Genomic DNA, 115,343 nt, shown 5'->3' with positions numbered 1-115,343 from the left:
GGGTTGATTGCGGGCTTCTTCCGCACTGCTGATGCAATCATTATGCGCATGATGGATGCCTTGATGGCCATGCCATCGATCCTGATCGCTATTGCGCTGGTCGCGTTGAATGGACCTTCGATTGGCTCAGTCATCGTCGCCATCACCATCCCAGAAATACCGCGCGTGGTGCGCCTTGTACGCTCTGTCATCCTGACTGCGCGTGAAGAGCCTTATGTGGAAGCGGCACTGGCACTCGGTTCAAGCACCCCGAAGATCCTGTTCCGGCATCTTCTGCCCAATACGATGGCACCACTCATCGTGCAGGGCACTTATATTGTTGCTTCTGCGATCCTCACAGAAGCGATCCTGTCGTTTCTCGGTGCTGGCATCAGCACGGAAATTCCAACCTGGGGGAACATCATGGCCGAAGGTCGTCAGTTCTTCCGCATCAAGCCATCAATCGTGCTTTGGCCGGGTCTGTTGCTGACACTCTGTGTTCTTTCAATCAATCTGCTGGGCGATGCTGCACGCGACACACTCGACCCACGTCTGAAAAAGCGGGAGGGCTGATATGGAACTGCGCAACCGTGATTTCACGGCAGAACCTGTCGTGTTGGAAGTCGAAAATCTCGTCGTGGCTCTACCCGGTGGCACGCCAGTGCTTCGTAGCGTGAGCTTTGATATTCGCAAAGGTGAGACGGTTTGCCTCGTGGGCGAGTCAGGATCAGGAAAGTCTGTGACTTCGCTCACAGCAATGGGACTTTTGCCGAAGGATGCGCTGTTAGTAAAAGCAGGCTCAATCAGGCTGGATGGCAAGGATCTGCTGAAGCTTTCTCCAGCGGATATGAAGAGGATGCGCGCGACACGCATCTCCATGATCTTTCAGGAGCCGATGACAGCACTCAATCCGGTTATGCGGGTGGGTGAACAGATCACGGAGGTTCTGGACGTTCATACAAGCCTTTCGGCCGAGGCCAAACGGGCCAAAGTCATCAACATCATGGAGCAGGTGCATCTGCCCGATGTGGAGCGCATTTATCAAAGCTATCCGCATCAGCTTTCTGGCGGTCAACGTCAACGCATCATGATCGCTATGGCGCTTATTCTTGAACCTGTCGTGCTGATTGCTGACGAACCAACTACGGCACTTGACGTGACGACGCAAAAGCAAATCCTGTCGCTTATTGCAGAATTACAGGAAAAGCACGGCACCGCGGTTCTGTTTATCACGCACGATATGGGCGTGGTGGCGGAAATAGCCGACCGTGTCTGTGTCATGCGTAACGGCGAAATTGTGGAGCGCGGGACAATCCGGGAAGTTCTGGCTTCACCGCAGCAACAATATACCAAAGACCTGCTGGGGTCAGTTCCAAGTCTTATCCCACGTCTGGCGCGCGAGCCGCAGGGTCGGGAGGCGGTGATCCGCGTTCGCGATCTTGGCATGACTTATCGCAGTGGTGGGATTTTCAGCACAAAACCGGGAGTCAATGCATCGCGCGAGGTGAATTTCGAGCTTCAGCCGGGACGCACACTTGGCATTGTAGGAGAATCCGGCTCGGGTAAGACGACCGTTGCCCGCTCGATCATGCGATTGATCGAGCCGACTGAAGGTCAGATTGTCGTGGATGGCCGAGACATTGCTCATCTTGGGAAACGCGAGATGAAGCCGTTTCGCAAGAAACTTCAGGTTGTGTTTCAGGACCCGTTTCGCTCATTGAACCCCCGCTGGACGATTGAGCAAAGCTTGACCGAGGGGCCGCTTAATTACGGGGTACCTTACGAAGAGGCAGTGGCTGAGGCGAAGCGTTTGTTGAAGATTGTTTCGTTGCCGGAGGATTCACTGAAGCGATACCCGCATCAGTTTTCGGGTGGGCAGCGTCAGCGTATCGCCATCGCACGTGCAGTAGCGCTCAGACCCGACATTCTTGTGGCTGACGAGGCCGTGTCTGCGCTCGATGTTTCGGTTCAGGCGCAGGTTCTTGAGCTTCTTGCCGAGCTGCAGCGCGATACCGGCATCGCGATCATCTTCATCACGCACGACCTGCGTGTTGCCGCACAGATTTGCGATGAAGTGCTGGTGATGAAACGCGGGCAGGTTGTCGAGCAAGGTGACGCCGCCGATGTGCTTGGTAATCCATCGCATGAATATACGCGATCATTGATTGAAGCGGCTCCCGGTCGCTTCTGGGACTTTGCGGCTGGACGTCCAGCCGCCTGATCGAAGGGCCGCAAGTCGTGGCCCCGGTTATCTTCAATGTTTCAAACAGGAATGAAATCATGCCCATCATACCGTTTATTGAGGAAAAAGCCGGCGAGATGCGCGCGGTTTTCGAAGACCTTCATCGTCACCCGGAAATCGGGTTCGAGGAACACCACGCTTCCGGTGTCGTCGCTGAACTATTGGAAAAATGGGGCTTCGATGAAGTTCATACGGGCATCGCCAAGACCGGTGTTGTCGGCATATTGAGAGGTCAAAATGCAGGTAACCGCCGTGTTGGTCTGCGCGCCGATATGGATGCGCTGCCGATTGATGAGATTTCCGGTGTTCCTTATACATCGCAAAATCCGGGCCGAATGCATGCCTGCGGTCATGATGGCCATACGACCATGTTGCTGGGTGCTGCACAGTATCTTGCAGCGACACGCAACTTCGAAGGGACAGCGGTTTTCGTCTTCCAACCAGCCGAGGAAGGTCTGGGCGGCGCGCGCGGCATGATAGCGGAGGGCCTGTTCGAGCGCTTTCCTTGCGATGAAATCTACGGGATGCACAACCAGCCGCTTGGCACACTTGGCAAGGCTGTCATTCGTAAGGGTGCCGCTATGGCTGGTGCGAGCTTCTTTGATATCAAGCTGACTGGCAAAGGCAGCCACGCAGCGCAGCCGCACAATTCGCGTGATGTCCTGGTGATTGGTGCCGATCTGGTGGGGCAATTGCAAACCATTGTCTCGCGCAACATTCCGGCAACAGATGCTTGTGTAGTTTCCTGCACGCAGTTCCACACGGGTAGCGCTTACAATATCGTGCCAGAAGTGGCGACGATAACCGGCACAATCCGCTATTTCGAGCAGCGCGTCTGCGATCTCGCAGAAAGTCGTCTGCGTGAGATTTGCGCAGGCGTCGCTGCGGGCTATGGCATCAAGGTGGATGTCGACTTGCGCAACGTTTTCGATGTCTTGCGCAATGATAATGAACTTTCTGACGCCTATATTGCGGCTGCGCGCGATGTATTGGGCGAGGAAAATGTAACCGACGACTGCCCGGCCTTTATGGGCAGTGAGGATTTTGCCGACATGCTGGCACGTGTGCCCGGTGCATACATCAATGTGTTACACGGCGGCAAAGCAGCCTTGCACAATCCTGCATTTATGCTCGAACCGGAAACGCTGCCAATTGGCGCGTCGATCTATGCCCGGATTGTGGAAACTCGCCTGCCATTAAACAAGGACTTAGCTGCATGAGCGCGCATGAATTGCCATTTGACCTTGATGACATGATCGCGCGCCTGCGCCCATGGATCGAAACCGAAAGCCCGACATTTGATGCAGCCGCTGTCAATCGTATGGTGGATGCAGCCGCTTACGACTTCGCGGCTGCGGGCGCCAGTATTGAGTTTATTCCGGGACGTATGGGCTTCGGCGGTTCGTTGCGCGCACGCTTCCCGCACAAAGATCAGGGCAAACCTGGCATTCTGGTGTCCGGCCATCTTGATACAGTTCATCCGCTCGGCGTGATCGACATCAATCCGTATCGTCGCGAGGGCGGAAAGCTTTACGGCCCCGGCATTCAAGATATGAAGGGTGGTAATTTCGTGGCCCTTGAAGCCATGCGGCAGATTGCAAGAAGTGGGCTTGCGACCAAGCTTCCAGTCACTTTTCTGCTGACACCAGATGAAGAAGTGGGAACGCCGTCGACGCGTGATTTGATTGAACAGGAAGCACTCAAGAACAAATATGTGTTGGTGCCCGAACCTGCACGCCGTGATGGTGGTGCTGTTGTCGGGCGCTATGCGATTGCGCGTTATAATCTTGAGACAGTTGGCAAACCAAGCCATGCGGGCTGGTTGCTGAAGGAAGGGCGCTCCGCAATCCGGCGTATGGCGGAAAATATTATCGACATCGAAGCACTCACGACCGATGATTGTACCTTCTCAGTTGGCGTAATCCGGGCTGGTCAATGGGTCAACTGCGTTTCATCGAGCTGCGGTGCCGAGGCACTCAGCATGGCCAAAACCCAGAAAGATCTGGAAGACGGTGTTGCGCGCATCATGGCTCTTGCCGGAACCAAAGATGATGTCGAGTTGATCGTCACGCGTGGTGTGACGAGGCCTGTTTGGGAACCGGGACAACCACAGGATATGAAGCTTTTCGACTTTGCCAATGGGGTCGCAAAGGAAATCGGTTTCACCATGACGGCTCAGAGTTCGGGCGGCGGCTCAGACGGTAACTTCACCGGTGCGCTTGGTGTCCCAACGCTCGATTCAATCGGTGTGCGGGGCGAAGGCTTGCATACATTGGGCGAGCATATTTTCGAAGACAGTCTGGTTGAACGTGCGCGTCTTCACGCAGGTTTATTTCTGGGGCTGGAATAAATTGTTAAGGAGCGGCTCCCGATAACACACAATCATCGGAGCTGCTCTGCCCGTTTGTTTTGCATATTTTCAGGAAATGCCTGAGGTGGGGCTATGTCCGATTCAACGAGATTAACAGCAGCCCGCGTTGCGGGCTTGCAGAACGATGTCACAATCAACGTCGATCAATGGGGTGTGGCTCATATCAGGGCAGACAACCAGCACGATCTCTTTTTTGCGCAAGGTTGGAACGCTGCACGTGATCGTCTCTGGCAGATCGATATTGCCCGCAAGCGCGGGCTTGGTCTGCTGGCGCGGGATTTCGGCCCCGGTTATCTTGAGCAGGACAAAGCGGCTCGGTTGCTTCTCTATCGGGGTGCTATGGCTCTGGAATGGAAAGCATACGGGCCGGATTCCGAAGAAATCTGCGCGGCATTTGCTAAAGGCATCAATGCCTATGTTGACGCCTGTAATTCGGGTGAGTTACCGCTTCCACCTGAGTTTACGCTGCTCGGTCACAAGCCTGATCGATGGGCGCCTGAAGACGTGGTGCGTGTCCGCACCCACTCGCTGACACGCAATGCGTCGTCCGAGCTACTCCGCTCCAAGGTCATGGCAATAGCGGGTGTGGAATTGGGTGCAAAACTTGATCTGCTGCGTAAGGAGTTATCGCATGGTGTAGTGCCAAATCCGGTCGAGGGGTTTAACCCCAGCATCATGACCGACAGTGTGTTGCGCGATTTCTTGCTTGCTGTCAGTCCGGTGACTTTTTCTAAGGAACGTCTCGCTGCAACCTTGGACAAGGCTGATCAATGGACCACGATCACTTCATCCGGTGAGATCGTTCGGGCGTCTTTTGAAGAAGGCTCAAACAATTGGGCCGTATCGGCAGAGAAGACGACAACTGGTCGTCCTATACTGGCGCTTGATCCCCATCGCACACATGCTTTGCCGTCAATCCGTTATGTGGTTCACTTGACCATGCCGGGTCTTGATGTGATTGGCGCAGGCGAACCCATGGCGCCCGGAATATCCATGGGCCATAACGGCACTGCTGCTTTCGGGCTCACCATTTTCGGCGCAGATCAGGAAGACATTTATGTCTACCAGACTGATGTAAGCGATCCGGATCAATATGCTTATCATGATGGTTGGGAGAACGTCAAAACGATCACAGAGACAATTCCTGTCAAAGGACATCCTGATCAGAAGGTTGAACTGAAGTTTACGCGCCACGGGCCAATTCTTTTTGAGGATAAGGAGAACAATCGGGCATTTGGTTTAAGGACTGTCTGGATGGATGCAGGCATGGCGCCATATATGGCGAGCCTGTCCGTGATGAGGGCTGCGACTTATGCCGATTATGCAAGTGCGCTGGAAGGCTGGGGCTGCCCTTCCGTCAATCACATCTATGCTGATACGGGCAACACCATTGCATGGAAGCCATCGGGCGCCACACCTGTTCGGAACAATTGGGACGGCCTTTTGCCGGTTCCCGGTGACGGGCGTTACGAATGGCAGGGCTACCAGTCTCCAGAAACAGGGCCGTATGAAATCAATCCATCGCGTGGTTTTGTAGCGACGGCCAACGCCATGAATGTGCCGGATGACTGGACTGCCTCAAATCCGGCGATCGGTTATGAGTGGCTGGATAGCAGCCGTCATGACACGCTTCATAGGGAATTGTCTCGCCAGGAACCCATTTCTCTTGAAGATTGTGTACGACTGCAATGCTCAACATTTTCACCTATCGCCGCCCGCGTGTTGAAATGTCTCAGCGCGTTGCTGGCTTCCGATGTTGAAGCCGCGCCTTGGAGGCTTCTTCAGAACTGGGACGGTAATCTCTCTGTAAATTCTGCAGCCGCCGCACTTTTCGAAATATGGTTCAGCAAACATCTGGGCCTGCTTGCAGCAAGGTCACAAGGCGCGGTGCCCGAGGTCATCCCGTTGCTGGTGCCATTTGATGCACCAAGCATCGCTTCATGGTTAGAAAACTCCGCTGGGACAGCTGAGCATATTGATGCTGTTCGCCAAAGTCTTGTTGATGCATGGGCGGAAACTGTTTCATTGATGGGAACGGATTCAGAGAAATGGGCCTGGGGAAGCATTCATAAGCTTACGCTGCGTCATCCTCTTCAATTACTGACGAATCATAACTGGTCAATGGAACCCGCTGCATTGGGAGGCAGTAGCTCTACACTCAATTATGCAAATTATCGATTGAGTGATTTCTCGGTCGTCGTGGGGCCATCGGTACGAATCGTTATCGATGTCGGGGCATGGGACAACAGTCTGTTTGTCAATAATCCGGGGCAGTCGGGATTGCCACTGTCACGGCACTATTCCGACCTTCTGGAGAACTGGCGCGAAGGAAAACATGTTCCTTTGCTCTATTCGAAAGAACGCATTGATGAGGCGACGGTCACGAAAATAATGTTGAGCGCGGGCTGATAAAGCCCGCCTCTCACTAGGATTACTTCAGTGTAATGATGACATAGGTCGGATAGACCTCGACGAAAATCAACGGTGTTGCGTTGATGATCGTTGCCTGATCGATGGGAGAAATACGGAGATTGACGAGCATGTTCTCGAGCTTGGCACGGTTGTCTTTGCTGCTGAAGAACTTGTCTTTTTCATCTTCTGCATCGACTTTGCCAAACTGGTGAACATTGGCGCGGTCCTGCCGGACGATACCCGCAACTTTCGTGAGGCGCTGACCGGATGAGCTATAATGATCGCGCTCGCTTAAACGGGCGTAATAAGTGTCGATTGGCTTCTCAGCGGCTGTTGCAGTTCCCGTAACCGCCAGCACCATAGCTGCCATGATAGTCGAGCGCATGATATCTCCTTATATCCACCCCAACCACTAGCAGTTTCAGGCGTGTTATTCAGTCTATTCGTGGCGTTTTACCCGAATTTTTATAGCAACTCAGCAACAGGCGAGTAATCAACGCCACGGTACGTCGTTGCATATCAAATTATTACGCCAGTACTGTTTCGAATGATCAATGGAGAGGCGATTATCGATTGTTGATTGGTATCTGACAGCTTTCGGGGCTCACTTTCGGAAAGAATCTCTATAGCTCGCTCGACCATCTGTTGGCCATCATGAACCAATGTGGTCAAATTGTAGGATGCCCATCCAGCTTCGGCGATATTATCATAGCCGCCTATGAGAATATCGCCCGGAACATTGATCTGGAACTCATGACGCAACGCATCCATGGCCCCGAGCGCAATAAGATCATTAGCGCAGAAAATTGCGTCCGGAAGGACTTTGGTTGAGCCGTTGGTATCGTGAAGTTTTTTTATCGCCTGATAGCCCGATTCATAGCGAAAATTTCCTTCGAGAATAAGCGGTTGATCCAATCCTGCCTCTTCAATTGCGCAGAAGAATCCGAGCTTGCGATCTATGTTCGCCTGGCTGTCTGTCGGGCCCGTAATATAGCCAAATTTGGTTGCGCCGCGCTCAATGAAGTGCTCCGCCATGGTGCGGGAACCACCGATGTTGTCGCAATTGATGGAATGAACCCAGCCGTCCGAGAATGGCGTATTGAATGAAATCACAGGCACACGTAACTGCGATAATTGTTCGGCGGCTTCTTGCGACAGGACGGCCAGTGCGCTGACAATAGCATCGACACGATAACCGGCAAGCATTGGCACGATGTCATCGAATGTGTGGCCGCTATTTGCGTGCACCAAAAGCACGCGCCAGCCTTCGTCCTGTAGCCGTTGGGAAAATGTTTCCAGAACAGTTGAATAGAATGGATTATACAGCCCACCAATAACAACCGCCACAAGGCGCGAGCGATGGCTGAGCATAATGCTGGGAATGAAACTTGGGCGATAGCCAAGCTCTTCAGCCGCAGCCATCACCTTCTTGCGTGTCTCCGGTGAAACACTGGCTCCGGGCTTGTATGTTCTGGAAACAGCGGATTGAGAAACGCCTGCCAGTCTCGCCACATCTGTGGAGGATGCGTAGGGCTTGTCACGCTTCATTCCATATCCTTCGCGTTTTTTGTCCCGTTTTTTGAACAATCATCAGTTTTTGTTTTGCCATTATGTTCAAAGGCTTTCAAGGATTTGGGAAGACTTCCCGCCTGCCAGATCACATTTCCTGAAAATTTCCTATTGACGACATAGCTCCACTTTGCATAGCTATGCAACGCAAATGACTAGCTAGTCAATGTGTGTTTTGGGAGGAAACACATGAACCATATCCGTACAAAGCCATTCAGCAGACGCGCCTTTATGAAGGGTGCCGCAGGTCTTGGCGCGCTTTCAGCTTTCAGTGGCATGTCTTCACTGCGCGCACTTGCCGAGCAGAAGCCGACGCTCGTGAACGCGATCCGTTCGCTGTCAAATCCATATCATGCTGCTTGGAATAAGGGCGGCGAAGCTTTTGCCAAGTCGCTTGGTCTTGATTATGTAACGCTTGTGACCGAAGGCGACAGCGAGAAGGGTATTGCCGATATCCGGGCAATCCTCGCACGCACCGGCGGCAATGCGATTATCAATGTTGATCCAAATGATGCAGCCGATGCGCGCCCCATCGTGGAAGCTTGCGCCGCGGCCAAGGCGCACGTGCTGACACAGTGGAACAAGCCTGCCGATCTGCATCCGTGGGATCATGATCCATACTACGTTGCGCATGTGAGCTTCGACGGCCAGCGCTATGGTGCGGAAACTGCAGAAATTCTGGTTAAGTCCATTGGCGGCAAGGGTGGTATCCTGGGTCTTGGCGGCACGTTGTCCAATACCGTTGCAATCGACCGCCGTGCTGGCCTTGAAAAGGCTCTTGCAGCCCATCCCGACGTTCAGCTTCTCGATTTTCAGGTCGCTGACTGGCAATCAAGCAAAGCGTTCGATGTGGTGAGCGCATGGCTCACACGCTTTGGTGATGACATCAAGGGTATCTGGTGCGCCAATGACGACATGGGTATCGGCGCATTGGAAGCGCTACGCGCAGAAGGTCTTGCCGGTCAGATACCAATTACGGGCGTTGATGGCATTGGAACAGCAGTTGAGGCCGTGAAGAACGGTGAATTTGCAGCAACCGTTTCGTCCGATCCATTTTGGCAGGGTGCGATGGGGCTTGCAATTCCTTATAGTGCACGCGCCGGTGTCTTCGATCCAGCGAAAGAGCCGAAAGACCACCGCGAGTTTTACGGTACGGCGTTGGTCGTGACGAAAGAGAACGTCGATGACTTCTACGAAAACAACATCAAGAACACGCCGAACCTTGATTTCAAGGACCTTTGGGGACGTGCAAGCGGACAGATTCGTGAAGGCTGATAAGCCCGTCGCGGTCTGAAGCCTCCCGCCATACGCGGCGGAATATTGCCTGACAGGAAAAGCATATGAGAGTTGCGAGCCAGGATTGCACTCCGGCTGACGCTAAAGGTGTAGCCATGTTTAAAAACGGCATCAAAAGCCGATTGCCGGAGTTGATGCGCCGGCTCGCGCCGCTCATCGTGCTGGCTGTATTGTGTGCGGGGCTTGGACTGTTAAGTCCGAACTTCTTCTCAGTGAATAATTTCATCCGTATTGCATCAGCATCGGCCATACCTGTTGTGCTGACGCTCGGCGCAACATTCGTGATCCTGCTTGGCAGTATCGATCTTTCCGTCGAAGGCGTCATGGCGATTGCAGCTGTGGTGCTGGCGTCCATGGTTGCGATTGATAGTTCATGGCTTGGCAGTGTGCTTGGAGTGATTGCGGCGATTGCCGTTGGTGCTGCAATGGGAGCATTTTCCGGCTTGTTGCATGTCATCCTGCGCATACCGTCCTTCATGGTGACGCTCGGTATGTGGTTCATTGGGCTTGGCATTGCCACTTTGATGGTTGGCGGTGGTACAATTGCCATTCGTGAAGCGGCAGTGCGCAGTTTCGCGCTTGAACGTTTTGCAGGTCTCCCTTTCACCGTCTGGATTGCACTCGCGGCTCTGTTTATCGCTTGGGTGGTACAGAACCACACACGTCTTGGTCGCCACATTTATGCACTTGGCGGCGGCGAAGACATCGCAGTGCTTTCCGGCGTATCCGTACTGCGCACCAAACTGCTCGTCTTTGCAATGGCGGGTGCGTTTTATGGACTTGGTGCCGTGCTTGCCGCAGCCCAGCTTGGTCAGGGCAATGCAGATATTGGCACCGGGCGGCTCTTCACTACGATTACTGCTGTCGTTGTTGGCGGAACCTCGCTTTTGGGCGGGCAGGGCGGTGTGCTGCAATCGCTCATCGGTGTTCTCATCGTTTCCGTTCTGGCTAACGGCATGGTTCTGCTGGGTATTCCTCCATATCTGCAACAGGCATTTCTTGGTCTGATGATCATCGGAGCTGTTGCTTATGCCACGCACCGCACCCGCTTCAAGATTGTGAAATAAGCCATGTTGACGATCAGTGGACTGACAAAATCATTTGGCAGTGTTCATGCTCTCAAGGGCGTGGATCTTGAAATTCGCCCCGGCGAAGTGGTTGGGCTTGTGGGCGAAAACGGCGCGGGAAAATCCACGCTCATGCGGATTTTGGCTGGTACTCAGCGCCCAAGCACTGGCACGATCACGCGCAACGGAAAGCCTTTTGCGGTCAACTCGCCGCAACAGGCGAATGATCAAGGCGTGGCAATGGTGTTTCAGGAACAGTCGTTGCTGCTGAACCTTTCCATCGCGCAGAATATTTTTCTGGGTCAGGAACAACGTTTCATTCGCTTTGGTCTAGTCAATTGGCGCAAGATGAATGAAGCGGCTACCAAGCATTTGAAACGGGTCGGTATTAATGCCGATCCGGCGACGCTTGCGGGTGATCTCTCATTTGCCGTGCGTCAGATGGTGGAACTCGCCAAGGCTCTGTCATTGGCTGATCGTGTGGATGGTGATCTGATCATCCTGCTTGATGAGCCGACATCGGTTCTGGAGCAGTCGGAAATCGACATCCTTTTTGAGCGTGTTCGTTCGCTCAAATCCCGTGCGAGTTTTATCTTTGTTTCGCACCGCCTTGATGAGGTCCTGGAAATCAGCGACCGCATTTATGTGATGAAGGACGGGCAGGGCGTCGCTACGATGGATGCGGAGGGTGTCAATGGCGCTGATCTTCACCGCATTATGGTGGGTCGCGAGATGCACACCGAATATTATCTTGAGTCTGAACAGGCAGAGCCGCGCGAAAAGATTGCACTTGAAGCACGTAATCTGTCCTGCACTGGTAAGTATCATAATATCGATCTGACGCTGCGCGAAGGCGAGATACTCGGTATCGCTGGCGTTATTGGCTCCGGGCGTGAAGAGTTGATCCGCAGTTTCTTCGGTTTTGAGACGCCGACATCCGGCGAGATGTTCTTGAACGGCAAGGCAGTTAAACTCGCAAATCCGACTGAGGCCGTGGCACGAGGCATTGGCTATATTCCCAGCGAGCGCAGGCTCGAAGGCCTCGTCATGATGATGCCGATTGCTTCCAACATTACGCTGTCCCGTCTTGATGTTGTCGAAGGCCCGATCGGTATTCAGCATAATCGCGAGACGGCACTGGCCGAAGACTGGATCAAGAAGCTCTCAATCCGTGCGCCGGGGCCTCATGCTCTGTGTCAGGCACTGAGCGGCGGCAATCAGCAGAAGGTGGTTCTGGCCAAATGGCTGACGGCTGGCTCGCGCATTTTGATCCTTGATCATCCAACGCGCGGTGTTGATGTGGGCGCGAAGGAAGAAATCTTCCGCCTGATGCGTCAGTTAAGCCGCGAGGGCTATGCGATCATTCTCATCGCCGACACTCTCGAAGAGACTATCGGCCTGTCGCACAACATTCTTGTCATGCGCGATGGTGAAGTCACCGCCCGCATTCCTGCTCCGACTGGCGCGAAGCCGTCTCAGGTACAGCTTGTTGAACATATGGTGTGATCATGAACGAGAAAACCGCTCTCCCAAAAGTTTCCGGCGCATCCCCTATGTTTAGCGCAGCACAATTTCGTCAATACGCACCACTCGCCTTTCTGGTCGTCATGGTCGTGCTTATCTCGGCTTATTCGCCGGAGTTTGCCAGCGTCAATACAGGCCTAATTCTGCTTGCAGATACCATGGCGCTGTTCACGCTTGCGGCCGGTTTATCTTTTGTCATCGTGATTGGGGGTATTGATTTAAGTTTGCCTGCCGTAGCTTCGCTTGCGAGTGTCGTGACAGCGATGCTTTTGCCGGAAGTTGGATTGATTGCCTTTCCAATCGCACTTCTTTGCGGCGTTGCTGCCGGTCTTTTCAGTGGCCTTGTTCATGTGCGGCTGAAAATTCCGTCATTCATCGCAACGCTTGCGACTGGCGGCGTGGTTTCGGGTATCGCACTATATATCTCCAAAGCGCGCAGTATTGGCATCAGCGCAACGGATCGTCCAATGCTTAACTGGATTGCTAGCTCGACGCTTGGAATTCCGAACATCATTCTGGTCGGGCTACTGATGTGCCTCATTGGTATTTATATCCAGCGCTATACCCGCTTTGGTCGTTATTGCTATGCCATCGGTGCGGGCGAACCCGCCGCTATTGCTGCGGGTATCCACGTGGATCGTCAGAAGGTTGTGGCCTTCGTATTGTCGGCCCTTTTTGCGGCTGTCGCGGGCATCATGCTTGCAGCCCGCATGACAAGCGGCTCGCCCACGGGTGCCAGCCAGTTGCTTCTTCCAGCCATTGCAGCCGTTCTTGTTGGCGGCACGCCGATCACCGGTGGGCTTGGCGGGGTAGGGCGCACATTGGTCGGTGCGCTCATCGTATCGGTGGTGCGCATTGGCATGACATTTGTCGGGATCGACATTTTTGCGCAGCAGATCGTTTTTGGCGCTGTTCTCATTCTCACCGTCGCCGTCACCATGGACCGCGACAATATACTCATCGCAAAATAGGCAGCCTTGCGGCTGTATCGCAGGAGTTATTATGGATCTGCAATTGAAGGGAAAGACCGCCGTGATCACCGGCGCGTCGGTTGGGATTGGTTTGGCCATTGCGGAAGGATTGGCGGCAGAAGGTACCAACCTTGTGCTGGTAGCGCGTGGCAAAGAACGCGTAGAGGCTGAGGCTCTGCGTATTGCTGATAAATATGGCGTTGAGGCTATTGGCGTTGCCGCGGACGTGGCAACCGTGGAAGGTACGGATGCCGTTATTGCTGCTGCGGCAGCCACAGGCGGTGCGGATATTCTCATCAACAATGCAGGCACCGGCTCCAATGAGACGATCATGGAGGCAACCGATGATAAGTGGCAGTTCTATTGGGACTTGCATGTCATGGCGGCAGTGCGTCTTGCTCGTGGGCTGGTGCCACAGATGAAGGCCAAGGGCGGTGGCGTTGTTTTGCACAATGCTTCGATCTGCGCTGTCCAGCCGCTCTGGTACGAGCCGATCTATAATGTCACCAAGTCTGCCTTGATGATGTTCTCCAAAACGCTTTCGACGGAAGTTATTGGCGATAATATTCGCGTCAACTGCGTTAATCCGGGACTGATCCTTACACCTGACTGGGTGAAGACGGCTAAGCAGCTCACAGCCGATAAGGGCGGTAACTGGGAAGGTTATCTTCAGGATGTTGCCAACGAACATGCAGCGGCCAAGCGCTTTGGTACGCCAGAGGAACTGGCGCATTTCTTCGTCTTCCTGTGCTCCCCACGCGCAAGCTACAGTGTCGGCTCGACCTATTTTGTCGATGGCGGAATGCTCAAGACCCTGTGATGGTTTAGGAGGAATTTATCATGACGGATCATATGGGCTTCAGCGGTGCTGTCGGTCGTTCCTATGGTGGGCCGGGGCGTTATGTCCAGCGTGCGGGCGAGATTGATCGTTTGCATGAGCAGATGCAGGGCATCGGTTCCAATGCGTTTATTCTGATCGACGGCTTTATCTTCGATCGTTTCAGCGACCGCATTTTGAAGTCGGTAACGGCTAGCGGCATTGCAGGCCGGACTGAAAAGTTTGGCGGTGAGTGCTGTTCGACGGAAATCGAGCGCGTGACGGAACTGGCGCGCACAGCCGGTGCCGATGTTGTTGTCGCGGTTGGTGGTGGTAAAACCATCGACACTGCCAAGCTTGCAGCAATTGCAAACAATGCCCGTATCGTTGTGGTGCCGACTATTGCCTCGACCGACGCGCCGTGCAGCGCGATTGCCGTGCGCTATAACGAGCATGGTGTTTATCAGGAATCGCATCATCTGCCGCGCAATCCCGATCTTGTTATTGTCGATAGCGCCGTGGTGGTTGCAGCTCCCGCACGGTTTCTCGTGGCGGGTATTGGCGATGCGCTTTCGACGTGGTTCGAGGCGCGGTCAAATCTGGAATCCCGCAGCAGCAATTTTGTGCGTCCTGGGCTTCCTGCCCCGCTGGCCGGTGTAGCGATCGCCAAGGCGTGTCATGAAGTTCTCATGCGAGATGGTCTGGCTGCTAAGCTGGCCGTTGAGCGCGGAGCGCTTACCCAAGCTGTCGAGAACATCATCGAAGCCAATACGCTTTTGAGCGGTCTTGGTTTTGAGAATTGTGCAGTTTCAGCAGCCCACGGCATTCACGATGGCCTGACGGTTCTGGACAATGTGCACGGCTTTTATCATGGCGAAAAAGTTGCCTTTGGCGTGCTTTGTCTGCTGATGCTTGAAGGACGGCCATTGGCTGAGATCGAAGAAATAGCACGCTTCTGCCGCTCTGTCGGGCTTCCTACACGACTTGCCGATCTCAATCTCGCGGACGCAACCAAAGAAGATATTGCGCGTGTCGCTGAAGCTGCTCTCAAGCCCGGCTCTGTCACCTATCGCGTGGCTGTGCCGGTATCGGTGGAAATCGTGCGTGACGCTATTCTGGCGCTCGACGCATTTACGTCCAGCCAAACTTAAGAATTCTCTACCTGGAGAACAACTCGCCGGAATTGCTCCTACAATTCCGGCATTTTTTTACGCTGATTTTAGATCGGCTGCATTTTGCGCATATCGCTCAGCAAACGCTTCATACGATGAATGCGGTCATGCTGGTCTGTTGGGCGACGCATAGCAACGCTGGTCGAAAGAATATCTATGACGACCAAAGCGGCGATGCGCGAGATCGTCGGCGTGTACATATTGGTATTTTCAAGTGTTTCGACGATAAGCGAAACATCGCAATAACTGGTGAGTGGCGAGTCCGAGCCGGTCATCCCAATCACGGATGCGCCATTCTCGCGCGCAATGCGTGCGATCTCGATAATGGACCGCGTCGTGCCGGTATTGGAAATGACGAAAGCGACATTGCCGGGCTTCATCATGGATGCGACCATGAGCTGCTGGTGTGAATCCAGTTCGGCGGCGCAAGGCACTCCGAATAGTGGAAATTTTTGCTGCGCATCGCGCGCAACAATTCCCGACGCGCCGAAACCGAAAAACACAATTGAATTGCATTTTGTCAGGATATTGATTGCTTTGTGAAGGGCGTCCTTGTCCAACCGGGACCGCGCCCAGTCGAGGCTGGTCATCGTGTAGTCGAAGATCTTTTCGGCGACCACTTCCGGCTCGTCCGTCTCTACCAGAACCGAATGTGTTGCCGGGGTGCCGAGCGCAAGGCTTTGCGCGAGTCTGATTTTCAGATCCTGAAAGCCTGAACAGCCGATGGCAGTCGCAAAACGCAAAACTGTTGGCTGACTGACCTCGGCAAGCGTTGCTGTTTCGCTAACGGTTGCATTCATAATGCGGTGAGGGTCGTCAAGAACGACATCGGCTACCTTGCGATCCGACTTGCGCAGTTCAGGCCGCATCGTGCGGATGACTTCGATAACATTGCGACCATTCAGGCCACGCGTCTCACTGCGCGCATCAGTATCCATACAAGAAAATCCCTCTCGCGGCTCGTGATCCGGGTCGCATTCTCAATATGTTATAGCATCGGTTCCAAAATCGGAATCGATTTTTGGCAAACACAGTGCGTAGTTTCAATAGGTTAGAGCGTGGCTCAGAAAAGCAATTTCCGTGCGTGCCCTGTGCACCGAAAGATCATTTGTTGCACTCACTACAGCGTCAATATTTTCTGGCGCTTCGGTATTGAAGTCAAACATGCCGTAGTGATGCGCGACCAGATCGGTGGCGCCAACATGTCTCGCAAGCGCAATGGCTTCTGTAAGCGTGAAGTTTCCCGGAACACCATTGCTCGACAGTTGAGGACGACGGCCATTTACTGGCAACAAAGCTACATCGGGCTTGAGTGCCGCTACCTCGGCTTCCTGTCCTTTATATGGAATGCAGTCGCCTGAATGCCAGATGCGCAATGCACCGCAATCAAAAACATAACCTAGAAATTTGTGATTGCCATTTGCGTCTGTTTCTAGCGCTTCATGGGCGGCTCGGGTGGCCATGATTTTGATTGGTTCGAGTTCGTATGTTTCACCAGCGCCGATCAAAACCAGCCGGTCTTCGGTGACGCCTGAGCGGATCAACGCCTGTTCTTTCATAGCGCGCGGTGCAAGCAATATTGCGTTTGGGTTTCGCGCAAGTAGCGTCGGCAAGGTGCCAGGATCCATATGATCGGTATGCGCATGTGTGCATGCGACGAGATCAACAAAATAAATGCCATCAGGCGCAACAGGGGGCGGCATCATGCGCGTATGAGGGCGCGGTGTGCCTTTGTATTTCTCGGCAAGGCTGTCAGATAGGTAGGGGTCGATAATGATGCGCTTCTCCTGCGCTTCGAGCACAAAGCCTGCTTGCCCAAGCCAGAAAAGGCGAATACCGGGTTGCGGCGGTTTACGCAGATACTCTTCCAATGGAAGCATCTCGGCAATTTCCTGCAAACATCCCGGCATATCGAAGTCCTTTAATTTTTAAGCGCAGCTATGAGGTTGTCAGCTGCGATTTTTGTTGCCCTGTCAACGCTTTCGGCCGTGAACCCGCCAATATGGCTGGTTGCAATTACGGCAGGGTGCGAAGCGAGTTCTAGTGAAAGCGGGGGCTCTTGCTCGAACACGTCCGTTGCGTAGTTCGACAACAGGCCGCTGTTCAGTGCCTCAATAATGGCTTTGTCATCGACAAGCTTTGCGCGAGCAGTGTTGACGAGAATAAGCCCCGGCTTTGCCGTTGCTAATCGTTCGCGCGAGATCAGCGTAGAACCATCGCGAGGGGCCGGGCAGTGCAATGACACAATATCAGCCTGAGCGATGATGTCGTCAACTTCTGCGAAGCTGAACCTATCTTCGGGCAGGCCAAGATCAGGCTTAAGTGGGTCATAGCCAAGCACATTTGCGCCGACAGCCACCAGCATCCGGGCGACTTCGCGGCCAATGGCACCGCAGCCGATAACGCCAACGGTACGACCGCGAATTTCGATACCGCGCTGGCGCGGCCAGCCACCGGCCTTGATGCCGGTGTCGGCCTGCGGGATGGAGCGTAGTGCGCTGAAAATCAGCCCAATCGCAAGTTCGGCAACGCCCAGCGAGTTTGCACCTTCCGCAATCAGCACTTTGATACCACGCTCGGTGAGCAGTTCGACCGGCAGATTGTCAGTGCCCACACCGTTGCGGCTTATAGCTTTTAGCGAGCGGGCCGCTTCAATGACGCGTGGCGATACGGGTTCGACACCGGCAAGCCAGCCGGAAATATCGCCAATCAGACGCACAAGTTCCTCCTCGTCGGGCGTTTTACCCGGCGTGGAATAGACGATTTCGAAGCCTGCATTACGCAGGCTTTCGATATGCGGATGCGGCTCGGCAGTGAGCGAGCGCGGCGTAACAAGAATACGCTGTCCCATCAATTACCGTCCTGCTGCCTCAATGGCGATTTCCGAAATGCGGTCGAAAGCCGGGCCGCTTGTTGGAATGTCGATATGGAAGACTTCCGCGATCACTTGCGTCCAGCCGTGGATGAAATAGGTCCAGCCATCTACAACCTGTAACGACTTTGCCTGTTTCTGTGCACGTGCTTGATCGAGGAACACGAGATTGCCGCGATAGTTGAGATCCCAGACTACAGACTTTTCCGGGAAGACGGCAGCATCAGACAATGGCGAACCCGGCGCATCTTTACCGAGGCCGGTCGCATTGATAATGAACGAACCGGGCTTAAGGCTGTTGAGTACAGCATCATTATCTTCCGGGCCTGGTGCCAGGATGTATTCAACCGCAACATCGCTTGCGACTTGCGCATGAATACGCTTGATCTCATCAAGACGATGTTGGCTGCGGTTGGAAACGATGATGCGGCCCGGTACGTTTTTACCACGCGACTGGCGCATCAGATGCCATGTGATGGCAATGGTTGAGCCGCCTGCGCCCATCGAGAAAAGGTCAGCACCCGTGCGCTCGAAATAATCTACACCAAGGAAACCATCGATAGAGAGGCCCGATGAAATCGGGTCTTTCGCATGGCAGATAAGCTTGCCGTCTTTTTTGGAGATGCAGCTTGTTTCATCCATCAGCAGCGCATGCGGATCGATTACGTCGAACATATCGCGGCAGGCGTGGAAGAGATCAATTTTGTGCGTGGTGACCAGCGCGCCCATGGAAAGCGGATCGTTGCGAATGAATTCAACCGCTTCGCGATAGGCTTCAGGGTCATCATGCAGCTTGAAATCGATACCCTTGATGACGGCGTTTTTCAGGCCAAGATATTCGGCCCATGCCGGGAAAACCTTCATGATCGAGCTTTTGCCCGTTGTCACGCCGATAAAATAGAGCGTCGGCTGGGTCGCTGGCTGATACCTGCTCATGCACGCTTCTCCAGAGCTTCGCGAGCGACTTTCACGGCGCTGGCAGCATTTTTCTTGATTTCGTCAAAGCGTCCTTCACGAATATCTTCGGTCTTGGCGATCCACGTGCCGCCAACTGCTACAACTTGACGGATTGCAAGCCATTCGCCGATTGTACCTTCTGTAACGCCGCCGGTTGGAATAAAGCGAACGCCCAAGTGTGCGAAAGGTGCGGCAATGCCGGAAAGTGCCTTCGGGCCACCGGCAATACCAGCCGGAAAGAACTTTGCCAAACGCACGCCTTGCGCTGTTGCGAGCGTCAGGTCGGTTGGCGTCATGATGCCGGGGCAGAATGGCAGGTTGGCTTTGGATGCGGCGTCCACGATGCGCGGATCATAGCCCGGTGCCAGACCAAAACGTGCGCCACTTTCGATGGCTTTATCGAGATTGGCGGTGTCGAGAATTGTGCCCGCGCCAATGCATAGTTCGGGGCGTGCATCGCGAATTGCCGCCAGTACATCTGCCGCAGCTTCGGTGCGGAAGGTAATTTCCGCAACCGGCAGGCCACCTTCAAGCAACGCATCAGCCAGAGGAACCGCATCTTCTACGCGCTCAATCGCGATAACAGGAACGACGCCAAGGCTGGCGATCAGGTCAATAGGATTGCTCATGGCAATGTCTTTCAAGTTTGAATTTTCAGGCGATTATTTTCCGCGCACTCAGGCGTATTCGCGCATCAGTGCATCGACGGTCGCTGCATCGCGCGGTTTGTAATTCGGGTTCTCAATCAGCTCCCAGCCACCGTCCGCTTTTGCGATCACGCGGTGGCGCATGCCATTTGACTTCTCGATGATTCCATAATCTTGACCGCTGTCGGACGGGTAGGCGAAGACCATAACAAGGTCGGTATCGCCAATATTGATCGAGCGATGGATCCAGAATGGCGGAACATAGCAAATGGTCTGTGCGGTGATCTCAACGATGCGCGTTTCGCCTGCAGGCGATTCGAGCTGCATCAGACCTTGGCCGCTCTGGCCGTAATAGATTTCCGGGCGATCTGCCTTGGCATGGATATGGCCACGCGTGAGGAAGAATTCGTTTCCAATGCGGCCCGGATTCATGCGGGTGATACCGTAAATCAGATCACCGCTCTGGTTGCCAGGTTTGAAGTCTTCGACGTCGTAAACAACGGTTCCCCCGTGTGTTTTGCGAAGGCTTTCAAAGGCTTCCTCATCACCATACAGCCCGACAAGATCATTCAGGCGTTTTTCATAGCGGCCAGTATTGCCGCTCATGCCACCATTTTTCGGATCGACGACACTCGCTACAGGTTCGCGCAACATTCATTCCTCCATTTCGTAGTGAAATTACATAAAATATGATAAGAAGACAATCAAGTGGGTTACGACAGATAAAATATCAGCAAAAACGTTACATAAATGTCGTTAATTTTGTTGACGTGGAATTTTCGCGTAATTATGCTACCCAAATTCGCATAAAATCGGTAGGAGCCGATTATTCACCAGGAGGAGAAACCCGTATGCAGGCCTTGAAATCCGTCACGCTGAAACTTTCGCTTGCTGTGGCAACGTCATTCGTTGCGCTTGCGGCTGCGCAGGCTGCCGATTGCAAAATCGGTATTTCCATGAAGACGCTCGATGCGCCTTACTTTGCTGCACAGGAAGTTTCGGCGAAAAAGCGCGCTCAGGAGCTGGGTTGTGAAGTATTGACCGCCGACGGCCAGAATGACCTCAATAAACAGGTCTCGGACGTTGAAGATATGGTCGCGCAGGGTATTAATGCGCTTATCATCAATCCGCGTGACAGCAAGGGCCTCGTTCCAGCTGTCAATGCAGCTGCAGCTGCTGGCGTAAAAGTTTTTGTTGTCGATTCGACGCTTGATCCATCGGCAAACTTTGTAACGCTCGTTCAGTCGTCGAATGCAAACAACGGTCAGCTCGTTGGTCAGTGGCTTGCCAATCAGACCAAGGGTAAAGATCTCAAGATTGCTCTGATTTCTGGCGATAAGGGCAATGAAGTTGGTCAGGAACGTCGCCTTGGCGTGCTTGCCGGTCTCGTTGAAGGCCAGCTGCGCAATGAAGGCCGCGTGCGCTTCGAAGTTGTGGGTCAGGGCTGGGGCATGTGGAACAATGAAGGCGGCCTCAAGGCTATGGAAGACCTTTTGACTGCAAACCCTGACATTAATGTTGTTCTGGGCGAAAACGACTCGATGGTGCTCGGCGCTCGCAAGGCGCTTGAACAGTCCAGTCAGCTTGATGGCGTCATTCTTCTTGCTGCTGCCGATGGTCAGAAAGAAGCCATGGCGATGATCAAGGAAGGCAAATACGGCGCAACTGGTCTCAATGATCCCGCACTCGTGGCTGCAACAGCTGTTGATCTTGCCAAGAAGGCAATTGATGGCACGCTGCCAGCAGATACATCGAAAACCACTTATACGACACCAGTCGCGATCACCAAGGACAACGTAGACCAGTATTACAAGCCGGACGCTGTGTTCTAAGAATATCCAAGTTCATGGTGTGGCCAGTCTGGAAGTGAAGGGCTGGCTGCATTATGAGAATGTCCGAGGAGGTGATCGAGGCTGATGCCATGCATTAGACTGGGTCACAGCGGTCGAAAGTTGACCATTTCTTTCGGGCTGAAATGCAATGCGGTGGAGCGTCCTGGGTCGTGATGATCTGGAATGATTGAAATGGAAAATCTTGTAGAGCTGACCGGCATAGCGAAGTCATTTGGCGGTGTTCATGCGCTTCGAGGCGTTGACTTTGAGCTTCGTTCTGGTGAGGTTCATGCCTTGCTGGGTGAAAACGGTGCTGGCAAGTCCACCCTGATGCGCGTTCTCGGCGGCGAGTTTTCGCCCACTCGCGGCGAAGTCAAAGTTGCGGGTGCGGTGCAGCATTTTCGTGGTCCAATGGACGCCATGTCCAAAGGCATAGCCGTCATCCATCAGGAAATGGCGCTGGCAACGGATCTTACCGTTGCTGAAAATATCTTTATGTGGATGCTGCCTTCGGTTATCTCGTGGCCGGAACTTAATAAGCGCGCCAAAGAGCTGATCACAAGCCTCGGATTTTCTATCGCGCCAAATGCTATTGTTGGCGATCTTCCCATCGCACATCAGCAGGTTGTCGAAATTGCGAAAGCATTGTCGCGCAATGCGCAAGTTATGGTGTTTGACGAGCCGACTGCCGTACTGTCCGCCCGCGATGCAAACCGTCTTCTGGATATTATTCGCACGCTGCGTGAGCGCGGTGTCGGCATTATTTACATCTCGCATCGTCTCGATGAAGTTTTCAGCATTGCTGATCGCATCACGATCATGAAGGACGGCGCTTCTGTCACGACGACAGAGTGTGCGTCCGTGGCGATTGATGACGTTATCCGGCTGATGGTCGGACGTCCGCTGAAAGCACTGTTCGGTGAAGATGTTGAGCGCAAAGTCGGCAATGAGGTTCTGCGTCTTGAAGAACTGTCTGACGGTTCACGCATCAAGGGCGTCTCGCTAACAGTCAAAGCTGGCGAGATTATCGGTCTTGGCGGTCTTGTCGGGGCAGGGCGTACAGAATTGATGCGATTGGTTTTTGGCGCCGAACGCGCAAAATCAGGGCGTATTTTCATTCACGGAAAAGAAAAGACCATCCGCAATCCGCGAGATGGTGTGAGGGCTGGTATTGGTCTTGTACCTGAAAGCCGCAAGGATCAAGGCCTGATCCTTGACTTCCCGATCCGCGTGAATTCCACCATGGCGAAGCTTTCGCCGCTGGTGAATATTTTTGGCTTCGTGAAGGCGCGTGCAGAGCGTTCTACTGTTGAAACGCTCTCAAAGCGTCTTCGCCTGAAAGCTGGCAGCATTGAAGATCCGGCATCAAGCCTTTCGGGTGGCAATCAACAGAAAGTCGTTCTCGCCAAGTGGTTTCACGCTGATGGCGATGTGCTGATTTTCGATGAGCCGACCCGCGGTGTCGATGTGGGTGCTAAGACAGAAATCTACTCGCTGATTAAATCGCTTGCAGCTGAAGGCCGGGCGGTTGTGGTGATCTCCTCCGAGCATCTTGAGCTTTTTGGTCTGTGCGACCGAATTCTTGTCATGCGTGAAGGCGCAGTGACGGGCTCATTGCAGCCAGAGGAATATTCTGAAGAAAATTTGCTGAAGCTTGCCATGGTCAATACGGCCAGCACTGATCCTTCCGCATTAGCTAATTGATTGGGTAAAACCGTGACCGAAGTTGTTGAAACACCGAAGAAAACTTTCAATGCCGGAGCTCTTCTCCATCGTTATGGCACGGTTGCCATTCTGATTGCTGTTCTGATCGTGGCTACCTCATTGTCGGATGTGTTTCTGACTGAACGCAATATCATGAACGTGTTGCGTCAGGTCGCAGGGCCAAGCCTTATGGCTGTTGGCATGCTGTTTGTCATTCTGACGCGCGGTATTGATCTTTCGGTCGGCTCTGTTGCCGCACTTGGCAGTGTTCTGTCAGCAATCCTTATACAGCAATACGGAACCGGCATGGCCATTGGCGGTGTACTGCTGGCCGGTGCCGCTTGTGGTCTGGTTTCCGGTATTCTGGTTGCCTATCTCAAGCTGCCGCCTTTCGTAACCACACTCGCGGTTATGACTATTGCGCGTGGGCTTTCCTTCATCTTCTCGTCCGGTCAACCGATCATGATGGGCGACGCCGGCGCATCTGTTGCGGCTTTTGGTTCGGGCACGCTTGGCAGCGTACCGTACCCGGTTATTCTGATGATCGTTGTTTTCCTGATCGCCGGTGCGGTGCTGACTTTCACCCGCTTTGGTCGTCTCGTTAAGGCAATCGGCTCGAATTCCGAAGCGGTGCGCCTATCGGGTATTTCGGTGTCTTACTACACGCTCGCGGTTTACGTTATCTCGGGTGTATTGGCCGCCGCCGCCGGTATCATTTCGACCAGCCGCACAGGTATCGGCTCGGCCAATATCAGTGTTGGCGCAGAACTTGATGCAATCGCCGCTGTCGTTATCGGCGGTGCAAGCCTGATGGGTGGTCGCGGTGGTGCATTCAACACCTTCATAGGCGTCATTATTCTTGGCATTATCGCCAATATGATGAACCTTGCGCGCGTTCCGGGCTATCATCAGCAGGTCTTCATGGGCTGCATCATCATCGGCGCGATGCTTCTGCAATATGCATCAACCTGGCTGCGTAAGAACTAAGTCTAGATAGCGCCCCCCAAACCTGATGACGTGCTCCATGCCAAATGAACTCTCACTAGCAATTGACGTCGGAACGGGCAGCGTGCGCGCTGCCCTCATGGATGGCCGCGGCAATATAGTAGCCGTTGCAGCCCGCGAGCACGAGCAGATCGTGCCGCAGTTTGGCTGGTCCGAACAGCGTCCGGCAGACTGGTGGCAGGGTGTTGCAGCTTCGATCCGTGACGTGTTGAACAAGGTTCCAGACGCGCGTGACAGGATCATAGCTGTTGCAGCTTGCGGTCAGATGCACGGCACCGTTTTAGTTGGTGACAAGGGTGAGTTGGTACGTGAAACCGCGCCATTGTGGAATGATAAGCGCACGGTTGATTATGTGACGGCTTTTGAAGCCAAGCATCGTCCGGCGGACTATCTGGAGCACAGCGCCAATCCGGCAGCACCGTCTTGGCCGGGGTTTAAGTTGCAATGGCTGCGCGATCACGATGCGCAAGCCTTTGCACGCACTGCCGCCGTGCTGATGCCGAAGGATTACATCAACCTCAAGCTCACCGGCGAAATTGCAATGGATCGCAATGACGGCGGCGCAAGCTTCATCATGGATCCACGTACCGGCGACTGGTCGCAGCATATGGTGGATTTGCTTGGGCTTGAGCGCAAGCAACTGGCACCGTTGCGCAATCCGACTGAAATCCTCGGTAGCATTACGGCAGCAGCCGCCCGTGAAACTGGTCTCCGTGAGGGGACGCCCGTGCTGGTCGGTGGAGCTGATTATCCGGTTGCGCTGCTCGGCTCTGGTGTTTGCCGTCCGGGTGTTGGCTCGGAAGTAATGGGCACATCTGCAATCATCACAGCGATTACTGAAAAGCCTTTGCTTGATGCATCCGTATGCAATGTCGGCACGGTTGAAGGCAATTGGGGTGCGTTTATGCTGCTAGAATCCGGCGGCGATGCAATGCGCTGGGCCCGCCGCGCTTTCCACGACAAGCAAATTTCCTATGAGGAAATCGTGGCGAAAGCCGCTGAAGCGCCTGCGGGTTCGGAGCGTCTTTTCTTCATGCCTTATCTTGCGGGCGAACGCCTTGGCGAACATCGTAATGCGCGCGCGCAATATTTTGGTATCGGCGCTGCACACGGCATTTCGCATCTGCACCGCTCGGTGCTTGAGGGCGTAGCCTTTGCCGTTAAACGCCATATCAATATTCTCGACAGTATTTCCGGTTCCAAGCTTGAGCGCGTGATTGCTTCCGGCGGTGGTGCAAAGACGAAATTGTGGCTGAAAATTAAAGCCAGCGTCTATGGCATTCCGATCCTCGTGCCGAAGGAAGCAGAATGTGGACTGGTCGGTTGTGCGATCATGACGGCTGCTGCAACAGGGCGTTATTCAAGCGTTGAAGATGCCGCCGATGCGCTCGTGCAGTATTCGACCGAGATCAAGCCCGATCCCCGCTGGGCAGAAATCTATGCGCCGATGCAGGCATTCTTCGAAAAACTCTATACCCATAGCCAGTCGCTTTACGACGATCTCGACAGGTTGCCGCAATGAGCGCTCGCGCAGTTCTTTTTGATATGGATGGCACGCTCGTTGATAGCGAGCCATTGCATTATGAAACACTTCTGGAGGCTATCGCTGCCTTTTCTGGCACGGTGCCGGATGATTTCGAAAACCGTGTAACCGGCACAACCATCGCCGATTGCCATGCCATGCTGCGTACTGAGACCGGCTTTGCTGCTGATCTTGATGCTTTCGTTAAAGCGAAATATGCGGCCTATGTAAGTGGGGCAATCAAGCTGAAATTGCGTCCGGGTGCGGCGCAAGTGCTCTCCTTCCTCGATAAGTCTGGCATTCCTTACGCCATCGTTTCCAATTCGGATCGTATGTTGGTGGATGCAAATCTGCGTGCTGTTGGTCTTCAGCGCCCAGATTTCTTCAGTGTCTCGCGCAATGACGTGCGCAAAGGTAAGCCTGATGCCGAGCCATATCTACGCGGTGCTTACCTGCTTGGTGTTGAGCCATCGCATTGCATTGTCGTTGAAGACAGCGTGCCGGGCGCACGTGCTGGCCTTGCGGCAGGCATGACCGTTATAGGCTGGCCGGAGCCGCATCGCACTGATCTCACTTTCCCGGATGGCGTTGTAATTGCCGATCCCGAAAATCTTCTTTCCAGTTTGCAGCCGCTTTTAAGCGCGGTCGCTCAATAGCAAGTCAGACAAGGATAGCATTTCCATGTTTCTCGAAAAGTTCAGAATTGACGGCAAGATTGCAGTCGTCACGGGCGCCGCGCGCGGCATTGGTCTTTCCGCCTCTGAGGCGCTGGCAGAAGCTGGTGCCAAGGTGGTCCTTACCGACATGAGCCAGGAATTGCTGGACAAGGCATTGGCTGAACTGACTGCCAAGGGTTATAGCGTCGAAGGCGAATTGCTGGACGTCACCGATGTTGAAGGCGTTCAGCGCGTACATGATGCAGTTATCGCACGCCATGGCCGCGTCGATATTCTCGTCAACAATGCCGGCATTGCAATCAGCAATCATCCAGCCGAAACCATGGCCGATAATGTCTGGAACAAGGTTATCGACGTCAATCTCAATGGCGTGTTCTGGTGCTGCCGCGCATTCGGTAAAACGATGCTGGAAAATGGTTCGGGCAACATCGTCAATGTCGGCTCCATGTCCGGTTTTATTGTGAACCGTCCGCAGGAACAGGCCAATTACAACGCGTCCAAGGCCGCCGTGCATCATTTGACCCGCTCGCTCGCTGCTGAATGGGGTGCACGTGGCGTTCGCGTTAACTCGGTCGCGCCAACTTATATCGACACCGAAATGAACAAATACGTCTATGACGATCCGGAAATGTACCGTCATTGGGTGGGGGGCACTCCAATGAACCGCCTCGGACGGACCGATGAAGTTGCATCTGTCATTCTGTTCCTTGCAAGCGATGCATCAAGCCTCATGACTGGCTCGATCGTGCTGGCCGATGGAGGCTATGTATGCTGGTAAATGCTGATACGACCGTGCGCGGAGCACGTTTTCCCGGGCGCTATATTCAGGGTGCGGGCGTTATCGCGCGTCTTGGCGAAGAGGCTGCAAGCTTTGGTGACAAGGCTGTCGTGCTTCTTGATAACGGCATTTTCGATATTCTGAAGCCAAAGGTTGATGCAGCTTTTGCATCTGGTCCGGAAGCGCGCATCGTACGTCATGGTGGTGAGTGCTCTGAAAGCCAGATTGCAGTACTTGTCGCACAGGCACGTGAAGCGGGCGCGAAAGTCGTGATCGGTGTTGGTGGCGGCAAGGCGCTTGATACGGCAAAGGCTGCGGCGCGCGATCTTGGCCTGCCATCGATCATCTTCCCAACCATCGCTGCATCGGACGCGCCATGCAGTGCGCTTGCCGTCGTCTATAACGACGATGGTTCCGTGGCTTACGACACCTTCCTGCCAAGCAATCCTAATCTGGTTCTGGTGGATACGACGCTGATCGCACAGGCACCGGCACGCTTCCTTGCTGCGGGTATCGGTGATGCGCTTGCAACTTTCTATGAGGCAGATTCCTGCCGTCAGTCGGGCGCTTTCAACTGCATGAAAATGCAAGGCGTGAGCCTTGCTTATGAAATTGCACGCTTCTGTCGTGACACGATTTTTGAGTTCGGCGCAGCGTCGCTTAAGGAATGCGATACCAAGCAGGCGGGTCCTGCGATGGAACGTGTGATTGAAGCGAACATCCTTCTGTCAGGCGTGGGCTTTGAATCCGGTGGAGTCGCAGCAGCGCATGCTATCCATCATGGCCTTTGCGAGTTGGATGACGTTCATCATCATCTGCATGGTGAGAAAGTCGCCATTGGTGTACTCGCTGGCCTCAAGTTGCATGGTCTGGAGGAAGAATTCCAGAAGGTGCGCGAATTCTGCCTATCTGTCCGTCTTCCAACCCGTCTTGCCGATATCGGCATTGAAGACGCAACGGATGAGAAGCTTGAAGTCGTTGCCAAACGCGCATGCCGTGCGGGTGAAATCATCCACAATGAGCCGATCAAAGTAACGCCAGATATGGTCGTCGCAGCGCTGAAGCAGCTCATCTAAAGTTCTAAGATTTATCGGGAGGTTATCATGCAGGAAGTTATTTCGTCTTTCGCCAAGGACCTGTTTGCAGGCAAGCGCGTGCTGGTTTCGGGTGCAACGAGCGGCATCGGTCTTGAAATGGCGCGCGGCTTTGCGGCTCTAGGCGCATCGGTTGCCGCAAGCGGCAGCTCAGTCGCCAAGATCGAGAAGGCCGTGAAGGACGAAGCCAATAAGGGCATCGAGTTTTATGAACTAGATGTACGCAGCAATGAAGACGCTATTGCCTTCATGGCAAAGCAGTCACGCATAGATGTGCTGATCAACGCACAGGGTGTCGCACGCGATCAAACGGAATGGGAAAACGACGTGTTCAACGATGTCATGGACATCAATCTGAACAGCGTATTCCGCCTGACCATGGCGGCTTATCCAAAGCTGAAAGAAAGCAAGGGTTCGGTTATCGCAATTGCATCGATGCTGAGCTATCTGGCTGACGTGGGTGTGCCATCCTACACCGCCAGCAAAACCGGTATTCTCGGCCTGACGCGTGTTCTGGCGCATAAGTTTGGCCCGGATGGCGTACGCGTTAATGCAATCGGACCCGGCTATCACCGCACCGACATGACGCGCGGTTTGTGGGAGAATCCGGCAACGGAACAGCCAATTGCACAACGCGCCGCCTTGAAGCGTTGGGGCGAAACGGATGATCTGGTTGGCGCGGCTTTGTTTCTAGCTTCGCCTGCGGCAAACTTCATCACTGGCGTGACATTGCCGGTTGATGGTGGTTTCCATAGCGGGTGCCTGTAGTGATATTCGAGGCGGCTTTCGGCTGATTTGCCTCACCAAGGCCGCCTTTAGTTTCCGAAAATAGTGATAATAAGCCGATTAGCGGTATTCCCGTTATGCGGGAATTTCTTCTCATGTCTTGATAGCGCCATTAGTGAAAGCTTATGGCGCTTAATCTGTTTGTATGTATGGCTTTATTGTGTAATTTTATTACATAATAGCTATGAAAAAAGTTTAAATAACGTCAAAATTCGACTTATCCTTAAAAATTAATACATAATATGAAATTGACATTGTCATAAATGTATATTTACTACCGATTAGAGGAGTCTGTTGGTTATCGCAGTTTCGCGCTGAGGCGACAGAGGACAATACAGAAAACAACAATGGGAGGTTGTTATGAGACTGTTTTCGCGCAGTTTGGCTCGGGGGCTTTTTACCATCGCAGCGACAGCATTCGCAGTGAGTGGCTTTACTGCCGTCAGTGCCAATGCTCAAGCGCAGGTCAGTGCCTGCGTTATCACGAAAACGGACACCAATCCGTTTTTTATCACCATGAAAAATGCGGCGATCGAAGAAGCCAAAAGGCAGAACATCAAGCTTTCCATGTATGCTGGACGTGACGATGGCGACAGCATCAGCCAGATCGAAGCGCTCGAAACCTGTATTCTGGCGGGCGTCAAAGGTATCTTGATTGATCCGTCAGATAGCAAGGCGGTGGTCCCTGCAATCGAAAAGGCGCGTGCGGCGGGGATTATGGTCGTGGCTTTCGACAGCCCGGTTGAGCCGTTCGATGCTGTTGATGCGACATTTGCCACTGATAATTTCAAGGCCGGCGAGTTGATTGGCAAATGGGTTAAGGCGAAACTCAGCGATGACGCTGCGAATGCTCGCATTGCCTTCCTTGATCTCAATGCTTCGCAACCGACGTTGGACGTTCAGCGCGATCAGGGTTTCATGACCGGCTTTGGCATCGATACCAAAAACGTCAATGTCATTGGTGACGAGGACGATAAGCGGATTATCGGCCACGACGTAACGAACGGTAATGAAGAGGGCGGCCGTTCAGCCATGGAAAATCTGCTTCAGCGCGACCATACAGTCAATGTCGTCTATACGATCAATGAACCTGCCGCTGCTGGTGCATTTGAGACACTGAAGTCGCTCGGCATGTCCGACAAGGTTTTGCTCGTTTCCATTGATGGCGGGTGTCAGGGTGTGAAGAACATCAAGGCAGGAACGCTCGCCGCAACCTCGCAGCAATATCCTAGCCAGATGTCTGTTCTAGGTATCCAGGCCATTCGCAAGTGGGTCGATACTGGTGAAAAGCCTAAGCTGGAAAACGGCGCGCATTTCTTCGATACAGGTGTTTCGCTCGTGACCGATGATCCGGTTGAAGGTGTTCCATCCATCAGTGTCGATGAAGGTCTGGAGAAGTGCTGGGGCTAATCGGGCTCTGGTTACTGTAAGAGCGGTTTCAGGTGCATTAACGCTGATGAAATCGCTCTAACCAATCGTTTTTACGCATTATCCAACGCAAATCCACGGCTCATTTTTAGCGGAAATGTATGCGCTGGACCTTTACCGGGCATCGCAGCTCCGGTCGTTGAAAATCTGCAGATGCAGATTGGTATTCGCTGGAAGAGTTCACAGGCAAGACCATGACACAAGTTGACGACTATGAGAGTGTAATACGCAACAGCGATACACGCGTTGCGCAATTTAAATCAAAACGATCCATCGGGCGCCGCATACAGGAGAGTATTCATGGCAATCCTGCAATCATTCCGCTTCTCATCCTGCTGTTGACGGTGATCGGCTTTGGCCTGCTCACAAGCGGTCGCTTTTTCTCCGCTTTCACCCTGACGCTTATTCTCCAGCAGGTGGCAATTGTGGGGATTGTGGCGGCGGCGCAGAGTCTGGTTATTCTCACCAAGGGTATTGACCTGTCGGTGGGTGCAATCATGGTTCTGGCATCCGTTGTGATAGGCGCGTGTGTATTTCGTTACGGCCTTCCAGCACCGCTGGCAATTGCTATTGGTCTTGCGCTCGGCGCATTTTGCGGCTTCATCAATGGCGTTCTTGTATCGGTTGTGAAGCTGCCTGCGTTTATCGTGACGCTCGGCACATGGCAGATATTTCTGGCCAGTAATTTCATTTATTCCGGCAACGAGACAATTCCAAGCGCCCGTATTTCCGAAACGGCGCCGCTACTGCAGTTTTTTGGCCAGTCGATGCAGTTCGGCGGCGCCGTCCTCACCTATGGCGTAATTGCGATGGTGCTGCTGATTGGTGTGCTCTGGTACGTGCTCAATCACACCGCCTGGGGTCGACATGTTTATGCGGTGGGTGATGACGCGGCGGCAGCTGAACTTGCGGGCGTTCGGGTGCGACATATGTTGATCAGTGTCTATGTGCTCTCCGGCGTCATCTGCGCATTTGCAGGCTGGGTTCTGATTGGTCGCCTTGGTTCAGTCACACCGACTGCTGGCCAGTTCACCAATATCGAATCCATCACAGCCGTGGTGATCGGGGGTATGTCTCTGTTTGGCGGCCGCGGTTCAATTCTGGGCACGATTTTCGGGGCGCTGACTGTGGGCTGTTTTTCTCTGGGGCTGCGTCTGGTTGGTGCCGATCCGCAATGGACCTATCTGCTCATCGGCGTCTTGTCGATTGTGGCAGTTGCCATTGATCAGGGGCTAAGGAAGGTCAATCTATAATGTCTGTAAATCCAATCTTAAAAGCTCGTGGTTTGACAAAGCGCTATGGCCATGTTGTGGCGCTCGATGGTGCCGACTTCGACCTGTACCCAAATGAAATCCTTGCGGTCATTGGCGACAATGGTGCTGGAAAATCATCGCTGATCAAAGTCTTGTCAGGCGCTACAAAGCCTGACTCCGGTAATATCGAGTTGATGGGTAAGCCTGTGCATTTTCGCTCGGCACTTGAAGCGCGGGAAGCTGGCGTCGAAACGGTTTATCAGAACCTTGCTTTGTCTCCTGCTCTCTCGATTGTCGATAATATGTTTCTTGGGCGTGAAATCCGCAAACCAGGTTTTGCAGGCAAAGTGCTGCGTGGATTGGATCGCAAGAAAATGCGTGAAGTTGCGCGCAACAAGCTTTCTGAACTGGGCCTAATGACAATTCAGAATATCGATCAGCCGGTCGAAGGACTTTCCGGTGGTCAGCGGCAGGGTATTGCTGTCGCACGCTCCGTCGCCTTCGCTTCGCAGGTCATCATTCTCGATGAGCCGACAGCGGCGCTCGGAGTGAAAGAATCGCGCAAAGTGCTTGATTTGTTGCTGGATGTGAAAAAACGCGGTTTGCCGATTGTGCTCATTAGCCATAATATGCCGCACGTCTTTGAAGTTGCTGATCGCATCCATATTCAAAGGCTTGGAAAGAGAGCGGCGGTTGTAAAGCCATCGGAAATATCGATGTCTGATGCGGTGGCAATTATGACCGGTGCCAAAACACTCTGATGCATTTTTTGCACGAGTGTTTGCTGGATAGAAGTGAGCTGGCCGGAGCCTATTTAATATAGTGCTCCGGCTTTTTTGCTCGGAGGCCTTTATTTCTGGCTCGATGCAGTCTGGCGTTCGATGAGTTTGAAGCCGACATCGACGAGTGACGACGCTACAGGACGTTCTTCTGTGTCGCCTTTCTCGAAAAGATTGAGCAGTAATTCTCCGGTTTTCACGCCAATTCCAATCGCGTCGACACGTATTGTTGTTATCGCAGGAACCGATTGGCGTGCGATATCGAAGTCGCCAAAACCCATCAACGACAATTGCTCGGGCACTTTAATGCCACGGCGATGACATTCCATCAGAGCGCCGAAAGCAGAAATATCCGACACTGCAAAAACGGCTTCAACATCAGGTGCGCGCTCAAGCAGGGTTGAAAGAGTTCGCGCGCCGTGATCATGCGAAACGGGTGCCGTTCCTTCGCGCACGATCAGTTCATCACTCACCCCCGCTTCGCGCAAAACAGAGGCAAAGCCCATCAGTCTGCTTTCACCACGTAAATCGATAGCATCGGCGTCAGTGCGTGAACCGAGCGCGCCGATGCGTCGATGTCCGAGCGATAAAAGATATCGTGCGGCAGCGCGCCCTACTTCGTAGTTGGAAAAGCCGACTGAATGGTCAATAGGCTTGTCAGGCTTGCCCCAAATTTCAACGATTGGAATATCGGCACGTAGCAGCATTTCATTGGCAGCTTTTGTATGAACTGTTCCCGCGACTACAATCGCATCAGGGCGCCGCTCAAGCATAGCACGAATAATGCGCTCTTCTTCTTCGAGCTTATACATCGTGAAGCCGATCAGTAGCTGGTAGCCTTTCGGGCGTAAGGATTCTGCCAGCCCTTGAGCCGTATCGGCAAAATTGGAGTTCGTAAGGGTTGGCAGAATGGCCGTGATAAAGTTGGTGCGTCGCGAAGAGAGGCTACCCGCAACCCGGTCCGGGACATAGCTCAGCTGCTCGATGGCTTCCATCACCCGTTTGCGGGTCGCTTCAGACACGAGATCTGGGTCTGCGAGCACGCGTGACACAGTCATTTGCGATACGCCCGCGAGGCGGGAAACGTCTCGCATGGTTGCTTTTCTGGCGGGCGAGGTGATCATGCAAAGTCCTGTTTGATCGGTTGGTTCATCACACGGTCAGGGTCACTTGAGTCGTCGGTATCTGCTCGTAAACGACATGGTAGAAGCGCCCTTCGAACATTTCCATCATCCTGTCTGTGATGACACGTCCTTCGAGCCGCACAGGCGAAGCTAAGGCTTCTTCCACTGCCGCCAACGACGGATAATCTATTTCTTGCACCATGGCGATAGACGGTGAACCGGGGTCCACATTCAACATGCGCATGACCCGCACCGCTTGCGCATTTGGCATGCGTTTCCAGACCGGAAGCAACTGTTCTTTCACGATGCGAAAGAATTCCTCCTCGTGTCCAGGGTGAATTGTACCTTCAAAAATTGCTGAGCGTGTATGCATGAAGAGTTCCCTGCGAGCCAGTTTTGGTATTGCAATGATATCGATAACATGCACTATTGCAAACAGCAAGAATAGGAATGACTAACTTCGCAGTGGGATCTGAGTTCAGGTGTTAGGATTCGGCATAATTAGACGATCCGAAGCGATTTACCTGGAACTGTCGCGCTGCAAGGAGATCAAGATCGAGTGTGACTTTAGGGGTAGTAATTCTTGAGTTTTCGATGTTATCGAAAACATCGAACAATAATATAAGAGCGAATGTCAACGTATAACGATGATGTCTTGCTTTCATTCAAGGAGGATTGAGTGAGGGTGGGAATTGGAGGAGAAATCATGCGTATTCTGAAAACAATTCGTGACTTAGCCATGGGGTTAACAATGGCTGGTGTGGCTGGCATGTTCAGTATGGTCGATGCCCATGCTGTGACTATCAGTGATATTACGGCTCGTGGTACCGTCAAGATAGGCGTTCTGACAGGTGCCCCACCGATGGGTATGGTTGATGAAAAGGGTAATCCAACTGGTTACGACGTAGACGTCGCCAATCTGCTTGGTACCTATCTTAACCTCCCGGTTGAAGTTGTCCCGCTGACGCCGCCAGCACGTATTCCTGCTCTGCAAACCGGCAAGGTCGATTTCCTCGTTGCAACGCTTTCTCCCACGGGCGAGCGCGCAAAAACCGTGATGTTCACCCAGCCGTACAATGCGTTCAATATGGACATTATTTCTGGTCCTGATCAGAACTTTGCCAAGCTGGAAGATCTGGCTGGCAAGCGTGTGTCGGTAAACCGTGGCTCGACCCAGGAAACAGCGCTCCGTAAAGCAGCAATTCAGGGCCTCGAAATCGTTGTCTATGAAGATGATTCAACAAGCGCGCAGGCATTGATTGCCGGGCAGGTGGATGCCGTCGCGCTCCCTTCAACGGTTGGTGAAGCGATCATCAAGCAGCGGCCGGAAGCAGGTCTTAAGGTCGGTTTCACCTTCTTCCAGCAGGGCAATTCAATGGCGACCAAGCTTGAAGATTTCGAGCTTCGTCAATGGCTGAACACCGCTATCTATCTGATGAAGATTTCCGGCGATCTGGACAAGATTGCGGTGAAGTGGACCGGCCGTCCGATGCCAGACCTGCCATCGTTCTGATTGTTTTACCGTCGGTGCCTCAGCGCACCGACGGATTTTTATCACATCGATGCATAGAAGAATCCGCACAAGCGCTGATATTCAGCGGGAGGCCGGACCATGTCCTACACTTTTCAGTTCGGGGTCATCGCCCAATACCAGGATGCGCTGCTGGCGGGCATTTGGCTGACGATCAAACTGTCAATCATGTCTATCATTTTGGGTTGCGCAGGTGGCGTTTTGTTCGCCTCGCTGCGGTCAATGAATAGCGGTATAATTCGCTTTCTGATCGATGCTTATGTCGAGATCATACGCAATACGCCATTTCTGGTGCAGTTGTTTATCATCTATTTCGGTCTGCCTGCTGCAGGCTTCCGCGTGGGTGCTGAAGTCGCGGCCCTCATCGGCATGACAATCAATCTTACAGCCTATTCCACTGAAATCATCCGCTCAGGCATTGAAGCGGTGCATAAATCGCAGATTGAGGCTGGTGAGGCACTCGGGTTCACACGACTGCAGATTTATCGCCATGTGATCATTCTGCCAGCCTTGGCAAAAGTCTATCCTGCCTTGTGCAGCCAGTTCGTGTTGATGATGCTCGCATCCAGCGTCTGTTCGGTGATTTCAACGCCCGAACTCGCCGCATCTGCCGCCTTTGTAGAATCGCAAACCTACCGCTCATTCGAGGTCTATATCGTCGTGACCCTGATTTATCTGGGGTTAGCATTGTGCTTGCGCGGGGCCCTTGCGCTGGTCGGGCTCTGGCTGTTTGGTCGTCGGGTTGCCCGCCGAGCGGTCGTAGCAATTCCGGAGGCCTCAGCATGACGTTTAGAAGTTTTGGTCCCGACGAATTTCTGTTTCTGCTTACGGGGTTGCAGTGGACGGTATTGCTGACCGCGATCGCATTGATTGGCGGTGGTATCGCTGGTTTTCTGATCGCTTTGGCTCGTGTTTCAACAATCAAATGGCTGCGTGTGGCCGCTGGCACTTACATCCAGATCATTCAGGGCATTCCGGTGCTGATGATCCTGTTCCTCTCTTACTATGGTTTGAGTCTTGCAGGGTTTGATCTGCACCCTCTACTGGCTGCCGGGGCATCGATGTCGATATATGCTTCGGGCTATCTGGCAGAGATTTGGCGCGGCTGCATTCAGTCGGTTCCCAAACAGCAGTGGGAAGCATCGGAGTCTCTCGCTCTGACCCGTGTTCAACAATATCGCTATGTGATCCTGCCGCAAGCTGTTCGCATATCGTTGCCGTCAACGGTCGGTTTTGCAGTACAGGTTGTCAAGAATACCTCCATCGCGTCGATCATCGGCTTTGTCGAACTCGCCCGCGCAGGCACACTCATCAATAATGCAACGTTCCAGCCATTCCGCGTATTTGTGGTGGTCGCAGCGCTCTATTTTGCGGTTTGCTACCCATTGTCATTGCTATCGCGCTGGCTGGAAAGGAGGCTTAATGTCTGAAGTCATCATCAAGAATGTGCACAAGAGTTTCGGTAGCGTCGAAGTGCTCAAGGGCGTTTCGCTTACGGTCGAGCGCGGAGAAGTTTTTGCTCTGATCGGTCGCTCAGGATCGGGCAAAAGCACATTGCTGCGTTGTATCAATGGGCTCGAGAAGATCAATTCCGGTGAGATCGAAATCGCCGGGCACAAGGTGACAAGTGACGCGGCTCAGTTGCGTAAACTGCGCAAAGACGTGGGTATCGTTTTTCAAAGCTATAACCTGTTTCCGCATCTGACGGTAGGTGAAAACATTATGCTCGCGCCGAAAATCGTGAAGAATGTTTCAAAAGCCGACGCTCGTAAAAAGGCCGAAGAGGTTTTGAAGCTCGTCGGGCTTTCTGAAAAATTCGATGCTTATCCTGATCAATTGTCTGGCGGACAGCAGCAACGCGTCGCAATTGCACGCTCGCTGGCGATGCAGCCTAAAGTCATGCTGTTTGACGAAGTGACATCGGCACTCGATCCGGAACTGACGGAAGAAGTGTTAAACGTGATGGAAGAGCTGGCGCGTGGTGGCATGACGATGATCCTCGTTACGCACGAAATGGCGTTTGCCAGACGCGTCGCGACGAAGACCATCTTCATGCATCAGGGCACGATCTGGGAGGAGGGGCCTTCAGCTGAGCTGTTTGCCAATCCAAAGACAGCTGAACTTCGTCAGTTCGTCAAATCGGACGTCAAATAATTCCCGAAATATCCAATAAAGAGAAATAGTATGTCCGTTGAAATACTCCAGCTTTGCCCGTTGATCCCCGCAATGGAGCTAAGCCTGAACGAGCAATATAAAGTCCATCGCTGGTTCGAGATCAAAGACCAGAACGCCTTCCTGAATACACATGCTGACAAGATCAAGGGCGTCGTCACCGGCGGTCATATTGGGATTCCAAATGAACTCGCAGATCGCTTGCCTGGTCTTGAAATCGTTGCCATCAACGGCGTCGGGTTTGACAAGGTCGATCTGCCAAAGGCACGCCAAAGAGCATATCGCGTTTCAAATACGCCCGATGTTTTGACAACGGATGTCGCTGATACGGCGGTTGGTCTCATTATCGCTCAGGCGCGCCACATTGCGAGTGCTGATGACCATGTCCGTAAGGGCAGCTGGCCAAAGGCCGAAATCGGGCTTGGTACACGCGTCAGTGGGCGTCGCTATGGAATATTTGGGCTCGGTCGTATAGGCAAGGCAATTGCCCGGCGGCTGGAAGGCTTTGATGGTCAGATCAGCTATACAGGCAGGGCGAAACAGGATGTTGCTTACGATTATTACCCGAGCCTTCTGGAACTAGCGCAAAATTGCGATGTTCTGGTGATCGCCGCCGCAGCCAGTGCTGAGACACGCCATGCGATCGATGCTGACGTGCTCGCGGCCCTTGGATCAAATGGTGTGCTGATTAATATCGCGCGTGGTTCTCTTGTCGATGAAAAGGCGCTGGTTAAGGCCTTGCAGTCCGGGCAACTTGGTGGTGCCGGACTGGACGTCTTTGATAATGAGCCAACGGTTCCTGCAGAACTCTTTGACATGCCCAATGTGGTGCTGACACCGCACATCGGCAGTGGAACGCATCAGACCCGAAAGGCTATGGCTGATCTTGTGTTGGCAAATCTGAGCGCGCATTTTAGCGGCAAAGAACTGGTGACTCCGGTCGTATAACCAACATTTCAAACAGGCTGAAAACAATGAAGGCGACCAATGGCCGCCTTTCTTACGATAGCTTGCCGTCGAGCAGGCGCATCATTTCGGCGGAATCCTTGTCGCCCAATCCTGCCGCACAGAGAAGCCGGTGAATTTCAACAACCTGACCGGTCATTGGTAGCGGGGTTTTCGCCTTCATGGCGAAAGCTTGGAGTGCGTCCAGGTCTTTCAGCATATTGTCGATGCGTCCGGTAGGTGTGTAGTCGCGGGCCGCGAACTTTCCCATGAACTCCTGCATGATACGGTTGTCGGCTCGTCCGCCTGCCAGTGCTTGTGGAATGATTGCCGGGTTCACACCGCCAGCTTCTGCGAGTTTGACTGCTTCCGCCACGGCCTGAAATGCCACGGCACAGAAAAGCTGGTTGATGAGCTTGGTTGTCTGGCCCGCTCCGCTTCGGCCCATCAATGTATAGTTGGCGCTAAGATGTTGCATCACGGTATAGGCGTGATCGAAATCTGCCTTTTCTCCGCCCGCGACGATGGTCAATTCGCCAGTCAGTGCGCGCGGTACGCCACCTGAAAGTGGGCAATCAACCCATTTCATGCCGGTTTCAGAGGCGAGCTTCTCGGCCATCTTCACGGTTTCTGACGGATCGATGGACGACATATCGATGAGCGTTTTCGCCGCCGATGCGGCTTGTGCAACACCACCTTCTCCAAACACAACGCTGCGCACGATATTGGCATGGTTGAGGCTCAGAATGACAAAGTCACTATCTGCGGTAGCTTGAGCCGGGGATGCTGCGGCTGTTGCACCTTTGTCGACCAGCCTTGCGACTTTATCCGCATCAAGGTCAAAAACGCTCACCTGATTGTCTGTTTCCAGTAATCGGGTGGCGATTGCTGTGCCCATAATGCCTGCGCCGATCACAGCAACATTTGAAGTCTTCTTCATCACTCTTCTCCCATGACTGACGCTAGTTTCTGCAATCAAACGCTTGCGGTCATACCGCCATCGACATGAAGCACTTGACCATTGACGAACGACGAGGCGTTACCGCTCAAATAGATTGCTGCACCCACCAGTTCTTCGACATTGCCCCATCGACCTGCCGGTGTCCGCATTTCAAGCCAGCCCGTGAATTCAGGATTATCGACCAGCGCCTGATTGAGTGGAGTTTTAAAATAGCCCGGAGCGATAGCATTGATCTGGAGGCCATATTTTGCCCAGTCTGTTGCCATGCCGCGCGTCAGGTTGCGCACTGCGCCTTTCGTTGCAGTATAGGGTGCGATGGATGGGCGGGCTAGTTCACTTTGAACTGAGGCAATATTGATAATCTTGCCGTGTTTACGACCGATCATATGACGCGCGACGGCTTGCCCGACGTAAAAGACGCTGGAAACATTGGTTGCGAGTAATTGTTGCCATTTGTCGTCGGGAAAGTCTTCAAGCGGCGCACGAAACTGCATGCCAGCATTGTTGATGAGAATTTCGATAGGCCCGATTTCGCGTTCAATCGCGTCGATGCCTGCCTTCACCGCTTCAATGTCGGTGACGTCGAAATAGGAGGCATGTGCCTTGTGGCCCATATTGTTAAGGCTTTGAACTGCCGTTTCGACTTTGGCATGATCGCGACCGTTGATAACTACTTCGGCACCATGCTCGGCGAGACCCTGAGCCAGAGCTAACCCGATCCCCTGGCTTGAGCCAGTAATCAGGGCCAGTTTGCCCGTCAGGTCGAAGAGCGGAAATGTCATTGGTTCCTCCCGGATATTCAGATGCTTTAACACTGATCGAAGTATTGTTCTTGCATAAATGTTATCGATAACATATGCAAGTTAGATCAGGGAGGACCGTATGAAAACTGTCGTCATTCACGCAGCGAAAGACCTCAGAATTGAGGAGCGCGAACCTGAAGCTGTAAGCTCAGGTCAGGTCGAGATTGCCATTCAGGCAGGTGGGATTTGTGGTTCCGACCTCCATTATTATAATCATGGCGGTATCGGTGCCATTCGCCTGCGCGAGCCGATGATACTTGGTCACGAAGTGGCGGGAACCATCACAGCTCTGGGGAGTGGTGTGAGTGGTTTGGCTATTGGCGATCAGGTGGCCATCTCGCCGAGTAGGCCGTGCAATGCCTGTCAATATTGTCTCAAGGGCATACAAAACCACTGCCTCAATATGCGCTTCTATGGCAGTGCCATGCCTATGCCGCATATTCAGGGTGCCTTTCGTCAAAGGTTGGTTGTGGAAAGCTGGCAATGCCACAAAGTCGCCGATAGCATCTCCATTCATGAAGCTGCATTTGCAGAACCGCTTGCTGTCACGCTTCATGCTGTCGCGCGCGCTGGATCTCTGCTGAATAAGCGAGTTCTTGTAACCGGTTGTGGACCGATTGGCGCTTTGATTGTGATTGCAGCACGCGCCCATGGTGCGCGCGAGATCGTGGCAACAGACGTGATGGAGTCTGTTCTCAAAAAGGTGAGGGAAGTTGGCGCAGATCGCACTATTAATGTGGCGTCGAACCCCGAGCAACTGGAGAGTTATGCCGCAAACAAAGGTTATTTCGACATCATGTTTGAAGCGTCTGGGAATGAACACGCGATGCGGGCAGGACTAGAGATCTTAAAACCGCTTGGCATTCTGGTACAAGTAGGCCTCGGTGGCGACGTCTCCATTCCGCAAAATCTAGTCGTGTCGAAAGAGATCGATATGCGCGGCTCGTTCCGTTTTCACGAAGAGTTCGGCCTTGCGGTCGATATGATCAACCGCAAAGCCGTCGATGTGAAGCCACTTTTGAGTTCGGTCTATCCGCTTGAAGACGTTCTCTCAGCTTTTGAGATTGCCGCGGACCGCAACCAATCCATGAAGGTTCAGTTGAGTTTTTAAGACTTAGTTGCCGGGAGTTCTCACATAGCGGTTCATCCCAATGTCTCGTGACGTTGCACGGCGGTGAATTTCGGCCATGGTCGAATGAAACGCTGCGTTGCGTTGCTCCAATTTGGCATGCTCTGCGAGGTGAGCCGGAACGAGTTCACGAATTTCGGCGAGGATAGCGGCCTCATCGATTGAGCGCATGCGACCTTGATGAACGATGATTTCACCGGCGACCATAACAGTCTCGATTGATGAACCGTTCTCTGAATAGACGAGATGCCGTGCAATGTCATTGAGCGGGGTAAAGCTGAGTGTAGTGAGATCCAGTATCACTAAGTCTGCTGCTTTGCCGACTTCGAGTGAGCCAGTGACGTTTTCGAGCATCGCACTCCGCGCACCGTTGATGGTGGCCATCTTTAGAATTTCGTCGGCATAGATCCACTGTTTGTAGTCTGGGCCGGATACACTATGGATCAGTCCTGCCACACGCATAACGTCGAAAATGCGCGCGGTATCGTTTGAAGAAACGCCGTCCGTTCCAAGTCCGATGGTCACACCTGCATCCATCAGCTGGCGAATAGGCGCAATGCCTGCGCCGAGCTTCTGATTGGAAATTGCGTTATGAGCGATGGAGCATCTGGCCGCGCCCATCAATTCTATGTCTTGTTCGCTGACCCAGACAGAATGCGCAACAGTACTGTTACGCGAGAGAACCCCCAAATCGTGCATGTAAGAGATTAGGGTTTTGCCATAGAGTTCGTGGCCAGTAACAGCTTGGGTTTTTGTTTCCAGAATATGGGTATGCAAAGGCACGCCCATGTCCACAGCAAGCGCGTGACACGCCTGAAGCAACTCCGCTGAGCAACGTTGTGGTGCTGATGGTGCCAGCATGAAATTGATACGTCCGGCTGTGCCGTGCAGCGTCGAAAAAGCTGAGCGACAATAATCCATATAGGCGTCAGCCGACATCGGTGGCCCGAAGTCGAGCTGCTTCTGCAATTCGAGCGGCATTACTTCGCGGGCATAAGGCAGCGCATCCAATGTATGAATATTCATTGCAGCGCTCGACACATTGGCCCTAATGCCAGCGTCTTCATATGCTTTGAAAACTGCTAAAAGCCGTGAAAGATCATGTGCAGGGGGGTCGAAGAAATCGTCGCATATGGTTGTGACGCCATTGCGCAATGACTCCATCGCTAAAAGCAGGCTGCGAAGATAAAGCAGTCTTTCATCAATGACTGGCCCCATTAGCAACGGATAGGCATAGAGCAACCAGATTTCGAGAGGCATGCCTTCATAGCGCCCGCGAAAGAACGTCTCGCTGGAATGGGTATGAGCGTTGACAAGACCAGGCATGATCAGCCGGTTCTTGCCATCAATAACGGTTGCATCGGGAGCAGACGCGATTTTTTGCCCGATAGTAGAAATTCGGCCGTTCTCAATCAGGATGTCGCCCTGAAATGGGCGACTTCCATGCTGTGCGCACATTGTCAGAACAGTCGCGTTTTTGATTATCGTCTGCTTCTGTATCAAGGTCATCGATCCGTCCTGAAATATTACGCTCTAATTCTCTTACTGATCTCGCAACTCACTAAAACCGCTGACAGCTTTTATGCCACCGCGTAACTGTGTGCTGACCCATATGCCGACAACAGTGGCAATGTATGGAAGCGCAAGCAGGAGATCATGCGGAACGCGATCGCCGAAAGCGAGCTGTGCCCTGATGCCAAGCGCACCCACGACTGCGAAGAATGTGGCAGCCAGACTTGCACCAATCGGATGGCCCGCACCGAAAATGACGGCGGCAAAACCCATGAAGCCGCGACCGGCAGTCATGTTCTGAGTAAAGATCTGAAGGCTACCCGCTGCAAGTTCTGCACCCGCAAGTGCACATAATATCCCGCCAATCATCAGTGCGACGAGGCGCATCACAGCTGGATTGACGCCAACGCTGCGCGCAGCAAACGGATGCTCACCAGCGGCAGCCAGACGCAAGCCGAAGCGCGTTCTCCGCAAGACGACCCACATGGCGATGACAACAAATGGCATCATCAGAACGAGGACCGAAAGAGAACCGTATGCGCCGAAGGGCGGGCCCAAACGTGGTAGACCGAAAGGGGCGCTTACGGCTGCTTGTGTTCCGAAAATCGACTGTACGGCAAGAGCTGTGCCACCAAGACCCAATCCCGTGAGCCCGAGACCCGCAATGATCTGATTTGCTTTGAGTTTTTCGATCACAAACCAGAACAGGATCGATCCGACAACACAGACGACAATTGCAATCAGAAGTGCCAGCCAGATCGATTGTGTGAGCACAATGCCGATGATTGTCGCGCAGGCACCTGCGATCATCAGGCCTTCAAGGCCCAGATGCCAGATACCGGTTCGCTGAGCGATGACGCCTGCAAGGGTGACATAAATCAATGGTGTACCTGAACGCAGGATCGCGATTACGAAGTCTTCCATATCCGTCCTCCGAGTTTTGCTATCCGGTCGACGACACTGGATTTTGCGGTAATGAAAAGAGCAATAGCTGCATTGATGATGTCGATTGCCGAGGAAGGCAGACCAGCCATAATGGGGAGATAAAGAGCGGCTGACGCGAGGCCGCCGAAAAACAAAGCTACAAAAGCGGTTCCGACAACAGAGAAATTGGCCACAAGTGCGATAAGGATCGCCGTAAACCCATGCCCCGGCAGGAAGCCGCCGGTCAGACGACCGTTGGGGCCCATGAATTCAATTGTACCTGCAAGACCTGCAAGGGCACCGCTCAAAAGGAAACTGGTAAGTCCGATACGCCATGTCCGCGCACCCTGCCATTGCACCATTGTCGGGTTGCGCCCGGCAAGTCCCGACAGCACACCGAAAGCCGTTCGATTGACTAAAAACCACATCGCAAGACCAACGATAACGGCGATGGCAATGATGGTGGGCGATAGTCCGAGAGAGTCGCTGATGCGGTAGACGCTCGCAAGTGGGCGGCTCGATGCCTGCTGTCCTGTCCCGGAGGGGTCTTTGAGAGGCCCCGCCGTGACATAGAGGAGAAACAGCCCCGCAATGAAATTTCCCATGAGGGTGGTGATGACTTCATCAGCGCCGGATTTCAGTCGCAGCAGTCCGGGCCAGAGAGCCCATAACGCGCCACCGGTCATGCCAGCAAGGAAGCAACCGGTTATGAGGACTGGCGCTGGCGCACCATTCAGCCATTCGGCCATGAATGCAGCTGCAATGGCACCCATATAGAATTGCCCTTGCGCACCGATATTGAAGTAGCCAGCGCGAAAGGACACGGCCACACCAACCGCTGTGATGAACAGTGGCAGACCCCATCGCAGAGCCTGTTGCAGCGCGCCGGGCCGCAGGAAGGCGCCTTCGGCAATCGAATGGAACATCAGTCCTGTTGAGTAACCAGCAGCTTGAAAGATGATGCCACAGAGCGCGAGGCCGATCAGAATGAAGATCAGCGCGCGAAAAACGGAAACGAGCCGGTCAATCATTGATGGACTCCTGTCATAGCGGCACCAACTGCAGCAAGGTCGTAAGGCGGTCGGAATTCGGCGACGATGCGGCCTGAAAGCATGACGATAACGCGATCCGAGATGTCAAAGATTTCATCAAGATCAGATGAGATGAACATCAATCCGCAACCGCGCGCGCGTGCCTTGCGCATGGAATCCCAAACGAAAGAGGTCGCACCGATATCCAGTCCGCGAGTCGGTTGCGCTGCGAGTACAAGCCGCGCGTCCTGATCCATTTCGCGAGACAGAATGACCTTCTGTGCATTGCCACCCGAAAGCGAACCTGCGCGTTGGCTTACTTCTGAATAGCGCACGTCCCATTCTTTGAGAGCCGTGTCGCATTGTTTACGGATGGTTGCTGGACTGATTGTTGACAACAGCGATTTCTGAAGAAGGCTGCGTGCAGCCCAGTTTTCCCAAAGCGAACTGGTCAGGCTGAGGCCTTCTACATTGCGTTCAAAAGGAATTATGCGCAGGCCGGCTGCTCTTCGTGCAGCAAGAGGTGCACTGGTTAAACTCTTACTGTCGATAGTAATGTTGCCGTCCAATACATCTGCCATCGCGGCAATCGCGCGGACCAACGTTCGCTGCCCATTGCCTTCAACACCCGCCACACCGATTATTTCGCCGGGGTGAATATCGAGATTAACCTGGTCAAGCGCCGGACCTTCCGGGTCGGGCCGCGTTGAAACATTAGTCATGCTCAGTATTGGTCTGCTTTCTTGCACAACCACGTCTTCATGTACGTGTGTGACGATAGTCGTGCCGGTCAGTGCGGCTTTATCGTCCGCATTGAGATTTTTGGCGGCAGTAGCACCTATAATCAACTCGGCTAATTTGTCGGCATTTATCCCTTCACAGGGCAGTGGTCCATCAACGAGCTTTCCACCACGCAGGACCGTAACAGTATCGGCAATCGCAAGAACTTCTCTGATCTTGTGCAGAATAAGGATTACTGTAACGCCGCGTTCTTTAAGACGGCGGACGCGCTCAAACAGTTTGTCTGCACCTTCCGGTGACAGAACTGCGGTCGGCTCATCGAGGATCAGGAGCTTGGCATCGGAGACGAGAGCACGCGCGATTTCTACGCCTTGCTGAGTTTCAACCGGCAGGTCGCGGATACGCTGTTTGGCTTTCACCTTCACATCAAGTGCGTCGAGATGTGGTTGCCAGCGCTTTTCCAGGCTTTTTTTTGAGAAGAGACCTCCACCTTCTGCGCCGAATTGCATGGCCTCGGCAACGGTGAAGGACGGTGGAAGCGCAAAACTCTGATGCACAAGTTCGACGCCCGAACGACGAGCATCCTTGACGTTGCCGCCCAGTAATGGGCGGCCATCAATTTTCAGTTCGCCAGATGCTGGACGAACGAGGCCAGCCAGAACTCTGGCGAAAGTCGTTTTTCCGGCGCCGTTCTGGCCAACGACGGCGTGGATCTTGCCACGTTCGAAGACGGCTCCGACATCGGAGAGCGCAACGATGGAACCGTATCTCACGGTCACGTCGTGGCATTCGAATATGGGGGGGCTGGCCTTGTTCATAGAAGCATGATCCAGTCGGAAATTAGAGCGTTGTATTGAACGGAACTTTCAGTGATCCGTTTAGGATCGCTGTGCGTGCCGCTGCTATTTCCGGTTCGACTTCTTTTGCCTTGGCGACAAGGTCTGCCGGTCCCTGCTCCGCGAAAAGCGGTGACGGAATAAAATCGATCACACCGGTTCCAAGCCCCGTATGCTCATGTGTGCCGCCAGCAAAATCTTTACCGACAGCCTTGGTGACTTCATTATAGAGCGAATTGCCGAAGTCGAGACCTACGATCGAAATCACGTTCTTCGGGCCTTGTGGGAACTGAGCAGGATCAAGCACGCTTACGAGGCGTCCTTCGCCTTCTTTCGCTGCAGCAATAATGCCGAAATCGGTTGCCGCAGCGTCCGTCTGAATGAAATCGATGCCGCTTGAATACATCTGTGTCGCGATTTCCTGACCCTTTGCCGGGTCTTGGAATGAACCTGCAAAAGCAACCGCCACAGATGCATCCGGACGCACAGACAAAGCACCAGCCTTGAATGCATTATAATCGGCGTTGATTGGTGGAATAGATACGCCGCCGATGAAGCCAAGCTTACCGGATTTGCTTAGGCGCGCTGCAAAAATGCCTGACAGATAACAGCCAAGATAATAGTCATAGGAGACTGTTACGACGTTTGGAATTGCAGGCTCAAAAGGATCGGCGAAGAGCTGGACCCATTTGGTATTTGGATAGGAAGGGGCCAAAGCCTTAAAGGGTTCTGCAACTTCGTTGAACGTTGAAACAATCACGGAAGCGCCTGCATCGCCCAGAGTGCGGAAGATAGTTTCGTAAGTCGCAGGGTCCTGCGCATAGACAGCGCGTGACTGAAAGCCGTGTTCGTCGGCAAGTTGCTTGAGCTTGGCAATCATAGAATCCACAGCACTCGCATCACCTGCAGCCTGCGTATGGACAAGCGCGACGAGCCCACCTGCGGCATAGGATGCTGCGGTCAGCAGGCCATTGGTCATGCTGAAAGCGGCCAGGCCTGCCGTAGTCTTCAGAAAGCTTCTGCGGTCGACGGAGCGGTGCAGTAGATTAATTTGATTTGAATCTTTGTTCGTCATGTTCCCATTTCCTTGCTCTGGAAGTTCGGTATCCGAATTTTTATTGGGGCGGCTCACGCGCCGCCCTTGGTTTTACGGATGCAATGTTGCATTCGTCTGCTTATGCGCCGGGCGAAAATGATGCCGGGTTCATAATCATCACGTCCTGCGTCTCGATTGCATCAAGCGCCCAGACACCGGAGATAAATGTTTGCCATTCGGGATCAGCATACATGGCGGTACGCCGCGCTTCGCGATCTGCGAGACTATCATAGCGCCACATCAGAACAGTCCGGTGGAGATGCCCGATTTCGCTGACATAGAGGCCGAGAAACGTATTGAGGTGCCGTTTCTGGATCGGCAGACCTTCGGTTTCATATTTCTTGAGCCAGCCTTCGACCGTGCCGGGCTTGAAAGTATAAGTGCGATGCTCGACGATCATTAATAGGCCTCCTTGAGAATGAATTCAGCGGCGCGCTCCCCGATCATGATCGCCGGAGCATTGGTGTTACCGCTTGAGATGATTGGCATGATTGAAGCATCTGCAACGCGCAGGCCTTCAATGCCGTGAACTTTCAGCTGCGCATCGACAACTGCCATCGGATCGTTGCCCATTTTGCAGGTGCCAACCGGATGGAACGTTGTCATGGCATTGGCGCGCAGCCATTTGGTCAGTTCCGCATCGGTCTCCACCGTCGGGCCGGGAGCGAGTTCCTTACCACGATATTTGTCAAACGCTTTCTGCTTGATGACATCCCGCGTCATGCGGATGGCGTTGATCATCGTGCGAATGTCGAACTCGGTTTGCAGATAATTGGCATTGATGCGCGGACGGTCCATCGGATTGGCTGAACGCAGACTGATCTGGCCGCGACTTTCCGGATTGACAGGACCGACACGCAACGAGAAACCATGATTGGCTTCTACGCGTTCCTTCTTGAACGGGTTTGGGAAATGTAGGTTTGCGGTCTTTTCAAGCGCAGGCATGAAATGCAGCTGGATATCGGGTGCTGCAAGATCAGCGCGTGACCTGACGAATGCACCTGCCTCGTAAGGGAAGGTCGTGGTGATACCTTCCCCAAACAACATTCCCTGAATGACCGATAATGTCAGTTTGTCGGCGCGCAGATCAGAATAGAGCGTGACTGGCTCGCGGCATTCATAAGCCATGACACAATCGACATGGTCCTGAAGGTTCTTGCCAACGCCGGGCAGGTCCTGCACGACCTTGATGTTGTGTTCGGCCAGTTCGTTGGCTGCGCCAATACCCGAAAGCATGAGGATTTGCGGGGAGTTGACCACGCCTGCCGACAGGATGACCTCACGATTTGCGTGGGCTTTGGTGACATTGCCTTTTCGGCTGTACTCGACTCCGATGGCGCGGCCATTTTCGATCAGCACACGTCTCGTGTGGGCGCGGGTAATGATTGTCAGATTTGGGCGTTTCTTCGCAGGGCGCAGGAACGCATAGGCCGCAGAGCAGCGCTTGCCTTTAGTAATGGTAAAGTCGTATCGACCAAACCCTTCCTGCTCTTTGCCGTTAAAGTCGTCGTTCAATGGATACCCGGCTTGTTCGCCAGCTTCGTTGAACACGTCGAGCAAACCATTCCAGCCGCGGGCGCGGCAGACGGTCAATTCGCCTTCAGTGCTATGAAAATCATCCTTACGCTGCACATGGGTTTCAGATCGCAGGAATGCCGGAAGTACCTCATCATATGACCATCCCGTTGCTCCCATTTGCGCCCAGCGATCATAGTCGTGACGGTTTCCTCGCACATAGATCATGCCGTTGATTGTGGAGGTGCCACCGAGCACTTTTCCACGCGGCCAGTAAAGTGAGCGGTCATTGAGGTGCGGCTCTGGCTCTGTGTGATAATGCCAGTTGTAGATGCCCGAATGAAACAGCTTGCCCATCAACATGGGGAGCCGGAACAACGGGTTGAGGTCCTGCCCACCAGCCTCCAGCAAAAGCACCTTGTTGGCCGGATCGGCGGAAAGGCGATTGGCGAGAACACACCCAGCCGAACCGGCACCGATGATGATATAATCGAATTTCTTCGTTGCGGCCATGTTACCAAGCGATGGGCTGAGCACCCATCTCCTCCAGAAAATCGTTACAAAGAATGAATGGATTGGGACGGGCCAGTACTTCGTCAGCGCGAGCCGGATGATCGCGCAGGACACAGCGCAGATTTCCGCCTACTGTTTCGTCAATGCCTGCCAGTTTGAGTGCTTGTGCGGCCGCGTCGCCAAATCCGAGAAACACCAACGGCTTTCCACGTGCTGCAAGGGCCAGCAGTGTTTCTACGATCAAAGGTCTCCAGAGAACCAGGTGGCCTTGTGATTGATGAGGGTCAATATCGACCTTGAAACGGGTCAGTGTCAGCGAAGCATTAAGCAGCAGCGCGCCTTCCGAAACCCATCGGTCGGCAATTTTGGAAGGGTGTTCCAGCTCGACTGTACCGTTTTCAATTGCAGCCAGTGTCTTTGGCCAGTCGTTGAAACTCCGCGCATAAGACAAGTCGCCCGTACGTGCAGCGACAGTTTGTTGTGTGTAAGCGCGGATGCTTTTGGAGAACATTTTGTCGAGCTCGTTCCAACCCGCAAGATTTCCCGCTTCAAAAGCGCGTCCGGTCGCAAAGCCCGGTTCAGGATAGGGGTCCTGACCAAGGACCACGCAAGTCACTTCGTCTGGGGAAATGCCATCGAATGCGCGCAAGCAATGAGTTCCGACAGGCATTCCCGGAAAGTGTTTTCCGCGGCGAACAGGAAAGATCGGCTCCCAGACTTCGAGTTCCAGCTCAGATGCGATTCCTTGGAAATCGAGTGCAGTATGTCCAAGCAGAGCACGCCATGGCTCATACAGATCGGTTGACCAATCTGACAGAAATTCCTCCATCGCAGCCCGTAGCAGCATAGCCATTTGCACCCTCCCCAAGGTCGCGTTCGTCAGTTCAGTTTCAGGAACCTGACCGTTTTGTCAGCTTCTTATGAAAAGAAGTTGACCATATTGTCAACTTCTTTTTTATTAGTGCTTCGATTCCAAAGGTCTCATACAGTCGTATTGATAGGCCTGTGGATGATTGCGCGTTAATGAACGGGGCAATAGGTCCGGGATAAGATATTTAAAAACAATGGGATAACCAATGGTAGAGCAAAGCAGATCGGTTGAAATGGAGCCTGCACATCAGGCGGCTTCTGATGAGCCGATCAGAGCGAGAAACGTTCTAAAGATACTCACAGCTGCCGTTGAGATTTTTTCTCGCAAGGGTCTCGATGGGGCGCGTATCGTTGAAATTGCGAAGGCATCGGGGCTGCCCAAGGGCAATGTCTATTATTACTTTTCGTCCAAGGAAGAGATTTATAACGCGGCGATTGACCAGCTGATTCACAGCTGGGATGATGCGTTCAGGCATATTGCAGCTGACCGTGAACCGGCGGAAGCGATTGAAGCCTATGTCCGTGCAAAGCTTAATCATGCATGGGAAAATGCAGCCGAAACGCGCCTTTTTGCCAATGAGATACTGCAGGGTGCAGAGCACCTTTCTATAAACGCACGCGAACACATGCGGCGCGTCACATCAGAAAAAGCAGGCGTGATCGATGCGTGGGCCGCACAAGGCAAAATTGTGCCTGTGGATGCGCGACATCTGTTCATTTTGCTTTGGTCAGCAACGCAATTTTATGTCGAGTTTGAAGCTCTCGCCTGCGATGCACTTGATGTTAGTGAGCTGAAGGAAGCCGACTATGCGAAAGCTGCAAAGACCATAACCGAGACGATCCTGCGCGGGCTCTTAGTGGCGTAGAATGCATTTGGCGCTGATATTTACAGCGCCAAATGATTGTACTTTCTTTGGCTGATTTAGTGTTTTTGCTGGCTGAGTGTATCGCGCAGTTTCAACATATCTGCACAGACTTCTTCCAGATCCGCCACATCAAAACCGTCGGCATAGCGGAAGCCGTGCCGCGCAAGGACTGCTTTCAGAGCGCCCGTATATTCTGCACAACCCTCCTTGATGACGAGCCCTTTTTCCTCTTCAAAAGATGAGTTCCAGTCAATTGCTTCCTGCTGACTGACGCCTTCCGGCAGGTTCAGATGCAAGGCTCTGTTTTCGAGTTTGACCGGATAGCCACCCGGTAAACCATTTGGCCCCGGCACATGGCCGGTCCATGATTTGTTGGCCGCATAGGCCGCAATCAGAGTGACGCCGCTTGCACCAGAAATTTCGATAGCAGGCTCGGTGGTTAGTTTCACTGCTTCAAATTCCTTGAAGACATCAGTGATTTCCTTGCCGTCAATGAACGCCCGGCACGGGCGAGTGCCAATCCGTTCGGCAGCGTGTTTGCGCCATGCTGCAAGGTTTTGATAATGCGCGATCACTTGCACCCGTTTTTGATCAGTGATGCCTTTCGCTCCGGCAAAGACATTGGAAAGTATAGCAACATTGCCGGTTCCACTCAGCACTTTGTAACCCATCGCAGTGATCATGCCGTTCACGACGTCTGGAAAGCCACAATTGATGAGTGCAGTTTCAGGTGAAAGCTTGCTTATTGATCTTGCCATGCGGCTTGAAATGAGCGCCTGAAACACCGCGGTCGCTGAAAGGCCACCTTCAGCGACAAGGGCTGTCCACTGGTTACCGGTATCCGAAATGACGCTGGAAGTTTGTATTGATGCGCCCTGCACGGCGATGGCTGGCTTTGTGTCTGCAATCAGCTGATCGGTTGCGCCTTCCTTCACCAGATCAATTTCATAGGTATCAAAGGTGATTGGTTTACTGAACATGGATGCGCGTGCGTTGCACGCTGTCTTCAGCCAGCTGAGGCGATCACGATTACGTCCGGCAATCACCACATGCAATACTTCTTCCGAAGTGGCAGCAAGGTCGAGCGCGATGCGACCGGAAAAAGCGCCAGTACCGGAAATCAAAACGTCAGTCTTCAGATTTTTTTCGGCTAATGTCATGGGCTTGTTCCTCCTTATTATTGATTGAGCCGGTCCCAGCAATCATCTTTGGTTTTGGGTAGCTTGTGCTTCATGATGCGCTGGCTTGGCGTGCGTTCAAACGCTTCGACGAAAGCGATGTAACGCGGCAGCTGATAGTGAGCGAGACGACTTTTCAGCCAGTCGTTCAATGAGTTGGCATCGGGTGCGCTGTCAATTTTTGGTTGGACGAAAAGCTTGATGTCCTGCTCGCCAATCTCGGCTGCAACACCGATCATTGCGCAGTCCTCCACATCAGGATGATCGGAAGCGACATGCTCAACTTCCCAGGCCGAAACATTTTCGCCCTTGCAGCGTACGCTGTCTGTCATACGTCCATGGAAGAAGAGGTTCCCGTCTTCACCCCAGGATCCCAGATCGCCCGTAAAAAAGCCGTCTGCACGTAAAGCTTTGGCAGTGGCTTCGGGATTGCGATAATAGCCGGGGAAAATAGCACCTTCGATTGAGGTGGTTACGACAATCTCGCCTTTCCCCTCTGTAACGATTGTGCCGTGTTCATCGACAAGCTTGACCGTGAACCATGGAACCGTTCGCCCCACTGCGCCGACAATGCCGCTGTCATTAAATGTGGTGAGGCTGGAGGCTTCTGTCATGCCGTAGCATTCTCTAATTTGAATGCCGAAACGCTCCTCAAAAGCCCGCCAAACTTCCGTTGCGCAACCACCGCCCCATGCGATGCGCACGTTGTGATCACGGTCTTTTTCCGATGGTGGTTGTTTCAAGAGGATCTGGATGATGCCGCCCAAATGGTGGATATGAGTTGAACTTGCCTGTCGCAATTCATCCCAGAAGCGGCTGGCGCTGAAACGGTCAGAGATTGTGAGGGTGACGTTTCGTACAAGTGGCAAGAGCAAAACCTGCGCTCCGCCAATGTGGAAGAATGGCTCCCACATATAAAAGTCGTCATGGTCTTTTGCATCCGAGCACACTGCGACAGCTTCTGCTGCGAGACGCAGCATTCGGTGTGTTACCAACACGCCTTTTGCGGGGCCGGTTGTGCCGGATGTATACATGATTGCTGCGATATCGTCGGCAATAGGAAGTGCTGATTCAAACTGCACACTCGCTTGATAATCGGGCATTGCTGGGCTGCTGATTTCGATGATGGCGGGCAATTGAGCCGCGTCGCAATCGGCAAGGATCGAACAATATTCGCTGTCTGCAACGATCAGCGAAGGCTGGCTGTGGCTTACTATATACTCCAGCCCCGCGCCCTTGAGTGCGGTATTGACGGGAATCCATATCGCGCCTGAACGCGTAACAGCGTAGATGACTGCAAGTGCTGCCGGGCTGTTGCGCATCATCACCGCAACGCGATCTTTTGGGCGGATACCGTTTTCGCGCAGCTTGTTGGCGATTATCGCAGATGCGTTCTCCAGCCTTGCAAAGCTGATGTCGCCTGTGGGGTGCCGGGCAAACAGGTTATCAGGGGTGTTTGCAGCCTTTTCCAGCAATAGATCTATGAATGTATGGGAGGTCGGCATGGTCTTTAAACCTGTAAATTTGGATTAGCCTGTCTCACATTGCCGGCCTGTCCATCAGACCAGCAATCGGGAGGAAGTGGTGAGAGTTTGGTTGGAAGCTTGCCGGGGTCAGCTCCGCTTAAACTTGTCTGCCAGAAGCAAGACAACTGTGACGATAGTTAGAACCACAACGGAAACGGCAGCCAGTGTCGGATTGAGCTGCAGGATCATGTCGTCCCACATCTGTTTAGGCAGCGTTGATTTCAGTCCACCACTCACAAAGATCGCGATAGTCAGTTCATCAAAGGATGTGACGAAGGCGAACAGAAATGCAGAGACGATGCCGCCGCTAATCAGTGGAACGGTGATCAGCCGCAATGTTTGGAAGCGACCTGCGCCCAAGGACAATGCTGCCTGATCGAGCCGCCAGTCGTAACTTTTCAATACAGCGGCAATCGCAACGAAGGTGAATGGAATAGACAGAACCGTATGACCAATCACCAGGCCTGTGTTGGTTGCGACTAAGCCAATCTGTGCGAACAGATAGAACAGGCCCACTGCGATGACGATACGTGGAACGATCATCGGCGCCAGCATGAAGGCGAAGATCAGTCCACTCCAGCGCGAACGGGAACGTGCAACTGCAAGCGCTGCAAATCCACCAATAAGTGTTGCAAGAATGGCTGTGACGAAGGCTACGCCGAAAGATCGTACAGTGGCAGATGTCCAGATCGGAGAGTTGAAATAGGTCTCAAACCAGCGAAGGCTGTAGCCCGGAGGTGGGAACTCCAGGAAGTTGGAGCTGGTGAATGCAATCGGGATCACAAGCAAAGTTGGCGCGATCAGGAATACCAGCACTGCTGTTACATAGGCCGGAAGAATATGCAGGCGCGGCGGCAGATGGTCGCTGAAAATTGCCGTAACGCTCGCGAGCTTTTCGAGGAACACAAGGCCCCAACGGCGCAGAATACTGTCAGAAGTCGCGTCGCGTGTTCCTGCACCCGATGAGAGTGAGGACAGGCCGAAGAGATGATTGTAAATCCAGCAGGCGAGCATGGCCGTGACCAGCAGCATCGTGGCAAGCACGCCAGCAAAGGCCCAATTTACCAGCTCCTGCACCTGCACGATGATCAGCTGAGCCAGCATTGTTTGCTGACGTCCGCCGAGGAAAGCCGGTACGATAAAGAAACCGAGCGAGGTGATGAAGGTGAGCAACCCACCCGCAGCCATTCCGGGAATCGACAGAGGGAAATAGACCATCCAGAACCGGTGTGAGTTTCCTGCACCAAGAGTGCCCGCCGCCTGGCCGAGCCTGCGGTCAATGCCTGCCATGACTGGCATCATGGTGAGTACAGCCAGCGGCATCATGGCATGGACCATACCGACGATCACGCCGAACTCGTTATACATTAATGGCAATGGCCCGTTGATCAGCCCGGCACCGCTCAACAGCCGGTTCAAGATGCCATCATTGCCGAGAAGCAACATCCAGGAAAACGTCTTGACGAGATAGCTGGTCCAGAAGGGAACGAGCACCAGCAACAGCATCTGATTGCGACGGCTTTCTTTCAGGCCCGAAAGCCAATAAGCAAGCGGATATCCCAACAGCAGAGAAAATAGGGCCGTCAGGGCTGCAATGCGAAATGTGATGCTGAGAATGCGCCAATAGACCTCAGTGTCGATTAGGCGCGCATAGTGAACAGTTGTCAGAGTTCCACTGGTGTCTTGAACACTCAGCGCGAGAAGACGAAACACTGGCACCAGAAAAAAGATGCACAGAAAAGCGATTGCCGGAAGCGCCAGCCACAACGGTCCGAATTTGAATGGACCCGATTTCAGAAAGGCGGGCAAGCCAGATTTGTTTGTTGCTGTATTCATGCCACCAACACCGCTTGCTGATTGTGCCAGTGATAGGTAATCGGATCACCCGCTGATGGCATGTCGCTTACGCCATCATGAAGAACGATAATTGTCTCACCACCCTTCAGGGTGACAAGAAGGCGGGTATCGGAACCGACGTAGACGACTTCAGAAACAGTTCCGCTGATATTGCTGACTTTGGAGTTGTCATTATTGCCCTGTTTCATCTGTTCTGGGCGCAGAACGATGTGTGCTTCACTGCCGACCGGAAGCTTATGCTTATTGAGAACGGAGAACTGTCCATGTTGCGTTTCAACGAGAGCGTGATCGGCTAACTGTTCAGTTATTTTACCGCCAAGAATATTGGACATGCCGATAAACTTCGCCGCAAACACGCTGGCCGGTTCGCTGTAAATCTGGCGCGGTGTACCCAGCTGTTCGATCTTGGCATGATTCATCAAGCAGATGCGGTCGGACAGAACCAGCGCTTCTTCCTGATCATGTGTTACATAGATGACCGTTGTGCCGAACTCGCGATGCAGGCGTTTAATTTCAAACTGCATATGTTCGCGTAGGTTCTTGTCCAATGCGCCAAGCGGTTCATCCATCAAAATAATCTGCGGGCGGTAAACGAAGCAGCGGGCGAGAGCCACGCGCTGCTGTTGCCCACCAGAAAGCTCGCGCGGAAAGCGCGACGCGAATTTTTCGAGCTGCACCTTGGCCAGTGTTTCCGAAACACGAGCGCTGACTTCCTTTGAGTTTGTGCCACGCATTTTCAACGGAAAGGCAATGTTCTCGCTGACCGTCATGTGCGGAAACAGCGCGTAATGCTGAAATACCAAACCCATGTCGCGTTTGTTCACCGCCGTGTGGGTGTAGTTTTTCCCATCAACCCACAGCTCGCCATGGGTAGGCTCCACCAGACCGGAGATCATCTGCAAAAGTGTGGTTTTCCCGGAACCAGAAGGGCCAAGAAGGGTGACAAACTCGCCGGTATTGACGGTCAGGTTGCTGGGCTCAAGAGCTGTGACGCTGCCATACTCTTTGCCAAGTCCCTTAATCAGCATCTTCGGGTTTTCTTGTGGTGTTTCTGCATTCATGTGGGAACCCTGGATACGCTGATAGCAGCGCAAATTAGTGTAATGGTCATCGGGGGATGCAGACAGACACTTTGCGGACTGCTTTCACGTCGCATGAAAGCAGGGCAGTGTGGTCGTCTGGAAGCGTATGTAAGTCTGTCTTAAAACAGCAACCAGCTATTGAACCGCTCAGTCATTTCTGCGCGGTTGGCGCTCCACCAGTCTTCATCCGCAAGGCGCATTTTGCTGATGTTCTGTGGTGCAGTTGGCAGAATTTTCGCGCGCTCAGCCGGGATGAAGTCGTAAGCCTTCTTGTTAGTGGGGCCGTAAGCGAGCTCTTCAGTAAACAGCGCCTGCTGTTCCGGGCGCGCACAGAACTTGATGAACTCGCGTGCTTGATCTGCGCGTGGATTGCCTTTTGGAATGGCCCATCCTTCGATGGAATAAAGTCCCTGATCCCAATGGATTTCGGCAGCTACATTGCCATCTATTGCCGACTGCAGACGAGCATTCCATCCGCTGATCATTGAAACTTCACCGCTTTGCAGGAGCTGTGTCGATTGTGCGCCGCCTGTCCACCAGACGGAGATGTGATCCTTAATCTTGTCAAGGCTGGCAAAGGCGCGATCAACGTCCAGCGGATAAAGCTCTGCGAGCGGAACCCCATCGGCAAGCAGTGCCTGCTCAAGTGTGTCGATTGGGTTTTTGCGCAAGGAACGGCGTCCGGGGAACTTTTCAACATTCCAGTAGTCGGTCCAGCTTTGCGGAATATTATCTTTCAACAGGTCCGTGCGGGTCGCAAAGATGTGGCAATAGATCGTGATGCCGAGAAAATCGTCAAAGACGGCTTCCGGCATGATGTCTGGCACCTGATCCTTGGTAATGCTGGTCGGTTCCAGTAGACTTGATTCGGAAAGGATTTTACGCGCCGAAAGTGTCAGCGTGCTCAAATCCCAAATGTAGCTCTTCGTTTCAACGATGGACTTGAACTGTGCTGTCGGCTCCGCTTCACGGGCGACATTGACAATCTTGATGCCGGTTTCTTTTTCAAACGGATCGTAAAATGCCTTGCGGAAAGCGCTGTTAAACGGGCCACCCGGATCAGCCAGCGTCAGTGTTGACTGAGCGTAAGCAGGGCGGAGAATAGCGGGTGTTGCAAGTGCTGCGGTGGCGCCTGCAAGCAAAGTGCGGCGGGTCAGCGTGAATGGTGATTTCGTAGTCATGATGCTCCCTTTATTATTCTTTCAAAACGTTCTGGTATTCTGAAGGGGTTCCCCTGCCTAAGCAGTTTTAATTCTGATCGGTGTGCCGATCTTATAGTGCGGGATATAGCGTTCACCACATCCTGCAGACTTTGATACAGTTAAAAATCAGGATGCCTTGCGGGCCTGACGGGCAGCAAAAAATGCTTCCATCATGCGGGCAGGTTCGCCTGTTGCGTAAGCTTCGCGCTGAATACGTACGCCAGCGGAAAGCGCATCCTGCAGGCCCGGTTCGGTCATTTCATAGAAACGCTGACGGTTAAGACGCATTGCGACTGGCGGCTTACCAGCTAGTTCTTCGCCCAATGCCTGTGCTGCAGCATGAACCTGATCCTGTGGAACGATGGTGTTGATGAGGCCAATCTGATGCGCTTCGTTTGAATCGAGCAAACGACCTGTGAGAACCAGATCCACCGTACGGGCAAAACCGATCATTTCACGCATAATCCACGAACCAGTGGTTGTCGGAATACCGGAATTGATTTCCGGCTGCCCGATGCGAACATCCGCATGAGCAATGCGGATATCGCAAAGAAGAGCGACCTGAAAGGCAGAACCGGCGGCGACGCCGTTCAGCGCTGCAATGATCGGCTTGGATAGAGTTCTGATCCGCGTGTAGAGCTTTTCCCACTCTCCGATCCAGACTTCGGCACGATCGGCATCGAATGTCTTAGTTTCGTTCAGGTCTTGGCCCGCTCCGAAGGCACGTTCACCGGCTCCGGTCAGAATTACAGCCTTCACCGCTGTATTTTCTTCTGCAGCCTGAAAAGCTTCGATTAGCTGATTGCGCATCGCAGCGTTCCACGCATTCATCACTTCTGGTCGGTTCAACGTGATCGTCAGTACCGAATTTTTAAGTGAGGTGAGGATGAACTCAGGCATCTATGTGTTCCCATCGACTATCGTAATGCAATAACTATTATTGTATTTTGAATTTTGTAATTGCAGTTTGTCAAGGCTGTTTTAGTAATTTATGGAAAAGGCATGACGAAGCGGGAGCAATGCTCGACCGTTTCAAGGCCAGTTTGTTTGTGTATAAATAGGCGGTAAATCGCTCTTAGGTCAGGGCGTGGTAATGAAAGAACCAGTGGATTTGACAAAAGAACAGCAATCGAAATCGCCGGAAGATTCAGCAGATGCCAGCGGCGAAAACTCTGGTCGTGGTGACGCGCTTATGGTGCGGTCTGTGGAAAAGGCTTTCCGCGTTCTGGGGGCTTTTAACTCGGATCAGTCTACGTTGAGCCTATCCCAAATTGTTACTCTGACAGACCTTGATATGAGTGCGGCACAGCGGTTTACCCATACGCTGATGAAACTTGGATTTCTCGCGAAAGATCCAGTCACACGCCAGTTCGAGTTGACGGCAAAGACGCTGGATTTGGGTTTTCACTATGTTCGGGCAAACAAGTTGATTGATCGTGCAATGCCCTATTTGCAGCATCTGAGCAAAGAAACAGAAGAAACGATCAATCTCACCGTGCCCGATGGCACCGAGATTGTATTCGTGTCGCGTTTTCTGAGCCGTCATGTGCTGAATACCGACGTTATCATCGGCACACGAATGCCTGCCTATTGCACTGCTCCAGGACTGGCGATTCTCTCGCGCTTGCCTGAAGAGGAAGCACAGGCGATTCTTGATCAGACTCAATTCCGTAGCTTCAACGCCAATACGATCATCGATCCGAAAGTGATCATGGATGATATTCGTCGCTTCCGCGAAGACGGTTATGCGACTGCGTTTGAGCAGGTTTATCATGGAGACGGGTCGATTGCATCGGCGATTACTGGGCCGAACGGGCGGCCCATTGCTGCAATCAACATTGCAGCATCGCTGGCGCGGTATTCGCGCGAGGATATCGTTTCGCGTTTCAGCCCCTATGTGATTGCGGCTTCAAGGACGATTTCCAAAGCCTGACGCCACGCGCTACCGATACCGTCGTAACAACAGACGGTATCCCACTCTGTCGCAGGTTCTAAAAACACCGTTGACAGATTTGTTGCCATGCGAAATGTTTGTATAAAAATAACAGATATTGCATTGCAATAGCAAATGGGGAATCAAATGAATGCGACGCCTTCAAAAGGGCAGCTCGTTGCCGCAGTTGCGCCAACGGGCAAGCCCCTGACTTTTGCTTTTGACGGAGTTGAAATTCAGGGATTTGAGGGGCAATCGGTTTTCGCAGCACTTCTGCAGAGTGGCCATGTGTTGCGCTATTCCGAATTTGACGGAATGCCGCGTGCGGGGTTTTGCCTTATGGCTGCTTGTCAGGATTGCTGGGTGTGGACGTCCGAGGGGAAACGTCTGCGGTCCTGTTCAACCGCATTGCATCAGGGCATGAAATTGTTGAGCCGCTTTGAATCTTGGGGCCAGTCATGATGCGTCCTCTCATCGTCGGATCAGGTCCTGCTGGTATCAGTGCTGCCCAAACCGTTGTGGATAATGCGAAGCTGATTGAACAACTGACCGGCCAGGTTGTGAAGCCAGTTGTGCTGAGCGAAGCTAAGTTTCCAGGCGGTCAGGGATTGCGTAGGCTCAATTCGCGGATGGGATTTGAACCTCGGAAATTATATAGAAATGAAGAGGCGAAATATCGGAACTTTCATGAAAATGCCGACGCGCTGATCGAGCAAATCGATTACCGTCCGCTTACGACCGTCTGGTCACTTTATGAAGGTACAGCCTTTGTAGAAAGTGCGGGTGAAGTGGATGAGCTACCTTATTCGCATGTGATTATTGCGACTGGTGCAACTGATAAGGTCATGCCGTTTAAGGGCTGGACCCTGCCGGGAGTTTATTCGCTCGGTGGGTCGCAGGTTGCCTTAAAAGATCAGGGCAGTTTCATCGGCCGAAAAGTGGTGTTTGCAGGCAGCTCGCCGCTGCTGCTTCTGGCTGCATTACAATATCATCGGCTGGGCGCAAAAAACATTGTGGTGCTGGACACGACGCCGTTTCGCGCGAAACTCAGCGCCTTGCCCGGTCTGCGACACAGCTTCAGAACGGCGTGGCAAGGTGCGCGCTATATGGCCGAGTTGAAGAGCGCAGGAATTCCAATTCACAGCGGCGTTGTACTCGAAGAGGTTCGAGGCGAAACCCACGTTGAAAGTCTTCTCTACCGCGACCGGAAAGGCCGTACCCAGAAGCTCGATTGTGATGCTATTGCTCTGGGATATGGGCTCCGTGCCGAAACCCAGCTTGCTGAACTTGCCGGTTGTCGTTTTGAATTTGACAGCGATTTTCGGCAGTGGCTACCTGCTACTGATATGGATGGTCGCGGCGCCGAAGGCGTCTATCTGGCGGGCGATGGCGCTTCAATCGGTGGGGCCGATTGTGCAATTCAAAGCGGAAAGCTGGCAGCGCTTGCGATGATTGAAGACATTGCTGTTAAGGCAAGCGTGACGATGCCGCAAGTCGCGAGGGCCGAATTGCAACAAGCAAAACGCCGAACCAGTCATGCCGTTCGTCAGTACCGAGCATTCCAGCGCAATCTTGCCCAGATATTCCGCTGGCCTGTCGATAATGTGTCTGTGATCAGTGACGATACTGTTGTCTGTCGCTGCGAAGGCGTTTTAGCTGGCGAAATCAGACAGAGTATAGCTAAAGAAGTCGGCCCTGTTGAAGTGAACCGTGTGAAGGCAATTACCCGCTGCGGCATGGGGCGTTGTCAGGGACGCTTCTGCGGTCTGGCGCTCGCGGAAATTACATCACAGGCAAGTGGTCGTCCGATTGAAGATGTCGGTCGGCTGCGCGCGCAGGCGCCGGTCAAGCCACTTAATGTTGGCGCTGCACGAGTTGTTTCATCATGACATCGGTAAGAGAAACACAAACGCTTGTCATCGGCGGCGGTTTGAATGGGGCATTCACGGCCCTTTTTCTGGCGCGGGCCGGACATCGTGTGACGGTTCTTGAAAAGGGATATGTTGGCGCGCAGTCGAGTGGTGCCAATTTTGGCAATCTGCGTTTGCAGGGGCGTGATGTCCGGCAATATCCACTCTCCTTGCGGGCGCAGGAATTATGGGAGCAACTCGATCAGCTTATCGGTGATACATGCGAATATGACCGTTCGGGACATATCTATCTTGCCTATAATGATGAGGAAGTGGACAAACTTGAAGCTTATGCAAAAACTTCGCGTCAGTTTGGCCTGCAAATCGAAGATTTGGACGGCGCCGACATACGTACGCGTTACCCCTATCTGAGTGACAAAGTCGTCGCGGGAACTTATTCAGCGCGTGATGCGACAGCAAATCCGCGCCTTGCTACGCCAGCCGTTATGCGCGCGGCAAGGGCACATGGGGCTGAGCTGATTGAAAACTGCAAATTTTTGACGGCAAAGACCACGCGTAATGGCTTTGTGGTTGAAACGCAGTCGCATGGCACATTTCGGTCTGATCAGCTGGTCAACGCAGCCGGAGCTTGGGGTAGAGCCATTGCTCAGCAATTTGATGAGGAAACACCGCTTTTCTCAGCCGGGCCCCCGCAATTTGTGACCGAGCCTTTGCCTTACTTCATCCGCCCATCGGTGCAGGCGGTGGCGGGTAACGTCATTTTCCGTCAGATCCCGCGTGGGAATGTCATTGTTGCGGGCTATCCTCGCACGGCCAGTGATCTCAAGCATCAACGTACCGTTGTTCCGCCATTGAAAACCCTTGCCGGAATGAGGAGCCTTGCTGAAGTTGCACCTGTGCTGGGTGATGCGCAGGTCATCCGGGTATGGTCAGGCATGGAGGGCTATCTGCCAGACATGATCCCGATCATTAGTCCAAGCGCTACAACGCAAGGGCTTTTTCATGCTTTCGGCTGTTGCGGTCACGGGTTTCAGATTGCTCCGGGCGTAGGTGCAGTTCTTGCCGAGATGATCCTGCATGGAAGTTCCGAAACGCCCGTTGGCGATTTCTCGATCCATCGCTTTCACGATGCAGTTGTCGCTCACGATAAAATCAAAAAAGAGTTCGATTAAGTTGCTGTGTTGCGCCGATGAGTTCTCGCGTATCGGCGCATTGCAATTGCGATCATTTAAGAAAGTGTCAGAAGCGCGTCGGCGGCATCACCATCTATGATGAGGCCGTTGACAATGCCGCTTTTTAACAGCGCTTTTGCTGCCGCTGCTTTTTCTTGACCGGCGATAAGCAACACCACTTGAACTTTCTGCAACTCTTCAAAACCAAGCGCTATGGTGCGCTGGTTCATTTCATGATCGATCTGGCGACCTTCCTCGTCAAAGAAGATGCCGTTGGTATCACCAATCGCCCCAGCAGCCCGCAAGCTTTCCAATTCTGATTTGCTCAGCATGTTCTGACGGCGTAACAATGAATCCTCGGTCAGTTCACCAGCACTGATGAAGCAGACCGAAACGGTGCGGGCGATCTCCATTGCACGTGCGACTGAGCGTTGGGAGATCAGCACCTTTCTGTCTTCTGCAGAATCGGCGATGAACGGCACTGGCAGGAAAAAGCCCTGTCCACCAGTGCGGCGGGCCAACATATGCACAACCTCAAACGGATTATAGGCAGAGTTTGCCGTCAGCGATCCCATGACCGAAATGAACCGGGCTTGCGGTGCGCGTACACCCGCTAGTTGTAGTGTCATCTGTTCAATGGTGCGGCCCCATCCTGTGCCCACTGTCGCTTCCTGATTGTCAGCCAGAAAATTCTTGAGGTAAGTTGCAGCTGCAACGCCAACGGCTCGGAACGAAACCTGCTTGCGAATTTCTGAAGCTGTATCGTCCGCCGCATCGAAGCCAAATGGTGGCGTAGAAACGCAAAAATTCAATCCAAAGCGCTGCATCAGCGCATTCTCGACGGGTAGTGTACCTGCATTCTGATGATCGATAGAAATACTGACAAGACCACTTTCGCGGGCTTCACCGAGGATTTTGTTTACGCGGGCACGCGTTAATCCCAGTCTGGAAGCAGTCGCCTCCTGGTTGAATCCTCCAACGTAATAGAGCCACGCCACGCGCACCATCAGGCCGTCTTCAGATTCACTCATTGGTCCCTCACTCGATTACCTGGTTCGAAATTACAAATGTATTTCTATTTGACATTTGTAATTTGTCGACGCTTAATATCAAATATTCCGAGGGACAAGAGCGCGAAAGAGCGACCGGGTCAATTGGAATGCGGGACTGACGCGATAGCGGGATGAGGACGTCTTTCTCTGGAGGAGCAGAGTCTGACGACCGCGCTACGACAGTTTTGGAGGAGCAGCGAAGGTAACGCGGGGCGTGTGTAGCTTTCGCTGAAAGCGTCTGGGGTAGATGCGGCATCAAAAGCGATGACGTCACTAAACTGAGGTGCGGAAGTTTAACAATTTGAAGCTGGACAGTGGAGCCAACCACGTCACTTCTGGGAGGAATAAAATGGGATCGGGATTTTTCAAGAAATCTGTCGCTGTTGCAGCTTTGGCCGTGCTGATGGGCACTGCGAGCGCATCGGCGACTAATGTTGCATGGGTGCATTCCAATGCTGCCGCACAGTCTGAACAGCGTGCGAAGGCCGGCTTTGATGCATGGCTGAAGGAAACCGCCAAGGACTGGAAGATTAGTGTTCTTGATAGCGGTGGCTCCGGCGAGCGCACGGCTTCTAATATTCAGGATGCTGCCTCGCGTGGCGTGGATGCGATCATCGTCAGCATGTCCGATCTGCGCGCATCGCGCGCTGCCATTGATGCAGCTGTTGCCGCTAAAATTCCGGTTTTCGCTATCGATAGCGGTCAGGTCGATGGCGTGCTCGTCGATGTGACGACCAATAACTGGGCCATGTCAGCGTCGGTATCTCCTTATCTGCTCAACGAAATGGGCGGAAAAGGCAATCTTATTTTCCTGCGTATGGCGGAGCATCATGGTACGCGCAAACGCGGTGACGTTATGGCGACCGTTCTGAAGGAATATCCTGAAATTAAGGTCATCGCCGAACACAATATCGACTATACGGCCTTCTTCGAAGACACCACCAGTACCATGCAGGACTATGCTTCGCGCTTTGGTGAAGAGATCAACGCCGTATGGGCACCTTGGGACGAGCCAGCACAGGCCGCTATCAATTCGCTCACCGCAGCAGGCCTTAAGAATGTGAAAGTCATCGGTATTGATGGCCATCCACAAGCCATCGAGGAAGTCTGCAAGCCAGATAGCCTTATGATCGCAACGGTTTCCCAGCCTTTTGAAAAGATGGGCGCACAGACTGGCGAATGGATCGAAAGCATCGTGGTCAAGAAGGAAGATGCCGCAACTGTCATTCCGTCCAAAACCGTCTATCTCGATGCGCCGCTTGTAACAAAGCAGAACTGCAAGGACTTCCTCCCGAAGAAATAGGCACCCATGCCTGCAACTGGCCGGGGCGTGTTCGTTCCGCGTTCCGGCCTCTTTTTCTGAAACTCGAAATTTATCCACGGGAGTTCTTCGATGGCCGTGAGCCTTTCACAGATCGTCATGTCCTATCCCGGCACGCTGGCACTCGACCAGGTCAGCGCTGAATTCCGATTTGATGAGGTGCATGGCCTGATCGGAGAAAATGGTGCCGGGAAGACCACGTTGGTCAGCATTCTTGGCGGCAGCAAAAGCCCAACTTCTGGCATTATCACCATCGATGGGACCGAGGTTAAGCTTAGCAGTCCCGGTGACGCTCTGCGCAAAGGTATTGCACATGTCTCACAGGAAGGTAGCCTTGTCCCCGGTTTGACTGCTGCGCAGAACATTCTGCTTGGCGACGAGCCGCGCATGGGATTTGGCGTCATCGACAAGAAAAAACTTTTCGCTCGCGCAGAAGAACTTCTCAAGCGCTGGTTTCCGCAAGTTTCCATCGATCTCGATGAACAGGTCGATATGCTGCCGATGGCAGATCAGAAAATTATCGAAATTATCCGCGCTCTGCGCGGCAATGTGCGACTGCTCATTCTGGATGAACCAACGGCAACATTACCCGCTCGCGAAAAAGAGAGCCTTTGGGAAATCATCAAAACCTTGCCACAACAAGGCGTTGGTATCGTCCTGATCAGCCACTTTCTGTCCGAAATAAAAGCGCTGAGTGATCGCATTACCGTTCTGCGGGATGGTCGACATATCGCGACTCTTCAGGCCGAAGATTCGAGCGAAGCGCACTTGATCGACCTGATGCTTCAGCGTTCTGGCGGTAAGGACACCGTCGAACAGGACTTTCAACATACCCGCAATCTTGGACCGGTTGTTTTGGAGGTCAGTGACTGGCACACGGGCGGCGTCAGTGCCGATCATTTTGTCATCCGCGCGGGCGAGATCGTCGGACTTATCGGTTTGACGGGGGCAGGGCATTTTGGCTTCGCCCGCTCACTTTATGCTGCGAGCGGAGTGACTTCTGGAACGTGTCGGTTTCAGGGCGAGGTGCTCAGCAAAGTCGATGCCCGAACCATGCAGAAGAACGGTGTTGCGCTCGTCCCCGACCATCGCATGGAGAACTCTCTCATCGGCGATTGGGATGTGCGGGAAAATCTCGCAATGGTCCATCCGTCGCACGCGACTTTGGGCGGTACAGGCATATTGTCTATGCGCCGCGAAGCAAATGAAGCCGATCGCACAATGCAGCTTATGAACGTCAAAGCGCATTCACGCAGCCAGTTCGTGAAAGATCTGAGTGGCGGCAACAAACAAAAAGTTTCGATCGGCAAATGGCTTTATGGCGCTGACAATCATTATCGTTTGATGATCTTCATCGAGCCCACGGAAGGTGTCGATATTGGTGCCAAGCGCGAGATTCACGCACAGATGCGCAGGCTTGCCGACAAGGGTGTCGCTATTCTCGTTACCACATCCGATCTTCTGGAAATCGCTGACGTGGCAGACCGCGTCATTCCCTTCGTGAATGGCAAGCCCGGACCTCAGATCGAGCGCGGCACGTTTTCCGAAGCGAAGTTTATTGCTGCAATGGCAGGAGTTACCTCATGAATGCCCGATCTTCAGCGGTTTCACCGCAATCATCCCGTCACGCCCAGAGCTTCGGTAAAAAACTGAAAGGCGAATGGCTGCTCAAATATAGTACGCTCTTCGTGCTGTTTCTCTTGTTTGCAGGATTCTCGCTGACGGTTGATCGCTTTCTGACAACAAACAATCTGCTCAATATTATCCAACAGATTTCTATGCTGACGATAGTGGGCGCTGGGCTGACCTTCGGATTTGCGGCTCGTGAGATGGACTTATCGGTTGGCTACATGGTCGGCATGGCGGGTATTCTGGTGCCGCTTATGCTAGTTGCAGGATTTCCTTTGCCTGTGGCCTTGCTTGCCGGTCTGGTGGCCGGTCTGGTGGTTGGCTCCGTCAACGCAATTTTGGTCACATTTGTCGGCGTGCCGTCGCTTATTGCTACATTGGCCATAGGCTCAATCCTCTACGGCATCAACTTTCTGATGACTGGTGGGCGCGCTATCTATGGCGGACTACCGGCGAATTATCTCTGGCTCGGCCAGGGGCAGCTGTTCGGAATTCCGGTGCTCGCTTATGCGATGGTGATCGTGGTTCTCTTTGCCTGGTTCCTAATGGAACGCACCGTGTTCGGTCGTTACATTTATGCCGTGGGCGGCAATCTGAAAGCCGCAGAGCTTTCGGGCGTAAATGGTCACTTCTATCGCGCTGCGGCTCTTGTTGTCTGCTCGATTTTTGCAGCGGTAGCGGGTGCACTTCTTGCAGCACGGCTTGGCTCAGGGCAGCCAAATGCAGGCGAACGCTACCTGCTCGACGGTCTTGCCACCGTGTTCATCGGCATGACGATGTTCCGTCCGGGCACAGCCACAATCGCAGGCACATTTTTCGGCGCACTCTTTATCGGTGTCATCAATAACGGCCTCAACCTCATTGGCATGGATACATACATCCAGAGCATTGTGAAGGGCCTCATCATTCTCGTAGCGGTCGCAGTTGTTTCGCGCACCACCAAATTGAAGCTCCTTTGAGAGCACACGCAAGGCATTGAACTCAACATCATGAAACAAAAACAACAGACAAGTCCGTCGGAGGCGCACGTGCAAAATCCGAGTAACTCTAATCTTCTCGAACTATACCGGACGATGCGGCGCATCCGCACTTTCGAAGAGCGTGTTGGCGAATTGTTTGTACGCGGCCAGACAGCAGGTTCCATGCTTCATCTTTCCATTGGGGAAGAAGCGGCAGCTGCCGGTGTTTGCGCTGCCATGCAGCCCCAAGACACGTTCACGACTCATCATCGTGGCCATGGTATTTTTCTGGCGCGCGGCGCTGACCCAAAACAGATGATGGCGGAAATCGGTGGTAAGGAAACTGGCTATTGCCATGGCAAGGGTGGTTCCATGCACATTGCCGATATGGCGCTGGGCCATCTTGGTGCCAATGCGATCGTTGGCGGCGGCATTCCTTCGGTCGTTGGCGCTGGTCTTTCCAGCAAATATCTCAAAAAGAACTCCGTTTCGCTCGCATTTTTCGGCGATGGCGCAATGCAGCAGGGCATTCTTTATGAGAGCATGAATATGGCAGCGCTTTGGGGCTTGCCCGTGGTTTTCGTGTGCATCAACAACCAGTATGGCATGGGCACACGCGTCGATCAGGCGACAGCCAATACGGCATTTGATCAGCGCGCACATGCGTTTGGTCTCAATGGCGCCATCGTCGACGGCATTGATGTGGAAGAAGTGAAGGCGACTGCACAATGGCTGATTGATGATGCACGCCTTGGCAAGCCGGGCTTCCTTTCCGTCAATTGTTATCGTTTCTTTGGTCATGCTCGTATGGACAAAAGCCCGTATCGTGCAGAAGCGGAAGAGGCGGAAGGTCGTAAGAAAGACCCGGTGAAATTCACTCGTGACCGGCTGGTTTCGGAAGGTCTGGCGCAAGAAACGGCGCTTGATGCGATGGATAGCGGTATAACTGCCGAAATGGACGCGACCATTGATTTCACCGTCGAGTCTAAGGCCCCGCCGCTCACCTCAATGTTCAGGGATGTCTATGCGGTGGGCGAACCCGAGCCTGAACCCGTCCGCACCCGTATCGACCGCGTACTTTCCAGGGATGAAGCATAATGGTTGCCATGACTTACCGCGATGCGCTGCGTAAAGCGCTTGATGATGCCATGGCTGAAGACAACACCATTGTCGTCATTGGAGAAGAAGTGGGCCGCTACGGTGGTGCTTATGGGGTGACGAAAGACCTTATCGGCAAATATGGGGCTGAACGGCTTATCGATACCCCTATTTCCGAGCCTGCAATTATCGGTGCCGCAGTGGGCGCTGCCATGACTGGCCTGCGTCCGGTCGCGGAGCTGATGTATATCGACTTTCTTGGGATGACGATGGACCAGCTTGCCAATCAGGCGGCCAAAATTCGCTACATGTTTGGTGGCCAGATCGGTGTGCCGATGGTGTTGCGCACACAGGGTGGTACGGGACGTTCGGCGGGCGCACAGCATTCGCAGAGTTTAGAGGCGTGGATCATGCATACGCCGGGCTTGCGGCTTGTTATGCCTGCCACCGTGCAGGACGCCTATCATTTGTTGCGCCAAAGCTTAACGAAACCTGATCCGGTCGTCTTTATCGAGCACAAGGCACTTTATACGCGCAAGGAAGAAGTTGATCTTGATGCAGAGCCGCTTGAGTGGGGTAAAGCTGCGGTGCGCCGTACTGGCAAAGATCTGGTCATCGTGACCTATTCGCGCCAAGTTCATTATGCGCTTGATGCGGCCGAAAAACTGTCTGCCAAGGGTATTGAAGCGACCGTCATTGATCTTCGCACACTCAACCCACTCGATTTCGATACCATACGCGAATATGTCGAACGCGTCGGCAAGGCCATGGTTGTTTCTGAAGGCGTGATGACAGCCGGTGTTGCAGCTGAGCTTTCGGCCCGGATTACCGAAGAATGCTTCGACTATCTGGAACAACCTGTCGTGCGTGTTGCCGGTGAAGATATTCCGATTTCGGTTTCGCAGGATCTTGAAGCTGGCAGCGTGCCGACCGCGGAGCTTATTCGTTCGGTCGCGGAGAGAATGCTGTCATGACAGAACGTATTCTAAAAATGCCGCGCCTTGGCGAGACGATGGAAGAGGGCAAGATTGTCGGCTTCCTTGTTAATCCCGGTGACAGTTTCAAGCGCGGTGATTCAATCATTGAGATTGAGACTGACAAGACAGTTGCCGAGTTTCCGGCGCTTGGCGACGGCACGCTCCATGAATGGATCGGGTCAATTGGGGATCATGTCGTTGTCGGTGCGCCGCTTGCGCGTATTGATATTGGCGCCGGTCCTGACTGGACCGAAGAGGCTGGCGAAAGCGTAGCCTCTCCGGTGGAGCCGGCTGCGTCGCACCCCGCGCCCGCAGCCGGCTCACACCCTACTCATGTCGTGACTGATCTCGACATGCCGCGCCTTGGCGAGACAATGGAAGAGGGTCGTATTGTCCGCTGGTTGAAAACGGCGGGTGAGAATTTTGAGCGCGGTGAAGCTGTCCTTGAGATTGAGACCGACAAGACGGTGGCAGAGTTTCCTGCGCTGGTCAGCGGTAAGCTCGTTGAAATCCTGCGCCAAGAAGGCGAGATGATAACTGTTGGTGATGCCATTGCTCGTATTGAAGTGGCGGCGGATTCAAGCCCACAAAAGGCTGAGGCAGTCTCTCACGCCGAGGGGTCGGTAGAGATTGCCCAAGAATCCGCAGTGGCGCGGCCTGCGAGGGCAGCGGACCATGATCAGCGTGAACGTGCCACGCCGCTTGCGCGCAGGCTTGCGCGCCAGAAGGGCATAGACATCAACACGCTTTCAGGCTCGGGCCGCCGAGGTCGTGTGGAGAAAGATGATGTTCTGGCAACCTCTGGCAATGCGCAGGCGAGCGTTGATGTGAACTTTGTTGAACTTGCAGATGGTCGCGTTGCTTATACAGATATAGGCCCCAAGAACGCCCCGGTTTTCTTGCTGCTTCACGGTTTCTCCGGCGACCGGACAACATGGAGCAACGTCGCGTCTGGATTGCGTAGGGCTGGCTTCCGTGTGGTTGTTCCTGATCTTCCGGCCCATGGGTTGACAACGATTAATGCGGCGAATGCTGATCAGCTTGGTCAGTTCCTTCCCGCTTTCCTTGATGCTCTGTCGATCAATAAGCCGGATGTCGTAGCGCACTCTCTTGGTGCGGTCGCAGCAACCGCACTGGCTTCGGCTCATTCCGCCCGCGTTGCAAGTCTGACACTCATTGCACCGGCGGGACTTGGCTCTGATATTGATGCCGGGTTTATTTCAGGCATGGCACAGGCAACGACAGCGGGCGAGATAGCGCATCTTCTGCGGCGTATTGCGGCAAAGCCTGTCGAACTCTCACCTGTGCTGGTGTCCGATTTTGCTGCAACTATGGCTAAAGGACGTCTGAAAGATCTGACAGAAGCGGTGGTTGGACCTTCAGGACAGCGAACCGACATTATTGCGTCACTGGAAAAGCTTTCGCGCTCAATGCCCGTCCGCGTGCTGGTCGGACTACAGGATCGTATTATCCCGTGGCAGCAAGTGACTTCGTTGCCGCCGTCAATCGGTGTTCATTTCCTCGCCCAGTCAGGTCATATGCCGCAATGGGATCAGGCGAAGGATGTGACCGATCTGGTTATGAATTTTGCAGGAGGCTCGAATGACTGATGTGAAGCTGCGTCTGAAAGAAGCCCAGTCGCGACTGGGTGTTTTTGCTAAAGCCACGCCGGAACTTATGTCCGGTTTTGCGAAGGTCAGCAAATCGGCAACAATAGCGGGCGCGTTTTCATCTGCCCAGCGCGAGTTGATTGCGGTCAGTATCGCTGTTGCCAAAGGTTGCGAAGATTGCATCCTCTATCACGTTGATGCAGCTATCCGTCATGGTGCGACCGAGAACGAGTTGATCGAGGCGCTTGAAGTTGCTGTCGAGATGGGTGGCGGTCCGGCTGTGATGTATGCGGGCAAGGCGCTGGAAGCATTTCGCGGACTAAATTGAACGGTTGCACGGTGATGCATTCCGAGAGCTGGAGGCGCTTTCGGAATGGCATTTGGGAGGATGTGAATGGCCTATTTTCTGACCGCCGATGGAGGAACGGAAAGTATCCGCGCGCGGGTCTATGATCTTTCTGGCACTTGTCTGGCGAGCGCCGCTGTGCCCTATGAAACAAAGTTTTCCAGTGGAGCGCGGGCGGAACAGAATCCTGAAGACTGGTGGTCTTCCTTCGTTCTGGCTGCACGCAAAGCGATATCAGATTCCGCGATCGACCCGGTGGCAATTGAAGCTATCACGCTGGCTACGACAAGCTGCACAGTAGTCGCGCTCGACGTCGATGGTAAGCCTCTGCGCCCGTCGATCATCTGGATGGATGTGCGTGCCAGTGCCGAAGCTGATGCCGTACTCGCCACCGGTGACGACGCACTTCTCGCAAATGGTGGTGGACGCGGCCCCGTGTCAGCGGAATGGATGATCCCCAAGGCGCTATGGATTGCACGCAATGAGCCTGAAATCTTCGCAAAGGCAGAAACCATCTGCGAGTATCAGGACTTTATGACGCTGCGATTGACAGGAGAGAAGGCTGCAAGCCTCAACAATGTGTCGTTGCGCTGGCATTATTCTACAGATCGCGGCAGGTTTCCCATAACTCTTCTGGAGAAGTTGGGCCTTGAGGCGTTGTTGCAGAAATGGCCGTCACGAGTTGTCGCTCCGGGCGAAGTAATTGCAAATCTGAGTAGTAGTGCCGCAGCTGAACTTGGCCTCTCGCAAAAGGTAAAAGTCGTGCAGGGCGGTGCGGACGCGCTGATCGGCATGATCGGTCTTGGCGTTGCCAAGCCAGGGCAGCTTGCTTTGATAACCGGCTCGTCTCACTTGCAATTCGGTGTTTCAGACAAGCCGCTTCATGCGGCAGGTATCTGGGGTAGTTACCCCGATATGGTCTATCCGAAACGTTATATCATTGAAGGTGGGCAGACATCGACCGGTTCAGTCATTGCATGGCTTGGCCGCATGATGAACGGTACAATGGATATGGAAGAACTGAACCGCAAGGCTGCAACTCTTGAACCGGGTGCGGATGGGCTTCTGGTGCAAGATCATTTTCAAGGCAATCGCACGCCTTATACCGATGCCCTGTCGCGCGGCGCGATTGTCGGTCTGACCCTGGCTCATGAGCCGCACCATGTTTTCCGCGCCATCATGGAAGGCATCAGTTTTGGCACACGGGCGATCCTTGATGCTATGGCAGACGCGGGTTATCGTGGGCAGGAAATCACGGTTGGCGGTGGGGCCAGTGCGTCACCCCTGTGGCTTCAAATCCATGCAGATACGGCTGGATTACCAGTTTGTGTGCCCCAGTCACGCGATGCGCCTTCGGTTGGTGCCGCTGTTCTGGCGGCTCACGGTGCGGGTCATTTTGCCAGCATTGATGACGGTATCGCCGCCATGGTCAAGCCTGGAACGCGTATTGATCCGCGCCCGCGTGAGGCGGCTATCTATAACGAGATTTATCAACAGTATCGCGCGCTATATCCGGCTTTGAAGTCGGTTCGTGGAGCTTGAAGAAAATACTCGGGAGAAGATAATGCTCAAGGATTTTCAGCTGACGGGTAAAAGTGCTGTTATTACCGGCGGTGCGAAAGGTATTGGACGCGCTATCGCTGAACTTTTCGTCGAGGCCGGTGCTAATGTCATCATTACCGACCGCGATGAGGCTGCAGGCACGGCGACTGTTGCCGAACTCAACGCACAACGAGCCTCGTCAGCGCGATTATATCTGCTCGATGTAACAGACAAGAATGCTGCTGAACGGGTGGCGGAGGCAATTGCCAACGAGATTGGCGTGCCGGATATTCTGGTCAACAATGCCGGTATTGTCAGAAATGCCGTCGCCAGCGATGTCACGGAAGATGACTGGCGGGCGGTGATCGACGTCAATCTCAATGGCGTTTTTTACTGCGCGCAAGCTTTCGGAAAGCGTATGGCAGCGGCTGGTCGAGGCGCAATCGTAAATATCTCATCCATGTGCGGGGAGATTGTCGTCCATCCTCAGCCGCAGGTGGCTTACAACGCCGCAAAAGCGGGCGTAAATCTGATTACCAAGTCACTGGCTGTTGAATGGGCTAAGCAAGGCGTGCGCGTCAATGCGGTAGCTCCCGGCTACACCGCAACAGAATTGACGCTTGCAGGACGTAGCAACGAAGAATGGTTTTCGACATGGCTCGCCATGACACCACTAGGGCGGCTTGGTGAGCCTCGCGAGATCGCCAATGCTGCTTTGTTTCTTGCATCCGACGCCGCAAGCTTCGTGACCGGCACAGTGTTGACTGTCGATGGCGGCTATACGGCTCTTTGATTTTTGGAGGATGAAATGACCGAACAGGTAAAAGTAGCACTCGTCACAGGTGCCAGCCGTGGAATTGGACGTGCGATCGCTGTCGGTATGGCTAAGCGCGGTTTTGATGTAGCGATCAACGATATCGAACGCCAGAAAGACGCGTTGGAGGAGGTTGCGGCGGAAATCGAAGCAGCTGGTCGTCGCGCATTGACCGTTTATGCCGATGTCAGCCTCAAGGCCGATGTTGAAGCGATGGTAAAGAAGACCATCGACGGTTTGGGTCGTATCGATTCTGTCGTCAACAATGCAGGTATCCTGATTGCTAGCGAAGTCGAGCATCTCAAGGAAGAACATTGGGACAGCGTTCTTGATGTGAATGCCAAGGGCACGTTTTTGGTCGTTCAGGCTGTGTTGCCGCACATGAAAAAGCAAAAATACGGCCGCATCGTGAATATTGCCTCTATCGGCGGCAAGCATGGCGCGCCGGAACAAGCACATTATTCAGCCTCGAAGGCTGCGGTTATGGGGTTCACGCGTGTCTTAGCACAGGAAGTGGGGACTTTCGGCATTACCGCCAACTGTGTCTGTCCCGGTATCATTCTGACTGACATGGGTCGAGTCAATCTTGAGGACGTCGCAATACGTGAAGCATGGCAGGAGAAGACGGCCATGCGGCGGATTGGTGACCCCGAAGATGTGGTTGGTCCGGTCGTATTCCTTGCCTCCGATGACGCAGCCTTCGTGACCGGCCAGAGCCTTAATGTCGATGGCGGTATCGTATTGAGCTGATCATAGTAGTTTTCCAGCCACGACAAAGCGGTCCGCAGTGATACCAGCGGGCCGTTTTCATTTGCGATGCGTTTCACAACATCGAATAATTTCTACTGTCTCGTATTAGCCACTTCAAATCTCATTCATTGAGAGATAAATTGTCATGGGTGAATTCCTGTTAAAGTAGGACAATCGATGTCTTGTAATGATCTTGTGATTTTCGATGTGTGGCAACCTACGCTGGAGATGCGCAAAGGAACCACCAAACATCGGCTTCTGACTGAAAAGATCGTTGAGGATGTTGAGAAGGGCGTCCTGAAACCCGAGACGCGAATGCCGACGCATCGCGATCTGGCGCATAAGCTTGGGCTGTCTGTTCAGACGGTGAGTATCAGCTACAAGGAAGCGGAGCGGCGTGGCTATTTGCGTGGTGAGGTTGGACGCGGCACCTATGTTTGCAATCGCGTGACCGAACGTGCAGATCGCTTCATGCTCGATCGTGATCCCAGTGGTATTGCTGATCTTTCCATCATCCGTGCAGTTTACATGGGCGCGCATGAAAGTGCATCGCGGCGACTATTTGAGGAAATGAGCCAGTCGGACAATGCGAGCTTCATGCGTCCATGTCGCCCGATTGCGGGGCTGGATCGTCACCGCAGCATCGCGCGTGACTGGTTGCGCGGTCTGTCAGTGGATGTCGATCCGGGGCGGATTATCATCACGAATGGCGCCGCTCATGGCTTGTTTCTTGCAGTCGCAGCGGTTGTGCAGCCGGGGGAGGTGGTGCTGACTGAAAGTCTTACTGATCATGGCATCATCGGTCTTGCCAATGTACTTGGCTTCACGCTGCGTGCGCTGCCGACGGATAGAGAAGGCATATTGCCCGATGCCTTTGAAACTGCGTGTAAGGCTGGAGATGTAAAGGCGCTGGTGCTCATCCCGACGCTTGGTAATCCGACCAGTCATCTGATGGGAGCCGAGAGGCGCATCGCGGTCGCGGACATCGCGCGGAGATATGGCATTTGTGTTATTGAGGATGAAGTCTATAAGTCGATCCTAGAAGAGCCTCTGCCGTCAATGCCGGAGTTGCTACCGGAGCTGGGCTTCTTTGTAACAAGTTTCACTAAAACAGTTATGACCGGCTTGCGGACGGGCTATCTTGTTGTGCCGGCGCATTATTCTATCCGCGTGACGTCGATTTTGCGCGTGACGAGCTGGAGTGGCGTTAATCTCGTTGCAGAGATGGCCAGCCGCTGGATTGAGGACGGAACCGCCACTGAGCTTCTGGATATTCAACGCAGCGAATTGCGTTCAAGGCAGACATTGGTAACTAATATTCTTGGGCCTCACATCGCAGGCAGCAATCCGCTGTCGCTTTGCGCTTGGCTGAAAATCCCGCGTAACTGGTCGGAGGATGGTCTTGTCCGCGCACTGGCAAGCAAAGGCGTTGCTGTTACCCCTTCTGATCCATTTGTGGCAGGTGGTGAGCGAGGCGATGGCGGCATCCGCATCTGCCTTGGCGGAAGGCTTTCTCGATCCGCCTTGCATACAGCTCTTGAAACTATTCGCGAAACCTTCGCGCAACTGCCGCCGGTCTATGATGTCAGTTCTATAGCTTGAGCGCTATAGAACTGATTGCAGAAATTCTTTTGTTCGTTCTTCTGTCGGAGACTGAAATATCTGTTCGGGCGTGCCCTGTTCGCAGATGCGTCCCTTATCGAAGAAACAGACACGATCAGACACTTCGCGTGCAAAGCGCATCTCATGGGTGACGAGCAGCATAGTCAGATCATGTTCTTGCGCGAGACTGCGAATGACCGCCAGAACTTCGCCGACAAGCTGCGGATCGAGTGCCGATGTCGGCTCATCAAAGAGTAGAACACGCGGTCGCATCGCCAATGAACGCGCAATCGCAACACGCTGCTGCTGGCCGCCCGAAAGCTGCGAAGGGTAGTGATCTTTCTTGTCTGTCAGGCCGACAAGAGAGAGAAGGTCGAGCGCGCGTGCCTCTGCTTCGTCCCGCTTCATACCGAGAACATGGATAGGCGCTTCGATGATATTGCGCAGCACAGACATGTGTGGAAACAGATTGAAGCTTTGGAATACCATGCCGACGTGCGATCTTATTTTGCGCAAGTGAGCTTCGCTCGCCTGAAACTGCCCTTTGCCATTCGGCTCGTGATAAGACGTTCCGGCAAGCTCAAGCTTACCTTCCTGAAATGGCTCCAGCGTCATGAGAATGCGGAGCACTGTTGATTTTCCCGATCCTGATGGACCGATCAGCGTTACTTTCTCACCCGTCTTGACCGAGAAATTGAATTGATCCAGCACAGTTAGTGCGCCGAAGCGCTTGGATACGTCCTGAAAGCGGATAATTTCGTGGGTCATTTGAGGGCGATCCCGTTCTTTGGAAGTGTGCGTTCGAGCAGTCGAATGCCTGCCGAGCAGATGAGAGTCAGGATGAGGAAGATCAGGCCGACCATCGATAGCGGCACCAGATATTCGAAGGTACGATCGCCGATCAGATTGGCAAGGTTGAGCATGTCGACGATACTGACTACAGACAGCACCGGCGTCTCTTTGAGCATCGACACAAGATAATTGCCCATGGCCGGTGTGATGCGCGGTACGGCTTGAGGAATGACGATGTCACGATAGGTACGCCATGGTGTAAGATTCAACGCACGTGCGGCTTCCCATTGTCCACGTGGTATGGCCTCGATGCCACCTCGATAGACTTCCGATGTATAGGCTGAATATTGTAGGCCGAGAGCCAATGCACCGGTGAGGAACGCGGGCAGTACGATGCCGTAGACTGGCAGAACGTAGTAGAGGAAAAACAGCTGAACCAGCAGCGGTGTATCACGCAAAAATTCCACAACGACAACTGTCGGCCATGAAATGACTTTGTAAGGGCTGCGCCGCAAAAGTGCGAAGACAAGGCCGAGTATCAGTGCAATTGCGAAGCCTGTGGCTGCGGCCTTGAGGGTTACGGTGAGGCCGATTCCCAGAATTGGCAGAATGGAAATCGCAAAGGATAGCGTGGACGAGGTGTCCCAGGCATAACCGTAAATCATGCGAAGCCTCCTGCCATAGTCTGGCGTTTCAGGCGCCGCTCAAGCCAGCGGATGGCGGAGGCGAGCACCAGGGCCATTGCAAAATAGCCGAGTAGTGTCAGCGAATAGATTGTCACATTGTCGAGCGTCAGATTGCGCAAGCGCTGGGCCTGGAAAGTCAGATCGCTGATCGCGATAAGCGAAGCTAGAGCTGTATCTTTCAGGTTATGAATGGCCAGGTTACCGAAAGCCGGCATCATCTCTACAACCGCTTGTGGCAGAATGACGTGAAACAATGTGTGGCCTCTGCTGAAGTTGAGGGCTCTAGCGGCTTCGTGCTGTGCTTCGGGAACAGACTTCAGCGCGCCGCGAACCACCTCCGCACCATAGGCCCCAATATTAAGGCCAAGCCCCATGATGCCGGTGGTGAGCGGATCGAATGAAATGCCGATCAATGGCAGGGCGTAATAAAGCCAGAACAATTGCACGAGCAGCGAAGTGCCACGGAATATCTCGATATAGATCACCGCAATCGTGGAAAGGATCGGTCCACCCGTGAATCGGGCGATGCCTGCTGCAAATGCCAGCACGGTGCCGATGGCCATCGAACTGAGCGCAAGAATGACGGTGATTTGTGCGCCTTTGAAAAGAGCGGGAAGATACTCCGTCCAGTGCATATGGTCTTCTCCCGGTAGAGATGAGACAAGGCCCGCCGAGCCAATCATTATGGCTCGGCGGGCGACAAAAGTGTTACTTCGCGTCGCAAAGGGTCGTTGTATCAACTGTGCGTGCCGCTTCGACACTCTCTTCGCTTAACCCGTAAGTCATCAGGATTTTGGCGTAGTCATCGGTTTTCTTGAACTCGATGAGTTCCTTGTTAAAGGCCTCAAAGAATTCTTTATCTTCAGGACGGAAGCTGAAAGCGCCAAAACTACGTGCAGCTTTGCCGTCCACAACCGGATCGGCAAATGGATGTGCCTGCTCCAATTCTGGGGAATTCGCAACAAGGTTCGCTACCGTCAATTCGGTTGCCGCATAAGCATCGGCACGGCCAGCCTGTACCGTGGACGGCGCGTCAGCATTGCCCTGAATCATGACAATCTGGGATTCATCAATACCCATGCCATGCAGGAAGTCGATTTGATCCGCACCTGAAACGATCGCAACTTTCAGGGAAGGATCCTTCTTGATGTCTTCATAGGAATGGATGTTTTTTGGATTGCCCTTGGGTACCAGAAGACCTTCACCATAGCTGGAATTGGCTACGGTGAACTGCACCTGTTTGCAGCGGTCGGGAAGAATGTTCTGTTCGGCGGCAACAAACTCAAAGCGTTTGGCCTTCAACCCGGGAATGAGCGAGCCGAATGGCGTGACAGTCCAGTCAACTTCATCAATGCCGAGCTTTTTGAAAATTGCTGCGGCAACATCCGGATCGATGCCTTTGGCCGCACCGCTTGCGTCCATATAGCCATAGGGCATTTCGTTAGCGGTTGCACCGCGCACGAACCCTGCGCTTTTCAGGTCGTCAATTGTGACTGCCTGTGATGGGATTGTTAGGGCTATAAATGCCGCCGCAGAAAGCAGGGCAGAGATCGTATGAAGTTTCAAGCGCATAGTGTTCACTCCTCTTTATGGATGCCGGCTGTTTTGATATCCGGCTTTTCAAACGGTCAATACGGACTGATTTAGGGTGAAGATGGCTCCTTGCTGATCGTAGCAATCACTGAAAGGCAATCTCCCATCTTGATGAGACCCGGAAAATGGCGAGCGGCGAGAATGCCGTCGAGCGCAGCGCGATATTCCTGTGGCGTTCCGCCGGTACGGGCAATCGAATGAACGCGCGCGATGACATCACCTTTTCGCACCTCGGCGCCCAGATCGACGAGTGGTTCCAAAAGCCCATCCGAGTCGGAAAAACCGAAACATTCCTGCGATGGCATATCGAGCCATGTGGTGGGTGAAAGCTCGACGTCACCTTGCAGAATGCCTGCATGGCGCAAAAGGTTGCGAATGCCGCGCTTGGCAATTGTTGCCGACCGTGCCGAAATTGTGCCGCCACCCGAAAGCTCTGTGGTTACAAAGACCTTCCCCGCTTCTTCAGCGGTCGTGTCGTACATGCCTACAGCATCAATCTCGATCATTCGCATCGAAAAGGGTGCGGAGAACGCTTTGACGGCCGCGAAGCAGTGGGCTTCCTGCGCTGCATCGGGCAGGGCATGTGCTGCAGCGTAGGGCAGAAAATCAAGTGTGCGACCGCCTGAGTGGAAGTCCAAGACGATATCGGCTGTGGGCAGCAGATAGCGTGTGAAGTAATCGGCGATTTTTTCCGTCACAGTTCCGTCCGGGCGTCCGGGGAAACTGCGGTTAAGATTGCCTTTGTCTATCGGTGAAGTGCGTGTTCCGGCCATGAAGGCCGGAAAATTCATTGCAGGCACAATGATAACGCGCCCGTTGATTTCAGTCGGTTTCAGATTGACGGCCAGATCGTAGAGTGCAACCGGCCCTTCATATTCGTCGCCGTGATTGCCACCCGTTAGAAGCGCTGTGGGACCATCACCATTACGAATAACGCAGATCGGCACCATTAAAGAGCCCCAAGCGGAATCGTCTCGTGACCATGGCAGCCGCAAGTGACCATGCTGCACGCCGTCTCGATTAAGATCAACAGTCGGCGTGATTGGAGAAGGGCGGGAGGGGGGCGAAGTATGCATCATCGCGACACCTTAATCCTTGACCAGCAGCTTGCGCGGTACATTCGACAAGCACTCGACACCTGTTTCGGTGATGACGATACTCTCGGTGATTTCCAGTCCCATGGTTTCGAGCCACAGCCCTGTCATGAAATGGAAGGTCATGCCCGGTTGCAGTTCAGTACGGTCGCCCGGGCGAAGGCTCATGGTTCGTTCACCCCAATCTGGAGGATAGGACAGACCGATCGAATAGCCTGTTCGATTGTCTTTGATGATCCCGTATTTCTTCAATACGGCAAAGAAACCGTTGGCGATATCTTCGCAGGTATTGCCGGGGCGAGCGGCTGCAAGTCCGGCTTCCATGCCCTCAAGCGTCGCCTTTTCAGCATCAAGGAAAGCCCGTGTCGGCTTGCCGAGGAACACTGTGCGCGACAACGGACAATGATAGCGCTTGTAGCACCCAGCAATCTCGAAGAACGTACCTTCACCGGTTTTCATTGGAAGATCGTTCCACGTGAGATGCGGCGCGGATGCATCCGGGCCGGACGGCAGCAAAGGCACGATTGCCGGATAATCGCCACCAAAGCCATCAACGCCGCGTGTGCCTGCGTCATAGATCTCTGCCACTAGATCGCATTTGCGCATGCCCGGCTCGATCTTGTCAGCAATGCGCTGATGCATGGCTTCCACGATGCGGCCAGCCTTGCGCATATAGTCGATTTCGGTCGCGCTTTTCACTGCGCGCTGCCAATTGACGAGCCCCTGCGCATCTTTGAATCGTGCATTGGGCAGATGCTTCTGCAAAGCGTGGTGTGCAGCAGCCGTGTACCAATAATTATCGAACTCGACGGCTATCGTCTTTTTATCCCAACCTTTTTCCTCAAGAATTGAGGCCAGAAGATCCATAGGATGGCGTTCCAGCGATTGAACGTAATGATCAGGATAGCCGATGATGTTGTCGTGGCCTATCCATGCCGTGCGTTTTGCGCCATTGCCGTCTTGACCCCGACCATACCAGATCGGTTCGCCATCCATCGCCAGCACCACACATTGATGGACATAGAAGGACCATCCGTCATAACCGGTGAGCCAATGCATGTTCGACGGGTCGGTGACGATGATGATATCGACACCTGCCTTCTCCATCGCGCGGCGGGTTTTGGCAACGCGTTGGTCGTATTCCGCGCGGGTGAAGTTGAGTTCCGCACTCATCGGCTGGCTCCTGCTTTTTTGTTGGAATCGATTTTGGCACCTGCGTCCTCAACGCTTGCGCGCTGCGTCGCGAGACGGGCAATGGCTGTGTCCTGAACACCAGTTCCGGTCAGGTCGCAGACCGTGATGGCAGCGGGATCGCGGCGGAATGTTTCGGGCGCAAGGATAATCTGGCCGAGCTCCGGGAAGGTGGTGTCAGAGGTAACGGCCCCTGCGGTGATCGCGTGATGCAACTCGCCGAGCCTGCGTGTCTGTTTCAGACTGTCTGCAACATAGATAATCGAGCGTTCGAAGATTGACGGATCAAGCTCGTTCTTATGTTCCGCATCAGAGCCCATAGCGGTGATATGTTGGCCGGGATCCAGCCAATCGGCCTTGAGGAGCGGCGTTTCAGAAGGGGTCGTTGTGACGATGATATCCGCATCGCGACAGGCCTCGCGTGCATCAGCGATTGCTTTCACCGGAATGCCGAGCTTCGCTGTGAGGTCCTTGGCGGTTTGCTCTGCTTTCAGATGATCGCGTGCCCAAATGTGCGCTTCTTTGATGGGGCGAACAAGCGTCAGCGCTTGCAATTGCAGCCTGGCTTGCATGCCTGCGCCAAAAATCGTGGCTATATTTGCGTCGGTACGGGATAGATGTTTTGCGGCAACTGCGCCAGCTGCGGCCGTGCGCACATCAGTCAGATAGCCATTGTCCAACAGCAGCGCTTCAATCAGTCCGGTCTTGGCTGAAAACTGGATCATCAACCCATTGGTAGATGGCAGGCCGATGGAAGGATTGTTGAAGAAGCCGGGGCTGACTTTGATCGCAAAGCTATCCAATCCAGGAATGTAGGCGGTCTTCACATCGACTTCGCCGCGTTCAACGGGAATATCGAGACGCAGGATTGGCGGCATGCTAACTCCGCCACCTGCGAGCGCCCGAAACGCATCCTCCACACAAGCTACACTTTCGAGATCCAATGATATGATCTGCCGCAAATCGGTTTCGGTCAGAATTCGCATTTCAGCCATCAACCAGCCCTCCGATAGCGGTCTTCCATAATTGCACGGTGCTGTTCGAGATCGATATTCCCGCCTGAAATGATGATGGTCGTTGGACCAGAGGGGGTGCTTTTTCCAGCAAGCAAAGCGGCAATGCCAACAGCCGCAGCGCCCTCAATAATCTCGCCTTCCTGCATGGCTGCATGGCGGATGCCAGCGGCAATGTCTTCCTCGTCAAGCAGGATCACATCATCAAGCAGGGCGCGGCACATGGCGAAGGTCCAGCTATTATCGAGACCAATGCCGCCACCTAGAGAATCTGCCAGCGTATCCAGTTCCTCAACATTTATCGGCTTGCCCGCTTCAAGGCTTGCCTGCATGGCTGCACCCCGTCGCATGGAAATTCCTATCACCCGCGCGTGTGGGCATTTTGCTTTCGCTGCTGCGGCCACTCCGGCAGCAAGGCCGCCCCCGGAAAGCGGAATAAGCACGGTGTTCAATTCTGGTAGGTCGTCGACGATTTCCAACCCCATGGCTCCCTGGCCGGCAATAATGCGCGGATCGTCAAAGGGTGGGATGGCATTCATACCTTCATCGCACGCAAGACGCGTGACTTCATCCATCGCATCATCTTGAGATTTACCGATGATGCGCACATCAGCGCCAAGTTCACGAATGGCCTCGACCTTATTGTGAGGTACAAGCGATGAAAGACAGATAGTGGCCGTCAGTCCCTGTGCGGTTGCGACGTGAGCCAATGCGCGCCCATGATTACCGGTGGAAGCCGTGACAAGCCCGCGTTCGCGTTCGCTCTCGGACAAGCTGAGAACCGCATTCGTTGCGCCGCGCAGTTTAAAACTGCCTGTTGGTTGATGGTTTTCAAGTTTGAGAAAAACCGGAACGCCGCAGCGCTTGCTGAGACTTTCGGAGCGGATCAGCGGCGTTCTTTTGACATGACCGTTCAGCCTGTCTTGCGCTTGCTCTATTTCCTTAAGACCGATCATTTGCGATAAATTTCCCGACATTCGCATCACCGTTCAAAGCGGTATAGCAATAGGGAGAACTGCACGAAGCAAAGCATGTGTTTGCTTCTGGCGAGCAAATTGAGGGCGCAATAAAGCACCATATGCGAAACCGTCAGGCCGCATTCTCGTTCCCCATTTATTTGATTTTGTTCTTGTCTGTATGTGTGAAAGACCAATTACATCATGTCAATAATTATATTGGATCATTACAATCTTGGTTGACGATGACTTTTTATTGGCATGGCCTTGCCTGCGATAGACGACCATGCCAATGAGAATAACTTCGAAGTAAAAAGCTCACTTACATTGGACCGGCATAATGAAATCCGCCTTCAAGCTTGACGCTGTCGATCTTCGCATTCTGGAAGCGGTGCAGCAGAATGCGCGGATCACCAAGCTTGCACTTGCCGAGCAGGTGGGCCTGTCACCGACGCCGTGCTGGCTGCGGCTGCGCAAGCTGGAAGAGGCAGGCATTGTAACGGGTTACCACGCGCGGATTGCCTATCGCAAAATCGCCGCCATCGCGCATGTCATGGTCCAGATAACGCTTGGTAATCACCGTCAGAGCGATTTCGACCGCTTCGAGCGCGCAATTGCAACTATTCCTGAGATTGTCTCGTGCTGGTCGGTTGGTGGGGGTGTCGATTATTTTCTGATGATCATGGCCCGCGATATCGATGGTTACCAGCGTCTGATTGATCGCCTGTTGGATCAAAATATCGGAATTGAGCGCTATTTCACTTACATTGTGACGAAGCTGGTCAAAGACGAGAAGACCGGAGTTGCCTTGTCATTGCTGTCCGACGGTATTGAATAGTCCAAACGCGCTGTTTGACCAGCAAGTTTAGTCCAATGCTTCTGTTGGCTGTCCTGCCTTTGGTCTGAATGTGATCTCATCTTGTGAGATGCTTCTTCCAGAATTGGGAGAAGCGCAATGAATGCCGTTTTGGATCATCCGATACAACATGACGGGCTTAACAGGCTTCGGGACAAACATCTTTTTCGCGAACTTGCTTATATAGACGGGCGCTGGGCTGCGGGAGAAAAGGCAGAGACATTTGCCGTTCTCGACCCGGCAACCGGGCGACGACTGGCACGCGTTGCTAGCCTGGGAGAAGCCCAAACAACACTTGCGATAGATGCCGCTGAAAAGGCCTTTCCTCAATGGCGCAACAAGCTGCCACAGGAACGGGCGGCAATTCTGCGTCGCTGGTATGAGCTTATTCTGGAAAACCGCGAAGACCTGGCATTGCTGATGACGCTCGAGCAGGGCAAGCCGTTGGATGAATCGCGCGGTGAGATCGATTATGGCGCAGCGTTCATCGAATGGTTCGCAGAAGAGGGCAAGCGCCTTAACGGTGAGACCATCACAAGCCATTTGCCCAATGCTGAAATGCTGGTGCGACGAGAAGCACTGGGCGTCGTCGGCCTAGTGACGCCATGGAATTTTCCAAACGCCATGATTACCCGCAAAGCGGCAGCGGCAATAGCCGCAGGCTGTCCGGTGGTGGTGCATCCATCATCGGAGACGCCGCTTTCAGCGCTGGCATTGGCAGAGCTTGCAGAACGTGCGGGGCTTCCGTCCGGTATTTTCAATGTTGTGACAGGTAAGGCAGCGCCCATCGTCGATGTGCTGTGCCGCGATGAACGCGTTCGGGCATTGAGTTTCACCGGCTCCACAGAGATTGGCAAGCTGATTGCATCTAAATGTGCTGCAACGGTAAAACGTCTTGTAATGGAGCTTGGTGGGCACGCGCCTCTGATTGTCTTCAGCGATGCTGATGTCGGCCGCGCAGTTGATGTGGCCATGGCTGCGAAGTTTGCGACTTCGGGACAGGATTGTCTTGCTGCCAACCGCATCTTTGTTCAGCGTGAGATTCTTCCGGCTTTCACCCAGGGTTTTGCTGCGCGCATAAGTAGCCTCAAAACAGGTAACGGTCTTGAAGCGGACGTGGAAATTGGTCCGATGATGCATAGCCGCGCGGTGGAAAAAATAGAGGAACAGGTGCGCGACGCGGAAAAGCGCGGTGCGCGCATCGAAGTTGGCGGCAAGCGCATCGGCGATCATACGCTTTTCTTCCAGCCGACGTTGCTGACCAATGTTTCTGATGATGCATCGATCATGCATGAAGAAACATTTGGTCCCGTCGCTGCAATCTCAGTGTTTGATGATGAAGATGAAGTCATCAGGCGCGCCAATGCCACACAGTATGGTCTTGTTGCCTATGTGGTGACATCGAATGGTGCGCGGCAGCTGCGCATGGGGCGTGCGCTGGAATACGGAATGGTTGCTATCAATCGCGCAAAAATCACCGGTGCGCCGATACCGTTTGGCGGCTGGAAACAATCTGGGCTCGGCCGAGAAGGCTCGCATCAGGGCATCGAAGCCTTCACCGAACTCAAATATCTCTGCATTGATACCGCTGCGTGAAAACGGGGCGACAGGAAAGGAACATAACCATGTTGAACAATAGCAACGAACTCACTGCCTGGGATCGCGATCATTTTTTTCATCCGTCCACGCATATGGGAATGCACGCACGCGGTGAAACGCCTACGCGTGTGCTGGAGGGCGGCGAGGGCGTTTACATTACCGATGTGAATGGTCGTAAGAGCCTGGATGCCTTTGCCGGGCTATATTGTGTCAATGTTGGTTATGGCCGTACAGAAATTGCTGATGCGATTGCCGAACAGGCGCGCAAGCTTGCCTATTATCATGCCTATGTCGGCCACGGCACCGAAGTATCGATTACGCTCGCCAAGATGATCATTGATCGCGCACCTGAACATATGAGCCGCGTATATTTCGGCCTTTCGGGTTCCGATGCAAATGAAACCAACATCAAGCTGATCTGGTACTACAACAATATCCTTGGCCGCCCGGAAAAGAAGAAGATCATTTCGCGCTGGCGCGGCTATCATGGCTCCGGCGTGATGACGGGAAGCATGACTGGTCTTGCAACTTTCCATAATGCGTTTGATCTGCCACGTGCACCGATCCTGCATACGGAATCTCCTTATTATTTCCGCCGTGCGGATAGTTCGATGAGCGAAGAGCAGTTTGCGCAACATTGTGCGGACAAGCTCGAAGAAATGATCCTCGCTGAAGGGCCGGATACAATTGCTGCGTTTATTGGTGAGCCGGTTCTGGGTACGGGCGGTATCGTGCCGCCGCCTGCGGGTTACTGGCAGAAAATTCAGGCGGTTCTTGACCGTTATGACATTCTGCTGGTCGCTGATGAAGTGGTCACGGGCTTTGGTCGTCTGGGCAGTATGTTCGGTTCCGATCACTATGGAATGAAGCCTGATCTGATCACTATCGCCAAGGGACTGACATCGGCCTATGCGCCTCTTTCTGGTTCGATCGTTTCTGATCGCATGTGGCAGGTACTGGTTCAGGGCTCTGATCAGATGGGGCCCATTGGTCATGGCTGGACCTATTCGGCACATCCGATTTGTGCGGCGGCTGGCGTTGCCAATCTTAAGCTCATCGATGAACTCGATCTTGTAAAAAATGCAGGCTCGACCGGCGCTTACTTCCGCAAGGCGCTGCAGGACGCAATTGGCGGTCATAAGCACGTTGGTGAAGTACGCGGAGAAGGATTGATGGCTGCGATTGAGTTCGTTGAAGACCGGGACGACCGCAAGTTCTTCGATCCATCGCTGAAGATTGGCCCGCAGGTTTCAGCCGCACTTCTTGCCAACGGCGTTATCGCTCGCGCCATGCCTGAAGGGGACATTCTCGGTTTTGCTCCGCCTCTTTGCCTGACGCGCGAAGAAGCTGATAAAGTCGTCGATGCCACCAAAAAAGCAATTGCGACTGTATTTGCCTGATCTGATTTTATGTCTGCGATATCAGCCTTTACCATCTTACCGGGTGGTGAAGGCTTTCTTTTAGGGTTCAGAATTGTCGATTCATTGAACCCGTATGTCGATTGGTCCTAAAGCTATTGCTGATTTAAAGAAACACACCAGAAACTACTCGCTGATTTGAACATACTTCGGGGCGGCGAGGAATGACTGTTTTTGATTTGGGACGAGGCAACACTTTTGTCCTTATTCAACACCATCGCGGACAGGCAGGTTCTGTCGAGCTACTAAAACCCAGTATTCAAATTCGAAGGCAATCGTTGAGAGCATCGACAGCGATGTCATGCGTTCTCGCTGCTATTACAACCATAGCCGTTTTTTTTAGCCTTACATATTCGGCTGCGCCAGTTCTAGCGCAGCAAGTTTCTGGTCAAGGGGGCGCTGGCGGACAACATGCAATCAGTCGCCCGCGGGCGGGGGGCTCCGGTGCCGCTGCCATTTCCTATTCAGGTGGTGGCGGCGGTGGCGGTGGTGGAAAAAACTCGACGTCTGCTTCAGAAGGGATTGGTGGACGTGGCGGTAGCGGACCAAAGGCTTGGGGCGGCGGAATAGGTGGTCGCTGGAATGAGCACGGAAACGACGGCACCAAAGGGGCTAATGGTTTAGCAAAGGGCTGGATTTGGGCACCCGGTAACTTCGGTCATGACGGTGGAAGCGGTGGAGGCGGCGGTGGCGGTGGCGTTAAGACCACGCTTGCTTCCAGCGCAATTTATGACATTTCGACCTCTATTGTTGGAGGTAAAGGCGGTGGTGGTGGCAATGGCGCTATAGGAGGGATTGGGTATTCAGCGGCGATTTATCCGTTCTCCGCATATTGGGATGGAACCGGTGGTGGCGGTGGTGCGGGTGGCGGCGGTGGCGGTGGTGGAGCTGCTCTGACTTTTCGTTCTTCGGGCCAAGGACCGATGCCAGCCGGGGAAGTTGCGGCCAATATTTCGGCCAACATTACCGGTGGAGCAGGTGGTGACGGTGGTTACGGTGGTGATGGTGGTGCCGGTGAAACCAAAGCCAGTATGCACAATGCCGTTGGTGGTGATGGCGGTTCGGGAGGCAGTGGCGGAAACGGTGGGGCCGGCATTCTGGCGGACAGTTTCATCTCATCAATCTACCTCACTCCCGGGACTGCTGTTGCGGGCGGTAACGGCGGAAAAGGCGGTAGTGGCGGTTGGGGTGGTAATAGCGATTATGCCAACGACTATAACCTTGGAAATGGCGGGAATGGTGGAGATGGTGGTGTCGGTGGAACGGGTATTGTGCTTGGCGGACCGAACGCGGATCAAAGCCACGTCATTCTGGGCGACGGTGCCAGCGTTAGAGGTGGACAGGGCGGAGAGAAAGGCTTCGAAGGAAACCGTGGATCGGTTTACAAGGGCACAATGTCCCCCAGCAATGGAACGGCTGGTCACCAAGGGAATGGTGGACAGGGCGTCTGGCTGAATTCCGGGAACAGACTTCGCGTTGAGGTGGGGACTGGCGCAGTCATTCAAGGTGGTGATGGAGCCGTTGGCGGCGTTGGTATTGACGGGGCCGCTTCTCAATCGCTCACAAGTGTTGCGGGTACCGTATCGGGCGGGCTTGGCTCGGGTGGAGCACGCGCAGCAGCGGTCTCCATAAATGGCACGAACAACGTGCTTCAGCTTCTCAATGGATTCAAGTTTATCGGTGGCGTTAATTTGGGTGCGGACGCCACGTTATCCTTAGCTGGTGTGGAGAATTCAGCGTTTGATCTTTCGCAGATCGGCGGGCAGTTTCAAGGTTTGAGCCACCTTCTTAAGATCGACCAGAGTACATGGACACTGAGTGGAAAAGCCAATGCACGTTTTAAAGATGTTGGTGTCTCAGGCGGTGTTGTAGCACTTGGCCCCGACCAATCAGAATTGCAATCTGATAATGGCTTTATCGACGGCGGAAAAGTCACTGTAACGGGTAACGGCACTCCCAGCTCTGCAAAATGGGCCGTAGAAAAGTCTCTCGTTGTTGGTAACATTAATACGGGCAGTTTAGAGATATCCAATGGCGGAATCGTAAAGGTCGGCAAAGATTTGGTCATCGGTGGCCAGAACTCAGTTTCAGGCACTGTAAACCTGACTGGTCCGCAATCAAACCTGACTGCGGATGGAATACTGGCCGTTGGCGATTCCGGCCAAGGTACCCTGACCATTACCAATGGTGCCCAAGTCCAGTCCGGAAAAGTGGCAATCGGGCGAAATACGGGTTCGACGGGATCGGTTTTTGTCACTGGAGTAGGTACGAAATGGACTGCGCGTGATATTTATATCAGTGGTGGCAATGCCGATAACGATGGAGGCCGGGGCTCGTTGACCATCGCGGATGGCGCAGTTGTTGGCGCGCCGCGTGGTATGATCAATATTGGCGATAATGGCGCTTATGGTATTCTAAATATAGGCGCTGCAGAAGGCGAAAGCGCTGTTGCCCCAGGCATATTTGTTGGCCGGGATCTGATGCTTTCGCCATTTACCGATGTAGTGTTCAATCATAATGCCAGCGATTACAGCTTCGACGCTTCAATATCTGGCTTTGCGAACCTCAAGTTTCTTTCGGGCAAGACAAAACTGACAGGCGATAGCTCGTTTTTTAACGGTAACGCGACTGTAACCAACAGCACGCTGGACGTAGCTGAAAGAGCAAAACTCAACGGCACATTGACTGTCAACAACGCAGGGCGGCTGGAAGGGTCAGGGCAGGTTGGTACGACCATAATAAATGCAGGTGGTGTCCTTGCTCCAACTGGCACGCGTTCATTGACAATTAATGGTGGGCTTACGTTGAATGGGGGTGGCTCCATTTTTCCCAGCGACGGGGCTTCACTTATTGTCAACGGCAAGGCTACGTTCAACAGTGGCGGGCTTTATACGTATAGTCTTGCTACGGGCGGTTCTGGTACGACGGCAGCGACCATTGTGAATGGTGACGTTGCGCTTAATGGAACGATGTTGAACGTAACGGGCTCACCTTCAATCGGCTATCATCGTATCATCTCATATACGGGTAATCTGACACAGACGAATGGCGGTCTGAATGTTGGCCAAACTCCCGATACGACTCCGTTCGGCTTCAACTATATGGTTGATACGACGCAGGCGCGGGCTGTTGATCTTCTCGTCAGTCCTCAAGGCTTAAATATCCTTCAGCAATGGGATGGTGGCGCGCCGGGTAGCAACAATCAGAATGGCGTATGGAATAACACGAACCAGAATTGGTTAAACCCTGTCGGCGGAACCGCTAACACTACATGGGGTCATGGCTACGCTATTTTCCGTGGGTTGGGTGGTACAGTTACAATTGATAGTGCGCAGTCAGCTGTTGGATTGCAGTTTGCTGGCGGAAATTTCAGAATTGAAGGTAACTCCGGTGCGACGCTAAATCTGACTGGCTATAGTGGTTCTGGTATTGATATAGATGTCCCTGAAATACGTGTCCTTAATAACGAGGGAGCCCTGATAAGTGCCTCAATCAGCGGCACCTCGGGTTTTGAAAAGACCGGAGATGGGTTGCTGGTTCTGTGGGGAGATAACACTTACTCCGGTAACACCTATCTCAGTGGCGGCATTCTTCAGATCGCGTCAATGCAAAATCTGGGTTCTGCAAGCAACACGCTGAATATCAACAATGCCACTTTGAGAACCGCTGATAGTTTCGATCTGACACAGGCCGTAACTCTGGGCGGCGTGTCGACGATCAATGTTCTTTTTGATCAGGAGATGAAACTTACCGGCGGTGTTTCCGGTGATGGTATGCTGTTCAAGGATGGTGGCGGCACACTGTTGCTCAGCGGATCTAATAGCTGGTCGGGCGGCACCTGGGTAAATGAAGGCACACTACGCCTCGAAGCGAATAATTCTTCGGCGATAGCCCATAACTCCGATTATGTTCTTACAGGCGGAATTCTTGATCTCAACGGCAATAACCTGCAAATGCGTTCTTTGATCGGAACTAGTGGTGAAATATCGATTGATGGAGCGACGCTTACAATTGCGCAGGGCGCCGATACGATTTATGCTGGCACAATAACTGGCAATAATTTCAACAGTAATTTGGTTAAAACAGGCAGCGGGATGCTCGTGCTTTCCGGCGCCAATAGCTATTGGGGAAACACCACCATCAATGGTGGATCACTGGCTATTTTTGATGCGGCAAATCTCGGGATCAATTCAAGTGCTGGAGCGCTTGAAATTCGCAATGCGGCGCTTTTGACGCTCGGCGATATTGATCTCAATCATCGTGTTAATCTGATTGGAACAGGAACAATCAATACGTTGTTTGGAACGACGCTTGAGTTGAGCGGCGCAATTTCTGGACCAGCGGGAGCATTGTATAAGGACGGTGCTGGACGGCTCATTATTTCCGGAAATGGTACCTATGCTGGTGGTACGAAGATTGCGGGTGGCATTCTACAGATAGGTGATGGCGGAACGACTGGCTCAATTACTGGTAACATTAGCAATGACAGTTTGCTGGCGTTCAACCGCTCAGATACTTTTAGTTATGACGGTTCCATATCCGGTGCCGGTGCATTGCTTCAGGCCGGCACCGGAACGACTGTTTTGACTGGCAATCACAGCTATACCGGCAATACATTCATCACAGATGGCACATTGCAGATCGGGAATGGCGGTGCAGCGGGATCGATTGGCGGTTACGTCCTCAACAACGGTAAGCTCGCATTCAATCGCAGCGATGACTATACCTTTTCAGGTTTGATCATTGGTACGGGCGCGCTGGTAAAGGCCGGTTCTGGCACGCTTATTCTGGATGCTGACAACTATTATACGAGCGGGACCAACATCGAGAACGGCACACTCCAGATCGGCAATGGCGGCACATCAGGCTGGATCACAGGCAATGTTGCCAACAATGGAACACTGGCCTTTAATCGCTCGGACACGTTTGAATTTTCAGGCAAGATCAGCGGATCAGGCGGCTTTCAGCAGAAGGGTGGGGGCGCTGTTATTCTGACGGGCGACAGCAGCTATACGGGTGCCACCGATGTTTTGTCGGGACGGCTTGCAGTCAACGGTTCAATCGGCTCTTCGATGTTCACAACGGTCTACGAAGGCGCAGAGCTTGGCGGCGCCGGTATCGTGGGGCAGACATTCATTAATGGCGGCACGCTGGCGCCGGGCAATTCCATCGGCACGCTCAATGTAGCTGGAGATTTGCGATTCACAGCATCATCCCTCTATGAGGTCGAAGTTTCTCCTTCAGGTTCTGACCGCGTGAATGTTGCTGGGCAGGCTGATTTGGGCGGTGCCACAGTCCATGCGTCTTTTGATCCCGGCGCCTATGTGATGAAGCGCTATAACATTCTCAATGCACGGGACGGCTTGGCTGGGAGTGCATTCGGCGAAGAGGTGACGACAAATCTACCAGAGAATTTCGTCTCACTCTTGCGGTACGACGCCAGTAACGCCTTCCTTGATCTTGAAATGAATATTGGTGGCTTGAATGTGAACCAGCAGAATGTGTCTGCAGCGCTGGTCGGCTACTTCGACGAGAATGGTCAAATCCCATTTGCTTTCGGTGCATTGGATGCCGATGGTTTGGCTGCTGCTTCAGGCGAATTAGCAACGGCGGCACAACAAACGACCATCGATGCCATGAGCCAGTTCATGAACATGCTCGCGGATCCTTTGATTATAGGCCAGGCAGGACGTATCACACAAGCGCCAGCATCCGACACAGGCTTGTTTGAGAACCGCTGGAGCGTATGGGGCGCAGGCTACGGCAGCTCGCGCACAACAGATGGCGATACGATTATTGGATCACATGACGCGCGTGGACGTGTTTATGGCGTTGCTGTCGGCGCGGACTATCACGCATCGACCGATACAATTCTTGGCTTTGCCGTTGCCGGTGGCGGCACCAAGTTCGGGCTCGCTGATGGTATGGGCAATGGTGAATCCGATCTGTTTCAGGCGGGTATCTATGGCAGGCAAAATGTGGGCAATGCCTATATTACTGGCGCGCTTGCTTATGGTTGGCAGAGTATCGATACTGAACGCACGGTGTCGTTTTACGAAACTGATCAACTCAATGGCAGCTATCGGGCAAATTCCTGGTCGGGGCGGCTTGAGGCGGGCTATCGTTTTGAAACGCCTTGGCTGGGTGTAACGCCTTATGCAGCAGGGCAGTTTGTAAGCTTTGATCTGCCATCCTATTCGGAAAAAGCCTATGCGGGCAGCGACACTTATGCGCTCAGCTATGCATCACAGCACGAAACTGTGGGGCGTAGCGAATTAGGCTTTAGTCTCGACAAATCTCTGACACTCTCGGACGGCGTATTCACGACGCGCGGACGCCTTGCCTGGGCTCGCAACATCAACAATGACCGCAGTGTCTTTGCCGCCATTAATGCATTGCCGGGAGCGGGCTTTATCGTCAATGGCGCATCGCAACCGAAGGACGTTGGCCTGGCCAGCGTCTCGGCTGAGATGAACTGGAACCATGGCCTGTCGCTGGGTGCTGCTTTTGACGCTGAGTTTTCTGGCGCTAGCACCAGTTACGCTGGTAAGGGCGTGCTGCGCTACAAATGGTAAAATGAAAGCTTGGGCTATCGTGGCCCAAGCTCAGCAGCAAGTTCATGAACGCTCGCCCGAATGTCATTGAACATTCCGAAATTTACGCGGTTGGCGACGACGAAGATTCCAAGCTTGCGATTGGGTGAGAGAACCACATAGGTCATAAAACCACCAAGGCCGCCGCTTTTGCCAAGAAGCATTGGAACGCCGTTGCGCGGCATGGTTACAACCCAGCCCAATCCCATGCCTTCACCCCCCGTTACTTCTGTGCCGACGATACGCTCAAGGCCGTCATAGGGAAGCCACATCGTATGATCCAGGGTATGTGCTTCTTGTGTTGAGGCCGTTGAAGTGAGATGCCATTGCATCCACTTCACCATGTCGTCGGCCGTCGAATACACGCCGGCACTGGCGTACATAATGTCTGGAACGACATTATTCGGGTCGTTCTTGTTGAATGGATCAAGCCCGGTCATCAGTCGTTTTTTCTGCTCATCGCTCAGTGTCGTGGTAGTATCGTTCATCCCGGCAGGTTCAAATACACGGCTCTTTAAGAGCTCGGCAAAGCTGCTTTTGCCGGCCTTGGCAAGCGCATCGCCCATCAGTCCGTAACCGAAGTTTGAATAAAGCGTGGTGGTGCCGGGCGCATAGGCTGGAGCGTTTGATCCGATCCACTTCCAGTAATAATCGCGATCAAAGGCATTGAAGGGATTGTCCGACGGTTTCACATTGGGATCGGGAAGTTCGCGTGGTAAGCCTGCCGAATGGGTTGCGAGATCGAGAAGGCTAATCGGTCTGCCTGTTTGCTTAACGCTAACACCGTCAGGCGCATAGCGTTCAAGCGGATCTGTCAGGTTCACTATGCCTTCCGCCGCCAGAGAGGTGAGGACATCGGTTGCAAAGACCTTGGAGATCGAGCCGAGGCGGAAAATTGATTTGCTGTTCGGTTCGGTGTCGTTACCGGGCACTGTTTCTCCAAAGCCCTGCACGACACTTTCATCACCACGGACGACGGCAATTGTCAGGGCTGGCGCACCAGAACTCAGGAACAATGCCATGCCGGTCATGGAGACAGCATCTTTTAAAGCCAGATCTTCTGCGCTTGCTTGTTGCGCCATCACCAAAGTCGGACTGCTGGCTATCAACAAGGCGCAGATGAAATTTGTGGGGCGATATTCAGGCGAATGGCTCGAACGCATGTTGATCCCTCAGTGCTTGATTTGGCGCGATTGTTATGTTGCCGAGAGCATTGAGAACAAGCCTTACACTGAGCAATAGCAGAAGGATGAATCAACCAGCCGGTTGGATGAATGAACATGGGGTTTGGCTTGCTGGAAGTTGGACTGTCTTACACACCCAATCTTTCGCGCAAGGGTTTGCGATAGACGCGGGAAACCGGCCAGGACTGCTGTATGGCGCGCATCTTAATAAGCCATTTGTCCGGCTTGCTTCGATCCACATCGGAAACATGCAAAGCATTCACGAACGCTGTACGATGGACGCGGAAAAAATAACTTTCCGGTAAAATGCTTATCCAGATGCCGAGCGGCCGTGAATCAAGCAGCATCGAGCCGTCATTCAGCCAGATCTCGCTATAATTTCCTGCTGAACGCACACCGACGATTGTCTCGGGTACTACGCCACGTACGACGCCGCGTTTGCGCAGATAGACGACCGGTTCAGTCTCTTCTTCTGGGTTGATGGTTATATGATTGTTGTTGCTGCCATATTGGGCTTGAGCGATCAGGTTGGCGCATTGAAACATCGCTTTGATTTCGGCACCGGACCACTGGTGATATTCGCGCGTTGTGTCGAAACCGATGATACCACGCAACCGTTCACCGTAGAACATCGGGATGCTCAGGATGCTTTTATTGCCCTGACGGACGAACTCGACCTGTATCGCACGAGCAGCGCGAGGCAGGCTATGCACATTGTTTACCGCTACGGCTTTTCCCGCAATCAAGTACCGATGCAGCCAGCCGATAAGCGTCGTTGGGGCTTCCTGCAATTCTTCAAGGAAGGAAGTCGTTCCGCCTTGGCACCATTCATATGTATTGCGAAAGCGAAGTAGGTCTTGGCCGTATTCAATTATCCATGCGCGGTCTGAGTTGGATGCATTGCCGACAAAATCAAGATAATTGGAAATGCCAGTATTGAGCGGATGCTTGAGTAAATCCATTGCGCAAACATACGGCCAGTCCATTGACGGCTCATCTGCGCAATCCTGTTCAGAACAAATCTGATAGGCTTCAACGATACGGTCCAAACCCCACTCCGAGTTTGTCTCAATTGGCTTTAGGTTGGATTTTACTAGCAGGTCTGGCCGGAACATTTCGGTATCTTGACCAAAATGCAAGTTAAAGAATTGGTTTCATATTATCCATTTCTGATGCCGAAGCACCAGAAAATAATGCGAGAAACTGCAGGTTTTTGCTGAAATTTAATCGAAAAGCGTGGGTTTCACGCCCGATCGAATATTTAGGACGGGATTTCTCATATTATCTCTTGCGATACCATTATTTAATGTAATAACATTACATACGGAGATGATTTCCCGATCCATTCCGATCAATAAAAGCGCTGGAATCTATGACTGATGCATGTCTGACTTTTCGTGACCTGACGCTTGGCTATCACAGCCATCCGGCGGTCCATCATCTCAGTGGTGCTGTTCGCGCCGGTTCGCTGACGGCGGTTGTTGGTTTAAATGGTTCGGGCAAATCGACATTGATGAAAGGCATTGCGGGAATTTTGCGCCCTATGTCGGGTGCATGCATTGCGAATAAGACGCAAAGCCTCGCCTACTTGCCCCAGCAATCGGAACTGGACCGTTCTTTTCCAGCGCGTGTCATTGATCTTGTCGGCTTGGGGCTGTGGCCAAGACGTGGATTGTTGGGTCGGCACAATGCCGGTGATCGGCAAACGCTGACTGATGCCCTCATAGCCGTTGGGTTGGAAGGTTTTGAGAAGCGTCCCCTCGATAGCCTGTCGGGCGGACAACTCCAGCGCACTTTATTTGCGCGCGTGATTGTTCAGAATGCAAATCTGATCCTGCTTGATGAACCGTTCAATGCGGTGGATGAGAAGACTGTTGTCGACCTGATTGGACTGATCAAGGACTGGCACGGCGAGAAGCGCACAGTGATGGTTGTTGCGCACGATCTTGATCTCGTCAGGGAACACTTTCCGGAAGCATTGTTGCTGGCGCGTCGTGCGGTTGCCTGGGGCAGCGTTAATAATGTGCTCACATCCAAGAATCTAGCACGTGCTCGGCACTTCCATGAAGCTTGGGATGAAGCAGCGCCCTGGTGCGAGACGGGACATAGTCTTCAGCATCCATCTGCAATTTTGCCAGCATTCGGTAAGGATGCCGCATGATGATGGATCTGCATCAATTCTTTGTCGCCCCATTTGCCGAATTTGCTTTCATGCAAAGGGCGTTGTTGGGGGCGATCTTCCTTTCGATCAGTGCCTGCCCTGTAGGGGTATTTCTGATGCTGCGTCGCATGAGCCTGACTGGTGATGCCATGTCCCATGCCATTCTGCCGGGCGCGGCTGCCGGGTTCCTGTTTTATGGGCTTGAAATCATTCCAATGACCATTGGTGGAATGCTTGCAGGCATAGTGGTGGCTCTGGGCGCAGGCGCAGTCTCACGTCTGACGATCCAGAAAGAAGACGCCTCAATGGCCGCTTTCTATCTGATATCACTGGCAATTGGTGTGCTGCTGGTCTCAATGCGAGGATCGAGTGTTGATCTGATGCATGTGTTGTTCGGAACCGTTCTGGCGCTCAACAATGATGCGCTATTCCTGATCGGGCTCACCACAATCCTCACATTGGTAACGCTGGCAGTATTTTGGCGTGCGCTGATTACCGAATGTCTTGATCCCCTATTTCTGCGTTCGGTGTCGAAGCTCGGTTCGCCGGTTCATTTCATCTTCCTTGGCCTTGTGGTCCTTAACCTCGTTGCTGGTTTTCAGGCGCTTGGCACGCTTTTGTCCGTGGGGTTGATGATCCTGCCTGCCACATCTGCGCGCTTCTGGACAAACCGTGTTGAAACCATGTGCGTTCTGGCAACGGTGTTTGGTCTTGGCTCCTCGCTGTCAGGCTTGTTGTTGTCCTATCACCTGTCGTTGCCGTCAGGACCGGCCATCATTCTCTCTGCGGGAGCGATTTATTTCATCTCGGTACTCGCGGGAACGCGCGGTGTGTTTGTGACACGCAGACCCAGAAGATCTCATAAAGTTGCCTAACAATCAGAAGGACTTATTGAAATGATGAGGCAATTTAAACTTGCCCTTGCATTGAGTACCGCAACATTGGCTGTCAGTTCGCACGCAGGTGCAGCAGAACAAAAGCTCGATGTCATTGCCAGTTTTTCCATATTGGGTGACATGGCGCAGAAAGTGGGTGGCGATAGAATTACATTGCGCACGCTGGTCAGCCCAAATGGCGACGCACATGTCTACGAACCGAAACCATCGGACGCAATCGCAATGGCGAAAGCTGATGTTGTTCTGGTGAATGGTCTGCAATTGGAAGGCTTCTTGTCCCGGCTTGTCGAAGCTAGTGGGACCGAGGCCGAGATTGTCGAGGCGACTGAGGGAGCCGGGATTTTGCGCGACCCGCATGGCGGTCATTACCACTATTACGGCACCAAAGCAGTGTTCCATGAAGCGCCGTTTGATCCCCATGCCTGGCAATCTGTTGGGAATGCGAAGGTGTATGTACAGAATATCGTATCGGCTTTCTGCAAAGCCGATACGAAGGGATGCGACGCATACAAGCAGAACGCGGCTATCTATCAGCAGCAATTGGACAAGCTCGACGCTGATATAAGAAGCACGATTGCATCCATTCCGCAGGATCGGCGCGTCGTGGTCGTCGCCCATAATGCATTTCGCTATTTTGAAAATGCCTACGGCGTGAAGTTTTTGTCACCTCAGGGCGTTTCAACGGAATCTGAAGCATCTGCTGCCGATGTCGCTGGCGTCGTACGCGATATCAAGGAAAACCGTGCTGCAGCTGTTTTCGCCGAAAATATTGCCGATGCGCGGCTTGTCCAGCAGATCGCGTCTGAATCTGGGCTCAAGCTTGGCGGTGTTCTGTATTCCGATGCGCTGTCTGCGGCTGATGGCCCTGCCGCCTCTTATATCGACATGATGCGCCACAATACTGAAACCATCCGCGCTGCTGTCGACCCCCACTAAGCGCGGTGCATATCACTGCCGCTGTGATGTTGAATGTTATGTAATATCATTAATAAGGAGAGTATGATGAAAAGATTGATGCTGACTGCTTCGGCCCTTGCTATGGCCGTTTGCATGACAGGCGGAAGTGCATTGGCAGATGAAGACAATGTGACCGCATGGCGGTTATTTGTGTCGGATCATGCAGAGCCAGTCGTCAATGTCATCGACGCTCTTGATGGCGATAAGCTCGACACTTTCAAGATCAAGGGACCTGCATCGCTTTATCGTAGTGAAAGTGGAAAGACCGTGTTTGCAGTGCAGGGCTCTGCTGGCGCAGTGTCGGCCATTTCTTCCGGCATTTCATTTCATGACCATGGCGATCATGCTGATATTGATGTTGATGACTCCAAAATTCTCAATGTAGAATGGACCGGTGCAAAGCCCGCACACTTTGTCGAACGTCAAGGCAATATCGCACAATGGTTTGATGGTGAAGATGCGGCGCGGTTCATCACTGAAAAAGCCGCGCTTGACGGGAAGTCCGACGTGAAGACAGCCAATGTTGTGGCAGCACATCACGGCGTCGCTGTTCCCTTTGATAATTATGCAGTCGTGACGATTCCAAACCCGGACGACGCCTCCAAACGGCCAATAGGTGCGCGCATCGTTGACTTCAAGGGCAATAAGTTTGGCGACGATGTTGCATGCCCCGGCCTGCATGGTTCTGCGGGATCAGGCAGCATTTATGCGCTTGCCTGCGATACAGGCTTGCTGCTCATCACGCAGGACGGCGACAAGCCTGTTATTAAGCATCTTCCTTACGGAAAATCTTTGCCAGAAGGTAGTTCTTCCACTCTAATCGGTGGCAAAGGGCTGCAGTATTTCATCGGCAATTATGGCCCGGATCGTGTTGTTCTGGTCGATCCTTCAGAAGCGGATGGTGGCTTCCGTTTGGTGCAGCTTCCGACGAGACGAGTGCATTTTGCCGTTGATCCAGTGCGGCCGAAATTCGCCTATGTCTTTACTGAAGACGGCCAGCTTCATCAGCTCGATGTTCTAAAGGGTGAAATCGTCAAGTCGATCAAGTTGACCGAGCCATATTCGATGGATGGTCACTGGAGCGATCCGCGTCCGCGTATTGCAGTTGCAGGCGACAATGTCGTTGTGAGTGATCCGCTGAAAGGTCAGCTGCATCTCGTCAATGCGGTTTCATTTGAAAAAGCGGGCGATATCGAAGTCGCTGGCAAGCCTTTTAACATTGTTGCAGTTGGCGGCTCCGGTAAGGTCCATGCGGACGAAGCCGGTCATAGTCATGAGGGACACAAACACGAGGAGCATAAGCGCGACTGATAATACTTCTATCTCCATCCGTCGTGAAACTTGGCCCGATCTTTTTAGGTCGGGCTTTTTTAACGAGTTCTAGTAATTGATGGTTACGACAACTGTATCCGTATAGGTGCCTGAAGCGGGAGTGGGTTGTGGTGCAACACGGCCATAAACCGGTACATTTTCTATTGATCCAGTGCCGGTTCTGGACACAATCTGACCGGCCGTATTGCCCCATGGGACGGTGCGTGTGCTGTTGGAATAAAGCCCGTAAATAATCGCGGTTGTGCCCAGTGTCATTCGGCGTTGGGTCGGTTGAGTATTACTGAGGCCACCATTTAGCGAAATGCTGTATGGCAGACCCAAGGTGCAGTTGATTGTTAGGGTACCATTAGCGTCAATATTCGAGGTCATCGCGCTGTGGGTGCCAAAATTGACTGCGCTCGCCGAGACCGTGCAGCTGCGGTTGACAATTGCCTGCACGTTGAAGCTTGGCTGGATCGGATTGTCGGCGATTGTCGAGCAGTCAGGTGGTAGGAGGAGATAGCGAATGTAATTTATGCGCGCCTGCCCACCAGAAAAGACTGACAAATAGGTTCCTGCGAGTTTTGATGCTTGGGAACCGAGTATGCGACCATAAATGGTGCGGGTTGCAGTACCTGGTCCCAGAATAGGCGCTATTACATCAATTGGTTGTACGGTGCCCAATGTTGCGTTTGTTGACGATCCCCATGGGACTGTGCGGTTTGCGTCCTGATAAAACTGGTAGGATAAAGTATTAGCGCCGCTTGTCATCAGGCGGGTACTGCCGGAGCTTCCCCCGCTACCCGCCTCAAGATTAGGGCATACCCGCATAAGCAACTGAAGATTGAGAGAGCTTGAACAGGTAACACTGAGTGTTGCGGTAGTGTCGATAGCCCCACCCGCTTGAAGGTTTACCGTACCAAAATTCATGTCTGTAATGCTGGCAGTGCAGGTTTGAGCAATAGCCAAACTCGCACCGGTGAGGCTCAAGAAGATTGCAGCGATGAAACTTAAAAAATGTTTTGTCATTGGTGTTTCCGGCATATGGCATCAGGTATCGTTGTGCGTTCGTGGGTATGAGCGGGAGCGGTGAATGTGACGGTGCAGCTTTCACCGTTTGATTGCTGTATGATCAGTAAATTCCTGTCGGCAATATTCTCAGCATAGACCTGACCGTCATAGCCAACGATCATATTTTCACTACCATTGAGCTGAGCTGCGGCACCTGTTTCAACATAGTCACCCACTTCAGTGCGAATGGTTATCAATGCGGGCCTGGTTTCGGCTAAGACATTGAAATCGACAACCGCGCCACTGCGATCACCCGGGCGTACAATCTGGCGGGTAGTGCTTACACTTGCATCAAGCGGCAGGTTTGAAGGATCAATGGAAATGGAGTTGCTTTCATAAGAGCGAAGATCAGATACAAGCAGCTTGCCGCGCTTGTTGGTCTTGCCAATTGGGCGATTTTCATAAAACACTTCGACATCAGGCGCGCCAACATCCACCACACTAAAGGCATCATCGACACGATTAGCGAGAAATGCGCCGCCACCCGCCACGATAAGTGAGCCCTCAAATTGTGCGGTCCCGCGAACATTATCATTGAACTTTTCGACGCCTGCCTCAATACGTCCGATTGAACTGCGGTAGCTGCCACTGGCGGCAACGATATCATTTTGTCCATAAGAGCCGCGGATACGCCATCCGGTGCCGCCCACAACTGGCTGCTCGGATTTCATGATATCTGCGGTGATACTCGTGCCTGTATCATCAGAAGAGATGCCGCTGGATGCAGTGATATTGCCATCCATCATCCAAGACAGACCAGCGAAAACACCAAACGAACCTTTGCGCTCAAGATCGGTGAAGGTTGAAAAAAACACATTGCCCTTCTGTCCGATGGGCTTTGTTGCAGTCATGCTGACAATGCGGGATGTTTCGAAATTCGCCGTTTCTAATTGTGCATATGAGAAGTTGAGATTGAGATTTTCAAGTATGGGCGGCAGGGAAATGGAGGCTTGATCAAGCGACCGTGGGGGCTTTGCGTTGTAGATCGTTGAAGGAAGTCCGAATTTGGCGATGTCGGCGGTTACAGAAGCCATGTCGTTAAAATCGCCGAAAGTCCGCTGCGTTCTTGCGAAAAACTTGATGTTCCAGAGCTCAGCTTCGAGACTGGCTGCAACTTGATAGCCAGTCTCATCGCCAAAGCGGCTGTTAGATGCCGCCACGGAGCCAACGCCGAAAGAGCCAATATTGAAGACGCTGCCAGCGCCTGCATTGTAGAAATTTTCGGCACCTTCGGCATGGGCTTCGAGGGTGAGGTTATTCGTCAGACCATAGCGAAGTGTGGCGGAGCCTATCGGACGCTCATCATAGTTATTCGATTCAACGCCATAATAGCGCCGGGCAAAGCCCATCTCAGCCGAAAAATCGGCAAGTCCCTTAGCCAAAAGATTAGACGATGCGTAAAAGGGTGTCTCAGACACTGTTTCTCTGCCAAGCGCATCGCGAACCACCAGACGCGCTGTGCCAGCGCCGGTGACTATCGGCAGATTGGTGATCGAGAACGGTCCAGACGGAACCGAACGCGAGGCGCGTTGAGCGTTATCGACATAGACATCGACGGTAGAAGGTACTGCAGCCGAACCAGAAAGCTCTGGCAACGGCATCGTAACCAGATCGGGGCGCAGGGTGAAATTGCGGCGTATTTGTATGCCACCCAAACGAGTTGGGCGCGTCCACGACAGGCCGCCAGAAATTATATCGCCAACATTATATGTCATCAGGTGGGTCGGATCGGAATAGGACCACCGAGTATCAAGTCGCGTTGAACCAAAGTTGTCTGCATCCGAGGAACTTAAAATCTGCGATGAAGTCAGTACTCCATATGGACCAAACAGACGCCCTTCGAGCAAGCTGGAAACACCTTGGAATGAAGTCAAATCGTCCCATTTCGGACCGCCGGTCGAGCCGTAGACCGTATAATTGATCAACCCTCCCAGATTGCTCGTTACGACAGGTTCCTCCTCTTCAGCGTCTTGCGGTGTTTCATAGGCTTGCGCATCAATGACACGAGCCGCGCGGCTATCCTCCACAGCATCGAAACCTACAGTCTGGTTTTCTTCATCATAGGTTGCCACCACACCGGGCAGTCGGCCGATATCGACCCAGCCATCCTCCCTTGTCGCTTCCTTTGCAGGCTTGATGCCTACATTTTTCAGTTGCTCGGGCTCTATCAACAGAAGCCCGTCGGATGTTTGACGAAAGGCAGCAATCAACTCCGAAGATGAACCATTCACGAAGACTTCGAGTTGCAGCTCTTGAAATTCATCGTCAGGACTAGTTATTCCTGCCGACGGGGGTGGCAAATCTTGAGCTGCAGCCTTCGGAAAGGCTGAGAAGATCGTCAGACAAGCAATCGTCAAAACAGCAAGGTCAACCGCCCCTGACGTTCGCTTGCGCATTAATCGGGCCAGCTTCGCTTTGTGCTGAGATCATCAGCGAGCCACCACCTCGATTATTGCGTGTACCGGGGATGAACCAGGAAACACTCGATTTCCCAAGAACATAGCCCACAAGCCCTTTCTGTTGTGCGACTGGCGCTCCACCTTTACTTTGCAAAGCCAGATCGGAGACGCGCATACGCTTGTCGCCGCGATTATTGACAGTGACTTGATAGCCTCCGGATTTTTTCTGCACGTTCCAGGCCACATCCGCGCCGCTGTTGTCCTCGGGTGAGAAGAAGACGGGGATAGAATGTCTGATGATGAGATTTACAGTCCCTGACTTTTGCTGCGAAGAACTTGGCAGTTCATCCACGATCAAGCGATAGCTTTCCTCTGCTTTGACAGGACGCTTGGATGTTCGCACGACACGAACCATATTTTCGCCACCAGGCTTCAATTGCGAGATCGGCGGACTTACTGCGACATCTGTGGCCGGAGTATAGCTATCAACGCCATTACTTTGGCTCCAACGGAAAATTCTAACCTGTACGTTGATGGGGCGTTTTGCATCGTTCCAGATCCGAACGCTGGATGCAGCGGCTGGGGCACTAAGGTCTATAAGAACCGGAGACACTCTTAATGATGCTGCGTTTGATTGCGCAGAAGAAATATGCAGACCAGCAACGACGAGCGCTGCGAGTATGAGAATACGCATGCAATTCTCCCTTTACGTTCAATACGTTATTGTCGCAGTAACCGTATCGGTATAAACGCCCGGGGCTGGCGTGTTCTGAGGGAGGGCGCGACCATATACAGTATACTGTTGAGCCGCGCCTGTGCCCGTTCCTGAAACAGTGTCGGTTCCAACCGTGGTGCCCCAAACTGTGTCACGTGCGGCTGTCTGATATAGAGAATAGGCAACAGTTGCGCCGCCGGTTCCTGTCATCAGACGGTTGGCGACAGTTGCGCTTGAGCCGGAACCCGCACTCAAGCCAATATTAAAAGGGGTAGTGTTAGTGCATTGAACTGTGATGACGCTGGTGGCATCGCTGTTCGTAGCTAGCACTCCGTGGAGGCCAAAATCCATATTCGTTGCGGAGTTGATCTGGCATGCACCCGCGATCGTTATCTGAACTGTGAACTGTGCTGAAGGCGTCTGTGCGTTCACGACGGAGGGTATCAACAACCCGACCGAAACAACGCCTACAATCATACTAAACTTAATACACATAGTCCCTCCTGAATGCTTAAAGCGGGCCGATTATCAGTCGCCTTTCAAGGTATTTTGCATTGCAAGTATATGTATTTGTTTTTCTTATTAGCAATTCAGTTTATGGGAATTCTCAATTCATATCAACGTCCATGGCGATTTTTTCCACCAAACTCGCACAATGTATAAATATAGATCAATATTTGTTCAGTTTTCGTTAAGTCGGAATAGGAGATATGATGACTTTATGAAATAAATAGTCAATTTTAAACAAAAAAAATCGATATTATACTATTTGTTGTGTTCGATATTAATTTGCAGATTCCTGAATCTAATGATTCTTTTGTTTCGTTTGTTGGCTTTTCCTCAAGTCCTTAAACGGTGCAGTTCCTGGCCATCTGAGTTGTGTCATCCCCTTGTCACGCACCCGGAATAAAAGCGCGCAAACCATACAGATTGCGCGCTTATGTTACATGAAACTAAAATACACGTAGACATTGCCGTTAGGGCTGAAGGGTTAAGTCTCGCCTATGGCAGCAGCACGATCCTCAAGAGCATCGATTTGACTCTGCAAAAGGGGCAGACGCTTGCGTTGCTTGGGCCTTCAGGATGTGGAAAGACAACGCTTCTCAGGCTGGTAGCAGGGCTGCTTGTCCCAACCAAGGGCTCCATAACGATCAACGGTATAAAAGTAGCTGATGCGACGAGTGGCACATTTGCGCCGCCGGAAAAGCGTCACCTTGGCATGGTATTTCAGGATTATGCGCTTTGGCCGCATATGTCGGTCTATGGAAATGTTTCGTTTCCGTTGGAGATGCGCGGCATCGGACGTGCGGAACGCGAAAAGCGGGTTAAATCGGCGCTTGATCGCGTTGGTCTTACAGGTTTCGGGGATCGCTCCATCAGCGATATGTCCGGGGGACAGCAGCAGCGTGTCGCCATTGCGCGTGCTATCGTTGCCGAACCGGGTCTGGTGCTTTTCGATGAACCGCTATCCAATCTTGATCGTGAGCTGCGAGAAAACATGGTTAGTGAGATTGGGCAGCTTGTCGCAAATCTCGGTCTGACAGCAATCTATGTAACACATGATCAGAGCGAGGCATTCTCGCTCGCCCATCAGGTGGCTATCATGCGGGCAGGGGTTATCGAACAGCTTGCGGCGCCCGAACTGCTCGTCTCACATCCCACAACACCGGCAGTAGCGGATTTCTTGCGTCTTGGCTGTGTTATGCCGGTAGAACGCGAACATAGCTTCTACCGCATTTCGCAAACCGAAGTCCGGCTGAGCCACGCTGCCATGCCTGCCGATGCAACGCACGTCCTTCTGCCGTCTCGTTCGGTGCGAAGTGTTGCGATCGATGATGCGGCAATTCCGGCAACTGTCTTGCGCACCCATTTTCGCGGAGACGGCCATCTGACGACGGTTCGTATTGGGTCACAGTATGCCGGACACGAGCTGACCTATCTCGATCATAGCAAGCTTTCGCCTGGTATGCCGGTTGGCATTGCCATCGATACAGATCAGCTGCGCTGGTTCTCGTAACAATCACTTCACGTCACTGCATCTCAGGAGAGATTTATGAAGAAGTCCCTTATCGGTGCCACAATGGCATTCGCAGCAGTACTGCTGACCAGCACTGCAGCTTTTGCTGACATCACCGTTTATTCGGCAGGTCCGGGCAAGTTGATCGAAGGCCTTGCTGCAGGCTTTACCGCCAAGACCGGCACGAAAGTCAATGTCTTTCAGGCAACGACTGGCAAGGTTATGGCGCGTATTGAAGCCGAAGCTGCCAATCCTGTCGTAGATGTGCTGATTTCGGCTTCATGGGATACCGCAACCGACTTTGCAAAGCGCGACTGGCTCGTGGCTTACACAAGCCCGAACGCCGAAAAGGTTCCTGACTTCTTGAAGAATGAAACCGCTGTTGCACAGGGCGTTTCGGCTTTAGGCATCGCATGGAACCCGAACAGCAAGACCCCGAAGCCAACCGAGTGGGCCGATTTGGCCAAGCCGGAATACAAGGATCTGGTCAATTTGCCTGATCCATCGCAGTCAGGAGCAACATTTGAGCTTGTTGCAGCGCTTGCAGAGACGCAGGGCTGGGATCTGTTCAAGCATCTGCATGAAAACGGCGCAACTGCTGCTGGTGCCAATGCCGAAGCATTGAATCCTGTGCTTCAGGGTGCTAAGGCCGCAGTATTTGGTGCAGTCGATTACATCTCGCTCGCAGGCAAGGCCAAGGGCGAAGCCATCGATGTCATCTTCCCGGCATCTGGCACTGTTATCGCACCGCGCCCGGCCATGATCCTCAAGTGGTCGAAGAACCAGGACGAAGCCAAGCAGTTCGTCGACTACATGCTGTCGGATGAAGGTCAGAAGATGGTGGCTGACACCTATCTGATGCCTGCGCGTTCTGACGTTGCTGCAAACCGCCCGCTGATTAACGATCTGAAGATTTTGAAGATCGACGCCGCAGCTGTTTACGGCAAGCGCAATGAAACACTGAAAGAATTCAACGCGGTCTTTGGCGCGAAGAAATAATCAGATTGCGGCTCTTCCTGATTGTCAGGGAGAGCCGCTTACTTATTCTATTCAATAGATTATGAGCTGGCGGCTATATTGCGGTCGTTGCTCGACGACCACAGAGGCAATCATGAGTGCAAAGACCGCTAATGCTGCAAATCCCCTGGGCTTTGTGGCTGTCATCGGACTCGCGATTGTCGTTGCAGTTCCATTTATTTTCATTGTTCTGCAGGCAATTTTCCCGCAGATCGGCCAGGGCGTGCTGACCGCACCGTTTGTGCATCTGCCGGCACTTTTTGAAGATCCAAAACTCTTACGCATGACTGGGAACACTGTGTTGCTCGGCGTTTGCGTCGTCGCTTTGTCTGCGCTGATCGCTGTGCCTCTAGCGGTGTTCCGAGCGCTTTATAAGGTGCCGTTCGCGCTGGTCTGGGATGTGTTGATGCTGGTGCCTTTCATGATCCCGCCCTATATCGCGACGCTTGGCTGGATCATGACATTACAGCCGCGCGGTTATTTCGAGCAGCTTGCGGGCTACCATCTTGCGCCATTTCTGTTTTCGCTCGCGGGCATGACATTCGTCATGGCGCTCAACACATTCCCGCTGGTCTATTTCGCTGTGTCCCGCACTATTGAAGCGGTCGGCGCGCGCTATTCGGATGTAGGGCGTGTTTTCGGTGCGTCGCCCTGGCGCTCGTTCTTCCGAATCACGTTGCCACTGGCAACACCGGGGCTAGCGGCAAGCCTGTTGCTCGTTTTTGCTTCAGCCATTGAGGAATACGGAACCCCGGCGGCACTCGGTAGCCGTTCTGGCTTTGAAGTTCTGGTTACGGAAATCGATCTTAGAATCTCCGATTGGCCGATTGACCTTTCGGGAGCTGCGGTCTTTTCGTTGGCTTTGGTCTGCCTTTCGCTTGCAGCGTTCATGTTTCAGCGCTGGATTTTGACGCGCAGGTCTTATGTTACGACCGGTGGAAAACCTCAGAACAAAGACAAGCGCGAACTTGGTACGCTCAAAATCCCGGTCGTGATCTTGTTTGCTGTGATAGCCTTCGCAGCAACAGGCGTGCCGCTTCTTGCAATTCTTGCGACCGCACTGTCAAAGACCATTTCTGGTGGTCTGACACCATCAAATCTTGGTTTCGACAATTTTGCTGATATCGCAGATAACAGCGCGGGAGCCATGCGCGCTTTGTTCAATAGCCTGTCGCTGGGCGTGGTAAGTGCTTTGCTGACTGGTTTTCTTGGTGCTGTTGCCGCCTATGCGGTGGTAAAAATGCGCTTCCGCGGACGCTTTTGGCTTGATGTGCTTACTGTTTTGCCCAATTCGCTGCCGGGTGTTGTGGTTGCTGTTGGCCTTATCCTCGCATGGAACCAGCCATCGCTGCTGATCTCGCCTTATAATACGCCGCTTATTCTGCTGCTTGCTTATTGCTGCATTCTTCTGCCGCAGCCAATACGCTATGCAACAGCCGCATTTCATCAGATCGGCGATAATCTCGAAGCTGCGGCACGCGTATGCGGTGCAAGCAGTTTCACGACTTTCCGTCGCATCATGCTGCCGCTGATTGCGCCAAGCCTGATCACAGCGATGTTGCTGGTATTTGCTGTTGCGACACGCGAGTTGGTCGCATCAATTCTTGTTGCGCCTGTTGGTATGCAGACCATATCGATTTTCATATGGCGGCAGTTTGAGCAGGGCTCAGTTGGTCTTGGTATGGCGATGGCATTTATTGCGATTCTGCTGACAACACTGCTGCCATTGCTCTTGATGGGGCTCCTGAAACAGACGGGTTTGGTAAAAGTCTGACCCTGTCGACAAATTGCGTACAGAGTTTTATTCTTTCGGTGTGCCACAGAGTCTGTGGCAGAGGCTGAAAGGATTAAGCAATGTCTCTCACTACCCAACCGCCACGCATTTCCAATGAAGAGCGGCTGCAGCGTATCAATGTCTTGCGCCGTAATCTGAGCGAAAAAAAGATTGGCGCTTTGTTGCTTGGGTCGACCGAGAGCCTGCTTTATTACACTGGTCTTGTCTGGCATTCGAGCGAACGCCTGCTGGGTGCCGTCATTACGCAAAACGAAATCGTCTATATCGTACCGGGTTTTGAGCAGAGCCGCGTAGCAAGCCTTCCTCATTTGCCGGGTGAAATCCGCACCTGGCAGGAAGAAGAGAACAGCGCCGCACTTGTCGCCACGCTGCTGTGCGCCGGTGAAACACTTGCCGTGGACGATGCAGTGCCGCTCTTCGTCTATAATGCCTTGCGCAGAGAGATCGATGCAGATCGCCTGGTTGACGCTGGCCCGATCATTCGCGAACAGCGCATAGCCAAATCGCAAGCCGAAATCAACATTATCAAATATGCCATGGGGCTGACACTTGAAGTGCATCGCCGTGCACATCAATTCATCCGTCCGGGCATTGCTGCATCTGATGTTGTGCGCTTTATTGATGAGCAGCATCGTGAACTGGGCGCAGGCCGAGGCTCGACATTCTGCATTGTATCGTTTGGTGAAGCAACGTCGCTGCCGCACGGCGCAGATGGCGAGCAGTATTATAACAACGGCGATGTCATTCTTGTTGATACAGGTTGCCGGATCGATGGCTACCATTCCGATTTGACCCGCACCTATATGCTGGATGAACCAACAGCTGAATTTGAACGTATCTGGACGATTGAGCGGCAGGCGCAACAGGCTGTGTTTGATGCAGCAAAAATCGGTGCTGCCTGTTCAAGCCTTGATGACGCCGCCCGCGCGGTCATGATGAAGCATGGTCTCGGACCAGACTATCAACTGCCTGGTCTGCCGCATCGCGCGGGCCATGGTCTGGGTCTGGAAATCCACGAGGCACCTTACATCGTTCGTGGCAATCACTTGCCGCTCGCGCCAGGCATGTGCTTTTCCAATGAGCCGATGATCGTCGTGCCGGGGCAGTTTGGTGTCCGTCTTGAAGACCATATTTACATGACGGCTCAAGGTCCTGATTGGTTTACGCAACCTGCAAAAGGGCCAACTGAGCCTTTCGTGTAATTTCCGACAGAAGGATAGGCTGATGACGGACAGTGAAACTACTCTTACGAATGAGCGCAAGCGCGGTTCAGGCGTTAAATTGGTCTATGATCTGCTGCGTGATGAGATTCTCGATCTGGTGCTGCCGCCCGGCAGCCCGATCGATGAAGTACAGCTTGCCGAACGGTTCAAAATGTCTCGTACACCGATCCGCGAGGCTTTGGTAAGGCTGGCAGGTGAGGGGCTTATTGATACATTGCCCAATCGCTCAACGATGGTGTCGAATATCGACTTCCTCAACATGCATACGTATTTCGACGCGCTGACGCTGATGTATCGCGTGACGACCCAACTTGCGGCCAAGAATCATCGACCGGAAGATCTGGAGATCATCGCCGCGCATCAGAAAGAGTTCGCAGTAGCGGTTGAAGCACAGGATGCGCTTGGCATGATCGCCACCAATGCGGCATTGCATCTCGCTATCGCGGAAGCAGGCCGCAATCCCTATTTCACCACGCTCTTCAAGCGTCTTCTCGATGAGGGGCGTCGCATTCTGCGACTTTACTACCAGTCCTATAATGATCGCCTGCCCAGATGTTTTGTCGAAGAGCACGACGAAATGATCGCAGCAATTGCTTCGCGCGACATGAAATTGGCCGAGCAATTGGCGCATGAACATGCAGAGCAGATTGTGCGGCAGGTACAAAAACTGGTGATGCGTGACGACCGTTTGGAAATAAGTTTGTAGACCTGTCTAATTTTTGTCGACAAATAAAATACAGACTGATATATCAGTTATAGAGAGCTGATACGAGGCAATACGCCACGACAGTTTCAACCGCGTTGTTTTTTGTTTTGTTGCATTGTCCTTCGCAAAGCTGCTCTGCAGTTTTACTGGAAATGCTCTGAGAGGAGTTTTAGATGGCTGCCAATATTTTCTCCGGCGTGATCCCGGCTCTGATGACCCCATGCAATGACGATCGCACGCCCGATTTCGATGCGCTGGTGCGCAAGGGCAAAGAACTGATCGCTGCTGGCATGTCGGCTGTCGTTTATTGCGGTTCGATGGGCGATTGGCCTCTGCTGACCGATGAACAGCGCATGGAAGGCGTGGCGCGTCTGACCGCGGCTGGTATTCCGGTTATCGTGGGAACAGGGGCAGTGAATACTACCGTTGCTGCTGCTCACGCTGCGCATGCACAGAAGGTGGGGGCAAAGGGCTTGATGGTCATTCCGCGCGTTCTGTCGCGTGGTTCGGTGATTGCAGCACAGAAGGCTCATTTCAAAGCCATTTTATCTGCTGCTCCCGATCTTCCTGCTGTTATCTACAACAGCCCATATTATGGCTTCGCAACCCGCGCAGATCTGTTTTTTGCGCTGCGTGCAGAACATTCCAATCTCGTTGGTTTCAAGGAATTCGGCGGTCCGGCAGATATGCGTTATGCGGCTGAAAACATCACCAGCCGCGACGATGAAGTCACGCTGATGATCGGTGTTGATACGGCTGTAGTCCACGGCTTTGTAAACTGTGGAGCAACCGGTGCGATTACTGGCATCGGCAACGTTCTGCCGAAGGAAGTCATCCAGCTCTGCAAGCTTTCGCAGGCCGCAGCTGCAGGCGACGCCGATGCGCGCCAGCGTGCGCTTGAACTCGAACAGGCACTCGCCGTACTTTCGTCCTTCGATGAAGGTCCAGATCTGGTGCTCTATTTCAAGCATATGATGGTTTTGAAGGGCGATAAGGAGTATGCGCTGCACTTCAATGAGACCGACGCTCTTTCTGATAGCCAGCGCGGTTATGTCGAAGCGCAGTTCAAACTTTTCAATAGCTGGTATGCCGAATGGAGCAAGCTCCCAGGCGCAGTGCAGAAGTACAAGGCTTAACTTAGCTATAAATTAAAAGGCCCTCCGTTTGGAGGGCCTTTCTCTTTTAAAGACCAATCAATTGATCCGAGCATCATGGCGATATCGCTAATTTAAAATCCTTTTACATTGAAACGCTGCCCTCTTTGCGGCTATTAACAGATGCGTTGAAAGTTTGCGGAGTGGTGGGGTGATACGAATACTGTTTCTACTGCTGGGCCGCGAAATTATTCAGCGGCACTGGAGAACCTTGCTGGTAATCTCTGTGCTCTGGATTGTCGGTGGCGCACTGATCGTTATCGATGCACTTGACGGAAAAACCGTCTTACCCGCTCGTGTTTTTGGTTATTTCCTCTTGCCTGAAGCCGCATTGTGCCTCTTTGCAGCCATCGCGAGCTATGGCACGGCGCGCAGAATGCGCATCGTACAAGGCGTGGCGCTTCTTGGCGTAAGTATTCTGATCATCAGTTCGACACCTGCGAGCAACTTCGCGCTTGCTGTCCTGTTCGGCCTATGTTTCCTCATCGACGGCATTGTACGCATCGGCAGCGCCTGGGTGGTGCGATATCCCCGCTGGAAAGTCGGTATGGTTGGCGGCATCGTCGAAGTCTTGCTCGCAATCGCGACACTGCAGCCTTGGCCCACCTGGTATGAGGGGACAGTCGGTACAAATGTCGGTGCTGTTCTCATTCTAACTGGCGTTGGCCTGCTCAGCATAGCGTTTCGAATAAAGCGGTTGGGAGCAGATGCCTCTCTGACGAGTATTCTCAGCAGAAACCCCTTCAACCAACGCGCGGCAAAACTCTATCGAAAGCGAAGTGCCAGAAACCGCAAAAAGCTTATCGTTCACGTCTGGACGCCCACCGGCACAGCGATGACTTCGCTCCGGCAAAGAGCGATCAATCGGTATATTGCGGCGGTTGACAGCAATGGAGTTATCTCGACAGGACATGCGGCGCTGGAAATGGCTCCCGATATTTATATCAGTCATTACCCCGCAGCCGAAATCGACCGCAACCCAGATGAATTTAGTCGCACCTTGCGTGCCACAGCCGACAACAATGTTGCTGGTCGTTTTTTGCCGAGTTATGAGGTCGAGTCTGGCGAATGGTGTCCATCCACGGTGCAAGTCGAAATCAATAATATTGATGCAGCACGCCTCAAAACATTCTGGAAGCATTATCGTGCAAACGACACTTACAACCTGACCAACAGGAACTGTTCAAGTGCCGTCGCCGATGCATTGGATGCAGCACTGGAAGGCGTTTATCGCGAACACAGATGGCCTGTCTTCAAGGCACTTCAGGCTATCGTATTCCCTGAGCTTTGGGCTGCAGGCCTTATGCGCAAGCGCGCAGAATCTATGGCGTGGACGCCGGGACTTGTACTTGATTACGCACGCGCGCTATCAGCGTTGGTGGACTCCAACGGTCGCCCAACAACAAAACAGAGCTTCCGTCTTGTGAAGAAATATTCCCCTCGCAAGTCAAAAGCGACCATAAGCTAGAAATTCAGGTGCTCCGATAAGGCATCTGAATTAACTTGATTATTATACTCATATTAATTAGGCCTTCTTGATCAGTTTATGCCATCGAATGGATCAAGCAACCGTGTATTTCTCAAACGCTATCGGGGTCTACCCTCTTCGCAGCATCGAAAAAACCGTGCTCGCACTGATGCTATTTATTGGTCTCCAGCTTACAGCTCAATCAGCAGCCTTTGCGGAGAACAGAAATGCACAACGCATTGTCTCGCTTGGCCCTGACGTCACTGAAATCATATTCGCGCTTGGTGCGGGCGATAAGGTTATCGCGGTTGATCGGAGCAGCAAATATCCTGCCGAAACCGCCAACAAGGCCAATGTCGGCTATCGCCGAAGCCTATCTCCTGAAGGCATACTTACGCTTAATACAGACCTGATCATTGCGTCTGAAGATATCGGCCCACCGGAAACGACTGATGTACTCAACCAGTCGGTAATCGAAATTCTCTATGTGCCGGTCGATAACAGCCGTGCGGGTCTGATCAAAAAGATTGAGCTCATCGCAAAGAGGCTTGATCTCGAGAAGCAAGGCCGCGCCCTAACGCAGAAAGTCGTAGAAGACTTCGATGTGGCAACAGCCTTTGCCAGCAAGATATCA

Annotated in this window: 101 protein-coding genes (2 of these 101 cut by a window edge); 60 read left to right on the top strand and 41 right to left on the bottom strand. The window is 53.1% G+C overall.

What is annotated here, in order from left to right; translation table 11 throughout:
• The 5 genes from OIV19_RS09855 to OIV19_RS09835 all read left to right on the top strand — a co-directional run.
• Positions 1–552, top strand: partial view of an ABC transporter permease gene (locus OIV19_RS09855; RefSeq protein ID WP_412535036.1) — the 3' portion only. It extends 294 nt beyond the left edge of the window; only the last 552 of its 846 coding nucleotides appear in the window; its start codon lies off the left edge, out of view; it ends in the stop codon at positions 550–552.
• A 1-nt stretch (position 553) separates the two neighbouring features.
• Complete coding sequence (locus OIV19_RS09850; protein WP_264231511.1) at positions 554–2,200, top strand: ABC transporter ATP-binding protein; 1,647 nt, start codon at positions 554–556, stop codon at positions 2,198–2,200.
• A gap of 59 nt (positions 2,201–2,259) precedes the next feature.
• The gene (locus OIV19_RS09845; protein WP_264231510.1) at positions 2,260–3,441 is read left to right on the top strand and encodes a M20 aminoacylase family protein; all 1,182 of its coding nucleotides are present in this window, start codon (positions 2,260–2,262) and stop codon (positions 3,439–3,441) included.
• Positions 3,438–4,571 carry a M20/M25/M40 family metallo-hydrolase gene (locus OIV19_RS09840; protein WP_264231509.1) on the top strand — a complete coding sequence of 378 codons (1,134 nt, stop codon included), beginning with the start codon at positions 3,438–3,440 and terminating at the stop codon, positions 4,569–4,571. Before OIV19_RS09845 ends, OIV19_RS09840 begins: the two co-directional genes overlap by 4 nt.
• A gap of 93 nt (positions 4,572–4,664) precedes the next feature.
• Positions 4,665–7,001 carry a penicillin acylase family protein gene (locus OIV19_RS09835; protein WP_264231508.1) on the top strand — a complete coding sequence of 779 codons (2,337 nt, stop codon included), beginning with the start codon at positions 4,665–4,667 and terminating at the stop codon, positions 6,999–7,001.
• A gap of 22 nt (positions 7,002–7,023) precedes the next feature.
• Here OIV19_RS09835 and OIV19_RS09830 read toward each other — a convergent pair whose 3' ends face one another.
• Entirely contained in the window at positions 7,024–7,389 is a 366-nt protein-coding gene (locus tag OIV19_RS09830) for a hypothetical protein (protein WP_264231507.1), read from the bottom strand.
• 134 nt (positions 7,390–7,523) lie between these two features.
• Positions 7,524–8,552 (bottom strand): LacI family DNA-binding transcriptional regulator, encoded by a 1,029-nt coding sequence (locus OIV19_RS09825; protein WP_264231506.1) that lies wholly within the window; start codon positions 8,550–8,552, stop codon positions 7,524–7,526.
• A gap of 210 nt (positions 8,553–8,762) precedes the next feature.
• On the opposite strand from OIV19_RS09825, the gene OIV19_RS09820 reads away from it, so the two are divergent.
• The 6 genes from OIV19_RS09820 to OIV19_RS09795 all read left to right on the top strand — a co-directional run bounded on the left by OIV19_RS09820 (position 8,763) and on the right by OIV19_RS09795 (position 15,399).
• Positions 8,763–9,848 carry a sugar ABC transporter substrate-binding protein gene (locus OIV19_RS09820; RefSeq protein ID WP_264231505.1) on the top strand — a complete coding sequence of 362 codons (1,086 nt, stop codon included), beginning with the start codon at positions 8,763–8,765 and terminating at the stop codon, positions 9,846–9,848.
• Positions 9,849–9,913: 65 nt separating this feature from the next.
• Entirely contained in the window at positions 9,914–10,936 is a 1,023-nt protein-coding gene (locus OIV19_RS09815) for an ABC transporter permease (RefSeq protein ID WP_264231504.1), read from the top strand.
• A gap of 3 nt (positions 10,937–10,939) precedes the next feature.
• A complete protein-coding gene (locus tag OIV19_RS09810) occupies positions 10,940–12,442 on the top strand; it encodes a sugar ABC transporter ATP-binding protein (protein WP_264231503.1) in 1,503 nt (500 codons plus the stop codon).
• Between the two features lie 2 nt (positions 12,443–12,444).
• Positions 12,445–13,431, top strand: a complete 987-nt coding sequence (locus OIV19_RS09805; RefSeq protein WP_319637598.1) for an ABC transporter permease subunit — start codon at positions 12,445–12,447, stop codon at positions 13,429–13,431.
• A gap of 31 nt (positions 13,432–13,462) precedes the next feature.
• Positions 13,463–14,251 (top strand): SDR family oxidoreductase, encoded by a 789-nt coding sequence (locus OIV19_RS09800; protein WP_264231501.1) that lies wholly within the window; start codon positions 13,463–13,465, stop codon positions 14,249–14,251.
• 20 nt (positions 14,252–14,271) lie between these two features.
• Positions 14,272–15,399: a glycerol dehydrogenase gene (locus tag OIV19_RS09795; RefSeq protein WP_264231500.1), complete on the top strand. Its 1,128-nt coding sequence runs from the start codon at positions 14,272–14,274 to the stop codon at positions 15,397–15,399.
• Positions 15,400–15,467: 68 nt separating this feature from the next.
• Here the strand turns inward: OIV19_RS09795 and OIV19_RS09790 are convergent, their stop codons facing one another.
• The 6 genes from OIV19_RS09790 to OIV19_RS09765 form a co-directional block, all read right to left on the bottom strand.
• Positions 15,468–16,358 (bottom strand): SIS domain-containing protein, encoded by an 891-nt coding sequence (locus OIV19_RS09790; RefSeq protein WP_264231499.1) that lies wholly within the window; start codon positions 16,356–16,358, stop codon positions 15,468–15,470.
• A gap of 105 nt (positions 16,359–16,463) precedes the next feature.
• Positions 16,464–17,330: an MBL fold metallo-hydrolase gene (locus OIV19_RS09785; RefSeq protein WP_264231498.1), complete on the bottom strand. Its 867-nt coding sequence runs from the start codon at positions 17,328–17,330 to the stop codon at positions 16,464–16,466.
• A gap of 11 nt (positions 17,331–17,341) precedes the next feature.
• On the bottom strand, positions 17,342–18,271 hold the full coding sequence (locus OIV19_RS09780) for a phosphoglycerate dehydrogenase (RefSeq protein ID WP_264231497.1): 930 nt from the start codon (positions 18,269–18,271) through the stop codon (positions 17,342–17,344).
• Positions 18,272–18,274: 3 nt separating this feature from the next.
• Positions 18,275–19,228: a shikimate dehydrogenase gene (locus OIV19_RS09775; RefSeq protein WP_264231496.1), complete on the bottom strand. Its 954-nt coding sequence runs from the start codon at positions 19,226–19,228 to the stop codon at positions 18,275–18,277.
• Positions 19,225–19,878: a bifunctional 4-hydroxy-2-oxoglutarate aldolase/2-dehydro-3-deoxy-phosphogluconate aldolase gene (eda, locus tag OIV19_RS09770; protein ID WP_264231495.1), complete on the bottom strand. Its 654-nt coding sequence runs from the start codon at positions 19,876–19,878 to the stop codon at positions 19,225–19,227. The genes OIV19_RS09775 and eda overlap by 4 nt, the downstream gene beginning before the upstream one ends.
• A gap of 48 nt (positions 19,879–19,926) precedes the next feature.
• Complete coding sequence (locus OIV19_RS09765) at positions 19,927–20,550, bottom strand: glucose-6-phosphate isomerase (protein WP_264231494.1); 624 nt, start codon at positions 20,548–20,550, stop codon at positions 19,927–19,929.
• A gap of 206 nt (positions 20,551–20,756) precedes the next feature.
• Here OIV19_RS09765 and OIV19_RS09760 point away from each other — a divergent pair, with 206 nt between their 5' ends.
• The 11 genes from OIV19_RS09760 (at position 20,757) to OIV19_RS09710 (ending at position 32,736) form a co-directional block, all read left to right on the top strand.
• Positions 20,757–21,728, top strand: coding sequence for a substrate-binding domain-containing protein (locus OIV19_RS09760; RefSeq protein WP_464553930.1), 972 nt, complete (start codon positions 20,757–20,759; stop codon positions 21,726–21,728).
• 192 nt (positions 21,729–21,920) lie between these two features.
• A complete protein-coding gene (locus tag OIV19_RS09755) occupies positions 21,921–23,432 on the top strand; it encodes a sugar ABC transporter ATP-binding protein (RefSeq protein WP_264231492.1) in 1,512 nt (503 codons plus the stop codon).
• 12 nt (positions 23,433–23,444) lie between these two features.
• Positions 23,445–24,419, top strand: coding sequence for an ABC transporter permease (locus OIV19_RS09750; RefSeq protein ID WP_264231491.1), 975 nt, complete (start codon positions 23,445–23,447; stop codon positions 24,417–24,419).
• Positions 24,420–24,456: 37 nt separating this feature from the next.
• A complete protein-coding gene (locus OIV19_RS09745) occupies positions 24,457–25,959 on the top strand; it encodes an FGGY family carbohydrate kinase (protein ID WP_264231490.1) in 1,503 nt (500 codons plus the stop codon).
• Positions 25,956–26,615 (top strand): HAD family hydrolase, encoded by a 660-nt coding sequence (locus OIV19_RS09740; RefSeq protein WP_264231489.1) that lies wholly within the window; start codon positions 25,956–25,958, stop codon positions 26,613–26,615. The genes OIV19_RS09745 and OIV19_RS09740 overlap by 4 nt, the downstream gene beginning before the upstream one ends.
• Positions 26,616–26,640: 25 nt before the next feature.
• Entirely contained in the window at positions 26,641–27,414 is a 774-nt protein-coding gene (locus tag OIV19_RS09735; RefSeq protein ID WP_264231488.1) for an SDR family NAD(P)-dependent oxidoreductase, read from the top strand.
• The gene (locus OIV19_RS09730) at positions 27,405–28,490 is read left to right on the top strand and encodes a glycerol dehydrogenase (RefSeq protein WP_264231487.1); all 1,086 of its coding nucleotides are present in this window, start codon (positions 27,405–27,407) and stop codon (positions 28,488–28,490) included. The genes OIV19_RS09735 and OIV19_RS09730 overlap by 10 nt, the downstream gene beginning before the upstream one ends.
• A 27-nt stretch (positions 28,491–28,517) precedes the next feature.
• Positions 28,518–29,276, top strand: a complete 759-nt coding sequence (locus OIV19_RS09725) for an SDR family oxidoreductase (RefSeq protein ID WP_264231486.1) — start codon at positions 28,518–28,520, stop codon at positions 29,274–29,276.
• A 378-nt stretch (positions 29,277–29,654) separates the two neighbouring features.
• Positions 29,655–30,704: a substrate-binding domain-containing protein gene (locus tag OIV19_RS09720; RefSeq protein WP_264231485.1), complete on the top strand. Its 1,050-nt coding sequence runs from the start codon at positions 29,655–29,657 to the stop codon at positions 30,702–30,704.
• Between the two features lie 212 nt (positions 30,705–30,916).
• Positions 30,917–31,975: an ABC transporter permease gene (locus tag OIV19_RS09715; protein WP_264231484.1), complete on the top strand. Its 1,059-nt coding sequence runs from the start codon at positions 30,917–30,919 to the stop codon at positions 31,973–31,975.
• The gene (locus OIV19_RS09710; RefSeq protein WP_264231483.1) at positions 31,975–32,736 is read left to right on the top strand and encodes an ATP-binding cassette domain-containing protein; all 762 of its coding nucleotides are present in this window, start codon (positions 31,975–31,977) and stop codon (positions 32,734–32,736) included. The genes OIV19_RS09715 and OIV19_RS09710 overlap by 1 nt, the downstream gene beginning before the upstream one ends.
• An 89-nt stretch (positions 32,737–32,825) precedes the next feature.
• Here the strand turns inward: OIV19_RS09710 and OIV19_RS09705 are convergent, their stop codons facing one another.
• Positions 32,826–33,848: a LacI family DNA-binding transcriptional regulator gene (locus OIV19_RS09705; RefSeq protein ID WP_264231482.1), complete on the bottom strand. Its 1,023-nt coding sequence runs from the start codon at positions 33,846–33,848 to the stop codon at positions 32,826–32,828.
• A gap of 58 nt (positions 33,849–33,906) precedes the next feature.
• Positions 33,907–34,251, bottom strand: a complete 345-nt coding sequence (locus OIV19_RS09700) for an EthD domain-containing protein (protein WP_264231481.1) — start codon at positions 34,249–34,251, stop codon at positions 33,907–33,909.
• A 333-nt stretch (positions 34,252–34,584) separates the two neighbouring features.
• Between OIV19_RS09700 and OIV19_RS09695 the strand changes: the two genes are divergently transcribed.
• The 5 genes from OIV19_RS09695 (at position 34,585) to OIV19_RS09675 (ending at position 38,529) form a co-directional block, all read left to right on the top strand.
• The gene (locus OIV19_RS09695; protein WP_264231480.1) at positions 34,585–35,391 is read left to right on the top strand and encodes a transporter substrate-binding domain-containing protein; all 807 of its coding nucleotides are present in this window, start codon (positions 34,585–34,587) and stop codon (positions 35,389–35,391) included.
• 99 nt (positions 35,392–35,490) lie between these two features.
• A complete protein-coding gene (locus OIV19_RS09690; protein WP_264231479.1) occupies positions 35,491–36,195 on the top strand; it encodes an amino acid ABC transporter permease in 705 nt (234 codons plus the stop codon).
• Entirely contained in the window at positions 36,192–36,839 is a 648-nt protein-coding gene (locus OIV19_RS09685; protein WP_264231478.1) for an amino acid ABC transporter permease, read from the top strand. The genes OIV19_RS09690 and OIV19_RS09685 overlap by 4 nt, the downstream gene beginning before the upstream one ends.
• Positions 36,832–37,563, top strand: a complete 732-nt coding sequence (locus tag OIV19_RS09680) for an amino acid ABC transporter ATP-binding protein (protein WP_264231477.1) — start codon at positions 36,832–36,834, stop codon at positions 37,561–37,563. The genes OIV19_RS09685 and OIV19_RS09680 overlap by 8 nt, the downstream gene beginning before the upstream one ends.
• A 30-nt stretch (positions 37,564–37,593) precedes the next feature.
• The gene (locus OIV19_RS09675; RefSeq protein WP_264231476.1) at positions 37,594–38,529 is read left to right on the top strand and encodes a 2-hydroxyacid dehydrogenase; all 936 of its coding nucleotides are present in this window, start codon (positions 37,594–37,596) and stop codon (positions 38,527–38,529) included.
• A 52-nt stretch (positions 38,530–38,581) separates the two neighbouring features.
• Here the strand turns inward: OIV19_RS09675 and OIV19_RS09670 are convergent, their stop codons facing one another.
• Positions 38,582–39,466 carry an NAD(P)-dependent oxidoreductase gene (locus OIV19_RS09670; RefSeq protein WP_264231475.1) on the bottom strand — a complete coding sequence of 295 codons (885 nt, stop codon included), beginning with the start codon at positions 39,464–39,466 and terminating at the stop codon, positions 38,582–38,584.
• A 35-nt stretch (positions 39,467–39,501) separates the two neighbouring features.
• The gene (locus tag OIV19_RS09665) at positions 39,502–40,269 is read right to left on the bottom strand and encodes an SDR family oxidoreductase (protein WP_264231474.1); all 768 of its coding nucleotides are present in this window, start codon (positions 40,267–40,269) and stop codon (positions 39,502–39,504) included.
• Positions 40,270–40,369: 100 nt separating this feature from the next.
• On the opposite strand from OIV19_RS09665, the gene OIV19_RS09660 reads away from it, so the two are divergent.
• Positions 40,370–41,401 carry an L-idonate 5-dehydrogenase gene (locus OIV19_RS09660; protein ID WP_264231473.1) on the top strand — a complete coding sequence of 344 codons (1,032 nt, stop codon included), beginning with the start codon at positions 40,370–40,372 and terminating at the stop codon, positions 41,399–41,401.
• A 3-nt stretch (positions 41,402–41,404) separates the two neighbouring features.
• On the opposite strand, the gene OIV19_RS09655 is transcribed toward OIV19_RS09660, so the two are convergent.
• From OIV19_RS09655 to OIV19_RS09620, 8 genes are all read right to left on the bottom strand, one after another.
• Complete coding sequence (locus tag OIV19_RS09655) at positions 41,405–42,928, bottom strand: amidohydrolase (RefSeq protein ID WP_264231472.1); 1,524 nt, start codon at positions 42,926–42,928, stop codon at positions 41,405–41,407.
• 33 nt (positions 42,929–42,961) lie between these two features.
• The gene (locus OIV19_RS09650) at positions 42,962–43,855 is read right to left on the bottom strand and encodes an ABC transporter permease (RefSeq protein WP_264231471.1); all 894 of its coding nucleotides are present in this window, start codon (positions 43,853–43,855) and stop codon (positions 42,962–42,964) included.
• Positions 43,840–44,886 carry an ABC transporter permease gene (locus OIV19_RS09645; RefSeq protein WP_264231470.1) on the bottom strand — a complete coding sequence of 349 codons (1,047 nt, stop codon included), beginning with the start codon at positions 44,884–44,886 and terminating at the stop codon, positions 43,840–43,842. The genes OIV19_RS09650 and OIV19_RS09645 overlap by 16 nt, the downstream gene beginning before the upstream one ends.
• Entirely contained in the window at positions 44,883–46,406 is a 1,524-nt protein-coding gene (locus tag OIV19_RS09640) for an ATP-binding cassette domain-containing protein (RefSeq protein WP_264231469.1), read from the bottom strand. Before OIV19_RS09640 ends, OIV19_RS09645 begins: the two co-directional genes overlap by 4 nt.
• Before the next feature lie 61 nt (positions 46,407–46,467).
• A complete protein-coding gene (locus tag OIV19_RS09635; protein WP_264231468.1) occupies positions 46,468–47,538 on the bottom strand; it encodes a BMP family ABC transporter substrate-binding protein in 1,071 nt (356 codons plus the stop codon).
• Between the two features lie 100 nt (positions 47,539–47,638).
• The gene (locus OIV19_RS09630; RefSeq protein ID WP_264231467.1) at positions 47,639–47,959 is read right to left on the bottom strand and encodes an NIPSNAP family protein; all 321 of its coding nucleotides are present in this window, start codon (positions 47,957–47,959) and stop codon (positions 47,639–47,641) included.
• Entirely contained in the window at positions 47,959–49,587 is a 1,629-nt protein-coding gene (locus tag OIV19_RS09625; protein WP_319637600.1) for a choline dehydrogenase, read from the bottom strand. Before OIV19_RS09625 ends, OIV19_RS09630 begins: the two co-directional genes overlap by 1 nt.
• Before the next feature lies 1 nt (position 49,588).
• A complete protein-coding gene (locus OIV19_RS09620; RefSeq protein ID WP_264231465.1) occupies positions 49,589–50,440 on the bottom strand; it encodes a uracil-DNA glycosylase family protein in 852 nt (283 codons plus the stop codon).
• A gap of 223 nt (positions 50,441–50,663) precedes the next feature.
• On the opposite strand from OIV19_RS09620, the gene OIV19_RS09615 reads away from it, so the two are divergent.
• Complete coding sequence (locus OIV19_RS09615) at positions 50,664–51,323, top strand: TetR/AcrR family transcriptional regulator (protein WP_264231464.1); 660 nt, start codon at positions 50,664–50,666, stop codon at positions 51,321–51,323.
• Between the two features lie 56 nt (positions 51,324–51,379).
• Here OIV19_RS09615 and OIV19_RS09610 read toward each other — a convergent pair whose 3' ends face one another.
• From OIV19_RS09610 to OIV19_RS09585, 6 genes are all read right to left on the bottom strand, one after another.
• Positions 51,380–52,483, bottom strand: coding sequence for a hypothetical protein (locus OIV19_RS09610; protein ID WP_264231463.1), 1,104 nt, complete (start codon positions 52,481–52,483; stop codon positions 51,380–51,382).
• 17 nt (positions 52,484–52,500) lie between these two features.
• Positions 52,501–54,006 (bottom strand): AMP-binding protein, encoded by a 1,506-nt coding sequence (locus OIV19_RS09605; protein ID WP_264231462.1) that lies wholly within the window; start codon positions 54,004–54,006, stop codon positions 52,501–52,503.
• A 108-nt stretch (positions 54,007–54,114) separates the two neighbouring features.
• Positions 54,115–55,863 carry an ABC transporter permease subunit gene (locus tag OIV19_RS09600; protein WP_264231461.1) on the bottom strand — a complete coding sequence of 583 codons (1,749 nt, stop codon included), beginning with the start codon at positions 55,861–55,863 and terminating at the stop codon, positions 54,115–54,117.
• Positions 55,860–56,945: an ABC transporter ATP-binding protein gene (locus OIV19_RS09595; RefSeq protein ID WP_264231460.1), complete on the bottom strand. Its 1,086-nt coding sequence runs from the start codon at positions 56,943–56,945 to the stop codon at positions 55,860–55,862. Before OIV19_RS09595 ends, OIV19_RS09600 begins: the two co-directional genes overlap by 4 nt.
• 140 nt (positions 56,946–57,085) lie before the next feature.
• Entirely contained in the window at positions 57,086–58,147 is a 1,062-nt protein-coding gene (locus tag OIV19_RS09590) for an ABC transporter substrate-binding protein (protein WP_264231459.1), read from the bottom strand.
• Between the two features lie 147 nt (positions 58,148–58,294).
• Positions 58,295–59,068, bottom strand: coding sequence for an enoyl-CoA hydratase/isomerase family protein (locus OIV19_RS09585; protein ID WP_264231458.1), 774 nt, complete (start codon positions 59,066–59,068; stop codon positions 58,295–58,297).
• Between the two features lie 193 nt (positions 59,069–59,261).
• On the opposite strand from OIV19_RS09585, the gene OIV19_RS09580 reads away from it, so the two are divergent.
• The 4 genes from OIV19_RS09580 (at position 59,262) to OIV19_RS09565 (ending at position 63,144) form a co-directional block, all read left to right on the top strand.
• Positions 59,262–60,101: an IclR family transcriptional regulator gene (locus OIV19_RS09580; protein WP_264231457.1), complete on the top strand. Its 840-nt coding sequence runs from the start codon at positions 59,262–59,264 to the stop codon at positions 60,099–60,101.
• Positions 60,102–60,248: 147 nt separating this feature from the next.
• Positions 60,249–60,563 carry a (2Fe-2S)-binding protein gene (locus tag OIV19_RS09575; RefSeq protein WP_264231456.1) on the top strand — a complete coding sequence of 105 codons (315 nt, stop codon included), beginning with the start codon at positions 60,249–60,251 and terminating at the stop codon, positions 60,561–60,563.
• Positions 60,560–61,990 (top strand): NAD(P)/FAD-dependent oxidoreductase, encoded by a 1,431-nt coding sequence (locus OIV19_RS09570; RefSeq protein ID WP_264231455.1) that lies wholly within the window; start codon positions 60,560–60,562, stop codon positions 61,988–61,990. The genes OIV19_RS09575 and OIV19_RS09570 overlap by 4 nt, the downstream gene beginning before the upstream one ends.
• Positions 61,987–63,144: an NAD(P)/FAD-dependent oxidoreductase gene (locus OIV19_RS09565; RefSeq protein ID WP_264231454.1), complete on the top strand. Its 1,158-nt coding sequence runs from the start codon at positions 61,987–61,989 to the stop codon at positions 63,142–63,144. Before OIV19_RS09570 ends, OIV19_RS09565 begins: the two co-directional genes overlap by 4 nt.
• 56 nt (positions 63,145–63,200) lie before the next feature.
• Here OIV19_RS09565 and OIV19_RS09560 read toward each other — a convergent pair whose 3' ends face one another.
• Complete coding sequence (locus tag OIV19_RS09560) at positions 63,201–64,175, bottom strand: sugar-binding transcriptional regulator (protein WP_264231452.1); 975 nt, start codon at positions 64,173–64,175, stop codon at positions 63,201–63,203.
• A gap of 370 nt (positions 64,176–64,545) precedes the next feature.
• Between OIV19_RS09560 and OIV19_RS09555 the strand changes: the two genes are divergently transcribed.
• The 11 genes from OIV19_RS09555 (at position 64,546) to ehuR (ending at position 76,844) form a co-directional block, all read left to right on the top strand.
• On the top strand, positions 64,546–65,499 hold the full coding sequence (locus OIV19_RS09555) for a sugar ABC transporter substrate-binding protein (RefSeq protein WP_264231451.1): 954 nt from the start codon (positions 64,546–64,548) through the stop codon (positions 65,497–65,499).
• Between the two features lie 90 nt (positions 65,500–65,589).
• The gene (locus OIV19_RS09550) at positions 65,590–67,104 is read left to right on the top strand and encodes a sugar ABC transporter ATP-binding protein (protein WP_264231450.1); all 1,515 of its coding nucleotides are present in this window, start codon (positions 65,590–65,592) and stop codon (positions 67,102–67,104) included.
• Complete coding sequence (locus tag OIV19_RS09545) at positions 67,101–68,105, top strand: ABC transporter permease (protein WP_264231449.1); 1,005 nt, start codon at positions 67,101–67,103, stop codon at positions 68,103–68,105. Before OIV19_RS09550 ends, OIV19_RS09545 begins: the two co-directional genes overlap by 4 nt.
• A 69-nt stretch (positions 68,106–68,174) precedes the next feature.
• Positions 68,175–69,203, top strand: coding sequence for a thiamine pyrophosphate-dependent dehydrogenase E1 component subunit alpha (locus tag OIV19_RS09540; protein WP_264231448.1), 1,029 nt, complete (start codon positions 68,175–68,177; stop codon positions 69,201–69,203).
• Positions 69,203–70,177, top strand: a complete 975-nt coding sequence (locus tag OIV19_RS09535) for a pyruvate dehydrogenase complex E1 component subunit beta (RefSeq protein ID WP_264231447.1) — start codon at positions 69,203–69,205, stop codon at positions 70,175–70,177. The genes OIV19_RS09540 and OIV19_RS09535 overlap by 1 nt, the downstream gene beginning before the upstream one ends.
• The gene (locus OIV19_RS09530) at positions 70,174–71,790 is read left to right on the top strand and encodes an acetoin dehydrogenase dihydrolipoyllysine-residue acetyltransferase subunit (RefSeq protein WP_264231446.1); all 1,617 of its coding nucleotides are present in this window, start codon (positions 70,174–70,176) and stop codon (positions 71,788–71,790) included. The genes OIV19_RS09535 and OIV19_RS09530 overlap by 4 nt, the downstream gene beginning before the upstream one ends.
• On the top strand, positions 71,783–72,118 hold the full coding sequence (locus OIV19_RS09525) for a carboxymuconolactone decarboxylase family protein (protein ID WP_264231445.1): 336 nt from the start codon (positions 71,783–71,785) through the stop codon (positions 72,116–72,118). The genes OIV19_RS09530 and OIV19_RS09525 overlap by 8 nt, the downstream gene beginning before the upstream one ends.
• Before the next feature lie 66 nt (positions 72,119–72,184).
• Entirely contained in the window at positions 72,185–73,678 is a 1,494-nt protein-coding gene (locus OIV19_RS09520; RefSeq protein WP_264231444.1) for an FGGY-family carbohydrate kinase, read from the top strand.
• A gap of 22 nt (positions 73,679–73,700) precedes the next feature.
• Positions 73,701–74,471 (top strand): SDR family NAD(P)-dependent oxidoreductase, encoded by a 771-nt coding sequence (locus OIV19_RS09515; RefSeq protein ID WP_464553256.1) that lies wholly within the window; start codon positions 73,701–73,703, stop codon positions 74,469–74,471.
• Between the two features lie 15 nt (positions 74,472–74,486).
• The gene (locus OIV19_RS09510; RefSeq protein WP_264231443.1) at positions 74,487–75,242 is read left to right on the top strand and encodes an SDR family NAD(P)-dependent oxidoreductase; all 756 of its coding nucleotides are present in this window, start codon (positions 74,487–74,489) and stop codon (positions 75,240–75,242) included.
• Positions 75,243–75,419: 177 nt separating this feature from the next.
• On the top strand, positions 75,420–76,844 hold the full coding sequence (ehuR, locus tag OIV19_RS09505) for a MocR-like ectoine utilization transcription factor EhuR (protein WP_264231442.1): 1,425 nt from the start codon (positions 75,420–75,422) through the stop codon (positions 76,842–76,844).
• A 3-nt stretch (positions 76,845–76,847) separates the two neighbouring features.
• Here ehuR and ehuA read toward each other — a convergent pair whose 3' ends face one another.
• The 8 genes from ehuA to eutB form a co-directional block, all read right to left on the bottom strand.
• Positions 76,848–77,612: an ectoine/hydroxyectoine ABC transporter ATP-binding protein EhuA gene (ehuA, locus tag OIV19_RS09500; RefSeq protein ID WP_264231441.1), complete on the bottom strand. Its 765-nt coding sequence runs from the start codon at positions 77,610–77,612 to the stop codon at positions 76,848–76,850.
• Positions 77,609–78,301 carry an ectoine/hydroxyectoine ABC transporter permease subunit EhuD gene (gene ehuD, locus OIV19_RS09495; protein ID WP_264231440.1) on the bottom strand — a complete coding sequence of 231 codons (693 nt, stop codon included), beginning with the start codon at positions 78,299–78,301 and terminating at the stop codon, positions 77,609–77,611. Before ehuD ends, ehuA begins: the two co-directional genes overlap by 4 nt.
• A complete protein-coding gene (gene ehuC / locus OIV19_RS09490; protein WP_264231439.1) occupies positions 78,298–78,957 on the bottom strand; it encodes an ectoine/hydroxyectoine ABC transporter permease subunit EhuC in 660 nt (219 codons plus the stop codon). The genes ehuD and ehuC overlap by 4 nt, the downstream gene beginning before the upstream one ends.
• Before the next feature lie 73 nt (positions 78,958–79,030).
• Positions 79,031–79,894 (bottom strand): ectoine/hydroxyectoine ABC transporter substrate-binding protein EhuB, encoded by an 864-nt coding sequence (gene ehuB, locus OIV19_RS09485; RefSeq protein ID WP_264231438.1) that lies wholly within the window; start codon positions 79,892–79,894, stop codon positions 79,031–79,033.
• Between the two features lie 71 nt (positions 79,895–79,965).
• On the bottom strand, positions 79,966–80,994 hold the full coding sequence (doeB, locus tag OIV19_RS09480; protein ID WP_264231437.1) for a N(2)-acetyl-L-2,4-diaminobutanoate deacetylase DoeB: 1,029 nt from the start codon (positions 80,992–80,994) through the stop codon (positions 79,966–79,968).
• Positions 80,995–81,003: 9 nt separating this feature from the next.
• Entirely contained in the window at positions 81,004–82,182 is a 1,179-nt protein-coding gene (doeA, locus tag OIV19_RS09475) for an ectoine hydrolase DoeA (protein ID WP_264231436.1), read from the bottom strand.
• Complete coding sequence (locus tag OIV19_RS09470) at positions 82,179–83,195, bottom strand: cyclodeaminase (protein WP_264231435.1); 1,017 nt, start codon at positions 83,193–83,195, stop codon at positions 82,179–82,181. The genes doeA and OIV19_RS09470 overlap by 4 nt, the downstream gene beginning before the upstream one ends.
• On the bottom strand, positions 83,195–84,169 hold the full coding sequence (eutB, locus tag OIV19_RS09465) for a hydroxyectoine utilization dehydratase EutB (RefSeq protein WP_264231434.1): 975 nt from the start codon (positions 84,167–84,169) through the stop codon (positions 83,195–83,197). The genes OIV19_RS09470 and eutB overlap by 1 nt, the downstream gene beginning before the upstream one ends.
• 340 nt (positions 84,170–84,509) lie before the next feature.
• Between eutB and OIV19_RS09460 the strand changes: the two genes are divergently transcribed.
• The 4 genes from OIV19_RS09460 (at position 84,510) to OIV19_RS09445 (ending at position 94,617) form a co-directional block, all read left to right on the top strand.
• A complete protein-coding gene (locus OIV19_RS09460) occupies positions 84,510–85,007 on the top strand; it encodes an Lrp/AsnC family transcriptional regulator (RefSeq protein ID WP_264231433.1) in 498 nt (165 codons plus the stop codon).
• A 117-nt stretch (positions 85,008–85,124) separates the two neighbouring features.
• Positions 85,125–86,621 carry an NAD-dependent succinate-semialdehyde dehydrogenase gene (locus tag OIV19_RS09455; RefSeq protein ID WP_264231432.1) on the top strand — a complete coding sequence of 499 codons (1,497 nt, stop codon included), beginning with the start codon at positions 85,125–85,127 and terminating at the stop codon, positions 86,619–86,621.
• A 29-nt stretch (positions 86,622–86,650) separates the two neighbouring features.
• Entirely contained in the window at positions 86,651–88,024 is a 1,374-nt protein-coding gene (locus tag OIV19_RS09450; RefSeq protein WP_264231431.1) for an aspartate aminotransferase family protein, read from the top strand.
• Positions 88,025–88,320: 296 nt separating this feature from the next.
• Positions 88,321–94,617 (top strand): autotransporter-associated beta strand repeat-containing protein, encoded by a 6,297-nt coding sequence (locus tag OIV19_RS09445; RefSeq protein ID WP_264231430.1) that lies wholly within the window; start codon positions 88,321–88,323, stop codon positions 94,615–94,617.
• A gap of 14 nt (positions 94,618–94,631) precedes the next feature.
• On the opposite strand, the gene ampH is transcribed toward OIV19_RS09445, so the two are convergent.
• Complete coding sequence (gene ampH, locus OIV19_RS09440) at positions 94,632–95,798, bottom strand: D-alanyl-D-alanine-carboxypeptidase/endopeptidase AmpH (protein WP_264231429.1); 1,167 nt, start codon at positions 95,796–95,798, stop codon at positions 94,632–94,634.
• Positions 95,799–95,947: 149 nt separating this feature from the next.
• Entirely contained in the window at positions 95,948–96,868 is a 921-nt protein-coding gene (locus OIV19_RS09435; RefSeq protein ID WP_264231428.1) for a GAF domain-containing DNA-binding protein, read from the bottom strand.
• Between the two features lie 323 nt (positions 96,869–97,191).
• On the opposite strand from OIV19_RS09435, the gene aztA reads away from it, so the two are divergent.
• The 4 genes from aztA to aztD all read left to right on the top strand — a co-directional run bounded on the left by aztA (position 97,192) and on the right by aztD (position 101,144).
• Positions 97,192–97,980 carry a zinc ABC transporter ATP-binding protein AztA gene (aztA, locus tag OIV19_RS09430; RefSeq protein ID WP_264231427.1) on the top strand — a complete coding sequence of 263 codons (789 nt, stop codon included), beginning with the start codon at positions 97,192–97,194 and terminating at the stop codon, positions 97,978–97,980.
• A gap of 2 nt (positions 97,981–97,982) precedes the next feature.
• Positions 97,983–98,855: a zinc ABC transporter permease AztB gene (gene aztB / locus OIV19_RS09425; RefSeq protein ID WP_264231534.1), complete on the top strand. Its 873-nt coding sequence runs from the start codon at positions 97,983–97,985 to the stop codon at positions 98,853–98,855.
• A 21-nt stretch (positions 98,856–98,876) separates the two neighbouring features.
• Positions 98,877–99,812, top strand: a complete 936-nt coding sequence (gene aztC, locus OIV19_RS09420) for a zinc ABC transporter substrate-binding protein AztC (protein WP_264231426.1) — start codon at positions 98,877–98,879, stop codon at positions 99,810–99,812.
• 63 nt (positions 99,813–99,875) lie between these two features.
• A complete protein-coding gene (gene aztD / locus OIV19_RS09415; RefSeq protein ID WP_319637597.1) occupies positions 99,876–101,144 on the top strand; it encodes a zinc metallochaperone AztD in 1,269 nt (422 codons plus the stop codon).
• A 69-nt stretch (positions 101,145–101,213) separates the two neighbouring features.
• Here the strand turns inward: aztD and OIV19_RS09410 are convergent, their stop codons facing one another.
• From OIV19_RS09410 to OIV19_RS09395, 4 genes are read right to left on the bottom strand one after another with little or no spacing between them, the layout of a single operon-like run.
• Positions 101,214–102,173, bottom strand: a complete 960-nt coding sequence (locus OIV19_RS09410) for a Csu type fimbrial protein (protein ID WP_264231425.1) — start codon at positions 102,171–102,173, stop codon at positions 101,214–101,216.
• Positions 102,170–104,611: a fimbria/pilus outer membrane usher protein gene (locus OIV19_RS09405; RefSeq protein WP_264231424.1), complete on the bottom strand. Its 2,442-nt coding sequence runs from the start codon at positions 104,609–104,611 to the stop codon at positions 102,170–102,172. Before OIV19_RS09405 ends, OIV19_RS09410 begins: the two co-directional genes overlap by 4 nt.
• Entirely contained in the window at positions 104,583–105,308 is a 726-nt protein-coding gene (locus OIV19_RS09400; RefSeq protein ID WP_264231423.1) for a fimbrial biogenesis chaperone, read from the bottom strand. Before OIV19_RS09400 ends, OIV19_RS09405 begins: the two co-directional genes overlap by 29 nt.
• A gap of 18 nt (positions 105,309–105,326) precedes the next feature.
• Positions 105,327–105,824, bottom strand: coding sequence for a Csu type fimbrial protein (locus OIV19_RS09395; protein WP_264231422.1), 498 nt, complete (start codon positions 105,822–105,824; stop codon positions 105,327–105,329).
• Positions 105,825–106,269: 445 nt separating this feature from the next.
• Here OIV19_RS09395 and OIV19_RS09390 point away from each other — a divergent pair, with 445 nt between their 5' ends.
• The 8 genes from OIV19_RS09390 to OIV19_RS09355 form a co-directional block, all read left to right on the top strand.
• Positions 106,270–107,346: an ABC transporter ATP-binding protein gene (locus OIV19_RS09390; protein WP_264231421.1), complete on the top strand. Its 1,077-nt coding sequence runs from the start codon at positions 106,270–106,272 to the stop codon at positions 107,344–107,346.
• A 36-nt stretch (positions 107,347–107,382) separates the two neighbouring features.
• Entirely contained in the window at positions 107,383–108,345 is a 963-nt protein-coding gene (locus OIV19_RS09385) for an ABC transporter substrate-binding protein (protein WP_264231420.1), read from the top strand.
• 112 nt (positions 108,346–108,457) lie between these two features.
• The gene (locus OIV19_RS09380) at positions 108,458–110,137 is read left to right on the top strand and encodes an ABC transporter permease (protein WP_264231419.1); all 1,680 of its coding nucleotides are present in this window, start codon (positions 108,458–108,460) and stop codon (positions 110,135–110,137) included.
• Positions 110,138–110,217: 80 nt separating this feature from the next.
• Entirely contained in the window at positions 110,218–111,360 is a 1,143-nt protein-coding gene (locus OIV19_RS09375; RefSeq protein WP_264231418.1) for a M24 family metallopeptidase, read from the top strand.
• 22 nt (positions 111,361–111,382) lie between these two features.
• Positions 111,383–112,087, top strand: a complete 705-nt coding sequence (locus OIV19_RS09370) for a GntR family transcriptional regulator (protein ID WP_264231417.1) — start codon at positions 111,383–111,385, stop codon at positions 112,085–112,087.
• Positions 112,088–112,260: 173 nt separating this feature from the next.
• Entirely contained in the window at positions 112,261–113,223 is a 963-nt protein-coding gene (locus OIV19_RS09365; protein WP_264231416.1) for a dihydrodipicolinate synthase family protein, read from the top strand.
• A 229-nt stretch (positions 113,224–113,452) separates the two neighbouring features.
• Positions 113,453–114,709 (top strand): HdeD family acid-resistance protein, encoded by a 1,257-nt coding sequence (locus tag OIV19_RS09360; RefSeq protein WP_264231415.1) that lies wholly within the window; start codon positions 113,453–113,455, stop codon positions 114,707–114,709.
• A gap of 88 nt (positions 114,710–114,797) precedes the next feature.
• Positions 114,798–115,343: the 5' portion of an ABC transporter substrate-binding protein gene (locus OIV19_RS09355; protein ID WP_264231414.1), read on the top strand. Its footprint extends 363 nt past the window's final position; the window shows 546 of its 909 coding nt (coding positions 1–546); the start codon lies at positions 114,798–114,800; the stop codon falls past the right edge of the window.

Origin of the sequence: Brucella sp. HL-2 (genome assembly GCF_025846885.2) — a bacterium.
Classification (GTDB): Bacteria; Pseudomonadota; Alphaproteobacteria; order Rhizobiales; family Rhizobiaceae; genus Brucella; species Brucella quorumnocens.
The sequence above is the reverse complement of the archived record's forward strand: the minus strand, read 5'-3'. Positions and strand labels throughout refer to the sequence as shown.

What these genes read in the sequence shown, in the direction of transcription:
- OIV19_RS09820 (WP_264231505.1), top strand. Translation starts at nt 8,763, where the DNA reads ATGAACCATATCCGTACAAAGCCATTCAGCAGACGCGCCTTTATGAAG.
- OIV19_RS09570 (WP_264231455.1), top strand. Translation starts at nt 60,560, where the DNA reads ATGATGCGTCCTCTCATCGTCGGATCAGGTCCTGCTGGTATCAGTGCT.
- OIV19_RS09655 (WP_264231472.1), bottom strand. Translation starts at nt 42,928, where the DNA reads ATGACCTTGATACAGAAGCAGACGATAATCAAAAACGCGACTGTTCTG.
- aztD (WP_319637597.1), top strand. Translation starts at nt 99,876, where the DNA reads ATGATGAAAAGATTGATGCTGACTGCTTCGGCCCTTGCTATGGCCGTT.
- OIV19_RS09610 (WP_264231463.1), bottom strand. Translation starts at nt 52,483, where the DNA reads ATGACATTAGCCGAAAAAAATCTGAAGACTGACGTTTTGATTTCCGGT.
- OIV19_RS09370 (WP_264231417.1), top strand. Translation starts at nt 111,383, where the DNA reads ATGACGGACAGTGAAACTACTCTTACGAATGAGCGCAAGCGCGGTTCA.
- OIV19_RS09550 (WP_264231450.1), top strand. Translation starts at nt 65,590, where the DNA reads ATGGCCGTGAGCCTTTCACAGATCGTCATGTCCTATCCCGGCACGCTG.
- OIV19_RS09400 (WP_264231423.1), bottom strand. Translation starts at nt 105,308, where the DNA reads ATGCGTATTCTCATACTCGCAGCGCTCGTCGTTGCTGGTCTGCATATT.
- ehuR (WP_264231442.1), top strand. Translation starts at nt 75,420, where the DNA reads ATGTCTTGTAATGATCTTGTGATTTTCGATGTGTGGCAACCTACGCTG.
- ampH (WP_264231429.1), bottom strand. Translation starts at nt 95,798, where the DNA reads ATGCGTTCGAGCCATTCGCCTGAATATCGCCCCACAAATTTCATCTGC.
- OIV19_RS09665 (WP_264231474.1), bottom strand. Translation starts at nt 40,269, where the DNA reads ATGACATTTCCGCTCTTCGACCTGACGGGCAAACTGGCCCTGATTACT.
- OIV19_RS09825 (WP_264231506.1), bottom strand. Translation starts at nt 8,552, where the DNA reads ATGAAGCGTGACAAGCCCTACGCATCCTCCACAGATGTGGCGAGACTG.
- OIV19_RS09575 (WP_264231456.1), top strand. Translation starts at nt 60,249, where the DNA reads ATGAATGCGACGCCTTCAAAAGGGCAGCTCGTTGCCGCAGTTGCGCCA.
- OIV19_RS09790 (WP_264231499.1), bottom strand. Translation starts at nt 16,358, where the DNA reads ATGGATACTGATGCGCGCAGTGAGACGCGTGGCCTGAATGGTCGCAAT.
- OIV19_RS09755 (WP_264231492.1), top strand. Translation starts at nt 21,921, where the DNA reads ATGGAAAATCTTGTAGAGCTGACCGGCATAGCGAAGTCATTTGGCGGT.
- OIV19_RS09780 (WP_264231497.1), bottom strand. Translation starts at nt 18,271, where the DNA reads ATGGGACAGCGTATTCTTGTTACGCCGCGCTCGCTCACTGCCGAGCCG.
- OIV19_RS09685 (WP_264231478.1), top strand. Translation starts at nt 36,192, where the DNA reads ATGACGTTTAGAAGTTTTGGTCCCGACGAATTTCTGTTTCTGCTTACG.
- OIV19_RS09600 (WP_264231461.1), bottom strand. Translation starts at nt 55,863, where the DNA reads ATGAATACAGCAACAAACAAATCTGGCTTGCCCGCCTTTCTGAAATCG.
- OIV19_RS09840 (WP_264231509.1), top strand. Translation starts at nt 3,438, where the DNA reads ATGAGCGCGCATGAATTGCCATTTGACCTTGATGACATGATCGCGCGC.
- OIV19_RS09800 (WP_264231501.1), top strand. Translation starts at nt 13,463, where the DNA reads ATGGATCTGCAATTGAAGGGAAAGACCGCCGTGATCACCGGCGCGTCG.
- OIV19_RS09720 (WP_264231485.1), top strand. Translation starts at nt 29,655, where the DNA reads ATGAGACTGTTTTCGCGCAGTTTGGCTCGGGGGCTTTTTACCATCGCA.
- OIV19_RS09815 (WP_264231504.1), top strand. Translation starts at nt 9,914, where the DNA reads ATGAGAGTTGCGAGCCAGGATTGCACTCCGGCTGACGCTAAAGGTGTA.
- OIV19_RS09675 (WP_264231476.1), top strand. Translation starts at nt 37,594, where the DNA reads ATGTCCGTTGAAATACTCCAGCTTTGCCCGTTGATCCCCGCAATGGAG.
- OIV19_RS09460 (WP_264231433.1), top strand. Translation starts at nt 84,510, where the DNA reads ATGAAATCCGCCTTCAAGCTTGACGCTGTCGATCTTCGCATTCTGGAA.
- OIV19_RS09510 (WP_264231443.1), top strand. Translation starts at nt 74,487, where the DNA reads ATGACCGAACAGGTAAAAGTAGCACTCGTCACAGGTGCCAGCCGTGGA.
- OIV19_RS09660 (WP_264231473.1), top strand. Translation starts at nt 40,370, where the DNA reads ATGAAAACTGTCGTCATTCACGCAGCGAAAGACCTCAGAATTGAGGAG.
- OIV19_RS09650 (WP_264231471.1), bottom strand. Translation starts at nt 43,855, where the DNA reads ATGGAAGACTTCGTAATCGCGATCCTGCGTTCAGGTACACCATTGATT.
- aztA (WP_264231427.1), top strand. Translation starts at nt 97,192, where the DNA reads ATGACTGATGCATGTCTGACTTTTCGTGACCTGACGCTTGGCTATCAC.
- OIV19_RS09775 (WP_264231496.1), bottom strand. Translation starts at nt 19,228, where the DNA reads ATGAGCAGGTATCAGCCAGCGACCCAGCCGACGCTCTATTTTATCGGC.
- OIV19_RS09835 (WP_264231508.1), top strand. Translation starts at nt 4,665, where the DNA reads ATGTCCGATTCAACGAGATTAACAGCAGCCCGCGTTGCGGGCTTGCAG.
- OIV19_RS09705 (WP_264231482.1), bottom strand. Translation starts at nt 33,848, where the DNA reads ATGCGAGACGTTTCCCGCCTCGCGGGCGTATCGCAAATGACTGTGTCA.
- OIV19_RS09850 (WP_264231511.1), top strand. Translation starts at nt 554, where the DNA reads ATGGAACTGCGCAACCGTGATTTCACGGCAGAACCTGTCGTGTTGGAA.
- OIV19_RS09545 (WP_264231449.1), top strand. Translation starts at nt 67,101, where the DNA reads ATGAATGCCCGATCTTCAGCGGTTTCACCGCAATCATCCCGTCACGCC.
- OIV19_RS09630 (WP_264231467.1), bottom strand. Translation starts at nt 47,959, where the DNA reads ATGATCGTCGAGCATCGCACTTATACTTTCAAGCCCGGCACGGTCGAA.
- OIV19_RS09385 (WP_264231420.1), top strand. Translation starts at nt 107,383, where the DNA reads ATGAAGAAGTCCCTTATCGGTGCCACAATGGCATTCGCAGCAGTACTG.
- OIV19_RS09635 (WP_264231468.1), bottom strand. Translation starts at nt 47,538, where the DNA reads ATGACGAACAAAGATTCAAATCAAATTAATCTACTGCACCGCTCCGTC.
- OIV19_RS09805 (WP_319637598.1), top strand. Translation starts at nt 12,445, where the DNA reads ATGAACGAGAAAACCGCTCTCCCAAAAGTTTCCGGCGCATCCCCTATG.
- OIV19_RS09845 (WP_264231510.1), top strand. Translation starts at nt 2,260, where the DNA reads ATGCCCATCATACCGTTTATTGAGGAAAAAGCCGGCGAGATGCGCGCG.
- OIV19_RS09715 (WP_264231484.1), top strand. Translation starts at nt 30,917, where the DNA reads ATGACACAAGTTGACGACTATGAGAGTGTAATACGCAACAGCGATACA.
- OIV19_RS09565 (WP_264231454.1), top strand. Translation starts at nt 61,987, where the DNA reads ATGACATCGGTAAGAGAAACACAAACGCTTGTCATCGGCGGCGGTTTG.
- OIV19_RS09830 (WP_264231507.1), bottom strand. Translation starts at nt 7,389, where the DNA reads ATGCGCTCGACTATCATGGCAGCTATGGTGCTGGCGGTTACGGGAACT.
- OIV19_RS09810 (WP_264231503.1), top strand. Translation starts at nt 10,940, where the DNA reads ATGTTGACGATCAGTGGACTGACAAAATCATTTGGCAGTGTTCATGCT.
- OIV19_RS09390 (WP_264231421.1), top strand. Translation starts at nt 106,270, where the DNA reads ATGTTACATGAAACTAAAATACACGTAGACATTGCCGTTAGGGCTGAA.
- OIV19_RS09765 (WP_264231494.1), bottom strand. Translation starts at nt 20,550, where the DNA reads ATGTTGCGCGAACCTGTAGCGAGTGTCGTCGATCCGAAAAATGGTGGC.
- aztB (WP_264231534.1), top strand. Translation starts at nt 97,983, where the DNA reads ATGGATCTGCATCAATTCTTTGTCGCCCCATTTGCCGAATTTGCTTTC.
- doeA (WP_264231436.1), bottom strand. Translation starts at nt 82,182, where the DNA reads ATGAGTGCGGAACTCAACTTCACCCGCGCGGAATACGACCAACGCGTT.
- eda (WP_264231495.1), bottom strand. Translation starts at nt 19,878, where the DNA reads ATGAGCAATCCTATTGACCTGATCGCCAGCCTTGGCGTCGTTCCTGTT.
- OIV19_RS09535 (WP_264231447.1), top strand. Translation starts at nt 69,203, where the DNA reads ATGGTTGCCATGACTTACCGCGATGCGCTGCGTAAAGCGCTTGATGAT.
- OIV19_RS09405 (WP_264231424.1), bottom strand. Translation starts at nt 104,611, where the DNA reads ATGCGCAAGCGAACGTCAGGGGCGGTTGACCTTGCTGTTTTGACGATT.
- OIV19_RS09680 (WP_264231477.1), top strand. Translation starts at nt 36,832, where the DNA reads ATGTCTGAAGTCATCATCAAGAATGTGCACAAGAGTTTCGGTAGCGTC.
- aztC (WP_264231426.1), top strand. Translation starts at nt 98,877, where the DNA reads ATGATGAGGCAATTTAAACTTGCCCTTGCATTGAGTACCGCAACATTG.
- OIV19_RS09615 (WP_264231464.1), top strand. Translation starts at nt 50,664, where the DNA reads ATGGTAGAGCAAAGCAGATCGGTTGAAATGGAGCCTGCACATCAGGCG.
- doeB (WP_264231437.1), bottom strand. Translation starts at nt 80,994, where the DNA reads ATGATGCATACTTCGCCCCCCTCCCGCCCTTCTCCAATCACGCCGACT.
- OIV19_RS09645 (WP_264231470.1), bottom strand. Translation starts at nt 44,886, where the DNA reads ATGATTGACCGGCTCGTTTCCGTTTTTCGCGCGCTGATCTTCATTCTG.
- OIV19_RS09395 (WP_264231422.1), bottom strand. Translation starts at nt 105,824, where the DNA reads ATGTGTATTAAGTTTAGTATGATTGTAGGCGTTGTTTCGGTCGGGTTG.
- OIV19_RS09710 (WP_264231483.1), top strand. Translation starts at nt 31,975, where the DNA reads ATGTCTGTAAATCCAATCTTAAAAGCTCGTGGTTTGACAAAGCGCTAT.
- OIV19_RS09700 (WP_264231481.1), bottom strand. Translation starts at nt 34,251, where the DNA reads ATGCATACACGCTCAGCAATTTTTGAAGGTACAATTCACCCTGGACAC.
- OIV19_RS09590 (WP_264231459.1), bottom strand. Translation starts at nt 58,147, where the DNA reads ATGACTACGAAATCACCATTCACGCTGACCCGCCGCACTTTGCTTGCA.
- OIV19_RS09670 (WP_264231475.1), bottom strand. Translation starts at nt 39,466, where the DNA reads ATGAAGAAGACTTCAAATGTTGCTGTGATCGGCGCAGGCATTATGGGC.
- OIV19_RS09795 (WP_264231500.1), top strand. Translation starts at nt 14,272, where the DNA reads ATGACGGATCATATGGGCTTCAGCGGTGCTGTCGGTCGTTCCTATGGT.
- OIV19_RS09785 (WP_264231498.1), bottom strand. Translation starts at nt 17,330, where the DNA reads ATGCCGGGATGTTTGCAGGAAATTGCCGAGATGCTTCCATTGGAAGAG.
- OIV19_RS09740 (WP_264231489.1), top strand. Translation starts at nt 25,956, where the DNA reads ATGAGCGCTCGCGCAGTTCTTTTTGATATGGATGGCACGCTCGTTGAT.
- OIV19_RS09555 (WP_264231451.1), top strand. Translation starts at nt 64,546, where the DNA reads ATGGGATCGGGATTTTTCAAGAAATCTGTCGCTGTTGCAGCTTTGGCC.
- OIV19_RS09690 (WP_264231479.1), top strand. Translation starts at nt 35,491, where the DNA reads ATGTCCTACACTTTTCAGTTCGGGGTCATCGCCCAATACCAGGATGCG.
- OIV19_RS09410 (WP_264231425.1), bottom strand. Translation starts at nt 102,173, where the DNA reads ATGACAAAACATTTTTTAAGTTTCATCGCTGCAATCTTCTTGAGCCTC.
- ehuA (WP_264231441.1), bottom strand. Translation starts at nt 77,612, where the DNA reads ATGACCCACGAAATTATCCGCTTTCAGGACGTATCCAAGCGCTTCGGC.
- OIV19_RS09515 (WP_464553256.1), top strand. Translation starts at nt 73,701, where the DNA reads ATGCTCAAGGATTTTCAGCTGACGGGTAAAAGTGCTGTTATTACCGGC.
- OIV19_RS09365 (WP_264231416.1), top strand. Translation starts at nt 112,261, where the DNA reads ATGGCTGCCAATATTTTCTCCGGCGTGATCCCGGCTCTGATGACCCCA.
- OIV19_RS09745 (WP_264231490.1), top strand. Translation starts at nt 24,457, where the DNA reads ATGCCAAATGAACTCTCACTAGCAATTGACGTCGGAACGGGCAGCGTG.
- eutB (WP_264231434.1), bottom strand. Translation starts at nt 84,169, where the DNA reads ATGATCGGTCTTAAGGAAATAGAGCAAGCGCAAGACAGGCTGAACGGT.
- ehuB (WP_264231438.1), bottom strand. Translation starts at nt 79,894, where the DNA reads ATGCGCTTGAAACTTCATACGATCTCTGCCCTGCTTTCTGCGGCGGCA.
- OIV19_RS09470 (WP_264231435.1), bottom strand. Translation starts at nt 83,195, where the DNA reads ATGGCTGAAATGCGAATTCTGACCGAAACCGATTTGCGGCAGATCATA.
- OIV19_RS09730 (WP_264231487.1), top strand. Translation starts at nt 27,405, where the DNA reads ATGCTGGTAAATGCTGATACGACCGTGCGCGGAGCACGTTTTCCCGGG.
- OIV19_RS09450 (WP_264231431.1), top strand. Translation starts at nt 86,651, where the DNA reads ATGTTGAACAATAGCAACGAACTCACTGCCTGGGATCGCGATCATTTT.
- OIV19_RS09695 (WP_264231480.1), top strand. Translation starts at nt 34,585, where the DNA reads ATGCGTATTCTGAAAACAATTCGTGACTTAGCCATGGGGTTAACAATG.
- OIV19_RS09620 (WP_264231465.1), bottom strand. Translation starts at nt 50,440, where the DNA reads ATGGCTATGCTGCTACGGGCTGCGATGGAGGAATTTCTGTCAGATTGG.
- OIV19_RS09525 (WP_264231445.1), top strand. Translation starts at nt 71,783, where the DNA reads ATGACTGATGTGAAGCTGCGTCTGAAAGAAGCCCAGTCGCGACTGGGT.
- ehuC (WP_264231439.1), bottom strand. Translation starts at nt 78,957, where the DNA reads ATGCACTGGACGGAGTATCTTCCCGCTCTTTTCAAAGGCGCACAAATC.
- OIV19_RS09455 (WP_264231432.1), top strand. Translation starts at nt 85,125, where the DNA reads ATGAATGCCGTTTTGGATCATCCGATACAACATGACGGGCTTAACAGG.
- OIV19_RS09380 (WP_264231419.1), top strand. Translation starts at nt 108,458, where the DNA reads ATGAGTGCAAAGACCGCTAATGCTGCAAATCCCCTGGGCTTTGTGGCT.
- OIV19_RS09725 (WP_264231486.1), top strand. Translation starts at nt 28,518, where the DNA reads ATGCAGGAAGTTATTTCGTCTTTCGCCAAGGACCTGTTTGCAGGCAAG.
- OIV19_RS09585 (WP_264231458.1), bottom strand. Translation starts at nt 59,068, where the DNA reads ATGCCTGAGTTCATCCTCACCTCACTTAAAAATTCGGTACTGACGATC.
- OIV19_RS09530 (WP_264231446.1), top strand. Translation starts at nt 70,174, where the DNA reads ATGACAGAACGTATTCTAAAAATGCCGCGCCTTGGCGAGACGATGGAA.
- OIV19_RS09735 (WP_264231488.1), top strand. Translation starts at nt 26,641, where the DNA reads ATGTTTCTCGAAAAGTTCAGAATTGACGGCAAGATTGCAGTCGTCACG.
- OIV19_RS09520 (WP_264231444.1), top strand. Translation starts at nt 72,185, where the DNA reads ATGGCCTATTTTCTGACCGCCGATGGAGGAACGGAAAGTATCCGCGCG.
- OIV19_RS09560 (WP_264231452.1), bottom strand. Translation starts at nt 64,175, where the DNA reads ATGAGTGAATCTGAAGACGGCCTGATGGTGCGCGTGGCGTGGCTCTAT.
- OIV19_RS09580 (WP_264231457.1), top strand. Translation starts at nt 59,262, where the DNA reads ATGAAAGAACCAGTGGATTTGACAAAAGAACAGCAATCGAAATCGCCG.
- OIV19_RS09595 (WP_264231460.1), bottom strand. Translation starts at nt 56,945, where the DNA reads ATGAATGCAGAAACACCACAAGAAAACCCGAAGATGCTGATTAAGGGA.
- ehuD (WP_264231440.1), bottom strand. Translation starts at nt 78,301, where the DNA reads ATGATTTACGGTTATGCCTGGGACACCTCGTCCACGCTATCCTTTGCG.
- OIV19_RS09625 (WP_319637600.1), bottom strand. Translation starts at nt 49,587, where the DNA reads ATGGCCGCAACGAAGAAATTCGATTATATCATCATCGGTGCCGGTTCG.
- OIV19_RS09375 (WP_264231418.1), top strand. Translation starts at nt 110,218, where the DNA reads ATGTCTCTCACTACCCAACCGCCACGCATTTCCAATGAAGAGCGGCTG.
- OIV19_RS09605 (WP_264231462.1), bottom strand. Translation starts at nt 54,006, where the DNA reads ATGCCGACCTCCCATACATTCATAGATCTATTGCTGGAAAAGGCTGCA.